General features: G+C 59.0%; 83 protein-coding genes, 2 tRNA genes, 4 rRNA genes and 2 pseudogenes (2 of these 91 cut by a window edge). 43 read left to right on the top strand and 48 right to left on the bottom strand.

Annotated features, from left to right (window positions below):
* The 10 genes from ACA065_RS00720 to ACA065_RS00675 form a co-directional block, all read right to left on the bottom strand.
* Positions 1–734 carry the 5' portion of an HlyD family secretion protein gene (locus tag ACA065_RS00720; RefSeq protein ID WP_497692899.1) on the bottom strand. The gene continues 325 nt to the left of window position 1, outside the view, so 734 of the gene's 1059 nt are visible here — the first part of the coding sequence; it begins with the start codon at positions 732–734; the stop codon falls past the left edge of the window.
* A gap of 15 nt (positions 735–749) precedes the next feature.
* Entirely contained in the window at positions 750–2285 is a 1536-nt protein-coding gene (locus ACA065_RS00715; RefSeq protein ID WP_497692898.1) for an MFS transporter, read from the bottom strand.
* Between the two features lie 230 nt (positions 2286–2515).
* Entirely contained in the window at positions 2516–3436 is a 921-nt protein-coding gene (locus tag ACA065_RS00710; protein WP_497692897.1) for a LysR family transcriptional regulator, read from the bottom strand.
* 52 nt (positions 3437–3488) lie between these two features.
* Entirely contained in the window at positions 3489–4118 is a 630-nt protein-coding gene (locus ACA065_RS00705; RefSeq protein WP_497692896.1) for a TonB family protein, read from the bottom strand.
* A 131-nt stretch (positions 4119–4249) separates the two neighbouring features.
* Positions 4250–5098: an ABC transporter permease gene (locus tag ACA065_RS00700; protein ID WP_497692895.1), complete on the bottom strand. Its 849-nt coding sequence runs from the start codon at positions 5096–5098 to the stop codon at positions 4250–4252.
* 9 nt (positions 5099–5107) lie between these two features.
* Complete coding sequence (locus tag ACA065_RS00695; RefSeq protein ID WP_497692894.1) at positions 5108–5956, bottom strand: ABC transporter ATP-binding protein; 849 nt, start codon at positions 5954–5956, stop codon at positions 5108–5110.
* Between the two features lie 26 nt (positions 5957–5982).
* Entirely contained in the window at positions 5983–6876 is an 894-nt protein-coding gene (locus tag ACA065_RS00690; RefSeq protein ID WP_497692893.1) for a TauD/TfdA dioxygenase family protein, read from the bottom strand.
* A 212-nt stretch (positions 6877–7088) separates the two neighbouring features.
* Positions 7089–8453, bottom strand: coding sequence for an HlyD family type I secretion periplasmic adaptor subunit (locus ACA065_RS00685; protein WP_497692892.1), 1365 nt, complete (start codon positions 8451–8453; stop codon positions 7089–7091).
* Positions 8443–10599 carry a type I secretion system permease/ATPase gene (locus ACA065_RS00680; RefSeq protein ID WP_497692891.1) on the bottom strand — a complete coding sequence of 719 codons (2157 nt, stop codon included), beginning with the start codon at positions 10597–10599 and terminating at the stop codon, positions 8443–8445. Before ACA065_RS00680 ends, ACA065_RS00685 begins: the two co-directional genes overlap by 11 nt.
* A 41-nt stretch (positions 10600–10640) precedes the next feature.
* A complete protein-coding gene (locus ACA065_RS00675; protein ID WP_177017131.1) occupies positions 10641–11999 on the bottom strand; it encodes a TolC family outer membrane protein in 1359 nt (452 codons plus the stop codon).
* 337 nt (positions 12000–12336) lie between these two features.
* On the opposite strand from ACA065_RS00675, the gene ACA065_RS00670 reads away from it, so the two are divergent.
* Positions 12337–30801, top strand: a complete 18465-nt coding sequence (locus ACA065_RS00670; protein WP_497692890.1) for a LapA family giant adhesin — start codon at positions 12337–12339, stop codon at positions 30799–30801.
* A 152-nt stretch (positions 30802–30953) separates the two neighbouring features.
* Positions 30954–31292 (top strand): tryptophan synthase subunit beta, encoded by a 339-nt coding sequence (locus tag ACA065_RS00665; RefSeq protein ID WP_497692889.1) that lies wholly within the window; start codon positions 30954–30956, stop codon positions 31290–31292.
* 151 nt (positions 31293–31443) lie between these two features.
* On the opposite strand, the gene lapD is transcribed toward ACA065_RS00665, so the two are convergent.
* Complete coding sequence (lapD, locus tag ACA065_RS00660; protein WP_497692888.1) at positions 31444–33390, bottom strand: cyclic di-GMP receptor LapD; 1947 nt, start codon at positions 33388–33390, stop codon at positions 31444–31446.
* Between the two features lie 14 nt (positions 33391–33404).
* Positions 33405–34028 (bottom strand): cysteine protease LapG, encoded by a 624-nt coding sequence (gene lapG / locus ACA065_RS00655; protein ID WP_497695275.1) that lies wholly within the window; start codon positions 34026–34028, stop codon positions 33405–33407.
* 319 nt (positions 34029–34347) lie between these two features.
* Here lapG and ACA065_RS00650 point away from each other — a divergent pair, with 319 nt between their 5' ends.
* The 5 genes from ACA065_RS00650 to ACA065_RS00630 all read left to right on the top strand — a co-directional run bounded on the left by ACA065_RS00650 (position 34348) and on the right by ACA065_RS00630 (position 40988).
* Entirely contained in the window at positions 34348–35058 is a 711-nt protein-coding gene (locus ACA065_RS00650) for a GntR family transcriptional regulator (RefSeq protein ID WP_497692887.1), read from the top strand.
* Between the two features lie 376 nt (positions 35059–35434).
* Entirely contained in the window at positions 35435–36193 is a 759-nt protein-coding gene (locus ACA065_RS00645; protein ID WP_497692886.1) for a DUF3050 domain-containing protein, read from the top strand.
* The gene (locus ACA065_RS00640; RefSeq protein WP_497692885.1) at positions 36190–37137 is read left to right on the top strand and encodes a diiron oxygenase; all 948 of its coding nucleotides are present in this window, start codon (positions 36190–36192) and stop codon (positions 37135–37137) included. Before ACA065_RS00645 ends, ACA065_RS00640 begins: the two co-directional genes overlap by 4 nt.
* The gene (locus ACA065_RS00635) at positions 37134–40511 is read left to right on the top strand and encodes an amino acid adenylation domain-containing protein (protein WP_497692884.1); all 3378 of its coding nucleotides are present in this window, start codon (positions 37134–37136) and stop codon (positions 40509–40511) included. The genes ACA065_RS00640 and ACA065_RS00635 overlap by 4 nt, the downstream gene beginning before the upstream one ends.
* A gap of 18 nt (positions 40512–40529) precedes the next feature.
* Positions 40530–40988 (top strand): SRPBCC family protein, encoded by a 459-nt coding sequence (locus ACA065_RS00630; RefSeq protein WP_497692883.1) that lies wholly within the window; start codon positions 40530–40532, stop codon positions 40986–40988.
* Positions 40989–41027: 39 nt separating this feature from the next.
* Here ACA065_RS00630 and ACA065_RS00625 read toward each other — a convergent pair whose 3' ends face one another.
* The gene (locus tag ACA065_RS00625) at positions 41028–42908 is read right to left on the bottom strand and encodes a methyl-accepting chemotaxis protein (RefSeq protein WP_497692882.1); all 1881 of its coding nucleotides are present in this window, start codon (positions 42906–42908) and stop codon (positions 41028–41030) included.
* Positions 42909–43109: 201 nt separating this feature from the next.
* Here ACA065_RS00625 and ACA065_RS00620 point away from each other — a divergent pair.
* Both ACA065_RS00620 and ACA065_RS00615 read left to right on the top strand, forming a co-directional pair.
* A pseudogene (locus ACA065_RS00620) lies at positions 43110–43382 on the top strand (sigma factor-like helix-turn-helix DNA-binding protein); the annotation flags it as partial.
* A 12-nt stretch (positions 43383–43394) separates the two neighbouring features.
* A pseudogene (locus tag ACA065_RS00615) lies at positions 43395–44063 on the top strand (TonB-dependent siderophore receptor); the annotation flags it as partial.
* A gap of 197 nt (positions 44064–44260) precedes the next feature.
* Here the strand turns inward: ACA065_RS00615 and rrf (ACA065_RS00610) are convergent.
* From rrf (ACA065_RS00610) to ACA065_RS00575, 8 genes are all read right to left on the bottom strand, one after another.
* Positions 44261–44376: ribosomal RNA gene (gene rrf / locus ACA065_RS00610) — 5S ribosomal RNA — on the bottom strand.
* Between the two features lie 109 nt (positions 44377–44485).
* Positions 44486–44601: ribosomal RNA gene (gene rrf, locus ACA065_RS00605) — 5S ribosomal RNA — on the bottom strand.
* A gap of 154 nt (positions 44602–44755) precedes the next feature.
* Positions 44756–47647: ribosomal RNA gene (locus ACA065_RS00600) — 23S ribosomal RNA — on the bottom strand.
* A gap of 238 nt (positions 47648–47885) precedes the next feature.
* Positions 47886–47961, bottom strand: a tRNA-Ala gene (locus ACA065_RS00595).
* A 10-nt stretch (positions 47962–47971) separates the two neighbouring features.
* Positions 47972–48048: transfer RNA gene (locus ACA065_RS00590), tRNA-Ile, on the bottom strand.
* Between the two features lie 122 nt (positions 48049–48170).
* Positions 48171–49707: ribosomal RNA gene (locus ACA065_RS00585) — 16S ribosomal RNA — on the bottom strand.
* The 16S, 23S and 5S rRNA genes sit together here with 2 tRNA genes alongside, the layout of an rRNA operon.
* A gap of 629 nt (positions 49708–50336) precedes the next feature.
* Positions 50337–51557 carry a CaiB/BaiF CoA transferase family protein gene (locus tag ACA065_RS00580; RefSeq protein WP_497692881.1) on the bottom strand — a complete coding sequence of 407 codons (1221 nt, stop codon included), beginning with the start codon at positions 51555–51557 and terminating at the stop codon, positions 50337–50339.
* Positions 51558–51569: 12 nt separating this feature from the next.
* Complete coding sequence (locus ACA065_RS00575) at positions 51570–52751, bottom strand: acyl-CoA dehydrogenase (protein WP_448653503.1); 1182 nt, start codon at positions 52749–52751, stop codon at positions 51570–51572.
* A 157-nt stretch (positions 52752–52908) separates the two neighbouring features.
* Between ACA065_RS00575 and ACA065_RS00570 the strand changes: the two genes are divergently transcribed.
* The 20 genes from ACA065_RS00570 (at position 52909) to ACA065_RS00475 (ending at position 73602) form a co-directional block, all read left to right on the top strand.
* On the top strand, positions 52909–53808 hold the full coding sequence (locus tag ACA065_RS00570) for a LysR family transcriptional regulator (protein ID WP_497692880.1): 900 nt from the start codon (positions 52909–52911) through the stop codon (positions 53806–53808).
* Positions 53809–54260: 452 nt separating this feature from the next.
* Positions 54261–55382 carry a Re/Si-specific NAD(P)(+) transhydrogenase subunit alpha gene (locus ACA065_RS00565; protein ID WP_497692879.1) on the top strand — a complete coding sequence of 374 codons (1122 nt, stop codon included), beginning with the start codon at positions 54261–54263 and terminating at the stop codon, positions 55380–55382.
* Between the two features lie 15 nt (positions 55383–55397).
* Positions 55398–55721 carry an NAD(P) transhydrogenase subunit alpha part 2 gene (locus tag ACA065_RS00560; protein WP_003170836.1) on the top strand — a complete coding sequence of 108 codons (324 nt, stop codon included), beginning with the start codon at positions 55398–55400 and terminating at the stop codon, positions 55719–55721.
* Positions 55718–57154 carry an NAD(P)(+) transhydrogenase (Re/Si-specific) subunit beta gene (locus ACA065_RS00555; protein ID WP_497692878.1) on the top strand — a complete coding sequence of 479 codons (1437 nt, stop codon included), beginning with the start codon at positions 55718–55720 and terminating at the stop codon, positions 57152–57154. The genes ACA065_RS00560 and ACA065_RS00555 overlap by 4 nt, the downstream gene beginning before the upstream one ends.
* A 237-nt stretch (positions 57155–57391) precedes the next feature.
* On the top strand, positions 57392–58885 hold the full coding sequence (gene scpC, locus ACA065_RS00550) for a succinyl-CoA:acetate CoA-transferase ScpC (protein ID WP_497692877.1): 1494 nt from the start codon (positions 57392–57394) through the stop codon (positions 58883–58885).
* A gap of 318 nt (positions 58886–59203) precedes the next feature.
* On the top strand, positions 59204–59419 hold the full coding sequence (locus ACA065_RS00545) for a DUF1127 domain-containing protein (protein ID WP_048721398.1): 216 nt from the start codon (positions 59204–59206) through the stop codon (positions 59417–59419).
* A 263-nt stretch (positions 59420–59682) separates the two neighbouring features.
* Positions 59683–59868, top strand: a complete 186-nt coding sequence (locus tag ACA065_RS00540; RefSeq protein ID WP_497692876.1) for a DUF1127 domain-containing protein — start codon at positions 59683–59685, stop codon at positions 59866–59868.
* Between the two features lie 159 nt (positions 59869–60027).
* Positions 60028–60348: a DUF2388 domain-containing protein gene (locus ACA065_RS00535; protein WP_064450074.1), complete on the top strand. Its 321-nt coding sequence runs from the start codon at positions 60028–60030 to the stop codon at positions 60346–60348.
* A 107-nt stretch (positions 60349–60455) separates the two neighbouring features.
* Entirely contained in the window at positions 60456–60764 is a 309-nt protein-coding gene (locus ACA065_RS00530) for a DUF2388 domain-containing protein (protein ID WP_497692875.1), read from the top strand.
* 38 nt (positions 60765–60802) lie between these two features.
* Positions 60803–61123, top strand: a complete 321-nt coding sequence (locus ACA065_RS00525; protein ID WP_497692874.1) for a DUF2388 domain-containing protein — start codon at positions 60803–60805, stop codon at positions 61121–61123.
* Complete coding sequence (locus ACA065_RS00520) at positions 61120–63081, top strand: DUF7844 domain-containing protein (RefSeq protein WP_497692873.1); 1962 nt, start codon at positions 61120–61122, stop codon at positions 63079–63081. Before ACA065_RS00525 ends, ACA065_RS00520 begins: the two co-directional genes overlap by 4 nt.
* A gap of 272 nt (positions 63082–63353) precedes the next feature.
* Positions 63354–64661 carry a CitMHS family transporter gene (locus tag ACA065_RS00515; RefSeq protein ID WP_497692872.1) on the top strand — a complete coding sequence of 436 codons (1308 nt, stop codon included), beginning with the start codon at positions 63354–63356 and terminating at the stop codon, positions 64659–64661.
* 65 nt (positions 64662–64726) lie between these two features.
* Positions 64727–65494 carry a TerC family protein gene (locus tag ACA065_RS00510; RefSeq protein WP_497692871.1) on the top strand — a complete coding sequence of 256 codons (768 nt, stop codon included), beginning with the start codon at positions 64727–64729 and terminating at the stop codon, positions 65492–65494.
* Between the two features lie 308 nt (positions 65495–65802).
* Positions 65803–67461, top strand: a complete 1659-nt coding sequence (locus ACA065_RS00505) for a Na/Pi cotransporter family protein (RefSeq protein ID WP_497692870.1) — start codon at positions 65803–65805, stop codon at positions 67459–67461.
* A gap of 57 nt (positions 67462–67518) precedes the next feature.
* Positions 67519–68901, top strand: coding sequence for a M16 family metallopeptidase (locus ACA065_RS00500; protein WP_497692869.1), 1383 nt, complete (start codon positions 67519–67521; stop codon positions 68899–68901).
* Positions 68902–68971: 70 nt separating this feature from the next.
* Positions 68972–70003 carry a DUF5924 family protein gene (locus ACA065_RS00495; RefSeq protein WP_497692868.1) on the top strand — a complete coding sequence of 344 codons (1032 nt, stop codon included), beginning with the start codon at positions 68972–68974 and terminating at the stop codon, positions 70001–70003.
* A gap of 54 nt (positions 70004–70057) precedes the next feature.
* Entirely contained in the window at positions 70058–71206 is a 1149-nt protein-coding gene (locus ACA065_RS00490; RefSeq protein ID WP_497692867.1) for an ABC transporter permease, read from the top strand.
* Positions 71203–72006, top strand: coding sequence for an ABC transporter ATP-binding protein (locus ACA065_RS00485; RefSeq protein WP_071486747.1), 804 nt, complete (start codon positions 71203–71205; stop codon positions 72004–72006). The genes ACA065_RS00490 and ACA065_RS00485 overlap by 4 nt, the downstream gene beginning before the upstream one ends.
* Before the next feature lies 1 nt (position 72007).
* Positions 72008–72946 (top strand): MlaD family protein, encoded by a 939-nt coding sequence (locus ACA065_RS00480; protein ID WP_497692866.1) that lies wholly within the window; start codon positions 72008–72010, stop codon positions 72944–72946.
* The gene (locus ACA065_RS00475; RefSeq protein WP_497692865.1) at positions 72943–73602 is read left to right on the top strand and encodes an ABC-type transport auxiliary lipoprotein family protein; all 660 of its coding nucleotides are present in this window, start codon (positions 72943–72945) and stop codon (positions 73600–73602) included. Before ACA065_RS00480 ends, ACA065_RS00475 begins: the two co-directional genes overlap by 4 nt.
* Positions 73603–73688: 86 nt before the next feature.
* Here ACA065_RS00475 and ACA065_RS00470 read toward each other — a convergent pair whose 3' ends face one another.
* The 5 genes from ACA065_RS00470 to ACA065_RS00450 all read right to left on the bottom strand — a co-directional run bounded on the left by ACA065_RS00470 (position 73689) and on the right by ACA065_RS00450 (position 78076).
* Positions 73689–74918, bottom strand: coding sequence for a nucleoside recognition domain-containing protein (locus ACA065_RS00470; protein WP_426134038.1), 1230 nt, complete (start codon positions 74916–74918; stop codon positions 73689–73691).
* Between the two features lie 98 nt (positions 74919–75016).
* Positions 75017–76348: a glutamate/aspartate:proton symporter GltP gene (gene gltP / locus ACA065_RS00465; protein WP_497692864.1), complete on the bottom strand. Its 1332-nt coding sequence runs from the start codon at positions 76346–76348 to the stop codon at positions 75017–75019.
* A gap of 730 nt (positions 76349–77078) precedes the next feature.
* Entirely contained in the window at positions 77079–77546 is a 468-nt protein-coding gene (locus ACA065_RS00460) for an inhibitor of vertebrate lysozyme family protein (protein ID WP_497692863.1), read from the bottom strand.
* Positions 77547–77548: 2 nt separating this feature from the next.
* Complete coding sequence (locus ACA065_RS00455) at positions 77549–77713, bottom strand: DUF1328 domain-containing protein (RefSeq protein WP_003170804.1); 165 nt, start codon at positions 77711–77713, stop codon at positions 77549–77551.
* A 78-nt stretch (positions 77714–77791) separates the two neighbouring features.
* Complete coding sequence (locus ACA065_RS00450; protein WP_497692862.1) at positions 77792–78076, bottom strand: hypothetical protein; 285 nt, start codon at positions 78074–78076, stop codon at positions 77792–77794.
* Positions 78077–78466: 390 nt separating this feature from the next.
* Between ACA065_RS00450 and algB the strand changes: the two genes are divergently transcribed.
* On the top strand, positions 78467–79813 hold the full coding sequence (algB, locus tag ACA065_RS00445) for a sigma-54-dependent response regulator transcription factor AlgB (protein ID WP_094949662.1): 1347 nt from the start codon (positions 78467–78469) through the stop codon (positions 79811–79813).
* Positions 79814–79823: 10 nt separating this feature from the next.
* Complete coding sequence (locus tag ACA065_RS00440; RefSeq protein WP_497692861.1) at positions 79824–81611, top strand: KinB sensor domain-containing domain; 1788 nt, start codon at positions 79824–79826, stop codon at positions 81609–81611.
* Positions 81612–81779: 168 nt separating this feature from the next.
* Here the strand turns inward: ACA065_RS00440 and ACA065_RS00435 are convergent, their stop codons facing one another.
* The 6 genes from ACA065_RS00435 to ACA065_RS00410 all read right to left on the bottom strand — a co-directional run bounded on the left by ACA065_RS00435 (position 81780) and on the right by ACA065_RS00410 (position 87370).
* Positions 81780–82556: an N-acetylmuramoyl-L-alanine amidase gene (locus ACA065_RS00435; protein ID WP_497692860.1), complete on the bottom strand. Its 777-nt coding sequence runs from the start codon at positions 82554–82556 to the stop codon at positions 81780–81782.
* 88 nt (positions 82557–82644) lie between these two features.
* Positions 82645–84714, bottom strand: a complete 2070-nt coding sequence (locus ACA065_RS00430) for a GGDEF domain-containing protein (RefSeq protein ID WP_497692859.1) — start codon at positions 84712–84714, stop codon at positions 82645–82647.
* On the bottom strand, positions 84711–85589 hold the full coding sequence (locus ACA065_RS00425; protein ID WP_497692858.1) for an endonuclease/exonuclease/phosphatase family protein: 879 nt from the start codon (positions 85587–85589) through the stop codon (positions 84711–84713). The genes ACA065_RS00430 and ACA065_RS00425 overlap by 4 nt, the downstream gene beginning before the upstream one ends.
* 10 nt (positions 85590–85599) lie before the next feature.
* A complete protein-coding gene (dsbA, locus tag ACA065_RS00420) occupies positions 85600–86238 on the bottom strand; it encodes a thiol:disulfide interchange protein DsbA/DsbL (protein ID WP_197626208.1) in 639 nt (212 codons plus the stop codon).
* Positions 86239–86407: 169 nt separating this feature from the next.
* On the bottom strand, positions 86408–87034 hold the full coding sequence (locus ACA065_RS00415; protein WP_497692857.1) for a c-type cytochrome: 627 nt from the start codon (positions 87032–87034) through the stop codon (positions 86408–86410).
* A gap of 33 nt (positions 87035–87067) precedes the next feature.
* Positions 87068–87370, bottom strand: coding sequence for a c-type cytochrome (locus ACA065_RS00410; protein WP_497692856.1), 303 nt, complete (start codon positions 87368–87370; stop codon positions 87068–87070).
* A gap of 192 nt (positions 87371–87562) precedes the next feature.
* On the opposite strand from ACA065_RS00410, the gene yihA reads away from it, so the two are divergent.
* Complete coding sequence (gene yihA, locus ACA065_RS00405; protein ID WP_497692855.1) at positions 87563–88204, top strand: ribosome biogenesis GTP-binding protein YihA/YsxC; 642 nt, start codon at positions 87563–87565, stop codon at positions 88202–88204.
* Positions 88205–88472: 268 nt separating this feature from the next.
* Here yihA and polA read toward each other — a convergent pair whose 3' ends face one another.
* Positions 88473–91262, bottom strand: coding sequence for a DNA polymerase I (gene polA, locus ACA065_RS00400; RefSeq protein ID WP_497692854.1), 2790 nt, complete (start codon positions 91260–91262; stop codon positions 88473–88475).
* 74 nt (positions 91263–91336) lie between these two features.
* Between polA and ACA065_RS00395 the strand changes: the two genes are divergently transcribed.
* Positions 91337–91627, top strand: coding sequence for a DUF2782 domain-containing protein (locus tag ACA065_RS00395; protein ID WP_083355922.1), 291 nt, complete (start codon positions 91337–91339; stop codon positions 91625–91627).
* Positions 91628–91683: 56 nt separating this feature from the next.
* Positions 91684–92637, top strand: a complete 954-nt coding sequence (locus ACA065_RS00390; protein WP_497692853.1) for a homoserine kinase — start codon at positions 91684–91686, stop codon at positions 92635–92637.
* 110 nt (positions 92638–92747) lie between these two features.
* Here ACA065_RS00390 and ACA065_RS00385 read toward each other — a convergent pair whose 3' ends face one another.
* The gene (locus ACA065_RS00385) at positions 92748–93677 is read right to left on the bottom strand and encodes a zinc ABC transporter substrate-binding protein (protein WP_497692852.1); all 930 of its coding nucleotides are present in this window, start codon (positions 93675–93677) and stop codon (positions 92748–92750) included.
* A 58-nt stretch (positions 93678–93735) separates the two neighbouring features.
* On the opposite strand from ACA065_RS00385, the gene zur reads away from it, so the two are divergent.
* Genes zur through ACA065_RS00365 form a run of 4 tightly spaced genes read left to right on the top strand, consistent with a single transcriptional unit; the run spans position 93736 to position 96541 of the window.
* Entirely contained in the window at positions 93736–94218 is a 483-nt protein-coding gene (gene zur, locus ACA065_RS00380) for a zinc uptake transcriptional repressor Zur (RefSeq protein WP_497692851.1), read from the top strand.
* Positions 94218–95003 carry a zinc ABC transporter ATP-binding protein ZnuC gene (gene znuC / locus ACA065_RS00375; RefSeq protein WP_497692850.1) on the top strand — a complete coding sequence of 262 codons (786 nt, stop codon included), beginning with the start codon at positions 94218–94220 and terminating at the stop codon, positions 95001–95003. Before zur ends, znuC begins: the two co-directional genes overlap by 1 nt.
* Complete coding sequence (gene znuB, locus ACA065_RS00370) at positions 94996–95784, top strand: zinc ABC transporter permease subunit ZnuB (RefSeq protein ID WP_106576031.1); 789 nt, start codon at positions 94996–94998, stop codon at positions 95782–95784. The genes znuC and znuB overlap by 8 nt, the downstream gene beginning before the upstream one ends.
* Before the next feature lie 37 nt (positions 95785–95821).
* Positions 95822–96541: a PA5502 family lipoprotein gene (locus ACA065_RS00365; RefSeq protein ID WP_497692849.1), complete on the top strand. Its 720-nt coding sequence runs from the start codon at positions 95822–95824 to the stop codon at positions 96539–96541.
* Between the two features lie 99 nt (positions 96542–96640).
* Here the strand turns inward: ACA065_RS00365 and katE are convergent, their stop codons facing one another.
* The gene (katE, locus tag ACA065_RS00360; protein ID WP_497692848.1) at positions 96641–98803 is read right to left on the bottom strand and encodes a catalase HPII; all 2163 of its coding nucleotides are present in this window, start codon (positions 98801–98803) and stop codon (positions 96641–96643) included.
* Between the two features lie 244 nt (positions 98804–99047).
* On the opposite strand from katE, the gene ACA065_RS00355 reads away from it, so the two are divergent.
* The 3 genes from ACA065_RS00355 to ACA065_RS00345 are packed head-to-tail and all read left to right on the top strand — an operon-like array spanning position 99048 to position 101552.
* Entirely contained in the window at positions 99048–100055 is a 1008-nt protein-coding gene (locus ACA065_RS00355; protein WP_497692847.1) for a methionine ABC transporter ATP-binding protein, read from the top strand.
* The gene (locus ACA065_RS00350; protein ID WP_497692846.1) at positions 100055–100729 is read left to right on the top strand and encodes a methionine ABC transporter permease; all 675 of its coding nucleotides are present in this window, start codon (positions 100055–100057) and stop codon (positions 100727–100729) included. Before ACA065_RS00355 ends, ACA065_RS00350 begins: the two co-directional genes overlap by 1 nt.
* Before the next feature lie 49 nt (positions 100730–100778).
* Positions 100779–101552, top strand: a complete 774-nt coding sequence (locus tag ACA065_RS00345; protein ID WP_497692845.1) for a MetQ/NlpA family ABC transporter substrate-binding protein — start codon at positions 100779–100781, stop codon at positions 101550–101552.
* A 243-nt stretch (positions 101553–101795) separates the two neighbouring features.
* Here the strand turns inward: ACA065_RS00345 and ACA065_RS00340 are convergent, their stop codons facing one another.
* Genes ACA065_RS00340 through ACA065_RS00320 form a run of 5 tightly spaced genes read right to left on the bottom strand, consistent with a single transcriptional unit; the run spans position 101796 to position 105719 of the window.
* Entirely contained in the window at positions 101796–102431 is a 636-nt protein-coding gene (locus ACA065_RS00340; RefSeq protein ID WP_497692844.1) for an SCO family protein, read from the bottom strand.
* Positions 102428–103327, bottom strand: a complete 900-nt coding sequence (gene cyoE / locus ACA065_RS00335) for a heme o synthase (protein WP_497692843.1) — start codon at positions 103325–103327, stop codon at positions 102428–102430. The genes ACA065_RS00340 and cyoE overlap by 4 nt, the downstream gene beginning before the upstream one ends.
* Positions 103315–104394: a COX15/CtaA family protein gene (locus tag ACA065_RS00330; RefSeq protein WP_497692842.1), complete on the bottom strand. Its 1080-nt coding sequence runs from the start codon at positions 104392–104394 to the stop codon at positions 103315–103317. The genes cyoE and ACA065_RS00330 overlap by 13 nt, the downstream gene beginning before the upstream one ends.
* A 10-nt stretch (positions 104395–104404) precedes the next feature.
* Positions 104405–104989: a PA_0111/PP_0108 family redox-active disulfide protein gene (locus tag ACA065_RS00325; protein WP_497692841.1), complete on the bottom strand. Its 585-nt coding sequence runs from the start codon at positions 104987–104989 to the stop codon at positions 104405–104407.
* The gene (locus ACA065_RS00320) at positions 104955–105719 is read right to left on the bottom strand and encodes an SURF1 family protein (RefSeq protein ID WP_497692840.1); all 765 of its coding nucleotides are present in this window, start codon (positions 105717–105719) and stop codon (positions 104955–104957) included. The genes ACA065_RS00325 and ACA065_RS00320 overlap by 35 nt, the downstream gene beginning before the upstream one ends.
* 28 nt (positions 105720–105747) lie before the next feature.
* Between ACA065_RS00320 and ACA065_RS00315 the strand changes: the two genes are divergently transcribed.
* Entirely contained in the window at positions 105748–105951 is a 204-nt protein-coding gene (locus tag ACA065_RS00315) for a twin transmembrane helix small protein (RefSeq protein WP_497692839.1), read from the top strand.
* A gap of 6 nt (positions 105952–105957) precedes the next feature.
* On the opposite strand, the gene ACA065_RS00310 is transcribed toward ACA065_RS00315, so the two are convergent.
* The 4 genes from ACA065_RS00310 to coxB all read right to left on the bottom strand — a co-directional run bounded on the left by ACA065_RS00310 (position 105958) and on the right by coxB (position 110352).
* Positions 105958–106845 carry a cytochrome c oxidase subunit 3 gene (locus tag ACA065_RS00310; protein ID WP_497692838.1) on the bottom strand — a complete coding sequence of 296 codons (888 nt, stop codon included), beginning with the start codon at positions 106843–106845 and terminating at the stop codon, positions 105958–105960.
* Between the two features lie 35 nt (positions 106846–106880).
* On the bottom strand, positions 106881–107432 hold the full coding sequence (locus ACA065_RS00305; RefSeq protein ID WP_497692837.1) for a cytochrome c oxidase assembly protein: 552 nt from the start codon (positions 107430–107432) through the stop codon (positions 106881–106883).
* A 150-nt stretch (positions 107433–107582) separates the two neighbouring features.
* The gene (gene ctaD, locus ACA065_RS00300; RefSeq protein ID WP_057701806.1) at positions 107583–109166 is read right to left on the bottom strand and encodes a cytochrome c oxidase subunit I; all 1584 of its coding nucleotides are present in this window, start codon (positions 109164–109166) and stop codon (positions 107583–107585) included.
* Positions 109167–109224: 58 nt separating this feature from the next.
* Positions 109225–110352, bottom strand: a complete 1128-nt coding sequence (gene coxB / locus ACA065_RS00295; protein WP_497692836.1) for a cytochrome c oxidase subunit II — start codon at positions 110350–110352, stop codon at positions 109225–109227.
* Positions 110353–110721: 369 nt separating this feature from the next.
* Here coxB and ACA065_RS00290 point away from each other — a divergent pair, with 369 nt between their 5' ends.
* Positions 110722–111369, top strand: a complete 648-nt coding sequence (locus ACA065_RS00290; RefSeq protein WP_448653542.1) for a hypothetical protein — start codon at positions 110722–110724, stop codon at positions 111367–111369.
* A gap of 130 nt (positions 111370–111499) precedes the next feature.
* On the opposite strand, the gene ACA065_RS00285 is transcribed toward ACA065_RS00290, so the two are convergent.
* The 4 genes from ACA065_RS00285 to ACA065_RS00270 form a co-directional block, all read right to left on the bottom strand.
* Entirely contained in the window at positions 111500–113047 is a 1548-nt protein-coding gene (locus ACA065_RS00285) for a SulP family inorganic anion transporter (protein ID WP_497692835.1), read from the bottom strand.
* 85 nt (positions 113048–113132) lie between these two features.
* Positions 113133–113864 carry a carbonic anhydrase gene (locus ACA065_RS00280; RefSeq protein ID WP_497692834.1) on the bottom strand — a complete coding sequence of 244 codons (732 nt, stop codon included), beginning with the start codon at positions 113862–113864 and terminating at the stop codon, positions 113133–113135.
* A 229-nt stretch (positions 113865–114093) separates the two neighbouring features.
* Positions 114094–115152: a PA0069 family radical SAM protein gene (locus tag ACA065_RS00275; protein WP_497692833.1), complete on the bottom strand. Its 1059-nt coding sequence runs from the start codon at positions 115150–115152 to the stop codon at positions 114094–114096.
* 82 nt (positions 115153–115234) lie between these two features.
* A protein-coding gene (locus ACA065_RS00270) for a c-type cytochrome (RefSeq protein ID WP_497692832.1) crosses the window boundary here: on the bottom strand, positions 115235–115343 show its final stretch. The gene runs 1190 nt beyond the window's last position; only the last 109 of its 1299 coding nucleotides appear in the window; its start codon lies beyond the right edge, outside the window; its stop codon occupies positions 115235–115237.

The following is a 115343-nucleotide window of genomic DNA, read 5'->3' as shown; positions in this document are numbered from 1 at the left end:
TCGGCCAACGGCACCACGGCGAGGATCTTGCTGCCCGGTGTTACATAGGCACCGACCCTTACCGCCCGCTCGCCAACCATGCCATCCACCGGCGCGACAATGCGCGTGTAGGACAGCTGATAGCTGGCCATTTCCAACGCCGCCTGGGCGCGCTTGAGCCCACCTTCGGCAGCATCGCGCTGGGCCGTGAGGATTTCCACCTGCTTGCGCTCAGCCGCCAGCACCGCCGTGGCATTGGCCAGGCGCGCGGTGGCCTGGTCGATGCGGGTCTTGGCTTGCTGGGCGTTCTGCACGGTGCCCGCGCCTACGCCTGCGAGGTGGTTGTAGCGGTTCAGTTCGTGCTCGGCGAAAGCCACTTCGGCGCGGTCTGCCGATACGGTGGCCTGGGCTTGGGCGATCACCGAGCTTTGGCGCTCGAGGGTCGCGGTGGCGTTTTTCAGCTGGGCTTGGGCGACGAGGCTATCGGCGTCAGCTGCTTGGGCGGCGGCGCGAAAGTCGCGGTCATCGATCAGCGCCAACAGTTGGCCGGCCTTGACCCGCTGGTTGTCTTCGACCAGCACTTCCTTGATAAAACCGGCCACGCGCGGCGCCACCAGGGTGAAGTCGGCGGCGACGAAGGCGTCGTTGGTGGTCTGGCGTTTACTGCCCAGCAGGCCCGGCGCGACCAGGTACACCAGTACGCCGACGGCAAACACGGCAATAACGGAGACGGCAATTTTGTCTTTGCGTTTCATGAGAAGCCCTTTTAGTCAGGTCGGTGCGCGCGGTGGAAAAATCCGCGTCGGCATCCAGAAAATCAGCAGGATCAACGCCACCGCGACTGCGGCCATGACGTAATAAAGGTCCGAAGAGGTCAGCACCACGGCCTGCTCGTGCAGACGGTGGGCCAGGCCTGGCGCGTCGCCTTCGGCCAGGGGCGAGTTGCCCAGGCCGTCCACCAACATGGTCGAGTGAAAGTGCAGGCGTTGAGTGGTCAGCGTGTCCAGCACGGCGGTGGCGATCACGGCGGCGAGGCCTTTGACGGTGTTGAACCACGCCGAGGCGAACGGCCCGTCCATGGGTTGGATGCTGCCGGTGGAGAGCATCAGCAGCGGCAACACGGCCATCGGCTGACCGAAGATCTGCAACAAGTACAAGCCGTAGAAGTCGTCGCGAATCCACTCGGAGGTCAGGTGCGAGCTGCCTACACAGCACAGCACCAGCATGCTCAAGCCGATCCCCAGCACCCAACGGCAATCGACCCACCGCAGGTTGCACAGCGCCGCCACCAGCGGCAGCGCGATCAACTGGGGTAACGCCATCAGCAGCATCACCGGCGCGGTTTGCAGCGGCCGGTAACCCTGCACCTGAGCGAGGAAACTCGACGGGATGATGATCACCGAGGTCAGCACCATCAGCACGCCTGCCAGCACGATCAGGGCAAAGGCCAGGTTGCGCAGGCCGAGCATTTGCAACTTGAAGAACGGAATCGGCTGCGACCATTCATTAATCAAAAACAGCACCAGCAACAACGTGCCGCCGCTGAGCAGAAAGGTGATCAGGCCGGACTCGAACCAGTCCAGGCGATTGCCCTGCAACAGGCCGATCACCAGCATGCAAATCGCCGGGAAGCCCGTCAGCAGGCCACGCCAGTTGAACTGCTTGAAGCGCTCCAGGCGCAGCGGATCCTGTGGCAAGCCGTAGGCCACGGCGGCCATCGCCAGCAGGCACGGCGCGACGATCTGCCAGAACGCCCATTGCCAGCCGACGTATTCGGTCCACAGCGCCGCCAACGGCGTGCCCAGGCTCGGCCCGAAGGTGGCGGTGAGCGCGTAGCCGGCCAGGCCGTACAGCTTGACGTTGGCCGGCAGGAAACGCAGCGCCACGGTCATCAGCATCGGCGGCAACGCGCCGCCGGCCAGGCCTTGTACGGTGCGCAACACCAACAGGCTTTGGTAGTTCGGCGCAAACGGGCACAGGATGCCCAGCACGGTGAACACACCAATGGCGCACAGGGTGAAGCGGCGCAGGGAAAACGTCACCGAGCACCACGGCGCGAAAGCCATGGCTGCCACGGAGGTCGCCGTGTAGGCGGCGACCAGCCAGGTGCCCTCGTCAAAGCCGATGTACAGCGCACCCCGGATATCGGCGAGGGCAACCTTGGTGACCATCTCGTTGAGACCGGACACCAGCACCGCCAGTAATACACCGACCAGGCCGAGGATGATGCGCGGGCCGAATACGGGAGGGTTGAGCGCAGTCGGTTGGGCTGCAGCCTGTAGGGCGGGGGCAGCGAGGGATGTCATGAACAGGAAACTCGGGGTTAGAAATACCCGAGCAGTTTAATCAGGCAAACCCATGACAAAAAGTTACTTGTTGGCAGGTTATAAGTGCACCAGACGCAACTATTAGCCATCGCTTGGCCCTGTGGGAGCCGGGCTTGCCCGCGATGCTAACAACTCGGTCTGCCTGCAAAAGTGCAGTGATGCTACGCGGGCAAGCCAGCTCCCACATTTTGATCCAGTGCATTTGAGATTCAGGTGGGCTGGGCTTCGAGCCAGGTGGCATGGCAGCTCTCGCGCATGGTTTCGCGCAGCCATTTGTGAGCCGGGTCTTTGTCGAAGCGTGGGTGCCAGGATTGGGCCAACATCAGCGTCGGCAGGGAGATCGGCAACTGGAAGGCGCGCAGTGGCAGTTTCAGGCGATTGGCACTTAGCAGTGCCTCCTTGGGCACCGGCAACAGCAGGTCGGAATCGGGCAGCATGAACATCGCGCCATGAAAGCCTGGGGCGATCATCGCCACGCGGCGCTCCAGGCCCAGGGCATTCAGCGCGGTGTCGATTGGCCCTCGAGCAATGCCGCGTCGCGAAATACTGATGTGGGAGTAGCTGGCGAAACGCGCGGCGGTGATTTCTTCGTCGAACAGCGGGTGGTCTTGGCGCGCGAGGCCGACGAAGGTGGTGGAAAACAGGTTTTGCACCTTAACTTCGGGGCTGGGCGGCATGGAATTACTCACCCGCAGGTCCAGCCGCCCTTCACGCAGCGCCTCGTCGTCGGTGTCGCCTTCGGGCACAAAACACAGCTCGCACAGCGGCGCCATGCGTTCCATGGTGTCGAACAACCGGCCGCCATATACGCCGATAAAGAAGTCATTGGCGCGCACACTGAAGCGGCGGCGCAAGGTGCTCAGGTCCACCTGGTCTGCCGAGCGAAACAGCAACGCCGCCTGCTCCACCACATTGCGCACCTGCCCTTGCAGTTGCAACGCCTTGGGCGTGGGCACCAGGCCGCGACCGGCACGCACCAGGATCGGGTCGCCCACCGCCTCGCGAATGCGCGTGAGGGTGCGGCTCATGGCAGCCGGGCTTAAGTTCATCCGCCGCGCGGCGCCGACCACACTGCCCTCGTCGAGCAAGGCGTCGAGGGCGACCAACAGGTTCATGTCCGGTAGTTGCATGCCAAGCACTCATGGTCAGTGGGGAGTGAAGCGCACGCAATCGTAGCAGTCTTTACAGGTAGCGCCTCAAGTTGCGTGGCAAGTATTCAGCGTAGGTTTTTTTGGGATGGGCCCGACATTTGCTCACAATGTCCGGCAGGGCATTTTCCAGCTCATCGGCCCGCGCCAGGCCTTCGCTGTAGTCGCTTTTACCGCTCAACGCCGGGAACATCACCGCCACACGGGTGATGGCAAAGCTCTTCATGGCGATCAACGGGCGGGTGGGATGGTCGCGACGGAACCGGCTGACTTCTTCAATCAACACGCTGCAGGATTGGTAAGTGGTCTGCGTAAAGGTCAGTTGAGTCGTTTCTTCTTTGCCTGCGGGTGCAGGCGTGAAGAGCATGTCATTTTGCGCCTCGAGCACCGCTGGCCGATCGGCAGCCACCGTCCAAGGTTTGAAGCGCCACTGTTTGGCCGCGCTCACCGCAGCTGCGCCGAAGGCCGGATGGGTGGCGCTGAGCACCTTTACATCGCTGACCGTCCCGTCGCTGTGAATCTTCACGCTGATGCGCGCATGGCCCTGGGTGGTGGCCATGCTTTGAGGGTAGTACGCCTTAGGCATGGATACCGCTTCGGGCACAAATCGAGCACACACCGACGTCGACAAAAACAGTGCCGCTGCCACCACAAAAAACCGCATCTTCGTAAATCCTTTTACCGGGCATGCCTGACGCCAGCGCGACGTCAGATTGGGGCGGCATTATCGGACTCCGCACGCCCAAAGAGCAATCATTCCTATTTGAAAAGGAAGGTTCTTACACCTGGGCAGGATCAGCGCTGCATGCCCCAACGTTTCACCGTCAGCCGCTCGAAGGTGTCGAACACCAGGTTTTCCACCAGCAGGCCGATCAGGATCACCACGGCCAAACCGGCAAACACCTTGTCGGTGTACAGCTCATTGCGGTTCTGGAAGATGTACCAACCCAACCCGCCCTTGCCGCTGGTGGCGCCGAACACCAGCTCGGCGGCGATCAGCGTGCGCCAGGCAAATGCCCAGCCAATCTTGAGGCCGGCGAGGATCGACGGCAGCGCCGCCGGGATCAGGATGAACAGTACAAACCGCATGCCTTTGAGGCCGTAGTTGCGGCCCGCCATGCGCAGGGTTTCGGACACGCCGAGAAACCCGGAATAGGTGTTCAGCGCCAAAGCCCACAGCACTGAATGCACCAGCACGAAAATCAGGCTGTTCTGCCCCAGCCCGAACCACAGCAGCGCCAGCGGCAGCAAGGCGATGGCCGGCAGCGGGTTGAACATTGAGGTCAGCGTGCTGAGCAAGTCGCGGCCCAACTGCGTCGACACCGCCAACGTAGTCAAAGCGAACGCCAGCACGATGCCGATCAGGTAGCCCTTGATCAGCACCGCCAGCGAGAGGCTCACTTTGCTCAGCAGCTCGCCACTGAGCAGGCCGTCAAACAGCGCCTGTGAGGTTTGCAGGAAGCTGGGCAGCAGCAAATCATTATTCTGATAACGGGCAACCGCTTCCCACAGGATCGCCAGCACGATCAGGATTAAGCCCTTGCGCAGCCAGCCTTGTTGCCACAGGCGCTGACGCAGGGGCAGCTCACGTTCCACGGGGACGCTGAGCAGCGGTTCGAGGGTGACTTCAAATTCCTGGCGCATAAGTGTCCCTCAGTAAGCGATGCGGATATCGGCGAAACCCAACTCACGTTCGGCTTCGGGCGCTTCATCGAACAGCAGGCGATGAATACGCCGCGCCGACGCCTGGAATTCCACACCGCCGAGGCTGTGCAGGTCGTACTGGTGGCTGTGGATTTCCGCCCGCACACGCCCAGGGTGCGGCGACAGCAACAGGATGCGATTGCCCACCACCAACGCTTCTTCGATGGAGTGGGTGACGAACAACAGCGTGAAGCGCACCTCTTCCCACAGCAGCAGCAATTCTTCCTGCATCTTGCGCCGAGTCAGGGCGTCGAGGGCGGCGAAGGGTTCGTCCATCAACAGGATTTTCGGTTGCATGGCCAAAGCACGTGCGATGGCTACGCGGGCTTTCATGCCGCCGGAAAGGGTGTGCGGGTAGGCATCGGCGAAGGCCGTGAGGCCGACTTTTTCGAGGTAGTGCAGCGCGCGTTCTTCGGCTTCGCGGCGCTTCAAGGTGTTCGACGCCAGCAGCGGGAACATCACGTTCTGCTTGACGGTTTTCCACGGCGGCAGCTGGTCGAACTCCTGAAACACCACGATGCGATCCGGGCCGGGCTGTTCGACCTTTCGCCCGAGCAGACGGATCTCGCCTTCGCAGGGCTTGATAAAGCCGGCAATGGACTTGAGCAAGGTGGATTTGCCGCAACCCGAAGGGCCGAGCAACACGTAGCGGTCGGCCGGGTCGATCTCGAAACTGACTTGGTGGGTGGCGCGCACCACGCGCTCGGGGGTGCGGTATTCGAGGCTGACGTGGTCCACCGCCAGCAGCGGTTCGCCGGTGTTCTTGCTGGCCGCGTGGCCTTGCAGGGGCGCGTTCATTTCAACTCTCTTGCCGTGGGGTGGGATCAGAAAGGCGCATCGCCCTGGATGGTGGTGCGAAACAGCTTGCGGCGCAGATGGCTCGGGCAACCGGCGGCCAAGTGGATCAGCGAGCGGTTGTCCCAGAACACCAGGTCGTGGGGCTGCCATTGGTGGCGGTAGATGTTGTGCGGCAGCACGCTGTGGGCGTAGAGCTGGGCCAGCAGGTCGCGGCTTTCATCTGTCGGCAGGCCGACAATGCGGGTGGTGAAACCTTCACTGACGAACAGCGCCTTGCGGCCGTTTTCCGGGTGGGTGCGCACGATCGGGTGCACCACTTCCGCCACTTGGGCCAGCTGCTCAGGCGTGAGGGTTGGGCGCCAGTTGCCTTCGAATTTGGTTTCGCTGTAGCGCGCGGTGTAAGAGTGCGCGGCGTTGCGGCCCTCTACCGCGTTGCGCAGGTGTTCGGGCAGTTGGTCCCAGGCTTTGTGCATGTCGGCAAACAGCGTGTCGCCGCCTTCGGACGGCAGCTCCTGGGCGTGCAGCATCGAGCCCAGGCTTGGCAGTTCCTTATAGGACAGGTCCGAATGCCAGAATTTGCCCGCATCGCCCAGGCCGATGGATTGGCCGTTTTCGATGATGTTGGAGACGATCAGGATTTCCGGGTGGTTGGCCAGCAGGAACTGTTTGAGCACGTGAATCTGCAGCACGCCGAAACGGCGGCTGAAGGCGATCTGTTGTTCGGGGCTGATGCGTTGGTCGCGGAAGACGACGACGTGGTGGTCCAGGTGCGCGCGGTGAATGCGCGCGAAGTCCTGGTCGTTGACCGGGCGGGTCAAATCCAACCCGACGATCTCGGCGCCGACGCTGCCGGGGAATGGCCGGATGTCGAAGGTTTGGGCGGTAGAGGTCGCTGTTGGAACAGTAGAGGTGGCGGACATGAGGGCACTCCCGGTCGGACAGGGGAGTGAATTTATAGGTATAAGAATGGAAGCTTAAATACCGTTAGCGAATATCGATATGCAATAGGCTGGGTCTGGAGTAAGGCTGATGCCGCCATCGCAGGCAAGCCAGCTCCCACATTTGAATGTGTTCACACATCAAAATGTGGGAGCTGGCTTGCCTGCGATGAGGCCCCAACAGGCGAAGAGGATTACCGCTCGTGCAACGCCTCGGCCCGCGCCTTGATGATCGGCTTGAGCAGGTAGCTCAGGATGCTTTTCTTGCCGGTGATGATGTCCACCGAGGCGACCATGCCGGGGATGATCAGCAGTGGCTTCTCATCGGTGCCCAAGTGGCTGCGGTCGGTGCGCAGGGTGATCATGTAGTAGGTGGTTTTCTTGTCTTCATCGGTGATGGTGTCAGCGCCGATGCGTTCGAGCTTGGCCTTCAGCCCGCCATAAATGGTGTAGTCATAGGCGGTGAATTTGACGATTGCTTCTTGCCCAGGGTGCAGGAAGGCGATGTCTTGTGGGCGGATCTTGGCTTCCACCAGCAGCGTGTCGTTAAGCGGCACGATTTCGACCATGTCGCTGCCCGGCTGGATCACGCCGCCAACGGTGTTGACCAGCAACTGCTTGACGATACCGCGCACCGGCGAGGTGACCAGCGTACGGCTGACGCGGTCTTCCAGGGCGCGTCCGGTGGATTCGGCCTTGTTCAGTTCAGTGCGGGCTTCGTTGAGCTGGGTCAGCGCTTCGCTACGGAATTTGCCACGGGTTTCGTCGATCTTGCGCTGCACTTCCTTGATCGCCGATTCGGCGCGGGGAATCGCCAACGTGGTGGCGTCCAACTGGCCGCGGGTTTCCATCTCGGCGCGCTTGAGGCGCAACACTTCAACCGGCGATACCGCGCCCTGCGCCACCAGCGGCTCGGACATGTTGATTTCCTGGCGTTGCAGGGACAACTGGCTGCGGTACTGGCCTTGCTTGGAGCTGAACTCGCGCAATTCCTGCTGGCGCTGTACCAGCTGCTCCTGCAAGCCGCCGACTTCGTCTTTTAACTGCTGGCGGCGGCTTTCATACAGCGAGCGCTCGTTGGCGGCCTGGCTCGGCGCGGCCTTGAGCACGTCGTCGGGGATGTTCAGCGGGCGGTCATCCACTTGCGCACTCAGGCGCTCGACGCGCAGTTGCATGGCCAGGCGCAGGGCTTCGGTTTCACCGGCGTTGGAGACAAACCGGGTGTCGTCGAGGCGAATCAACGGCGCGCCGGCTTCGACGATCTGGCCTTCCTTGACGAACAACTCGGAGACGATACCGCCTTCCAGGTTCTGGATTTTTTGCAGCTTGGACGACGGAATCGCCTTGCCGTCGCCACGGGTGACTTCGTCGATGCTGGAGAAACCGGCCCACGCCACCAGGAACACAAAGAAGGCGATGATCGCCCAGATGGTCAGGCGGATGACGCGCGGTGCGTCTTCGATCAGCGCTTTGTTGACCTCGGGCAGGGGCTGGCCCTGCAGCGAGTCGGTGCCTTTGAAGTAACGGCCGACCGCGCTTTTGATGGAGTTAAGCAACACTGATCTGCCCCTTTTTCAACGCTTCCATAACCACGGCTTTCGGGCCGTCCGCGAGGATCTGCCCACGGTCGACCACCAGCAGGCGGTCCACCAGAGAGAGCAGTGAGGCACGGTGCGTGACCAGCACCACGGTCTTGTTTTGCACCACGGCTTGCAGGCGTTGTTTCAAGCGTTCTTCACCGGTGTTGTCCATGGCGCTGGTGGGTTCGTCCAGCAGCAGGATGGGCGGGTTGAGCAGCAGTGCGCGGGCCAGGGCGACGTTCTGCCGCTGGCCGCCGGACAGGTTCTGCCCACGCTCACCGACCTGCAGCTCATAGCCTTGTGGGTGCAGGCGCGCGAATTCGTGTACACCGGCCAGTTCGGCGGCTTGCAGGACCATTTCGTCCTCCACATAACGCGCACCGGAAACCAGGTTGTCGCGCAGCGTGCCGGCCAGCAATTGGATGTCTTGGGCGACGTAGCCGATGTTGTGGCGCAGCTCGCTTACGTCGATCTGGCGCACGTCCACGCCGTCCACCAGCAAGGCGCCGGAGTCGGGCTGGTAAAGGCCGACGATCAGTTTGGCCAGGGAGCTTTTACCCGAACCGCTGCGGCCGATGATGCCGATTTTTTCGCCCGGCTTGATCACCAGGTTGATGTTTTTCAGCGCGGCGTTCTGTTGGTTCGGGTAAGTGAAGTTCAGGCCCCGGCACTCGATGGCACCTTGCAGGGTGCGACGGCTCATGGGGCGCTCTTCGAAATTGCGCTCTTGGGGCAGCTCCATCATCTGGTCCACGGAGGTCATGGTGACCTTGGCTTGCTGATAGCGGGTCAGCAGGCCCGACAGCGACGCCAGCGGGCTCAAGGCGCGGCCACTGAGCATGTAGCAGGCGATCAGCCCGCCCATGCTGAGGTTGCCGTCGATGATCTGGTACACACCGAACACGATCATGATCACGCCGGCCAATTGCTGGATCAGCAAGGTCATGTTCATCGACAGGCCCGACAGCAACTTCACGCGCAGCTCAAGCCGGCTGAGGGTGCCGATGGTCTGTTCCCAGCCGTACTGGCGCTCGCTTTCGGCGTTGTTGACCTTGACCGCGTCCAACCCGGCGAGGGTTTCGATCAGGCTGGACTGGCGCTCGGCGGCCAGGGCCATGGTGCGCTCCATGGTTGCCACCAGCGGTTTTTGCAGTGCATAGCCGATGCCAAGGGCAATCGGGAAAGCCAACACCGGAATCCACACCAAGTGGCCGCCGAGCATGGCGATCACCAGGAAGATCAGCAGGGTGAACGGCAGGTCGATCAGGCTGGTGAGGGTCAGCGAGGCGAGAAAATCGCGCAGGCTCTGAAACTCATGGATGTTCTGCGCGAAGCTGCCGACCCGCGCCGGGCGGTACTTCATGGACATGCCGACAATGCGCTCGAACAGCGTGGCCGAGATGATCAGGTCAGTCTTTTTACCGGCCAGGTCCAGGCACAGGCTACGCAGGCTTTTGAGTACCAGGTCGAACAGGTAAGCACCGCAGATACCCACGGCCAGCACCCACAGGGTGGCCGTGGCCTGGTTCGGCACTACACGGTCATACACGTTCATCACAAACAGCGGCGCGGCCATGGCGATGATGTTGATCAGGAAGCTGGCGGCGATGGCGTCGGTGTAGAGCCAGCGCGAACGCTTGAGGGTGTCGCGAAACCACGAGCGCGCCCGAGGAATGAGGGTGCCGTGGTTGACGTCGAATTTGTGCTGCGGCTGGGCGAAGAACACTTTGCCGATGTAGTCGTCGGCCAGCACCTCGCGCTTGATCAGCACTTCACCGCCGTCGCTTTCGCTGAGCAGGATGCGGGCTTCGTCTTCGCCTTGCCAGCCCACCAGCACGGTGCTGCGACCGTCCTTGAGCAACAGCAGCGCCGGCAGGGCAATCGTCGGGATCTGTTCCAGCTTGCGTTGCAGCACCCGGCCTTGCAGCCCGGCACGCGCGGCTGCACGCGGCAGCAGTTCGGCACTCAGGCGCTGCGAGGGCAGCGGCAGGCCGGTGGTGAGCATGGCCGCGCTGGCCGGTTTTTGATGCAAGGCACAGAGCGCCAACAACCCGTCTAGTAACGGGTCGTCGTGCAGCGTGCGTGGATCATGACTGAGATGAACTCGACCGACTTCGGATTCCACGCGCTGCACTCTCGACTAACAGATGGGGCTATTGGGGTGACTCAATTCATCCCAGGCAGTTGGACTTTTGGCTTTACGTCGTTCTGCACGACGGACGCCATCGGTGCGACCACTCCCTGGCTTTTGAGCAATTCGCCCATGGTCGCCTTGATTCGATATTGAGTAAATAACTGAATGTTCTTGATCTCTTCCAAACGACGCGAAGCGGTGAACAATTCGTTCTCACTGTCGAGCAAATCCAGCAGGGTACGTTGGCCCAGGCTGAACTGCTGCTGGTAAGACGTACGCACGCGAGTACTGTGGTCCACGTATTGCTGGGCGACCGGCAATTGCGCGTTGGCGTTGTTCAAGGCGTTCCAGGCCAGGCCCAGTTCTTCATTGAGTTGGCGCAAAGCGTTGTTGCGGATATCCAGCGCCTGGCTTGCCTGGTACGACTTGGATTGCAGGTCAGCCTTGTTGCTGCCACCGGCGAACAGGTTGAAGCGCATGCGCACCATGGCTTCCCAACCGTTACTGTGGCCAGCATCGCCGCCGACGTTGTTGTCGGCATTAGTGCCCAGCTCTGCATCAAAGCGCGGGTAAAAGGTGGACTTGGCAGCTTCGTACTGACTTTCGGCGGCGGAAATATCCGACTCGGCCGAACGCAGGACAGGGCTGTTGTCGAGCATCTGGCGGCGAGCTTCGTTGAAGTCAGCCGGCAGCATGGCCATGAACGGCGCCGGGCGCTCGAGTTGGTCGGGCATCTGGCCGACGGCGCTGAGGTAATTGACCTGAGAGTCGGCCAGGTTGGTCTGCTCGGTGATCAGGTTGTTGCGGGCCTGGGCCAGACGCGCTTCGGCTTGGTCCTGGTCGGCACCGTTACCAACGCCGCGCTGGGTGCGCAGCTTGATCTGGTCGTAGATGCGTTCGTGGTTGCGCAGGTTTTCTTCAGCAAGGCGCACGAACTCACGGCGGGTCAGCACATCCAGGTACACCTGGGCGACGGTCAACCCGGTGCGCTCGGAAGTACCCAGCAAGGAGTAAGCGCGGGAATTGACGTTGGCTTGTTGACGCCCGACTTCGCTGGAAGTGGCGAAGCCGTCAAAAATCATCTGCTGCAAACGCAGGCTGGATTCGCCGCGGTTGTGCGTGTCCCACTGGTTGCCGTTTGGGCCGCTGACGGCGCGAGTGTTGGAATCGTCGGTGCCTTCACGGCCATAACCGGCGTTCAGGTCAACGCGAGGCAGATAACCACCTTGGGCGGCGCGCAATTGGTAATCGGCGGCGATACGGCTGTTCACACCGGCCTGAATTTCCGGGTGCACATCTAAGGCTTGCTGCATGGCTTGGGGCAATGTTTGGGCTTGTACAAAACTGGCGGCGAGAGCGAACGGTATTGCCATGAACAGGTGCAGACGCATTTAAAAATTCCCCAGGACTTCTTGTCTCAAATCACAGCGATTGGCCTCGCTGAGTCGGATAATGGCTACCGTAATGACCGTACGTCGGAAAGGTCAAAAAGCGGAACTGCTTCACACATGTAGGACGGTTCGCCGCATAAATATCAATGTGACATTACGGAGGCGATTGTTTAGGATGGCGACCAGAAGGTCAATAGTTTGGCATAAACTAGATCGCGAAAAATTCTAGCCAATTATTTGACGCCATTAACACCATAGACTACGCCCCTCCTGTCTGGCGCCCTAACTTGGGCTGCCACATGGATTTCATCAGAACGGAACGCCGGAGAAAATTTTAATGAGCAGTGTTGTTGCCATCGTCAAAAGCATTGTTGGTCAAGTTTTCGTTATTTCTCCGGAAGGGGCACGCCGCGTCCTGGTTGAAGGTGATCGCCTGTTCGCGGGCGACCAGATCGACACCGGCATGTCCGGCGCGGTCAGCCTGGAACTGGCTGATGGACGCACGCTGGACCTGGGTCGGGATACCCAGTGGAGCGCCGATCTCCCGGACTCCAGCCTCGACCTGGCAGCAGCCACCGAGCAAGCCGCGCCGTCCGTTGCCGAGCTGCAGCAAGCCATCGCCGCCGGTGCCGACCCAACCACCGACCTGGAAGCCACCGCCGCAGGCGCAACCGCTGCCGGTAATGGTGCTGCAGGCGGCGGCCACAGCTTCGTAGTGCTGGATGCGACTGCCGGCCGCGTCGACCCGACCATCGGCTTCCCGACCGGCCCTCTGGGCCAGGCCACCTCGACACAAACCCAACTCGCGGGCGCCCAAGGCTCCACCGAAACGGGCAACCTGGTGTTGCAGGCCTCAACCCTGACCTTGAGCGCGACCCCGACCATCACCGAAGCCGGCGGCGTACTGACCTACACCGCCACCGTGACCCAGGCGCCGACCAGCAACCTGAACATCACCCTGTCCAACGGCGCGGTGATCACCATCGTTGCCGGCCAAACCACCGGCACCGTCAACGTACCGCTGGCGCCGAACGACAGCCCGTACATTGATCCAAGCCAGATCAGCGTTACCGTCACCGGCACCACCGGCGGCAACAACCTGGTGCTGACCATCGACCCTAATCCGGCCGTGACTCAGATTACCGACACCATCGACACCACCACCGTCACCCTGACGGCGGGCGAGACGGTGACCGAAGGCGGTCAGATCACCTACACCGCCACCCTGACCAACCCGGCGCAGACGCCGGTGACTGTCACGTTGAGCAATGGCTCGGTGATTACGATCAAGGCCGGGGAGTCGGTGGGTACGGTGGTCGTGGATACCCCGGCTAACGACGTCTACAACAACGGATCCACGGTCAGCACGACCATTACCGGCGCAAGCGGCGGCAACTTTGAAAACCTGGTGCCGAGCACTACGCCTGCGGTTACTACGATTACTGATTCGATCGATAACACCACGGTTTCCCTGACTGCGGATAAAGCGTCGGTGGTTGAAGGCGGTGACATCACCTACACCGCAACCTTGACTAACAAAGCGCAAACCGACGTTACCGTCACGCTTTCGAATGGCCAGACGATCACGATTAAAGCCGGTGAAACCGTGGGTTCGACGGTGTTCCAGACTCCGGCTAACGACGTCTATAACAACGGTTCGACTGTCAGCACTACCATCGCCAAAACTGAAGGCGGTAACTTTGAGAACTTGGTTACCGATCCGAAAGCGGCTGAGACCACCATCACCGACTCGATCGACAACACCACGGTTTCTCTGACTGCTGATAAAGCGTCGGTGGTTGAAGGTGGCGATATCACCTACACCGCGACTTTGACTAACAAGGCGCAGACCGACGTTACCGTCACGCTTTCGAATGGTCAGACCATTACCATCAAAGCGGGTGAAACTGTCGGCTCCACGGTGTTCCAGACTCCGGCGAACGACGTCTATAACAACGGCTCAACCGTCAGCACTACGATCGCCAAAACTGAAGGCGGTAACTTTGAGAATCTGGTAACTGATCCGAAAGCGGCTGAGACCACCATCACCGATTCGATTGATAACACCACGGTTTCTCTGACTGCTGATAAAGCGTCGGTGGTTGAAGGCGGCGATATCACCTACACCGCGACTTTGACTAACAAGGCGCAAACCGACGTCACCGTCACGCTTTCGAACGGTCAGACGATCACTATTAAAGCCGGTGAGACCACCGGCTCGACTGTGTTCAACACTCCAGCCAACGACGTCTACAACAACGGTTCCACCGTCAGCACCACCATCGCGAAGACTGAAGGCGGTAACTTTGAGAACCTGGTCACCGATCCGAAAGCGGCTGAAACAGCCATCACCGATTCGATCGATAACACCACGGTTTCCTTGACCGCTGATAAAGCATCGGTGGTTGAAGGCGGTGACATCACCTACACCGCGACCTTGACCAACAAGGCGCAGACCGACGTCACCGTCACGTTGAGCAATGGCCAAACCATCACCATCAAGGCCGGTGAAACCGTAGGCTCCACGGTGTTCAACACCCCAGCCAACGATGTCTATAACAACGGTTCGACTGTCAGCACCACCATCGCCAAGACCGAAGGCGGTAACTTTGAGAACTTGGTAACCGATCCGAAAGCGGCTGAAACTACCATCACCGATTCGATCGATAACACCACGGTTTCGCTGACTGCTGATAAAGCGTCGGTGGTTGAAGGTGGTGATATCACTTACACCGCGACTTTGACTAACAAGGCGCAAACTGACGTCACCGTCACGCTGAGCAACGGCCAGACGATCACTATCAAAGCCGGTGAGACCACTGGCTCGACCGTGTTCAACACTCCAGCCAACGATGTCTATAACAACGGCAGCACGGTCAGCACCACCATCGCGAAGACCGAAGGCGGTAACTTCGAGAACTTGGTCACCGATCCAAAAGCGGCTGAAACAGCCATCACCGACTCGATCGACAACACCACGGTTTCTCTGACTGCCGACAAAGCCTCGGTCGTTGAAGGCGGCGATATCACCTACACCGTAACTTTGACCAACAAGGCGCAGACCGACGTCACCGTAACGTTGAGCAATGGCCAGACCATCACCATCAAGGCCGGTGAAACTGTCGGCTCGACCGTGTTCAGCACCCCAGCCAACGACGTCTACAACAACGGCAGCACGGTCAGCACCACCATCGCCAAAACCGAAGGCGGTAACTTCGAGAACTTGGTCACCGATCCAAAAGCGGCTGAAACCACCATCACCGACTCGATCGACAACACCACAGTTTCGCTCTCCGCTGACAAAGCATCGGTCGTTGAAGGCGGCGATATCACCTACACCGCGACTTTGACCAACAAAGCGCAAACTGACGTCACTGTCACGCTTTCGAATGGCCAAACCATCACCATCAAGGCCGGTGAAACCGTAGGCTCCACGGTGTTCAACACCCCAGCCAACGACGTTTACAACAATGGCAGCACCGTCAGCACCACCATCGCCAAAACCGAAGGCGGTAACTTTGAGAACCTGGTAACCGATCCAAAAGCGGCTGAAACAGCCATCACCGACTCGATCGACAACACCACGGTTTCGCTCTCCGCTGATAAAGCGTCGGTCGTTGAAGGCGGTGACATTACCTACACCGCAACCTTGACCAACAAAGCCCAAACTGACGTCACCGTTACGCTTTCGAACGGTCAGACGATCACTATTAAAGCCGGTGAGACCACAGGTTCGACTGTGTTCAACACTCCAGCCAACGACGTCTATAACAACGGCAGCACGGTCAGCACCACCATCTCGAAGACCGAAGGCGGTAACTTCGAGAACTTGGTCACCGATCCAAAAGCGGCTGAAACAGCCATCACCGACTCGATCGACAACACCACGGTTTCGCTCTCCGCTGATAAAGCGTCGGTCGTTGAAGGCGGTGACATTACCTACACCGCAACCTTGACCAACAAAGCCCAAACTGACGTCACCGTTACGCTTTCGAACGGTCAGACGATCACTATTAAAGCCGGTGAGACTACAGGCTCGACTGTGTTCAACACTCCAGCCAACGACGTCTATAACAACGGCAGCACGGTCAGCACCACCATCGCGAAGACCGAAGGCGGCAACTTCGAGAACTTGGTCACCGATCCGAAAGCGGCTGAGACCACCATCACCGATTCGATCGATAACACCACGGTTTCCCTGACTGCCGATAAAGCGTCAGTAGTTGAAGGCGGTGATATCACTTACACCGCGACTTTGACTAACAAGGCACAGACCGACGTTACCGTCACGCTGAGCAATGGCCAGACCATTACCATCAAAGCGGGTGAAACTGTCGGCTCCACGGTTTTCCAAACCCCGGCGAACGACGTCTATAACAACGGTTCGACTGTCAGCACCACCATCGCGAAGACCGAAGGCGGTAACTTCGAGAACTTGGTCACCGATCCAAAAGCGGCTGAAACAGCCATCACCGATTCGATCGATAACACCACGGTTTCTCTGACTGCTGATAAAGCATCGGTGGTTGAAGGCGGCGATATCACCTACACCGCGACTTTGACCAACAAAGCGCAAACTGACGTCACCGTCACGCTTTCGAACGGTCAGACGATCACTATTAAAGCCGGTGAGACTACAGGCTCGACTGTGTTCAACACTCCAGCCAACGACGTCTATAACAACGGTTCGACTGTCAGCACTACGATCGCGAAGACCGAAGGCGGTAACTTCGAGAACTTGGTCACCGATCCAAAAGCGGCTGAAACCACCATCACCGACTCGATCGACAACACCACAGTTTCGCTCTCCGCTGACAAAGCATCGGTCGTTGAAGGCGGCGATATCACTTACACCGCGACCTTGACGAACAAGGCGCAGACCGACGTCACCGTAACGTTGAGTAATGGCCAGACGATCACTATCAAAGCCGGTGAAACTGTCGGCTCGACCGTGTTCAACACACCGGCCAACGACGTTTACAACAACGGTTCGACTGTCAGCACCACCATCGCGAAGACCGAAGGCGGCAACTTCGAGAACCTGGTTACCGATCCGAAGGCAGCTGAAACAGCCATCACCGACTCGATCGACAACACCACGGTTTCGCTCTCCGCTGATAAAGCGTCGGTCGTTGAAGGCGGTGATATCACTTACACCGCGACTTTGACTAACAAGGCACAGACCGACGTCACCGTAACGCTGAGCAACGGCCAAACCATCACCATCAAGGCTGGTGAAACTGTCGGTTCGACCGTGTTTAACACTCCAGCCAACGACGTCTATAACAACGGTTCGACTGTCAGCACCACCATCGCGAAGACCGAAGGCGGCAACTTCGAGAACCTGGTGACCGATCCGAAAGCGGCCGTCACTTCGATTACCGATTCGATCGACAACACCACGGTTTCTCTGACTGCTGATAAAGCCTCCGTGGTTGAAGGCGGCGATATCACCTACACCGCGACATTGACTAACAAAGCGCAAACCGACGTTACCGTCACGCTTTCGAATGGCCAAACCATCACCATCAAGGCCGGTGAAACCGTCGGCTCGACCGTGTTCCAGACTCCGGCGAACGACGTCTACAACAACGGTTCGACTGTCAGCACCACCATCGCCAAGACCGCGGGCGGCAACTTCGAGAACCTGGTCACCGATCCGAAAGCGGCTGAAACCACCATCACCGATTCGATCGATAACACCACGGTTTCGCTCTCCGCTGACAAAGCATCGGTCGTTGAAGGCGGTGATATCACCTACACCGCGACGTTGACCAACAAGGCGCAAACTGACGTCACCGTCACGCTTTCGAACGGTCAGACGATCACTATTAAAGCCGGTGAGACCACCGGCTCGACTGTGTTCAACACTCCAGCCAACGACGTCTATAACAACGGTTCGACTGTCAGCACTACGATCGCGAAGACCGAAGGCGGTAACTTCGAGAACTTGGTCACCGATCCGAAGGCAGCTGAAACAGCCATCACCGATTCGATCGATAACACCACGGTTTCCTTGACCGCTGATAAAGCCTCGGTCGTTGAAGGCGGCGATATCACCTACACCGCGACATTGACTAACAAAGCGCAAACCGACGTCACCGTCACGCTGAGCAATGGCCAGACCATCACGATCAAGGCCGGTGAAACCGTCGGTTCGACTGTGTTCAACACTCCAGCCAACGACGTCTACAACAACGGTTCCACCGTCAGCACTACCATCGCGAAGACCGAAGGCGGTAACTTCGAGAACCTGGTGACCGATCCGAAAGCGGCCGTCACTTCGATTACCGACTCGATCGATAACACCACCGTCTCCCTGACCGCCGACAAAGCCTCTGTAGTTGAAGGCGGCGATATCACCTACACCGCGACTTTGACCAACAAGGCGCAGACCGACGTCACCGTAACGTTGAGCAATGGCCAAACCATCACCATCAAGGCCGGTGAAACCGTAGGCTCCACGGTGTTCAACACCCCAGCCAACGACGTTTACAACAATGGCAGCACCGTCAGCACCACTATCGCCAAAACCGAAGGCGGTAACTTTGAGAACCTGGTCACCGATCCGAAAGCGGCTGAAACAGCCATCACCGATTCGATCGATAACACCACGGTTTCCTTGACCGCTGATAAAGCCTCGGTCGTTGAAGGCGGTGATATCACCTACACCGCGACTTTGACCAACAAGGCGCAAACTGACGTCACCGTCACGCTTTCGAACGGTCAGACGATCACTATTAAAGCCGGTGAGACCACAGGTTCGACTGTGTTCAACACTCCAGCCAACGATGTCTATAACAACGGTTCGACTGTCAGCACTACGATCGCGAAGACCGAAGGCGGTAACTTCGAGAACTTGGTCACCGATCCGAAGGCAGCTGAAACAGCCATCACCGATTCGATCGATAACACCACGGTTTCCTTGACCGCTGATAAAGCCTCGGTCGTTGAAGGCGGCGATATCACCTACACCGCGACATTGACTAACAAAGCGCAAACCGACGTCACCGTCACGCTGAGCAATGGCCAGACCATCACGATCAAGGCCGGTGAAACCGTCGGTTCGACTGTGTTCAACACTCCAGCCAACGACGTCTACAACAACGGTTCCACCGTCAGCACTACCATCGCGAAGACCGAAGGCGGTAACTTCGAGAACCTGGTGACCGATCCGAAAGCGGCCGTCACTTCGATTACCGACTCGATCGATAACACCACCGTCTCCCTGACCGCCGACAAAGCCTCTGTAGTTGAAGGCGGCGATATCACCTACACCGCGACTTTGACCAACAAGGCGCAGACCGACGTCACCGTAACGTTGAGCAATGGCCAAACCATCACCATCAAGGCCGGTGAAACCGTAGGCTCCACGGTGTTCAACACCCCAGCCAACGACGTTTACAACAATGGCAGCACCGTCAGCACCACTATCGCCAAAACCGAAGGCGGTAACTTTGAGAACCTGGTCACCGATCCGAAAGCGGCTGAAACAGCCATCACCGATTCGATCGATAACACCACGGTTTCCTTGACCGCTGATAAAGCCTCGGTCGTTGAAGGCGGTGATATCACCTACACCGCGACTTTGACCAACAAGGCGCAAACTGACGTCACCGTCACGCTTTCGAACGGTCAGACGATCACTATTAAAGCCGGTGAGACCACAGGTTCGACTGTGTTCAACACTCCAGCCAACGATGTCTATAACAACGGTTCGACTGTCAGCACTACGATCGCGAAGACCGAAGGCGGTAACTTCGAGAACTTGGTCACCGATCCGAAAGCGGCTGAAACAGCCATCACCGACTCGATCGACAACACCACGGTTTCGCTCTCCGCTGATAAAGCGTCGGTCGTTGAAGGCGGTGACATTACCTACACCGCGACTTTGACCAACAAAGCGCAAACTGACGTCACCGTAACGTTGAGCAATGGCCAAACCATCACCATCAAAGCTGGCGACTCCGCAGGCTCGACGGTATTCAACACACCGGCCAACGACGTTTACAACAACGGTTCGACTGTCAGCACCACCATCGCGAAGACCGAAGGCGGCAACTTCGAGAACCTGGTTACCGATCCGAAAGCGGCTGAAACCACCATCACCGACTCGATCGATAACACCACGGTTTCTCTGAGTGCCGATAAAGCGTCAGTAGTTGAAGGCGGCGATATCACTTACACCGCGACCTTGACGAACAAGGCGCAGACCGACGTCACCGTGACCCTGAGCAACGGTCAGACGATCACTATTAAAGCCGGTGAGACCGTCGGTTCGACCGTGTTCAACACTCCAGCCAACGATGTCTATAACAACGGTTCGACTGTCAGCACCACCATCGCGAAGACCGAAGGCGGCAACTTCGAGAACCTGGTTACCGATCCGAAAGCGGCTGAAACCACCATCACCGATTCGATCGATAACACCACGGTTTCGCTCTCCGCTGACAAAGCATCGGTCGTTGAAGGCGGTGATATCACCTACACCGCGACTTTGACCAACAAGGCGCAAACTGACGTCACCGTCACGCTTTCGAACGGTCAGACGATCACTATTAAAGCCGGTGAGACCACAGGCTCGACTGTGTTCAACACTCCAGCCAACGACGTCTACAACAACGGTTCCACCGTCAGCACTACGATCGCTAAGACTGAAGGCGGTAACTTCGAGAACTTGGTAACTGATCCGAAGGCAGCTGAAACAGCCATCACCGATTCGATCGACAACACCACAGTTTCTCTGACTGCTGATAAAGCGTCAGTAGTTGAAGGCGGCGATATCACTTACACCGCGACCTTGACGAACAAGGCGCAGACCGACGTCACCGTAACGTTGAGTAATGGCCAGACGATCACTATCAAAGCCGGTGAAACTGTCGGCTCGACCGTGTTCAACACCCCAGCCAACGACGTCTACAACAACGGCAGCACGGTCAGCACAACTATCGCCAAAACCGAAGGCGGTAACTTTGAGAACTTGGTCACCGATCCGAAAGCGGCTGAGACCACCATCACCGATTCGATCGATAACACCACGGTTTCTCTGAGTGCCGATAAAGCGTCAGTAGTTGAAGGCGGCGATATCACTTACACCGCGACCTTGACGAACAAGGCGCAGACCGACGTCACCGTAACGTTGAGCAATGGTCAGACGATCACTATTAAAGCCGGTGAGACCACAGGTTCGACTGTGTTCAACACTCCAGCCAACGACGTCTATAACAACGGCAGCACGGTCAGCACCACCATCGCGAAGACCGAAGGCGGCAACTTCGAGAACCTGGTGACCGATCCGAAAGCAGCCGTCACTTCGATTACCGATTCGATCGATAACACCACGGTTTCCCTGACTGCCGATAAAGCCTCGGTAATTGAAGGCGGCGATATCACCTACACCGCAACCTTGACCAACAAGGCGCAAACCGACGTCACCGTAACGCTGAGCAACGGCCAAACCATCACCATCAAGGCCGGTGAAACTGTCGGCTCGACCGTGTTCAACACCCCAGCCAACGACGTTTACAACAATGGCAGCACCGTCAGCACTACGATCGCGAAGACCGAAGGCGGTAACTTCGAGAACTTGGTCACTGATCCGAAAGCGGCCGTCACTTCGATTACCGACTCGATCGATAACACCACAGTCTCCCTGACCGCCGACAAAGCATCGGTCGTTGAAGGCGGCGATATCACCTACACCGCAACCTTGACCAACAAAGCGCAAACCGACGTCACCGTGACGCTGAGCAACGGCCAAACCATCACCATCAAGGCCGGTGAAACTGTCGGCTCGACCGTGTTCAACACCCCGGCCAACGACGTCTATAACAACGGTTCGACTGTCAGCACCACCATCGCGAAGACCGAAGGCGGTAACTTCGAGAACCTGGTGACCGATCCGAAAGCGGCCGTCACTTCGATTACCGACTCGATCGACAACACCACGGTTTCGCTCTCCGCTGATAAAGCATCGGTAGTTGAAGGTGGCGATATCACTTACACCGCAACCTTGACTAACAAGGCGCAGACCGACGTTACCGTGACGCTGAGCAACGGCCAAACCATCACCATCAAAGCTGGCGACTCCGCAGGCTCGACGGTTTTCCACACCCCAGCTAACGACGTCTACAACAACGGCTCGACTGTCAGCACCACCATCGCCAAGACCGCGGGCGGCAACTTCGAGAACTTGGTCACCGATCCGAAAGCGGCCGTCACTTCGATTACCGACTCGATCGATAACACCACAGTCTCCCTGACCGCCGACAAAGCATCGGTCGTTGAAGGCGGCGATATCACCTACACCGCAACCTTGACCAACAAAGCGCAAACCGACGTCACCGTGACGCTGAGCAACGGCCAAACCATCACCATCAAGGCCGGTGAAACTGTCGGCTCGACCGTGTTCAACACCCCGGCCAACGACGTCTATAACAACGGTTCGACTGTCAGCACCACCATCGCGAAGACCGAAGGCGGTAACTTCGAGAACCTGGTTACCGATCCGAAAGCGGCTGAAACAGCCATCACCGATTCGATCGACAACACCACGGTTTCCCTGACTGCCGATAAAGCATCGGTGGTTGAGGGCGGCGATATCACCTACACCGCGACTTTGACTAACAAAGCGCAAACAGACGTCACCGTGACGCTTTCGAACGGTCAGACGATCACTATTAAAGCCGGTGAGACCACAGGCTCGACTGTGTTCAACACTCCAGCCAACGACGTCTATAACAACGGCTCAACCGTCAGCACCACCATCGCGAAGACCGAAGGCGGTAACTTCGAGAACCTGGTTACCGATCCGAAGGCAGCTGAAACAGCCATCACTGACTCGATCGATAACACCACGGTTTCCTTGACCGCTGATAAAGCCTCGGTCGTTGAAGGCGGCGATATCACCTACACCGCGACTTTGACCAACAAGGCGCAAACTGACGTCACCGTCACGCTTTCGAACGGTCAGACGATCACTATTAAAGCCGGTGAGACCACAGGCTCGACTGTGTTCAACACTCCAGCCAACGACGTCTACAACAACGGTTCCACCGTCAGCACTACCATCGCGAAGACCGAAGGCGGTAACTTCGAGAACTTGGTCACTGATCCGAAAGCGGCCGTCACTTCGATTACCGACTCGATCGATAACACCACAGTCTCCCTGACCGCCGACAAAGCATCGGTCGTTGAAGGCGGCGATATCACCTACACCGCAACCTTGACCAACAAAGCGCAAACCGACGTCACCGTGACGCTGAGCAACGGCCAAACCATCACCATCAAGGCCGGTGAAACTGTCGGCTCGACCGTGTTCAACACCCCGGCCAACGACGTCTATAACAACGGTTCGACTGTCAGCACCACCATCGCGAAGACCGAAGGCGGTAACTTCGAGAACCTGGTCACTGATCCGAAAGCGGCTGAAACAGCCATCACCGATTCGATCGATAACACCACGGTTTCCTTGACCGCTGATAAAGCATCGGTGGTTGAAGGCGGTGACATCACCTACACCGCGACCTTGACCAACAAAGCGCAGACCGACGTCACCGTCACGTTGAGCAATGGCCAAACCATCACCATCAAGGCCGGCGACTCCGCAGGCTCGACGGTGTTCAACACTCCAGCCAACGACGTCTATAACAACGGTTCGACTGTCAGCACTACGATCGCCAAAACCGAAGGCGGTAACTTCGAGAACTTGGTCACCGATCCGAAGGCAGCTGAAACAGCCATCACCGATTCGATCGACAACACCACGGTTTCTCTGACTGCTGATAAAGCATCGGTGGTTGAAGGCGGCGATATCACCTACACCGCGACCTTGACCAACAAAGCGCAGACCGACGTTACCGTCACGCTTTCGAATGGCCAGACCATTACCATCAAAGCGGGTGAAACTGTCGGCTCGACCGTGTTCAACACACCGGCTAACGACGTTTACAACAACGGTTCGACTGTCAGCACCACCATCGCGAAGACCGAAGGCGGTAACTTCGAGAACCTGGTCACCGATCCGAAAGCGGCTGAAACAGCCATCACCGACTCGATCGACAACACCACGGTTTCCTTGACCGCTGATAAAGCATCGGTGGTTGAAGGCGGTGACATCACCTACACCGCGACTTTGACCAACAAAGCGCAAACTGACGTCACCGTCACGCTTTCGAATGGCCAGACGATCACTATCAAAGCGGGTGAAACTGTCGGCTCGACAGTGTTCAACACCCCAGCCAACGACGTTTACAACAACGGCAGCACCGTCAGCACCACCATCGCCAAAACCGAAGGCGGTAACTTTGAGAACTTGGTCACCGATCCGAAAGCGGCTGAGACCACCATCACCGACTCGATCGACAACACCACAGTTTCCCTGACTGCAGATAAGGCTTCGGTAGTTGAAGGCGGCGATATCACCTACACCGCCACCTTGACCAACAAAGCGCAAACCGACGTCACCGTAACGCTGAGCAACGGCCAAACCATCACCATCAAAGCCGGCGACTCCGCAGGCTCGACGGTTTTCCACACCCCAGCCAACGACGTCTACAACAACGGCTCGACCGTCAGCACCACGATCGCCAAAACCGCGGGCGGCAACTTCGAGAACTTGGTAACCGATCCGAAAGCAGCCGTAACCACGATTTCCGACTCGATCGATAACACCACCGTCTCCCTGACCGCCGACAAAGCCTCTGTAGTTGAAGGCGGCGATATCACCTACACCGCAACCTTGACCAACAAAGCGCAAACCGACGTTACCGTCACGCTGAGCAACGGCCAAACCATCACCATCAAAGCCGGCGACTCCGCAGGCTCGACGGTTTTCCACACCCCAGCCAACGACGTCTACAACAACGGCTCGACCGTCAGCACCACGATCGCCAAAACCGAAGGCGGTAACTTCGAGAACTTGGTCACCGATCCGAAAGCGGCTGAAACAGCCATCACCGATTCGATCGACAACACCACGGTTTCTCTGACTGCGGATAAAGCGTCGGTGGTTGAAGGCGGTGACATCACCTACACCGCAACCTTGACTAACAAGGCGCAAACCGACGTCACCGTCACGCTGAGCAATGGCCAGACCATCACGATCAAGGCCGGTGAAACTGTCGGCTCGACCGTGTTCAACACACCGGCCAACGACGTTTACAACAACGGTTCGACTGTCAGCACCACCATCGCGAAGACCGAAGGCGGCAACTTCGAGAACCTGGTGACCGATCCGAAAGCGGCTGAAACAGCCATCACCGACTCGATCGACAACACCACGGTTTCGCTCTCCGCTGATAAAGCGTCGGTCGTTGAAGGCGGTGACATTACCTACACCGCAACCTTGACCAACAAAGCCCAAACTGACGTCACCGTTACGCTTTCGAACGGTCAGACGATCACTATTAAAGCCGGTGAGACTACAGGCTCGACTGTGTTCAACACTCCAGCCAACGACGTCTATAACAACGGTTCGACTGTCAGCACTACGATCGCGAAGACCGAAGGCGGTAACTTCGAGAACTTGGTCACCGATCCAAAAGCGGCTGAAACCACCATCACCGACTCGATCGACAACACCACAGTTTCTCTGACTGCTGATAAAGCGTCGGTGGTTGAAGGCGGCGACATTACCTACACCGCAACCTTGACCAACAAAGCGCAAACCGACGTCACCGTCACGTTGAGCAACGGCCAAACGATCACCATCAAAGCCGGCGACTCCGCAGGCTCGACGGTTTTCCACACCCCAGCCAACGACGTCTACAACAACGGCTCGACCGTCAGCACCACGATCGCCAAAACAGCGGGCGGCAACTTCGAGAACCTGGTCACCGATCCGAAAGCAGCCGTCACTTCGATTACCGATTCGATCGATAACACCACCGTCTCCCTGACCGCCGACAAAGCCTCTGTAGTTGAAGGCGGCGATATCACCTACACCGCGACCTTGACCAACAAAGCGCAAACCGACGTCACCGTCACGCTGAGCAATGGCCAAACCATCACCATCAAAGCCGGCGACTCCGCAGGCTCGACGGTTTTCCACACCCCGACTAACGACGTCTACAACAACGGTTCCACCGTCAGCACTACGATCGCTAAGACTGAAGGCGGTAACTTCGAGAACCTGGTAACCGATCCGAAAGCGGCCGTCACTTCGATTACCGACTCGATCGACAACACCACAGTTTCCCTGACTGCCGATAAAGCCTCGGTAATTGAAGGCGGCGATATCACCTACACCGCCACTTTGACCAACAAGGCGCAGACCGACGTCACTGTAACGTTGAGCAATGGCCAGACGATCACTATCAAAGCCGGTGAAACCGTCGGTTCGACTGTGTTCAACACTCCAGCGAACGACGTCTACAACAACGGTTCCACCGTCAGCACTACGATCGCTAAGACTGAAGGCGGTAACTTCGAGAACTTGGTCACCGATCCGAAAGCGGCCGTCACTTCGATTACCGACTCGATCGATAACACCACGGTTTCCCTGGCTGCCGATAAAGCCTCGGTAATTGAAGGCGGCGATATCACCTACACCGCAACCTTGACTAACAAGGCGCAAACCGACGTCACCGTCACGCTGAGCAATGGCCAAACCATCACCATCAAAGCCGGCGACTCCGCAGGCTCGACGGTTTTCCACACCCCAGCCAACGACGTCTACAACAACGGCTCGACCGTCAGCACCACGATCGCCAAAACCGCGGGCGGCAACTTCGAGAACTTGGTAACCGATCCGAAAGCAGCCGTCACTTCGATTACCGATTCGATCGATAACACCACGGTTTCCCTGACTGCCGACAAAGCATCGGTCGTTGAAGGCGGCAATATCACCTACACCGCAACCTTGACCAACAAAGCGCAGACCGACGTCACCGTCACGCTGAGCAACGGCCAAACCATCACCATCAAGGCCGGCGACTCCGCAGGCTCGACGGTGTTCCACACCCCGGCAAACGACGTCTACAACAACAGTTCCACCATCAGCACCACGATCACCAAAGCCGTCGGCGGTAACTTCGAGAACCTGGTTACCGATCCTAAATCCGCAGTCACTTCGATTACTGATTCGATCGACAACACTACCGTCAACATCACCGGCGATGCGTCGGTGACTGAAGGCGGCACGGCGCACTACACCCTGACGCTGAGCAACCCGGCGCAAACCGATGTGACCGTGACGCTCAAGTACAGCGGCACCGCGACTGACGGTTCGGATTTCACCGGCGTGTACACCGTGAAAATCCCGGCCGGCGCAAGCAGCGTGGCGTTTGATGTCCGCACGATTGACGACAAGATCACTGAGCCGACGGAAAGCCTTGTCATCACGATCGACAAGACCACAGGTGGCAACTTCGAGAACCTGGTGATCGGCAAAGGCAGCGTCACCACCAACATCATCGACAACGATGCGCCGCCGGTCATCGACCTGGACGCCAACAATTCCAGCGGCGCCACCGGTGCCGACTACAAGGTGACCTTCACCGAAGGCACCAGCGGCCCGGGCGTGTCGATTGCCGACACCGATATCAAGATCACCGACCCGGACAGCACAATGCTGAGCGGCGCGACGATCACCCTGACCAACGCGCAAGCCGGTGATGCCCTGAACCTGGGCAACAGCGTGAATGGCATCATCGTCAGCACCAACAACCAGACGGGTACGATCACCCTGACGTTGTCGGGCAGCGCGACGCTGGCTGACTACATGCAGCGCATCCAGAACATCACGTTCACCAACAACAGCCACGACCCGAGCACCACGCCACGGACCATCACCGTGACCGTGACCGATGGCGGCAATTACTCCAACGTGGCTACTACCACGGTCAACGTAGTCGCGGTCAACGATGCGCCAGTGGCAACCGGCAGCGCCGTGACCGGCACCGAAGACACGCCGCTGGCCCTGACCTGGGCTAACTTCGGCGTGACTGACGTGGACTCGCCACAAGCCAGCCTGGGCGTGAAAATCACCGACCTGCCGGTGGCCGGCAAGCTGCAGTATCTGGCGGCGGATGGCACCACCTGGACCAACGTGACTGCGGGCCAGACGTTCACCAAGGCCCAGATTGACGGCGGCCAATTGCGCTTCATGCCGAACGCCAACGAGTCTGGCGCCGACGGTTATGGCGGCACCGGTATTGGCAACAAGCAGGCCGATTACGCGCAGTTCAAGTTCCAGCCTACGGATGGCAAGGATCTGGGCACCAGCGCCACGGTGAAAGTCGATATCACACCGGTGGCTGACGCTCCGACCCTGAATGTGGCTGACAACAACGTCAATTCGGTCGGTTTGCTCAAGCAAAGCTGGAACAGCATCGCAGGCATCGGCAGCAACGGTAACGGCGCGTCAGCAGCCGACCTGAAAAAAGCCATTGATAACGCCGGTGCACCGAACAGCAGCGGCGTCGTGACCAACGTCGAGTCCAGTGCCAACGTCGCCGCCGGTGCAGGCTCGAAGATTTCCGGCCTGATCTACATGGAAGCCGGCAAGACCTACACCTTCAGCGGCACCGGCGATGACAGCCTGGTGATCAACGTCGGCGGCAAAGACGTGGCCAGCGCGCAATGGGGCACCAACAGCGGCAAGTTCAGCGGCTCGATCACCCCGACCGTGAGCGGCTACTACAGCCTCGAGATTTACCACGCCAACCAGTCCGGCCCCGGCAGCTATGACGTCAACCTGTCGGTTAACGGCGCACCGGCCACAGACCTGAGCACCAGTGGTGTGCCGCTGTATACCGGCATCACTGACCTGACCAACGCCGGCGTGACCGTGTCCGACCTGCATGGCAGCAACGGTGACGGTTACTACGTGGGCTACAAGCTCAACGAAGGCCAGGAAAACGGCACCGTGAAGCTGTCCAAGGTGACTACCGCGCTGACCGACACCGACGGCTCGGAAACCCTGAGCGTGAAGATCAGCGGCGTACCGGCAGGCTCGGTGCTCACCGATGCCTCCGGGCACACTTTTACCGCGACTAAAACCGTGGGCGAAGTCAACGTCACGGGCTGGGACTTGAACACCCTGACCATCAAGCCGCCGACCTACTACAGCGGCCAGTTCAACCTGACCGTGACGTCGACCTCCACCGAAAGCCTTGGCGGCTCGGCCGTCACCACCGCGCAATTGCCGGTGACGGTGTACCCAGCCACCTACAGCTCGATCACCGGCACCTCGGGCAGCGACGCCATCACTGGCAGTGATGGCAACGACATCGTCGTGGCCGACATCGGCGGCCTCAACGTGGTGCAGGGCAAGAACTACAACATCGCGTTCATGGTGGACAGTTCCGGCAGCATGAGCACCGCGTCGATCAACGCGGCCAAGGCTTCGCTGACCTCGGTGTTCAACTCGCTCAAAGACAGCCTGGGCGCCAACACGTCCGGCACGGTGAACATCTTCCTGGCGGACTTCGATACCCAGGTGAACAAGTCGGTGGCGATCAACCTCAACGATCAAAACGCCCTGACCTTGCTCAAATCCGTGCTGGACTCGATGGTGTCGGGCGGCGGCACCAACTATGAAGACGTGTTCAAGACCACGGCCAACTTCTTCCAGAGCGGCCTGGCCACCGGCAACACCGGCGCCACCAACTTGACCTACTTCATCACCGACGGCCAGCCGACGTACTACCAGAGCGGCGAGCAGTCCAACCCGACGATTTACAACGTGAAGCTGGACGACTTGGTGACCACGTCCAACTACACACTGGGCACAACGTTCGGCAAGTATCTGGATAACACCCACTACTTCAGCATCGACTCCTCGGGTTCGGCGCAACTGCAAACCTGGAATGGCTCGCGCTGGGTCGCCAACACGCTGGGCACCCTTCATGCCCAAGGTGACGGCACCTACGAGCTGTCCAACCTGAACGGTACGGGCTACAGCACCGACTCGGCGACGCTGAGCAACGCCAAAAGCGCCTTTGCGTTGCTGGGTGGGTTGTCGCAAGTGGAAGCCATCGGCATCAACAGCGACGTCACCCTCAACGACCTCAAGCCGTACGACAGCGATGGCAAGCCGCAAAGCAACATCGACCCTAAAGATCTGGCCAACGCGATTCTCGGCCACACCGAAGCAACGCTGCCAGGCGCCGACACCATCAGCGGTGGCGACGGCAACGACATCATCTTCGGCGACCTCGTGAGTTTCAGCGGTATCACCGGTGAGGGTTACAACGCGCTGCAGGCCTTTGTTGCACAGAAAACCGGTGTCGCCGTCTCGGCGGTGACCACCTCGAACGTGCACCAGTACGTCACGGAGCACTACGCCGACTTCGACGTATCCGGCGCCAAAGACGGCAACGACACGCTGCTCGGCGGCGCAGGCGATGACATCCTGTTCGGCCAGGGCGGTAATGACTACCTGGACGGCGGCAAAGGCAATGACATCCTGCTGGGCGGCACCGGTAACGACACCCTGATCGGCGGGCCGGGCAACGACATCCTGATCGGTGGTTCAGGGGCCGACACCTTCGTGTGGAAGGCGGGCGACCTGGGCAACGATGTGATCAAAGACTTCAAGGCCTCGGAAGGCGACCGGATTGATCTCAAGGATCTGTTGAAAGGTGAGACGGACAGCACCATCGACAATTTCCTCAAGATCACCACGGTAGATGGCGTGTCGACCTTGCAAGTCAGTACTGAAGGCAAGCTCAACACCGCCGGCGGCCTGGCCAATGCCGATGTGACGATCAAGCTGGAAGGCAACGATTGGTCCCACACCAGCATCAACTCGCTGATCAGTGGTGCCGACCCGACCATCAAGATCGATCACACCGCCTAAGACGCACTGGATCGGCCGCCCACTCGGGCGGCCGATTTATTTGGCTGATGCGTTGCTGGCCCTGGCGGGCAGTTGCATCGCATACTCGCGGCCATACACACACCATTGACCTATGCTGGTGAACGCGTGTGGCTCATTTTCGAGGGTTTCTTATGTTTTACGTGCAACGTGATGCACAGGGTGCACTGAGTCGCGTGGAGGCCGCCGCCTTTACCGAATCAACTGAAACCCTGCCGGCCGATCACCATGAGATCCAGGCCTGGTACGCCAACGAAGTGGTGGAAACCAGCCTGGCGCAGCTCAAGCAAAGTGACCTGGAAATGATCCGGGTGCTGGATGACTTGATTCAGGTGCTGACCCGCAAGGGGGTGATCAGCGTGACGGACCTGCCGCCGGCCGCCCAAGCCAAGCTGATGGACCGCAACCACGCGCGGGAAGCGCTGGGCGGGCTGAGTCACCTGATCAATGATGAAGAGACTGGGCTGATCTGACCGCACAGATCGTCTGTGCAAGCGCGCGCCCTGTGGCGAGGGAGCTTGCTCCCGCTGGACTGCGCAGCAGTCCCATTTTCAGGGCCGCTTCGCGCCCCAGCGGGAGCAAGCTCCCTCGCCACAACAGCCCTCTCCCACTATCAGGTTCGGGTTACTTCCACGGCGCAGGCTCACCAAACAGCTGGCCCTGCACACCAAAGATGCCCATCTCGCGAATCACCTTCAGCTCCCCTTCGGTCTCCACGCGCTCGGCAATCAATGGCAAGTCGATGCTGTGGGCTGCACGCTGGATCGCCTCGATAAACAGGCGTTTGTCGCTTTCCTGGTCGATGGCGCGGATGTAGCTGCCGTCGATCTTCAAGTACGCCAGGCCCAGGCGCGCCAGGTTGCCGATCATGCTGAAGCGCCCACCAAAACGCTGCAGGCTCAGGGAGAAGCCCAGCTCACGCAGGCGCTGGGTCAACTGTTCCAGCAGCGCCTGCTCAGGCAATTGTTCTTCGCCGATTTCCAGGGTCAGGCGCGAACCCAGGTTGCTGTGTTGGCGCAGCATGTCAAAAATCCGACTCAACGCCTGGGCGTCCTGCAACGTCGCAGCCGAGAGGTTCAGCGCCAGGCTATGGCTGTGGCCGGCCATCTGCTTGAGCACTTGCTCCAGCATCAGGCGGTCCAGGCGTGACGTCCAACCGAAGCGTTCAAGCCACGGCAGGAAACGCCCGGCCGGTATCGTATGGCCGTCATCATCCTGCAAGCGCGACAACACTTTGTAGTGCAAGACCAACTGCGGGTCCTGGCTGGCGACGACCGGCTGGAAGTACAGCTCAAAGCGCTGCTGGGTCAGGGCCCTGTCCAGCAGGGTGTGCCAGGCATGGTGATCGTCGCCGACACTGGCGGCGGCACTGTGGTCGAGGCACACCCAACTGGTGTCGCCCTGCCCTTCGGCCTGGGCCAAGGCCTGGTCAGCCAATGTCAGCAGGGCCTGAGGCGAGTCGCCATGACTGAAGGGCGCCAAGCCGATATAGGCGACCGGCGTGACGTCACTGGCGCCGGTCGCCTGCAGGCTGAGCAAGGAGCTTTCAAGGTTCTGCGCCAATTGCAGCGCTTCTTCGCGCACCAGCCCCGGCGCCAGCACTGCGAACTCACCACCGCGGATGCGGGTGACGAGGTTATGGGTTTCCGGGTAGGGCTCGCATTGGCGCAGCAGTTGTTCGCCGACCGCTTGCAGTAGCTGGTCGGTGCGCTGGCCACCCAGGCGCTGGTTGAGACCGGCCAAGTCCTTGACCCGCAACAGCAGCAGGTAGCCGGAGCTGGTGTCTTCGGGGTTACTGACGCGGGCGTTGAGCTGCATCTCGAAATAACGGCGGTTGGCAAGGCCGGTGAGGTTGTCCTGGTAGGACTCAGTGCGCAGTTTTTCGCTGCGTTCGGCCTGTTCCTGGAACAGCGCCTTGAGCTTTTCCACCATCTGGTTCATGGCCTGCACCACGCGCCGCAGTTCCGGCGTGCGCGGCAGGTCGGGCACACTGAGGAACTCACGACGGGCAATGGCGTGGGACTGCTTGACCATGTAGTCCAACGGTTTCAACTGCCGACGCAGCAACAGCGCGCCAAGCACTGCACTGACCGCACCGCACAGCAACAGCCAGCCGAGGCTGCCCAAGGCGCTTTGCCAGAGCTTGGCCAGGGCAAACATCGGGTGGCTGACCACTTCTACGCGCGCCGCCTGCTCCCAGCCGCGGTTGACCAGCGCGTCGCCACCGGCCGGCTCCAGGCCGATCAGCTTCACGAACCAATTGGGCACACCATTGTTGTCGGGGATACCGCTGCGCTCAACGATGGTTTTGTCAGTCGCCAGGTCTACCACGCGGATGCTGGCGTAATAGCCGCTGTCGAAGATCGAGCTGACCAGCAATTCCACCATCGCCGGGTCATCGATATTGGGCGTCAGCGACAACGCCAGCGCCGTCGCCGCGTCCTGTGCATGCGAGCGCAGCTGGTTGACGTATTGCGTGCGCGAGCTTTCCAGGCTGACCATGAAACTGCCACTGAAGGCGATCACCAGGAACAGACAGATTGCGATCAATAGTTGTTTGAACAGAGACATCCGATCAGTTACTCCTAGTTGGCAGGCTCGGCTGGGAAGCCTTCCGCACGCATTTTTCTCAACACATCCTGCCAGCGCGACAAGCGTTTGGTATCACCGACTTTCTTGTTGCCCTTGGCACCGGGCAAGTACAACCCTTCGGCATTGAATGAGTACACCGGGACCAGGTCGGTACGGCGGGTCGCCGGCAGGATTTCGTCCATCAGGCTGTCGAGCACCAGCGGGATGGCATCCGGGGTCGAATAATAAGTCAGGACCATGTGAGCGCGATTCTGGCGCAAGGCCTTGACGTAGGTAATGCGCAATTTGTCGCTGGAGACCCCCAGGTGACGCAAACTGAAATACTTGGCGATCGCGTAATCCTCACAGTCGCCGGCACCCTTCCAGAGTGCTTCGATGGGCGTCTCCCAATAGTCGACCACGTGCCAGAGATCGATGTCCTCAACGTAGGTCATTTGTTTGTTGAAGAACAGGTTGACGACCTTGAGCTGCTCCTGTTCGCCGACCTGCTTTTGGGTCGCCAGCAGCCGCTGCCAGGCATCAATTCGCTGCTGGCCCTCCCCCAAGGGCCCGTACAAGGCGGTAGCCTTGCGGCTGATCTGGGAGAAATCCCAATCGGCATGCAGCCCGCCGAGCATCAGGCCGGCCAACAAAATAGCTGAAAACAGCCAGCCAAAGATTCGAGAGGGAATAAAACTTACCGCCAAGGCGTTCAGTCCGTGAAGAGAGACGGAATTTCAAAGGATGGTGATGCTTCGACCCGCAAAAAACAATGGCAAAGTGCAATCATTCATGAGTGGGCCGAGTTTATAACCGGCGCCTGTGGGATGCACAAAGTACATCCTGTAAGCCCTTACAAACTGAAACTTTGGTTGTTTGACAAGCGCGTGGCCCGTCTCTAGTGTGCATTGGATCCAATTAAACTCACTCCATTCAAGAAAGGAGGATAGCGTAACCGTGACGCAGAAGCCGAACCCTTTAAGCAGCATCAAAATCAGCGGGCCTATTCCCGCCCATCTTGCTCGCGCCGTTATTGAAGAAACGCTGCGCAATGCCATTCTCGATGGCCGATTGCCCTGTGGCACTGCAATGCGCCAGCAGGAGCTGGCTAGCCTGTTCGGCGTCAGCCGCATGCCGGTGCGCGAAGCCTTGCGCCAGCTGGAAGCTCAATCCTTGTTGCATGTGGTGACACACAAAGGCGCGGTGGTTGCACCGTTGATCGAGGACAATTCGGCAGAGACCTATGCCCTGCGCATGCTGCTGGAGTCCGAAGCACTGCGCCTGTCGACTCCGTTGCTCACCGACGCCGACATCGCTGAGGCTGATGCCTACATCCATGCGCTGGAACAGGAGAAAGACTATTCCGAGATCGGCCGCCTCAACCGCCTGTTCCACATGGTGCTGTATGGCAAGGCGCCTAATCAGCGGCTGCTCAAGCTGGTTGAACATGGTTTGAATGAGGAGGAACGCTTTCTACGCTTCAACCTAGAGGCGATGGACTTGGGCGAAACGTCCCAGGAAGATCACCGGGAGCTGCTGAACCTGGTAGCACAGAAGAAAGTCGACGAAAGCATCCTGACGTTGCGCAATCACCTGATGCGGGGGATGGAGGTGATCACCACCTACCTCAATGGCCTGGAAGCCGCCGCAAAGAAAGGCGGGCAGTAAGGTGTACCGAGCTCTTCCTTGACCCTTGTGCAACACGGGGCTCCTCCACGATAAGAGAGAGCCCCACGGCGATTCGCCAAGTCCACTACAACGCGTTTTAAATAGAATGGCTCATTCCGAGGAAACTTCTAACAGTTACCCAGGCAACTTTCTCACAACAAGACATTTCTCGAAAAAACATCTAACACATTCACAAGTTCATCAAAACGTTTAATAAGATTATTATCTCTCGCCAATAAAAAACACGTCACTCGACAGCATAACCCTATGCCAGGTCAGCGCTGCGCGCGCGAACAGGCTAAACACCCTCTTTCTATTCTCAATAAAAACCCATTACTTTTTTCAGAGCAGTTGCAACAACTTATAGGCGTCAACCATGCACCAACACTTACTTGAACAAAAAAAACTGCAGCTATGCAGCCATCCGTTACTTATAGAAATAACTTCACTTAACAAGTTACAACTTTTCATGGAGCACCATGTATTTGCTGTTTGGGACTTCATGACCTTGACCAAACGCCTGCAGCGAGACCTGACCTGCACGCAACTACCCTGGCTCCCACCCACTGACCCGCAAGCCGCACGCCTCATCAATGAAATCGTGCTCGGCGAGGAGTCGGACGAACATCCGACACGTGGCCATTGCAGCCATTTCGAACTGTACCTGGAGGCGATGACAGAGGTAGGTGCCGACACGGCCCCGGTCCAGCGCTTCATCGAACTGCAGCGCCAGGGCGTGCAAGCAAGCGCGGCCCTGCAAATGATCGATGTGCTGCCGGGCGTCGCCCGCTTTGTCGACAGCACGTTGCAGGTCGCACTCAACGCACCCACCCACTGCGTGGCAGCGGCCTTCCTGCATGGTCGCGAGAGTGTCATCGCGCCGATGTTCGAACGCCTTCTGCATGGCAATGCATGCCTTGAGCGCCAGGCGCCTATGTTGTCTCACTACCTCAGCCGTCACATCGAGTTGGACGCTCAAGACCATGGGCCAGCGGCGCAACAGTTACTCCAGCGCCTGATCGGGACAGACACTGCCCGCCAAAGCCAGGCCGATGAAATTGCTCTGGCAGCCGTGCAAAGCCGCCTCAGTTTCTGGGATGCCGTGCGCGCCTCACTGCAAGAAGTGCAGCCATGAACATCGTCGACTACCGCTCCTTTGCCGAAGACTGGGAACGCCGCGCAACTGTCCGCACGCGCCCTCGGCGTTTGCTGGAAAACGACGACAGATTGATCTATCCCCTGTGCCGCCAGCCTCTGGTGCTGAGTGCCACCTTTGTTGAGCACTGCCCGCAGTGGCGCGACTTCGTGCTGGTACAAAGCTTCTACAAATTCATCAACGACGTGGTGATTTTCGAAACCGAGATCGTCGGCAAGACCGCCCGCAACATTGCCAAGAATCAGTTCTCGCTGCCCTTCCCCCTTGCCTGTCGCGTGGACGCGATGACCGTCGTGGTGGATGAGGACTACCACGCGCTGGTCGCGATGGACTTCCAGCAACAGGCCGTGGAAATGACCGGCATGCACCCTCTCGACCTGCCTGGGCAAATCGAATTGAGCCATGCCCTGCCGGCAGCGCAGGCGCTGGCACCGCAGCACTTGCGCGATGCGGTGGAATTGATTGGCGTGGCCATCGCCGAGAACACCGTCACCCATGAAGTCGCCGCGTTTTCCAAGGACGACAGCGTCAAGCCTTCCATCCGTGGCTTGATGGCCGATCACCTGTTTGATGAAGGGCGCCATGCACAGTTCTGGACACAACTGGTGCGTCTCTACTGGCAAGCGGCAAGCCCGGAGGACCGCGACAGCATCGCTGAGGCTTTGCCGACCTTTTTAACGCATTACCTGACCAACGACCTGCAAAAAGGCTTCGATCTACAGCTGATCGAACACCTGGACGTCAGCGTCGACGTTCGCCGCGCGCTGCGTGATGAAGTGGCGGCGCTGCACTTTCCCATCACCCGCCAGCACCCGCTGCTGGGCAACATCATGGGGTTCCTGCATCACAGCGGCGTGCTGCACACTCCGAGCGTTGCCCTGGCCCTGAGGCACTACCTGCCCGAAGCGGGGAGGCCAGCATGAGGCGCTTGCAGATTGGATGGAACGGCACCAGCAATGCACTGGCGGCGCTCAGACAAATGTTGGAGCAATACGGGCATCTCACCGCAACAGAATCCCTCGACGTCGTGATTGAAGACGGCAGCCAACCGCCGCTCACACATACCGACAAAACCCAATGGATAAGCCTGCGCCTGGGTATCGGCCCGCTGTCCGAATATGGGCTCCCCGCGCTGCAGTTACGCTGCTATGACCATAACAGGCGTGTATTGGCGGTACAGGACGTCGCCGAGGAGCCCAGCGGCAACGGCCAGCAATTGTGCCGACACGCAACGAACGCGCTGGTGGAATGGGTTGCCTCGCTGGTCAGCGGGTTCTCAAGGGATGCGGGCTTTTTCGCCGTAACAACCCTCGCTAACGCCTGGCCTGAGCAAGGCCTGCAAGGGCTGGACGCATTGGCATTTGTGCATCGTTTCAATCGCACTGCACAGCCGGCACTGCTGCTGGCAGCCCAGGTGCCAATCATCGAACGGTTACAGGCCAGCCTGCACACCTTCGCCGAACGCCCCGCGCTGAATATCGCGGGCAGTGGGGTGACGTACCGGCAGTTGCAGGCTCGAGCCCTATCGATCCAGCAACGTCTGCGCCCGCTGCTGGAAGGCATTGGGACACCAGCGGTGATCGGCGTTTGCCTGGACAAGTCCGTCGAGTTGTACGCCAGCATTCTCGCGGTACTGGGTTGCGGCGCGGTGTACCTGCCATTGGCGCCGGATCACCCGACACAACGCCAGCAGGTGATGCTGCAAAGCGCTAAGGCCAGCATGTTGCTGGATGATGGACGGCACCCCTTGCGCGACCACTTCATTAGCCTGAATGTCAGTAATCTCGACCCGGCGCATGCCGATACCACGCAACCCTTGATGCACTATCGCCCCAGCGTAGAGGCGCCCTGCATCGCACTTTTCACCTCAGGCACCACCGGCCAGCCCAAAGGCGTGCTGCTCAGCCAAGGCAACCTTGCACATTTCACCGCCTGGCTGGGTGCCTGTATGGCGCTGGATGAACAGAGCCGGGTGCTGCAATTTTCGCCACTGAGTTTCGACTCATCGCTGATCGATATCTTCCCTGCCCTGGTCGCTGGCGCCGAGTTGGTCGTGCCAAACCAAGACCAACGGCACGACCCCCAGCAGTTGGTCGAACTGATTCGCCAACAGCGCATCAGCCACGCTTTTCTGCCACCGGCGCTTCTGAGCATCCTGCCGTTGGATCAGCCATTGGGCCTGGCCCACCTGTTGACCGGTGGCGATGCGTGCGAGCCGTATGTGATCGAACGATTGGCGAGCCAGTGCCAACTTCACAATCTCTATGGCCCTACCGAGGCCACGGTGCTGGTCACCCACCGAACGTTTCGCCCCGGTGACAGCAATCGCAACTTGGGCCGCCCCATTGCCAACAGCCAGGTGCTCATCCTCGACGACCACCTGCAACCGGTAGATGAACAGGTGATGGGCGATCTGTACATCGTCGGCCCTGGGGTAAGCCTTGGGTATGTGAGCGCGCCGCAGCCGGTGGACAACCCGTTCGTTGAACTGACACTGCCCAATGGCCAGACGCTACAGGCGTACCGCAGCGGTGACCTGGCGAAATGGACGCCAGACGGTATCGAGCTGGGTGGCCGACGAGATGATCAGGTGAAGATCCGTGGTTTTCGGGTAGCCCCCTTGGAAATCGAACAGTGCCTGCGCAGTAGCCGGTTATTTCGCCAAGTGGCCGTGGTGATCGATGCTGATCGCAGAATTTTCGGTTTTGTTGCCCAGCCCGAACCGGGCGCAACGCTGGCGGGCTTACAGCAACATGCACAGCAATGGCTACCGACTTACATGCACCCCGAGGTGTGGGCTGAGTTACCCACTATGCCGCGAACCCGACACGGCAAGATCGACCGCCAGGCATTGCTGGCGAGACCGATGCAGGCGCCGCCGCACACTGCCGGCAGTCGCGCTCAAACGCCTCTGCAAACACGCTTGGTGGCGCTGTGGAGCGAGTTGTTGGATGTGCCAGGCGATGACTTTTGTATTGATGAGAGTTTTTTCAACCTGGGCGGCCACTCCATCCTGCTGTCGACCCTGTTGCTACGTGTGCGCGAAGCGTTTGGCCGCAGCCTCTCATTGAGCCGTTTTTTTGAAGCCCCGACGATTCGTACACTCGCCGTGCTGATGGAGGACGGCGCACTACCCGATGCACCGTCGAGCCAAGTGGAAAAGGATGCGTCACAAGCGTTGAATGTAGAAATACTGCACGCAGACCGCGCAGGCGACCCGCGCAAGGTAATCGTCACAGGCGCCAACAGTTTTGTCGGCGTACATCTGGTCCAAGCGTTGTTGGCAAACGGTGCGCAGGCAGTGGCATGCCTGGTGCGTGAACAGCCAGGGCACTCGGCAGCGGTGCGGTTTGCCGAGGCGTTACGCGAGTATCGCCTGGAACATCTGGACCTGAGCCGCGTGCAGGTCTACGCCGCCGATATCAGCCAGCCCCGGCTGGGCCTGGCCTGCGAAGTGTATGAGCATCTCGCCCGCCACTATGGCGTGTTGGTGCACAACGCAGCGCGAGTCAATCATGTGATGGACTACGCAACGCTTGCCAGGGACAACGTCAAACCGGTGCTGGAGTGCCTGCGGCTGTGTGAAACCCATTGCAAGAAGGTCTTCAATTTCGTCTCGACATTGTCGGCCTGCAGCAACATTGACGCTCAGGGAAACATCCTCGAAACGCACGCAGTGGAGACGTTGCCGCTCTATCTCAAGAATGGCTACAACCTTTCCAAATGGGTCGCCGAACGACTGCTGGGGCGTGCTGCCGAGCAAGGTGCCTGGGTGAATATATATCGCCCGGGAAACATCGCTTTCAACAGCCGTAGCGGCGTCTGCCAGCCGCGAAACAACCGCCTGATGATGATGCTCAAGGGCTCGTTGCAGTTGGGCGTGGCGCCTCGCCTGGAGGTGAACTTCGACCTGATGCCGGTGGACTTCTTTGCGCGTTTCGTTGCGTTCCACTGCGGCCAACTGGATGCCGGGCGAAACGTCTTCAACCTGCACAACCCACAGCCCTTGAGCTGGGATCACTACCTTGATGCGTTCAGCCGAGCAGGCCACCGCTTCGAACGGGTGAGCGTTGCGCATTGGCAAAACGCGCTACGAACGGTGGGCCGCGAAAACGCGCTGTTTGGCGTACTGGGTTTCTACCTGAATGACCTTGCAGAAGACATCGGCGACGTTTCGATGATTTGTCACGACAACGCACGCCAGGGAGTGGATGCCATGGGCGAGCACTACCCGCAAAAGGACCCGGCGCTGTTGCGCAAGGGCTGCGACCACCTCAAGGCCATTGGCTTTCTCTAACCCCGTAAGGACACGCTTATGAAACCGCTGCAACCCGATACATTGATCCGTAACCCTGTCGGCGCACCGTTGGTGGCGTCTGTGGAAGTTCCGTGTGAGGCCGCTCGCCTGTGGCGTGTGGTGGGTAACTTTGCAGGCTTTGATGCCTTCATTCCTGCGCTCTCGCGCATCCAAATGACGGGGATAGGCGTAGGTGCATTACGCACGAAGTTTTTCCACGATGGGCAATGCGCTGTCGAGCAACTCAACAGCCGCGACGACGAGGCCATGTACATGACGTGGACCACGCTCTACAACACGCTGGGCGTCGCGCGGTTGTGGGCGGCAATGCGCGTGGAAGGGCTAGGCGAGGAACGCTCCAGGGCGACCTGGACGCTCATTGGCGAGCCGCTGGAAACGTCGCAGGCGGAGTTCGAACAGTTTGTGCAGACTTTCGCCGACAGCGCACTGGAGAATGTGCGCCAGATGCTCGGCTGATCAGCAGGAGCGAGAGGCCTCGCTCCTGCACCACCAAGGTCAGATTTTGAAGCTGTCGACCAACTGCTTCAATCGGCTGGCCTGCTGGGACAGCGCGTCGCAGTCCTTGAGCGTTTCGTTGAGGTTGGCCACGCCCTGCTGGTTCAGCAGGTTGATCTGGTTGATGTCGACGTTGAGGGTTTCCACCACAGCGGTCTGCTCCTCGGTAGCGGCAGCCACCGACTGGTTCATGCCGTCGATCTCGACGATGCGTTGCGTCACGCTGACCAGGCGCTCACCGGCCTGGTTGGCCACTTCAACGCTTTCTTCGCTGGAGGTCTGGCTGGCGTTCATGGTGGTCACCGCTTCACGCGAACCCACTTGCAGCGAAGTGATCATCTTATGGATCTCTTCGGCGGACTCCTGGGTACGGTGAGCCAGGTTACGCACCTCATCGGCAACCACAGCAAAACCACGCCCGGCTTCCCCGGCACGAGCCGCTTCAATCGCGGCATTAAGTGCCAACAAGTTGGTTTGCTGGGAGATGCCTTTGATCACATCAAGGATGTGACCGATGTTGTCGGTGCTGGCGTTCAGGGTTTCGATCTGGGTGCAGGACAGGCTGATTTTTTGCGACAGCTGCGACATCGCCAGGATGGTTTGCTCCACCACCTTGCGCCCGTCGTCTGCCTGTTCACTGGCGCCACTGGCATGCTGCGAAGCATCGGCCGCGTTACGCGCGATTTCCTGAGTGGCGGCACCCAACTCGTTGATCGCCGCTGCCACGCTATTGGTGCGTGCACTTTGTTCGTCCGAGCCGATGATCGAGGCATTGGACGAGGCCATCACGCGCTGGGACAGATCGTGTACCTGCCGCGTTGCCGAAGACACCTCGGAGATGGACGCGTGGATACGCTCGACGAACTGGTTGAAGGCGCTACCAACCTCGCCAAACTCGTCCTTGCTGGTCACGTCCAAACGCCGAGTCAAATCACCCTCGCCTTGGGCAATGTCCTGCATGGCAATGCCCATGGTGGTCAGCGGGCGCAGCAGTACTTGAATCAACAGGCTCAAAAGCACGGCAATTGCGACAACCGCGATCAACATGGCGATCAATGCCGAAGTACGGAATTTGCCCAGCGGGGCGTAGGCTTTATCTTTATCGATCGACAGACCGATGTACCAATCGGCACCCGGCAAACCGCTGATCGGGGTGAACGAAAGGATACGGTCCTGGCCATTGAGGACAACGTCCTGGCTGACCTTTTCGATACGCAGGTTAATGCCTGGGTAGATATCCTTGAGGTTTTTCATCACCTGGTCCTGGTCAGGGCTGACAATGACCTGGCCGTCGGCGCTGACCAGAAATGCATGGCCGATGCCGCCGAAGTCCACCGAGTTGATGATCTTCACCAAGGTCTGCAGGCTCAGGTCGCCGCCGACGACACCCAGCAGTTCACCGTTCTTTTTGACCGGCAGGGCGATGGTTACGATCTGCCCGCCCACGGCTGCCATGTAAGGCGGGGTGAGCATGGTTTTATCGGCCGCCACCGCTTGCTTGTACCAAGGACGCTGCCGTGGGTCATAACCGTCGGGCATCTTGGCGTCAGGGCGCTGGGTGAATACACCGTTGGTTTGACCGACGTAGGTGAACTGGAAGTTCGAGGTGAATGCAGGCTGGTCGACCAGGCCCGGAAGGTCGGCAGCGCTGCCCTGGTGCGCTACGTTTTGCGCCAGGCTTTCGAGGACCAGGATGCGGCCACTGAGCCAGTTCTGCACACTGCTGGCCGTGAGTTCTCCCGATTGCTGGATGGACGACTCCAGGTTTTGTTTGATGGTGCTGCGCTGCAGGTAGTCGTTGTAAAGCGTGAATAACGCGAAAGCGAGAACCACGACGCCTGACGCGGCCAACAGAATTTTATGACTGAACTTAAGATTCATTTCATCGACTTCTTTTGCCAAAGGGGGATGAGCGTGCCGAGTGGAACATTCCATGTAACGGGATAGGCGGACTCTCTCGGACCGCTCTATTTCGGTGCACGCATGGCTCGTCAGGCTTTCGGCCACACTTAGAGAAATCTTAGAAATTTGTGAGATGCATCCTCTTTTTGAGTAGGAAACTGACCAACGGTACAAGCGCGGCGAGCTTTCTTGCGCACCATCGCTCGGGGCTTAGTGATTGATCATTGGCGCCGTGAAGAAATCGAACGCGCTTACCTCGAGTCCATCGCTCATCTGCCAGAAGCGTTGGCACCCAGCACCGAAGCGCGTGCGTTGGTGCTGGAACCTCTGGAGGCAATCGCCCGCCTTTTAGACGGCTTGAAGCCGAAAGTGCGTAAGGCGTTTCTATTGGCTCAGTGCGATGGGCTGGCGTACAAACAGATCGCGGAGCAAATGGGCGCCTGCATGCGCAATACGAGCACTGGCGCGAAGCTCACCAGCTATTCAGAGTCCTTTAACCCGAACTTTTATTCAGACAGCGCGGGCAATCCCCTGGCACCTACTAATGGGACACAGTGGGAGGCCGGCTTGAAGTATCAGCCGCCGGGAACCGACAACTTGTTTACGCCGTCCTGGTTGCGCATCGACCAGGAAAACCTGGCGACCAAGCTGCCACAGGAGAACTTCTATCGGGCTATAGGTGCTCAAGTGGCCGATAACTTGAAGTTTCTGGGCAGCTATACCTTTACCGACATCAAGTATTCCAAGTCGATGGTGAGCACGTTGAGCTCCACCGATAACCTGATCGAGAACAGGCACAATTCTCCGACCCAGGCGCCTCGTCATATGGCGTCGGTGTGGGGGGACTATAAGTTTGATAGTAGAGCCTTGGACGGCTTGCGGTTAGGGGGCGGGGTTCGATATGTAGGGTACAGCTGGGCAGATGCAGAGAACACGATGAAGGTGCCGGCCTAGACCTTGCTTGACGCGTCAGTAGGGTATGACTTGGGTAAAGTAGGGTTGAAGGGCGTGGATGTGCGGTTGAATGCCAACAACCTGACCAATGAGACCTATGTAGCGTCCTGTGCCAGCCTGAACTTCTGCTACCTGGGAGAAGAGCGTAACGTCAGTGCGACGGTAAGCTATCAATTCTGATCTTCTAATGTTTCCGAGAAGCCAGCGCCTAATTCCAGGCGCTGGCTTTTTTGTTGGCCGGCTGCATGGCTGGCCCGATGTGGCAGGCCTGGAAGAGCCTCACCTGCGTGCTTTCAGCGTGAATCTTTTGCTGGTCACTATCCCCCAAAACGACAAAACCCCTGTCTGCGTTAGCAGACAGGGGTTTCGGAATTTAATCTTGACGATGACCTACTCTCACATGGGGAAACCCCACACTACCATCGGCGATGCATCGTTTCACTGCTGAGTTCGGGATGGGATCAGGTGGTTCCAATGCTCTATGGTCGTCAAGAAATTCTGTTTACCAGACCGTTGCCTTGGCAACGTGCCGGTGAAATTCATGGACTTCTACATAAACAAAACCCCTGTTTGCGTTAGCAAACAGGGGTTCTGGAATTTAATCTTGACGATGACCTACTCTCACATGGGGAAACCCCACACTACCATCGGCGATGCATCGTTTCACTACTGAGTTCGGGATGGGATCAGGTGGTTCCAATGCTCTATGGTCGTCAAGAAATTCGGGTACTGAGTCGTGACCAAATGGCCTCGCTTCAGCAAATTGGGTATGTGATAGCTTTCGGTGTTTGTAAGAGTCGAACTTTCGGTTCTATCGTCTTCACACACCGCAATCTGGCCTCTTTCGAGTTCACAAATTGCTTGGGTGTTATATGGTCAAGCCTCACGGGCAATTAGTATTGGTTAGCTCAACGCCTCACAGCGCTTACACACCCAACCTATCAACGTCGTAGTCTTCGACGGCCCTTCAGGGGACTCAAGGTCCCAGTGAGATCTCATCTTGAGGCTAGTTTCCCGCTTAGATGCTTTCAGCGGTTATCTATTCCGAACATAGCTACCCGGCAATGCCACTGGCGTGACAACCGGAACACCAGAGGTTCGTCCACTCCGGTCCTCTCGTACTAGGAGCAGCCCCTCTCAAATCTCAAACGTCCACGGCAGATAGGGACCGAACTGTCTCACGACGTTCTAAACCCAGCTCGCGTACCACTTTAAATGGCGAACAGCCATACCCTTGGGACCGGCTTCAGCCCCAGGATGTGATGAGCCGACATCGAGGTGCCAAACACCGCCGTCGATATGAACTCTTGGGCGGTATCAGCCTGTTATCCCCGGAGTACCTTTTATCCGTTGAGCGATGGCCCTTCCATACAGAACCACCGGATCACTAAGACCTACTTTCGTACCTGCTCGACGTGTCTGTCTCGCAGTCAAGCGCGCTTTTGCCTTTATACTCTACGACCGATTTCCGACCGGTCTGAGCGCACCTTCGTACTCCTCCGTTACTCTTTAGGAGGAGACCGCCCCAGTCAAACTACCCACCATACACTGTCCTCGATCCGGATAACGGACCTGAGTTAGAACCTCAAAGTTGCCAGGGTGGTATTTCAAGGTTGGCTCCACGCAGACTGGCGTCCACGCTTCAAAGCCTCCCACCTATCCTACACAAGCAAATTCAAAGTCCAGTGCAAAGCTATAGTAAAGGTTCACGGGGTCTTTCCGTCTAGCCGCGGATACACTGCATCTTCACAGCGATTTCAATTTCACTGAGTCTCGGGTGGAGACAGCGCCGCCATCGTTACGCCATTCGTGCAGGTCGGAACTTACCCGACAAGGAATTTCGCTACCTTAGGACCGTTATAGTTACGGCCGCCGTTTACCGGGGCTTCGATCAAGAGCTTCGCGTTAGCTAACCCCATCAATTAACCTTCCGGCACCGGGCAGGCGTCACACCCTATACGTCCACTTTCGTGTTTGCAGAGTGCTGTGTTTTTAATAAACAGTCGCAGCGGCCTGGTATCTTCGACCGGCATGAGCTTACGGAGCAAGTCCTTCACCCTCACCGGCGCACCTTCTCCCGAAGTTACGGTGCCATTTTGCCTAGTTCCTTCACCCGAGTTCTCTCAAGCGCCTTGGTATTCTCTACCCAACCACCTGTGTCGGTTTGGGGTACGGTTCCTGGTTACCTGAAGCTTAGAAGCTTTTCTTGGAAGCATGGCATCAACCACTTCGTTAACTAAAAGTTAACTCGTCATCAGCTCTCGGCCTTAGAATCCCGGATTTACCTAAGATTCCAGCCTACCACCTTAAACTTGGACAACCAACGCCAAGCTGGCCTAGCCTTCTCCGTCCCTCCATCGCAATAACCAGAAGTACAGGAATATTAACCTGTTTTCCATCGACTACGCTTTTCAGCCTCGCCTTAGGGACCGACTAACCCTGCGTCGATTAACGTTGCGCAGGAAACCTTGGTCTTTCGGCGTGGGTGTTTTTCACACCCATTGTCGTTACTCATGTCAGCATTCGCACTTCTGATACCTCCAGCAAGCTTCTCAACTCACCTTCACAGGCTTACAGAACGCTCCTCTACCGCATCACTTACGTGATACCCGTAGCTTCGGTGTATGGTTTGAGCCCCGTTACATCTTCCGCGCAGGCCGACTCGACTAGTGAGCTATTACGCTTTCTTTAAAGGGTGGCTGCTTCTAAGCCAACCTCCTAGCTGTCTAAGCCTTCCCACATCGTTTCCCACTTAACCATAACTTTGGGACCTTAGCTGACGGTCTGGGTTGTTTCCCTTTTCACGACGGACGTTAGCACCCGCCGTGTGTCTCCCATGCTCGGCACTTGTAGGTATTCGGAGTTTGCATCGGTTTGGTAAGTCGGGATGACCCCCTAGCCGAAACAGTGCTCTACCCCCTACAGTGATACATGAGGCGCTACCTAAATAGCTTTCGAGGAGAACCAGCTATCTCCGAGCTTGATTAGCCTTTCACTCCGATCCACAGGTCATCCGCTAACTTTTCAACGGTAGTCGGTTCGGTCCTCCAGTTAGTGTTACCCAACCTTCAACCTGCCCATGGATAGATCGCCCGGTTTCGGGTCTATTCCCAGCGACTAGACGCCCTATTAAGACTCGCTTTCGCTACGCCTCCCCTATTCGGTTAAGCTCGCCACTGAAAATAAGTCGCTGACCCATTATACAAAAGGTACGCAGTCACCCAACAAAGTGGGCTCCCACTGCTTGTACGCATACGGTTTCAGGATCTATTTCACTCCCCTCTCCGGGGTTCTTTTCGCCTTTCCCTCACGGTACTAGTTCACTATCGGTCAGTCAGTAGTATTTAGCCTTGGAGGATGGTCCCCCCATATTCAGACAAAGTTTCTCGTGCTCCGTCCTACTCGATTTCATGACTAAGAGATTTTCGCGTACAGGGCTATCACCCACTATGGCCGCACTTTCCAGAGCGTTCCGCTAATCTCAAAGCCACTTAAGGGCTAGTCCCCGTTCGCTCGCCACTACTAAGGGAATCTCGGTTGATTTCTTTTCCTCAGGGTACTTAGATGTTTCAGTTCCCCTGGTTCGCCTCTTACGCCTATGTATTCAGCGTAAGATAACCATCTTATGATGGCTGGGTTCCCCCATTCAGACATCTCCGGATCAAAGTCTGTTTGCCGACTCCCCGAAGCTTTTCGCAGGCTACCACGTCTTTCATCGCCTCTGACTGCCAAGGCATCCACCGTATGCGCTTCTTCACTTGACCATATAACCCCAAGCAATCTGGTTATACTGTGAAGACAACATTCGCCGAAAATTCGATAATACTCAATTACGAGTAACTCACAAATTTTACCTTAGCCTGATCCGTTACCAGTGAAAGTAACGTTCAGTCTATCTTTCTATCACATACCCAAATTTTTAAAGAACGATCTAATCAAAGACTAGAAATCAATATTCACTTCAGAATATTCATTTCTAAACTCTAACAGCAGAAGCAGTTATGGTGGAGCCAAACGGGATCGAACCGTTGACCTCCTGCGTGCAAGGCAGGCGCTCTCCCAGCTGAGCTATGGCCCCATAACAAAATTGGTGGGTCTGGGCAGATTCGAACTGCCGACCTCACCCTTATCAGGGGTGCGCTCTAACCAACTGAGCTACAGACCCAATTTCGAGCGCAACTGATTAGCTAAGAGCTATCAGCTTGGAGCTTAAAGCTGCTTCTATCGTCTTCTTCAATGAATCAAGCAATTCGTGTGGGAACTTATGGAGCAGCTGATGTCGTCGATTAAGGAGGTGATCCAGCCGCAGGTTCCCCTACGGCTACCTTGTTACGACTTCACCCCAGTCATGAATCACACCGTGGTAACCGTCCTCCCGAAGGTTAGACTAGCTACTTCTGGTGCAACCCACTCCCATGGTGTGACGGGCGGTGTGTACAAGGCCCGGGAACGTATTCACCGCGACATTCTGATTCGCGATTACTAGCGATTCCGACTTCACGCAGTCGAGTTGCAGACTGCGATCCGGACTACGATCGGTTTTGTGGGATTAGCTCCACCTCGCGGCTTGGCAACCCTCTGTACCGACCATTGTAGCACGTGTGTAGCCCAGGCCGTAAGGGCCATGATGACTTGACGTCATCCCCACCTTCCTCCGGTTTGTCACCGGCAGTCTCCTTAGAGTGCCCACCATTACGTGCTGGTAACTAAGGACAAGGGTTGCGCTCGTTACGGGACTTAACCCAACATCTCACGACACGAGCTGACGACAGCCATGCAGCACCTGTCTCAATGTTCCCGAAGGCACCAATCTATCTCTAGAAAGTTCATTGGATGTCAAGGCCTGGTAAGGTTCTTCGCGTTGCTTCGAATTAAACCACATGCTCCACCGCTTGTGCGGGCCCCCGTCAATTCATTTGAGTTTTAACCTTGCGGCCGTACTCCCCAGGCGGTCAACTTAATGCGTTAGCTGCGCCACTAAAAGCTCAAGGCTTCCAACGGCTAGTTGACATCGTTTACGGCGTGGACTACCAGGGTATCTAATCCTGTTTGCTCCCCACGCTTTCGCACCTCAGTGTCAGTATTAGTCCAGGTGGTCGCCTTCGCCACTGGTGTTCCTTCCTATATCTACGCATTTCACCGCTACACAGGAAATTCCACCACCCTCTACCATACTCTAGTCAGTCAGTTTTGAATGCAGTTCCCAGGTTGAGCCCGGGGATTTCACATCCAACTTAACAAACCACCTACGCGCGCTTTACGCCCAGTAATTCCGATTAACGCTTGCACCCTCTGTATTACCGCGGCTGCTGGCACAGAGTTAGCCGGTGCTTATTCTGTCGGTAACGTCAAAACAATCACGTATTAAGTAACTGCCCTTCCTCCCAACTTAAAGTGCTTTACAATCCGAAGACCTTCTTCACACACGCGGCATGGCTGGATCAGGCTTTCGCCCATTGTCCAATATTCCCCACTGCTGCCTCCCGTAGGAGTCTGGACCGTGTCTCAGTTCCAGTGTGACTGATCATCCTCTCAGACCAGTTACGGATCGTAGCCTTGGTGAGCCATTACCTCACCAACTAGCTAATCCGACCTAGGCTCATCTGATAGCGCAAGGCCCGAAGGTCCCCTGCTTTCTCCCGTAGGACGTATGCGGTATTAGCGTCCGTTTCCGAACGTTATCCCCCACTACCAGGCAGATTCCTAGGCATTACTCACCCGTCCGCCGCTCTCAAGAGAAGCAAGCTTCTCTCTACCGCTCGACTTGCATGTGTTAGGCCTGCCGCCAGCGTTCAATCTGAGCCATGATCAAACTCTTCAGTTCAAACATCTTTGGGTTTTTAAGAAACCCTAAACTTGGCTCAGCAATCGTTGGTTACATCTTTGATTTCTCGCGGAGTAACTTGTGATGCTGATAATCTTGTTGACTATCAGTCTGACCCCACAAGCACCCACACGAATTGCTTGATTCAGTTGTTAAAGAGCGGTTGGTTAAGATCTTTCGTCTCAACCGAGGCGCGCATTCTACAGCAGCCTCATTTGCTGTCAAGTGATTATTTTCAGAAGTTTTCGAAGATTTCTTCAACAACTTCAACCACTTGCGCTTCCGATCTCTCGTTAGCGGGAGGCGAATTCTACAGCGTTACACGCTGCTGTCAACACCTCTTTTTCTCCGCTTTCGACCGAGAGGATCGAAACGTTAATAGAGCCAAACAACACCGCTCTACCAACTCCTTCTGGGCTTCGATGAACTGAAGCAACTCGCTGTCGAATTTCGCATAACTCTTTGTTTATCAAGGAGTTTTCCGTTTCGACTGCGCCGGAAGTGGGGCGAATTATAGACGTCCAGAATCTGCCGTCAACCGTTAATTTTGCTTTTCTATCAATTAGTTAGGATTGATTAAAAAACAACCTATAAAGGCCCCTGCAAACACTCTATATAGAAGAGGCAACTCAAATAACGCCCGCCTCTCTTAATGCAGCCACGCTCGTCGACCCAAGCCCAAGCACAGTCTGCAGCACCTGAACCGTGTGCTCTCCTAATAGAGGGGGCGCACTGCGGTATTCCACGGGCGTCTTGGACAACCGTATTGGACTGGCCACTTGAGGCACCATCCCCGCCAACGCATGAGGCAGCGCCATCGCCAACCCACGCGCCTTGACCTGCGGGTCTGCAAACACCTGCGCCAAGTCATTGATAGGCCCGCAAGGCACACCCACTCGCTCCAGCTGCGACACCCACTCAGCTGTCGTTTTGAAAACCGTCGCCTGACGAATCAGCGGAATCAGCTCCGCACGGTTAGCCACTCGCAGCTTATTAGTAGCAAAGCGCGGATCATCAGCCCATTGTGGCTGCCCAGCCACCTCAGAGAACTTACGAAACTGCCCATCATTACCCACGGTCAGGATGAAGTCGCCGTCAGCAGTAGGAAAATCCTGGTAAGGCACAATATTCGGGTGAGCATTACCGAGGCGCTTTGGCGCCACCCCGGTCGTCAGGTAATTCATCGCCTGATTAGCCAGGCACGCCACCTGCACATCCAGCAACGCCATATCAATATGCTGCCCACCCCCATCATGATCCCGGTGAGCCAGCGCCGCCAGAATCGCCACGGTCGCGTACAGCCCCGTAAGGATGTCAGTCAACGCCACACCGACCTTGACCGGCCCGGCCCCGTCATCACCCTCCGGCCGGCCGGTCAAGCTCATGAGCCCACCCAACCCCTGGATCATGAAGTCATAACCCGCACGCGCCGCATAAGGCCCAGTCTGGCCAAAGCCCGTGATCGAGCAATAGATCAACTCCGGATTGATCTCCTTCAGCGATTCATAGTCCAGCCCATACGCTGCGAGACCGCCCACCTTGAAATTCTCGATCAGGATGTCGGACTTGGCCGCCAGGTCGCGCACCAGCTTCTGACCCTCCGGCCGCGTGAAGTCGATGGTCACCGACTCCTTATTACGATTGGCCGACAGGTAATACGCCGCCTCACTGGTGTTCTCGCCATAGGCGTCCTTAAGGAAAGGCGGCCCCCATGCACGCGTGTCATCGCCATTACCTGGTCGCTCGACCTTGATCACCTCAGCCCCAAGGTCCGCAAGGATCTGCCCGGACCAAGGGCCCGCCAGCACTCTCGATAAGTCCAGTACCCGCAGATGTGAAAGCGCGCCCATGCCGTGCTCCTATTAATAGAACGCCTGAAGACCGGTTTGCGCGCGCCCAAGAATCAAGGCGTGCACGTCATGAGTCCCTTCATAGGTGTTAACCACCTCCAGGTTGACCAAGTGGCGTGCCACCCCGAACTCATCGGAAATACCGTTGCCACCCAGCATGTCCCGCGCCATACGCGCGATGTCCAGGGACTTGCCGCAAGAGTTGCGCTTCATGATTGAAGTAATTTCGACTGCCGCCGTACCCTCGTCCTTCATACGCCCCAAGCGCAGACAGCCTTGCAGGGCCATCGTGATCTCGGTCTGCATATCGGCCAGCTTCTTCTGGATCAACTGCGTCGCCGCCAATGGGCGCCCGAACTGATGACGATCCAGTGTGTACTGGCGAGCGGTGTGCCAGCAGAATTCGGCGGCACCCAACGCCCCCCAAGAGATGCCATAGCGCGCCGAGTTGAGGCAGGTGAAAGGCCCTTTCAAGCCACGCACATCCGGGAAGATGTTTTCTTCCGGCACAAACACGTTATCCATGACGATTTCACCGGTAATGGAAGCCCGCAAACCTACCTTGCCGTGAATCGCCGGAGCACTCAGACCTTTCCAGCCTTTCTCCAAGACAAAACCACGAATGTCGCCGGCATCGTCCTTGCCCCACACCACAAACACATCGGCGATCGGGCTATTGGTGATCCACATCTTGGCGCCGGTGAGGCTGTAGCCGCCATCCACCTTACGTGCACGCGTAATCATCGCGCCCGGGTCGGAGCCGTGGTTAGGCTCCGTCAAACCGAAGCAGCCGATCCACTCGCCTGAGGCCAGCTTTGGCAGGTACTTCTGCTTCTGCGCCTCAGTGCCAAACTCGTTGATCGGCACCATGACCAGAGATGACTGCACACTCATCATCGAGCGATAGCCGGAGTCGACACGCTCGACCTCCCGGGCGATCAACCCATAGCTGACGTAGTTCAAGCCACTGCCACCGTACTGCTCGGGGATCATCGCGCCCAGCAAACCGGTTTCGCCCATCTCGCGAAAGATTGCGGGGTCGGTCTTTTCATGGCGGAAGGCTTCGAGCACACGCGGCGCCAGCTTGTCCTGAGCGAATTGCTCAGCACTGTCGCGCACCATGCGCTCTTCTTCGGTGAGCTGTTGATCCAGCAGCAGTGGATCGATCCAGTTAAAGCTTGCCTTGCCAGCCATGAATAAGTCCTCGCGGAAAGAATCAGAAGTCGTGGATGCAGCCTAGGCCGGGCAGCAGCAGAGGGCAAACGAGGTTTGTGCATAGGGTTGTGCTAATTTCTCACTTCGAAACGACTGAGAAGTGCGCAGACGCGCTTTATAAGTGAGTACAACGTACATGCGCAGAAAAATTCCCAGTACGACCGCCCTGGTCAGTTTTGAAGCGGCGGCCCGCCACGAGAGCTTTACGAAGGCGGCGCAGGAGCTTTCCATCACGCAAGGCGCCATCTGTCGACAGATCGCCAGCCTTGAGGAGTTTTTAAGTGTCGAGCTGTTTCGGCGGTCACGACGCGGGGTAAAACTGACGGAAGCGGGGTTGTCCTATAGCCGCCGCGTCGCCATGCAATTGGACGCAGTGGAGCGCGACACCTTGTCAGTAATGGGGCAGCAGGGCGCCAACGTCATCGAGCTGGCCGTGGTGCCAACCTTCGGCACCCAATGGCTGATCCCGCGCCTCAAAGACTTCCAGCGCCAGCACCCCGAAGTGACGGTCAACCTCACAAACCGCACGCGCCCCTTTCTGTTTGCCGATACCGACTTCGATGCCGCGATCTACTACGGCGATGCCGACTGGTCTGGCACCGAGTCTCACCGGCTGATGGGCGAGGACCCAGTCCCAGTGTGCAGCCCGCGACTACTGGGCACCCGCACCCACTTCAGCCCCCAGGAAATCGCGGAACTACCGCTGCTGCAGCAAACCACCAGGCCTTACGCCTGGCGCCAATGGTTCAACGCGCAACAACTGAACATACCCCGCGACATGACAGGCCCTCGTTACGAGCTATTCTCGATGTTGTCTCAGGCCGCCATGCATGACATGGGCATCGCGCTGATACCGCCGTTCCTTATCCAGCGCGAGCTCGAAGAGAACCAACTCAGGATCGCGAGCCCCGAGACGCTCAGCAGTTCGAAGGCCTACTACTTGATGATCCCCGAGAGAAAAGTCGAATCCGCATCGCTGCACGCATTCAGGGACTGGTTGATTGATCAATCACAACGCTATAAACCCAGTATTTAAAGGCTAATCTCAATTTATTGACCTTGTAGTCAGATAAAAACAAAACCTACAGATGTACGGATATGTCGCATTTCAGCAGACTGTACTCATCAACAACAAATAAGGCTTAAAGCCATGATCCACATGGCTTGTAGCGACTACCAGCGGCCAATAACCGAGCATTCACAACGACGATCGTAAATAACATAAAAATCGTCTGAACCCCTTTAAACACCTGTATTTAAAGAGGTTATTTCAGTGTGTTGCGACAAACAGTCACAGGGTGACTTGTAGTTAATTTTTCGTCACCCGTCATAATCCCTTGAAGGCCGTAAAGTTCGCCTGCAAAATGCCGCGCCCCGCTGTCATTTCAGCGGGATCGTGCTGATCGGCCGCCCCAGCTGCGCCACTCACGGTGCACTGGCCTTTTTACAAAAAGATCAAAAGCAAAAAGATCATGCAGGAGATTTGACGTGCACATTGGTGTTCCTCTCGAAACCCAGACCGGTGAAACGCGGGTGGCTGCCACCCCGGAAACCATCAAGAAGCTGATCGGCCAGGGCCATAAGGTCACTGTTCAGAGCGGTGCAGGCGTTAAAGCCAGCGTCGTCGACAGTGCCTACGAAGCGGCAGGCGCAACCATTGGCAGTGCCGGCGAGGCGTTTGGCGCCGAGCTGATTCTCAAGGTGGTCGCCCCCAGCGACAACGAACTGGCGCTGATCAAAAGCGGCACCGTGTTGGTGGGCATGCTCAATCCGTTCAGCAACGAAACCATTGCCAAGCTGGCCGAGCGAGGCATCACCGCCTTCGCGCTCGAAGCCGCGCCTCGTACCTCGCGGGCCCAAAGCCTCGACGTACTGTCGTCGCAAGCCAACATTGCCGGCTATAAGGCGGTGCTGCTGGCAGCCCATCACTACCCACGTTTCATGCCGATGCTGATGACGGCTGCTGGCACCGTGAAAGCTGCCCGCGTGCTGATCCTCGGCGCTGGGGTCGCAGGTCTTCAAGCCATCGCCACGGCGAAACGCCTGGGTGCGGTGATCGAAGCGTCCGATGTGCGCCCTGCGGTGAAAGAGCAAATCGAGTCCCTCGGCGCCAAGTTCGTCGACGTGCCGTACGAAACCGATGAAGAACGCGAATGCGCCGTCGGTGTTGGCGGTTACGCGCGCCCGATGCCAAGCAGTTGGATGCAGCGCCAGGCCCTGGCCGTGCACGAACGCGCCAAGCAAGCCGACATCGTCATCACCACCGCGCTGATCCCGGGCCGCAAGGCGCCGACTCTGCTCAGTGCCGAGACCGTCGCACAGATGAAGCCAGGCTCGGTGGTCATCGACCTCGCCGCCGCCCAAGGTGGTAACTGCCCGCTGACCGTGGCCGATCAGGTCGTCGTCGAAAATGGTGTGACCATCTGTGGCCCGACCAACCTGGCCGGTGCCGTCGCTGCCGACGCTTCAGCCTTGTATGCGCGCAACCTGCTGGACTTCCTGAAGCTGGTTTTCACCAAGGAAGGGCAGTTTGAAATCAACCTCGAAGACGACATCGTCGCCGCGTGCCTGATGTGCCGCGACGGCCAAGTCATCCGTAAAAACGCCTAAACAGGGATTCAGACGATGGAAGAGCTTATCTCCCCCGGTATCTACAACCTGATCATCTTTGTACTGGCCATTTATGTCGGTTACCACGTGGTCTGGAACGTGACACCTGCGCTGCACACGCCATTGATGGCGGTGACCAACGCGATTTCGGCGATTGTGATCGTCGGCGCCATGCTGGCGGCGGCCCTTACCGTTACACCACTGGGCAAGACCATGGGCACTCTGGCCGTGGCTTTGGCGGCGGTTAATGTGTTCGGCGGCTTCCTGGTAACGCGCAGGATGCTCGAGATGTTCAAGAAAAAAGCCCCGAAAGTAAAAGAAGAGGCGCCGTCGTCATGAGCATGAATCTGGTCACGACGCTCTACCTGATCGCGTCGATCTGCTTTATCCAGGCCCTTAAAGGCCTGTCGCACCCAACTACCTCGCGACGCGGCAACCTGTTCGGCATGCTCGGCATGGCGCTGGCGGTGCTGACCACCGTGGGTCTCATCTATAAGCTCGGCGCTGAGCTTGCGACTGCTGGTATTGGCTACGTGATCGTCGGCCTGCTGATCGGCGGTACTGCCGGTTCGATCATGGCCAAGCGCGTAGAAATGACCAAGATGCCGGAGCTGGTGGCTTTCATGCACAGCATGATTGGCCTGGCTGCGGTGTTTATCGCGATCGCCGCCGTGGTCGAGCCGCAATCCCTGGGCATCGTCAAACACCTGGGCGACTCGATACCTGCCGGTAACCGCCTGGAACTGTTCCTCGGTGCGGCCATCGGCGCGATCACCTTCTCCGGTTCGGTGATCGCGTTCGGCAAACTGTCGGGCAAGTACAAGTTCCGCCTGTTCCAGGGCGCACCCGTACAGTTCGCCGGCCAGCACAAGCTGAACCTGGTGCTGGGCCTGCTGACCCTGGGCCTCGGCCTGGCGTTCATGTTCACCGGCAACCTCAGTGCCTTCGCATTGATGCTGGCCCTGGCCTTCGTGCTTGGCGTGCTGATCATTATCCCGATTGGTGGCGCCGACATGCCGGTAGTCGTGTCGATGCTCAACAGCTACTCCGGCTGGGCTGCGGCGGGTATCGGCTTCTCGCTGAACAACTCGATGCTGATCATCGCCGGCTCCCTGGTGGGCTCCAGCGGCGCGATCCTGTCGTACATCATGTGCAAGGCGATGAACCGCTCCTTCTTTAATGTGCTGCTCGGCGGTTTCGGCAACACGGTAGATGCGGCAGGCCCGGCGGGCTCTAAAGAAGCGCGCCCGGTGAAGTCCGGCTCTGCAGACGATGCCACCTTCCTGCTGACCAACGCCGACACCGTGATCATCGTGCCGGGCTACGGCTTGGCTGTGGCGCGGGCGCAACATGCGCTTAAAGAACTGACCGAAAAGCTGACCCACCGCGGCGTGACCGTGAAGTACGCGATCCACCCGGTGGCGGGGCGTATGCCAGGCCACATGAACGTGCTGCTGGCCGAGGCGGAAGTGCCTTACGACCAGGTGTTCGAGATGGAAGACATCAACTCCGAGTTCGGCCAGGCCGATGTGGTGCTGGTGTTGGGCGCGAACGACGTGGTCAATCCGGCCGCCAAGAACGACCCGAATTCACCGATCGCTGGCATGCCGATCCTGGAAGCGTTCAAGGCCAAGACCATCATCGTCAACAAGCGCTCGATGGCCAGCGGCTATGCGGGCCTGGACAACGAGTTGTTCTACTTGGACAAGACCATGATGGTCTTCGGTGATGCCAAGAAGGTCATCGAAGACATGGTCAAGGCCGTCGAGTAACACTGCGCCAGCGCAATACCCGAAACCCTGGCCTCCAGTAGGCTGGGGTTTTTTATGATCGTTCCCATGCTCGGCGTGGGAAGGCATCCGGGGATGCTCTGCGTCTCGCTTTGCACACTCATGAAACCCGACCAAAGGCTCTAAATCGCAGCCTGGCATTCGACCATGGTAGCGGGCCGAATTTTTTTGAAATCACTACACTGCCCACCTTGCTTCCGTAGCCTGAGATAACAATTCATGTACCGTGATCGTATCCGCTTGCCTTCGTTGTTGAACAAGGTCATGAGCGCGGCAGACGCCGCTGCACTGATCGAGGACGGCATGACCGTCGGCATGAGCGGCTTCACCCGAGCCGGTGAAGCCAAGGCCGTCCCCCACGCCCTGGCCGAACGCGCCAAGACTTCGCCGCTGAAAATCACCCTGATGACCGGCGCCAGCCTGGGCAATGACCTGGACAAGCAACTGACCGAAGCCGGCGTACTGTCCCGGCGCATGCCGTTCCAAGTCGACAGCACCCTGCGCAAGGCGATCAACGCCGGCGAGGTGATGTTTATCGATCAGCACTTGTCGGAAACCGTCGAGCAACTACGCAACAACCAGCTCAAGCTGCCAGACATTGCCGTGATCGAAGCGGTCGCGATCACCGAGCAAGGCCATATCGTGCCGACCACCTCCGTGGGCAACTCGGCCAGCTTCGCGATTTTCGCCAAGCAAGTGATCGTCGAGATCAATCTCGCGCACAACCCGAACCTGGAAGGGCTGCACGACATCTATATCCCGACCTACCGGCCAACCCGCACGCCGATTCCGCTGGTTAAGGTCGACGACCGTATTGGCAGCACTGCGATTCCGATCCCGCCGGAGAAGATCGTCGCCATCGTAATCACCAACCAACCTGACTCAGCCTCCACCGTGACGCCGCCGGACGCCGATACCCAAGGCATCGCCAATCATCTGATTAACTTCCTCAAGCAAGAGGTGGACGCCGGGCGCATGACCAACAAACTCGGCCCGCTGCAGGCCGGGATCGGCAACATTGCCAACGCGGTGATGTGCGGCTTGATCGATTCACCGTTCGAAGACCTGACCATGTATTCGGAAGTGCTGCAGGACTCGACATTCGACCTGATCGACGCGGGCAAGCTGAGCTTCGCCTCGGGCAGTTCGATTACCTTGTCGGAGCGGCGCAACGCCGACGTGTTCGGCAACCTGGAACACTATAAAGACAAGCTGGTACTGCGCCCGCAGGAAATTTCCAACCACCCTGAAGTGGTTCGGCGCCTGGGCATTATCGGCATTAATACGGCGCTGGAATTCGATATCTACGGCAACGTCAACTCCACCCACGTCTGCGGTACCCGCATGATGAACGGGATTGGCGGCTCCGGAGATTTCGCGCGCAACGCGCACCTGGCCATATTTGTCACCAAGTCGATTGCCAAAGGCGGCGCGATCTCCAGCGTAGTGCCGATGGTCAGCCATGTGGACCACACAGAGCATGACGTCGACATTCTAGTAACCGAGGTGGGCCTTGCCGACCTTCGCGGCCTGGCGCCACGGGAGCGAGCCCGCGTGATCATCGATAACTGTGTGCACCCGGCGTACCGCGACGCGCTGAACAGTTACTTCAACGCCGCCTGCGTTATCGGCGGGCACACCCCGCATATCCTGCGCGAAGCCCTGAGTTGGCACATTAATCTGGAAGAAACCGGGCATATGCTCAAGGCCTGATTGATACAGATTCGGGCTGATGCAAATACAGTTGCATCAGCTCGAAGGCATCACTCCCACTTCTGCAAAAAACTGTACTGCTGTACCGGTCTTTTCCTACATAAATATTCCACTACTTGCGTCGAAACCGCCAATTTCGCACTATTTAAGTGCGGACAGGTACAGTTGCCCCATTTACGTACAGTACAGCCCCTATAAACAGTTAACTGGCCCCTCACAATACAGGTGAACTGTATCTAGTGAGTCTTGCGTCGGAGGAGGATCATTGGCATCAGTTAAACCACTACCTAATCCCGCCACAAGCGGAAGGATGTCATCATGGAACGTACACTCAGTTCCGATCTGTTCTTCGAAGAAAAAGCTGTAAACACCCAGGCTTCCATGCCTTTGCGCGTTCTCGCCAACCTGATGTTGTGGCAGCGCCGCATCTCCAGCCGCCACCAATTGGCTCGTCTGGATTCGCGTCTGCTGGCTGACGCTGGTATCAGCGAAGCTCAACGCTACGAAGAGCTGAGCAAGCCGTTCTGGCGCTAATTGGCGCCCGCTGGCTCTGACCCACCGGGTCCTCCGCCAGCACCCTGATTCGTCAAAGCAAAGCCCGCCCCGGGAAACCGGCGGCGGGCTTTGCTGTTTCTGGGATTCAGCTTTTTCCACCGCTGAACAGAAGGCTGGAGCATCAACCGGTACAGTCTAAAAAATACTACAGTTAAGCAGTACAATTTAACCTTGGTGTATCTGTATCGGTAGAACTGAGGCGCCCAACATGAAGTACCGAGACCTCATCAAAGGCTCCAGCCATGAACACGCAACGCTCGCCCTCTAGACAGCTGCTCATTCGCACCATCTGCGCAGTGGCCATATGGGCACGACGGGCCCACGAGCGACATCAATTGGCGCAGCTTGACCCGCGCGAACTCTCAGACGCCGGCATCAGCCAGGGCGATCGAATCGCCGAGCTGTCCAAACCGTTCTGGCGTGATTAGAGCGTCGCGAGACTATCCGAACGGACAAACGGCAGCTTAAGATCCAATCATCACGTGGCGAACCTTGTAGAACCGACGTCTGATGCTCAATTGCAACAATGTCAGTTTCACAGTGGCCGCTTTGCGCCGCTTTACTTGTTCATCTACAGGAGTCATCCCATGTCCCGTCTTCGCCTGCTGAGTGCTGCCGCCCTGTTAGCCGTCGCCGCCAATGCCAACGCGAGCAGCCTCATCGTGACCACCGACTCGATCGTTGGCGCGCTGAAAGCCACCTCCGATGCCAGTTCGGATGCCACCTCCTCCCTGCGTGACAACAAAGTAGTGCAGGCCGCCCGTGATGACGCCGCCAGCTTTGTCGCCAGTGAAGGCGCCATCCGTGGCGTAAAACTGGAAAGCGCCTTGGCCCAGATCCGCCAACAAGCACCACAATTGAACACCGCCACTGACGCACAGTTGGCCCAGGCGATTCTGGCCATTTGATAAGCAGGTAGACATTAGAGAGCGCCGGCCGCTACCAAATGTGTCAGCGCTGGCTCTCGCCCGGGCATTGCGCTAGCCTTGGCGCTCGCTTTCAGTTGTCGAGTCCCATGGCTTTTTCATACCGCCTGTTGATCGTTCCCGTGTTGTTTTCCGCCTGCTGGTCGCCACTGGCCTCGGCCTTTGATGTGACCACGCAGAGCACCGTCATCAGTGCGTACGCCACCAGTAAAGTGACCTCTGCGCCCTTTGACAGAAAGTTGGTATTGGCCGCCCAGGATGACGCTGCCGCTTTTATCGCCACTGACGGCCAATGGCGGGGCGCTCGCCTGGAGTCTGCGCTGGATTATCTGCGCCGTACCCAGCCAAAACTTCATGCAAGCGACCTTGAACTGGCGCAAGCAATTCTCGTCCAATAATCATCATTGTATTTCCATCTTTGTTTTGGAGTTATTCCATGCGTAGCCCGCTGATCGCCGCCGCTCTCGGCCTGCTGTTGTTGGCCGATATTGCCCACGCGCAAACCTTGAAGGCCACCAGTAACATCATCGTACGCGCCTCGGCCCGCACCATTGATTTCACTTCTGACACCACCACCTCCATCCGCGATTCCAAAGTCGTGCGTGAAGCCCACGATGACGCCGCCAGCTTCGTCGCCACCAATGGTGAGATCCGCGGTGCGCAGCTGGAAGCAGCCTTCAACACCCTGCGAACCCGCGTGCCGGAAGCCCGCGATGCCAGTGACCAGACCCTCGCCGAAGCCATCCTCGCTCTGTGAGGCGCCTGGTCGCCTGGCTACTGGCCGGGACTGTGCTGCTCTGTGCAGGCGCAGCCCAGGCCAGCCTGCAACTGCGGCTCAAAACCGATGGTTTGAGCCCGGCCCAACAGCAGGCCAGCCAGGCATTGCTTGATGAAGCGATGCGCGCCTTGCCGCCACGCTTTATCGAGCAGTTGGACCGACGCATTGATGTCGGCTGGACCGACAAAATGCCTGAAAATGCTTACGGCCAGGCCTCTCTGGTGTCCGAACTGGACCTCAACCAAAACCTGCTCGCCAGCCTGACCGACGGCAGTGCCGCCACCCAGAAGACCAATCGCCCCCACGGCACCGTGCGCCGCGAAATGCTCGCCACCGTGCTGCATGAACTGACCCACATTTATGACCGCGCGCGCCTGTGGTCCAAAGACGACCGCGCACTGATCCAGCGGTGCAGCCGTCAGAACAACATCACCGGCTTGATCGGCTTGCCCGACCAATGCCGCGGCCAGAATGACCGTCGCTTTACCTTGAGTGACGACCCGCGCCTGCTGGACCTTGCCGGCTGGCCGCAATACGTCGGCCGTCGCGGCGAACGTGAACAGCACAACCATCAGGTCGCCCGCAGCCCGGATATCTACGAAACCACCAGCCCGCTGGAATTCGTCGCGGTCAACATGGAGTACTTTCTCCTCGACCCCAGCTACGCCTGCCGCCGCCCCGCGCTGTTTCGCTATTACAAGGAACACTTCGGCTGGGCACCGCCAGAGCAAGACACCTGCGCTAAAACCTACGCCTTCTTGAACGCGGGCAACGATTTCGCCAAGACGCCGCTGGGCCAGGTCGACCCGGAACGGGTGTATGAAATCGACTACTTGCTGGCCGAAGCCAACCAGAACCTGGTCAGCCGCTGGGGCCACAGCATGTTGCGCCTGGTGATCTGCGCACCCGGCCGCCCACGCGGCCCGGATTGTCGGCTGGACCTGGACCAACACCTGGTGCTGTCCTACCGTGCCTTCGTCGGCGACGTACAGTTGTCGAGCTGGGATGGCCTGGTCGGCAAGTACCCCTCGCGGCTGTTTGTATTGCCACTGGCCCAAGTGATCGACGAATACACCAAAACCGAACTACGCGGGCTGGCCTCTGTTCCGTTGAAACTGACGCGCCAGGAAATCGAAGACACCGTCGAGCATGCCGCCGAAATGCACTGGAGCTACGACGGCAACTACTTCTTCATTTCCAACAACTGCGCGGTCGAGAGCCTGAAATTGTTGCGCAGTGGCAGCGCCAACCCGCAACTGACCGGCCTGGACAACATTACCCCCAACGGCCTGCTGGAAGTGCTCAGCGCCCGTGGCCTGGCCGACACCAGCGTACTCAACGACAAACGCGAGGCATTGCGCCTGGGTTACCACTTCGACTCGTTCCGCGAACGCTACCAGGCGATGTTCGATGTGCTGCGCAAACACTTACCGATCAAACAGACCCAAGTCGAAGACTGGCTGTCACTGCGCGCAGAAGAACGCCGCCAATGGTTCAGCCAGGCCGACCTGCGCACCAGCGCCGCACTGTTGCTGCTGGAACAGGCGAGCTACCGCAAACAGTTAATGCTGGCCCAGGACGAAGTCAAACAACGCTACCTCGGCGCACGCGAGCTGAAAAACGGCGGGATGGAAAAAGCCAATAACACGCTGCAACAGATCCTCGCCAACAGCGGCTTCCTCAGCCGCCCGGCGGAGCTGCTCGGCAGTGGAGGCTACGGCCTGCCGCAACCCTCGGAGTCCAAACGCCTGGAATCGGAAAGCGCCGAACGCCAGAAGCAGCTGCAATCCTTGACTGGCGATCTGGATAAAGAGGTGAGGGTGCTCCTGGAGCCTTCCCGCGCCGCCGAGATTGCCGCCTGCGAAGCCAACCTCAAGCAAGTCGGCGAGCATCTGAGAGCGCTGCATAAAGCCGCGGGCGGCTTGGAGATTCCCTGATTCACCCCATACACGCTGACCAATCCTACAAAAAAAGAGGAAAAACCTCTCATCATCCGCTTACACAGCGAAAGCTGGCTGAAAGCTTCCCCGTCTAGGATCGCCCCACTGCCGGCAACAGACCGGCTGTTAACAACAACAATGGTGATCCTGATGTCCGCTCGTCCTTGCCTGTTCGCCCCAACTCCACCCGTACGCTACGTGCCTTTCGTACTGCGCTGACCCCAACCCGGTTCGCCATTCCCTAGCCGCGCCACGCCTGGAGTATTCCCATGCTGACTTTCCTTGGCTTTGCCATGGTCATCACGTTCATGTTCCTGATCATGACCAAGCGCCTGTCTGCGCTGATCGCCCTGATCATAGTGCCTATCCTGTTCGCGCTATTCGGCGGTTTCGCACCGAAGATCGGCCCGATGATGCTCGAAGGCATCACCAAGCTTGCGCCGACCGGCGTGATGCTGATGTTCGCTATCCTCTATTTTGCCTTGATGATCGACTCCGGCCTGTTTGACCCGGCCGTGCGCAAGATCCTCAAGATGGTCAAGGGTGACCCGCTGAAAGTGTCGGTGGGCACCGCTGTACTGGCCCTGGTCGTCTCCCTCGACGGTGACGGTGCAACCACCTACATGATCTGCGTCGCCGCCATGCTGCCGCTGTACAAGCGCATCGGTATGAGCCCGCGGATCATGGCCGGCCTGATCATCCTCGCCGGTGGCGTGATGAACATGACGCCTTGGGGCGGCCCAACGGCGCGTGCCGCCAGTGCGCTGCATGTGGACCCTTCGGATATTTTCGTACCGATGATCCCGGCCATGGCCGTCGGCGTGGCGGCCATCCTGGTGATTGCCTATATGTACGGCAAGCGCGAACGCGCCCGTTTGGGTGAACTGCACTTGCAAGGCGACGAGATCGACCACAGTGAGATCAGCGTGTCGCAATTCCCGGACGCACGCCGCCCGAAGCTGATCTGGTTCAACGGCGCCCTGACCCTGGCACTGATGTGCACCCTGATCGCTGGCCTGCTGCCGTTGCCGGTACTGTTCATGGTGGCGTTCAGTATCGCGATGATCGTCAACTACCCATGCCTGCAAATGCAGAAAGACCGTGTCGCCGCCCATGCTGGTAGCGTATTGGCGGTGGTAGGGCTGATCTTCGCTGCGGGTATTTTTACCGGCATTCTGTCGGGCACCGGCATGGTCGATGCCATGTCAAAAAGCCTGCTGGCGGTCATCCCGGAAGCCATGGGCCCCTATCTGGCCGTGATCACCGCGCTGGTGAGCATGCCGTTTACTTTCTTCATGTCCAACGATGCGTTCTACTACGGCGTCCTGCCAGTACTCGCCGAGGCGGCCAGCCATTACGGCATCACCGCCGTGGAAATGGCGCGCGCGTCCATCGTCGGCCAGCCCGTGCATTTGCTCAGCCCTCTGGTCCCATCGACCTACCTGTTGGTAGCACTGGCCGGTATCGAATTTGGCGATCACCAACGCTTTACCCTTAAGTGGGCAGTGCTGGTGTGCCTGTGCATAATGTTCGCCGCTTTGCTGATGGGGATTTTTCCGCTGTTCAGTACTCTATAATCGTATCCACCCAACCGCGCGGCGCTGCAGCTTGCGCGGTTTAACATTTGCTCAAAGGAATACACATGGAATGGCTGACCAATCCGGAAATCTGGATTGCCTTCTTCACCCTGACGGCCCTCGAGATCGTCCTGGGCATCGATAACATCATCATGATTTCGATCCTGGTCAGCCGCATGCCCAAGCATATGCAGGCGCGCACCCGGATCTTCGGCCTGGCCCTGGCCATGGTCACGCGAATCCTGCTGCTGCTGTCGATCACGTGGGTCATGCAACTGACCGCCGACCTGTTCGTGGTCTTCGACCAAGGCATTTCCGGCCGCGACCTGATCCTGTTCTTCGGTGGCCTGTTCCTGCTGTGGAAAAGCTCCCAGGAGATGTACCACGCGCTGGAAGGTGAAGACGAAACCCACGACGAGCCTGGCGGCAAGGGTGGCAAATTCATCTACACCATCATCCAGATCGCGATCATCGACATCGTGTTCTCCCTGGACTCGGTGATCACTGCGGTCGGTATGGTCTCTCACGTACCCGTCATGGTCGCGGCGATCGTGGTGGCCGTACTGGTGATGATGCTGGCTGCCGGCACCATCAGCGAATTCATCGACAAGCACCCGTCGCTGAAAATGCTCGCGCTGTCGTTCCTGCTGGTCGTGGGTACGGTGCTGATCGCCGAATCCTTCGGTGTGCACGTGCCAAAAGGCTACGTCTACTTCGCCATGGCGTTCTCGCTGGCGGTGGAAGCGGTCAACATCAAGATGCGCACCGCTATCGCGAAAAAGAAGAAACAGCAGGATCCGGTGAAACTGCGCAAGGACATCCCGGGTCAATAACACTGACCCGCTGCCGAAAAGGGGCTTTCGAGCCCCTTGATCGTTCCCACCCTGCGCGTGGGAATGTCGACTACGGACGCTCCGCGTCCTGCCCTCAATGCGACGCAGAGCGTCACGGGATTCATTTCCACGCAGAGCGTGGGCACGATCTTGATGATTTCATGACAGTTTTATTTCAAACCCTACTTTAGCTATGCGATGCTGGCGCGCAGCCCATTCGCCAACTACAGCTTAAGTACAAGACGTAGAACGGCACGCGGCAACTCTTATTTGCTCTTCTTTGAGCTAACCCACACGGGGGGCCGAGCATGCTGACCTTGCTCAATCTGCTTTCCGCCGTGACCCTGCTTATCTGGGGCACGCACATCGTCCGTACCGGCATCTTGCGGGTCTACGGTTCCAACTTGCGCCAAGTCATCGGGCAGAACATGTCCAAGCGCTGGCTGGCGTTTGTCGCCGGTATCCTGGTCACGGCCATGGTGCAGAGCAGTAACGCCACGGCGATGCTGGTCACCTCGTTTGTCGGCCAGGGCCTGATGGGGCTGATGCCCGCCCTCGCGACCATGCTCGGTGCCGACGTCGGTACGGCGTTGATGGCGCGAGTGCTGACGTTTGACTTGTCCTGGCTGTCGCCGCTGCTGATTTTCCTGGGTGTGATTTTCTTCCTGTCGCGCAAACAGACGCGGGCCGGGCAGTTGGGCCGTGTAGGCATCGGCCTGGGCCTGATCATTCTGGCGCTGCAGTTGATCGTCGAAGCCGCCGGGCCGATTACCCACGCCCAAGGCGTCAAGGTGCTGTTCGCCTCGCTGACCGGCGACATCTTGCTGGACGCCTTGGTTGGCGCACTCTTTGCGATGATTTCCTACTCCAGCCTCGCGGCCGTGCTGCTTACGGCCACCTTGGCCGGCGCCGGTGTGATCGGCCTGCACGTGGCGATCGGGCTGGTGATCGGCGCCAACATCGGCAGTGGCGTGCTGGCCTTCCTCAGCACCAGTATGCAGAACGCGGCCGGTCGGCAAGTGGCACTGGGCAGCTTGCTGTACAAGCTGATTGGCTTGCTGCTGATCATTCCGGTACTCGACCCGCTCGTCGGCTGGATGGACGATTTGGACTACAGCGCCCAAGGCATGGTCATTACCTTCCACCTGCTCTACAACGTCAGCCGCTGCCTGATCCTGTTACCGACCATTGGCCCGATGGCACGCCTGTGCGCCTGGTTGCTGCCGGAACAAGCCGAGACCAACGGCAAAGCCAAACCCCGCCACCTCGACCTTGCTGCACTCGCCACCCCAAGCCTGGCCTTGGCCAACGCCGCCCGCGAAACCCTGCGCCTGGGTGACCTGATCGACAACATGCTCACCGCGATGCTCGAAGTGTTGCGCGGCAAGCAAACCGCAATCACCCAGGAAATGCGCAGCCTCAGTGACGACGTCGAAGCGCTGTACAGCGCGATCAAGCTTTACCTGGCGCAAATGCCTCGCGAAGACCTCAGCGAACAGGACAGCCGCCGCTGGGCCGAGATCATCGAGCTGTCGATCAACCTGAAACTGGCCGGGGACCTGATCGAGCGCATGCTGCGCAAAGTCCAGCAGCAGAAAACCTCGCAGCGCCGTCAGTTCTCCGAAGTGGGCCTGGAAGAACTGGCCGGTCTGCATACCCAGCTGATTGCCAACCTGCGCCTGGGCCTGTCGGTGTTCCTCAGCGCCGACCCGGAAAGCGCCCGCCAACTGCTGCGCGAAAAGCGCCGTTTCCGCGCCCAGGAGCGCCGTCTGGCCCACGCCCACGTCAGCCGTCTGCAGCGCAAAATCGTACAGAGCCTGGAAACCAGTTCCCTGCACCTGGAGCTGATTGCCGACATGAAACGCCTCAACTCACTGTTTTGCAGCAGCGCCTATGTCGTGCTGGAAACTTCCGACACCGGCGCACTCTCGGCCGAAGATATCGCCGACATCACCCATTCACCCTGAACGTACGACGGCGAGTGAAGTCAGTTAACAATGGACCTCACTCGCCAGGAAGCTGTTATGCGTCGCCTGTTATTCGCCTGCCTGCTGATGGGCTCTGCCCACGCCTTTGCCTTTGACCGCCTGCAAGTCGAGGGCTATACCTTGCCCAACGGCCTGCAACTGCTGCTCAAACCGGGCACCGAGCGCGGGCATGTGGCCATCCGCTTGGTGGTGGGCGTAGGCCTGGATGACTTCCCTTGCGAAGAAAAAGAACTCCCGCACCTGCTCGAACACTTGCTGTTCAGCGGTATCGATGGCGGCGGTGAAGGCGACCTCGAAGACCGCATGCAAGCCTTGGGCGGCGAGTGGAACGCGTACACCAGCAATGCCGACACCACCTTTGTGATCGAAGCGCCCGCGCAAAACCAGCGCAAGGTACTCGACCTGTTGCTGGCGATCATCACCCGCACCGAGCTGACCGATGCCAACATCAACGCGGCCAAGCAGGTGGTCGAACGTGAAGACGGCGGCCATTACTCACACCTGCAACGCCTGCTCGACCGCCAGGACCTGGGCCACACCGCCAGCAACCAATTGGCCGTCGAGTTGGGCCTCAAATGTGCCGAACGTGCCGAGGTCGACCACCTGACCCGCGATCAATTGCAAACACTGCGCAAAAATTGGTACGCGCCCAACAACATGACCCTGATCATCGTCGGCGACCTCGACAAGCTGTTGCCGGCCTACCTTGAACGCACCTACGGCGAACTCGACCCGGTCGAGCCGAGCGAGCATTTGCCATTACCGGAGATCCAGCACGCCGCCGCCAGCCATCGCGACCTGATCCACGGCTGGGTGGGTGACAGCGCCAAACTGCACTGGCTGTTCCCCGAGCCGGTGCTGGACGACCAGCATGATGAAACCTACGACCTGCTCAAGGACTACCTCGACTGGGCGCTATACCGCCAACTGCGCCTCAAGCACGGTTTGTCCTACGGCCCGTGGAGCGAGCGTGAAGTGCTCGGCGGCGTCGGCTTCCTCAGCCTGAATGCCGACCTTGAGCGGGACAACCTGCCGCAAGCCGAACAGGTATTGCAGGACCTCAAGGCGCAACTGCTCAAGGACGGCCTCGACGCGGCAACTTTCGCCCGTCTGCAGCAAGCCGCCATCGCGCGCCAAGCCTGGGCCGTGCAAGGCAACAGCGCGCTGGCCGATTATTACTGGAGCGCGTCCGGCGACTACAACAACGGCCACTTCAGCGACCCGGTCAAACGTATCAAGGCCGTCAACCTTAAACAGGCCAACCTGGCCATGCGCCAGGTTTTCGAGCAGCCGGGCTATTGGCGCATCGAAAAACCGCTGCTCAGCTATGACAGCCTGACCTGGATCGGCGCCGGCGTGCTCGGGCTGATCGCCATTGCGTTGGCCGGCCTGCGGCTTTATCGCAAACGGGTCGCGTAATGAGGCACCGAACACCGGGCTAAGACGTTATTCTGTCTGGGTTTATTCCTACACACACTGTGAACCGCCCATGCCAAACCTGCCGCCCCTTATCCAGCGCATCCTCGTACTGATCAAGCGCTACCCTGGGGTGATTGCGCTCGGCGGCTTTATTTCGGGTGTGTGCAGCTTCATCCTGGTGGATCGCCAGCAAGGCATGGCCAGCTGGATCGCGGTGATCATGCTGGTGAGCTGGCTGTGGCTGATGCTGGAAAACAGCTTTACCCGGCTATTCACCAAAGTCTTCAACCGCGAAATCCCCGAGCCGCTGCTGCGCTACGCCACCCAGATGATCCACCAGGAAAGTCTGTTCTTTGTGCTGCCGTTCTTTTTTGTCACCACCGCCTGGAACAGTGGCCAATCGGTTTTCACCGGCCTGCTCGGCGCGGCGGCGCTGGTGTCGATCACCGACCCGCTGTACTACAAGTGGCTGGCGCCGAAACGCTCGTTGTTTCTGGCATTACACACACTGACCCTGTTCGCAGCGCTGCTCACCGCGCTGCCGATCATCCTGCACCTGACCACCGCCGAGAGTTACAAGTTAGCGCTGGGCGTGGCCATGGCGCTGTCGATCCCGAGCCTGGCCGTGAGCCTGCCGCTGCGCAGCATCAAAGGCTGGGCGATGCTGCTGGGGGTGACCGCCGCGATTGGCTGCGCCGGTTGGTTCCTGCGCAGTTGGGTGCCGCCCGCCACGTTGTGGATGAGCGAAGTGGCGATTAGCACCCAGCTGCAAGACCGCACGCCAGGCGACGACCTCAAGGAAGTCAGCGCCGCTCAACTGCGCAGCGGCGGGCTGTACGCCTACACCGCAATCAACGCGCCGCGCGGCCTGGATGAGCGGATTTACCACGTGTGGAAATTCAACGGCCAAGAAGTCGACCGCATCGCCTTGGATATCCACGGCGGACGCAAGGAAGGCTACCGCGCGTGGACCCACAAGCAGAACTTCCCGGCCGATGCGGTAGGCCGCTGGCAAGTGCGGGTGCTGACGGAAGACGGTCAGGTCATCGGCGTGCTGCGCTTCAAAGTCACTGACACAGCACAAACGGACACGCCAAAGTAGGCTGTATCGTGCTATTAGGTAGGAATTCTGGATAGCCAAACAAGCTCGGAGCTTATGACCACCCGTACAACGGCCGGCGCAGCCCACCTCGATACGTCTACCGCAACTCCGTTACTCAGGATTACGGGGGACTGGACGCTTGCCCACTATGCAAACCTGAAGAAGCTGAGCGACAAGCTCGACGGCCAATATGACGCGGGTGCGCGCATCGACCTCAATGGTCTGGGTGCCCTGGATACTGCCGGTGCTTCGCTGCTGGTTGAGCTGTTGGGCCCGGAGCGCATCGAGCAGTCCGCCGAGCAAACCGACTGCAGCCTGTCCGCCGCCGACCGCGCGCTGCTCAAAACCGTCTACCGCTCCCTGAACGATTTTTGTGTGCCGGACAAAGCGCCGGAACAAGCCGCCGGCATCCAGGTGCTCGCACGTATCGGCCGCGCGGTGGACACCGTCTGGCAAGACAGCAAGAAGCTGCTCGGTTTTATCGGGCTGATCCTCGAAACCTTCGCCCGCGGCATTTTCCGCCCCAAGCGCTGGCGCCTCACGCCGATGGTCGCGCACATCGAACAGACCGGGCTCGACGCCGCGCCCATTGTGGCGTTGCTGACCTTTCTGGTCGGCGCCGTAGTGGCGTTTCTCGGTGCCACGGTGCTCAAGAGTTTTGGCGCGACCATTTTCACCGTGGACTTGGTGGCGTTCTCGTTCCTACGGGAGTTCGGCGTTTTGCTCACCGCCATCCTGATCGCCGGCCGCACCGCCAGTGCCTTCACGGCACAAATCGGTTCGATGAAGGCCAACGAAGAAATCGACGCCATCCGCACCCTGGGCCTGGACCCGATGGAGCTGCTGGTGCTGCCACGCGTGATGGCGCTGCTGGTGTCGCTGCCGATGCTGACCTTTCTGGCGATGCTCTCGGGAATTGTCGGCGGCGGTGTGGTGTGCGCCGTCGCGTTGGATATTTCGCCGGCGATGTTTCTCTCACTGCTGCAATCGGACATTGGTGTGCAGCATTTCCTGGTCGGCATGGTGAAAGCGCCGATCTTCGCCTTCCTGATTGCCGCGATCGGCTGCCTCGAAGGCTTCAAGGTCAGTGGCAGTGCTGAGTCGGTCGGCGCCCACACCACCTCCAGCGTGGTGCAATCGATCTTTGTGGTGATCGTGCTGGATGCGGTCGCCGCGTTGTTCTTTATGGAGATGGGCTGGTGAGTCGTCTACACCGTGCGCCCACTGAGGCGGTGATCGAAGTGCGCGGCCTGTGCAACCGCTTTGGCAGCCAGAGCGTGCACGAGAACCTCGACCTGGATTTGTATAAAGGCGAGATCCTCGCAGTAGTCGGCGGCTCCGGCAGCGGCAAATCGGTGCTGTTGCGCAGCATCGTCGGCCTGCGCCGGCCCAGCGAAGGCGAGGTGCGGGTGTTCGGCAAAAACCTGCCGAATCTCTCGGAACATGAACGCTCGCTGGTGGAACGCCGCTTTGGTGTGCTGTTCCAGAAGGGCGCGCTGTTTTCCTCGCTGACCGTCACCGAAAACGTCGCACTGCCATTAATCGAACACGCCGGCCTCAGCCGCCGCGATGCCGAGCACCTGGCGGCGGTCAAGCTTGCCCTTGCGGGGTTGCCGCTGTCGGCGGCCGATAAATACCCGGCGTCGCTGTCCGGCGGCATGATCAAGCGCGCCGCCCTGGCGCGAGCATTGGCGCTGGACCCGGATATCCTGTTTCTCGACGAACCCACCGCCGGCCTCGATCCGATTGGCGCGGCGCAATTTGACCAACTGATCCTGACCCTGCGCGACGCGTTGGGGCTGAGCGTATTCCTGGTCACCCACGACCTCGACACGCTGTACACCATCACCGACCGCGTGGCGGTGCTGGCGCAGAAGAAAGTGCTGGTGGCCGATGCCATCGATGTCGTCTCGGAAACGAACGACGCCTGGATTCACGAATACTTCCACGGCCCCCGCGGCCGCGCGGCATTGGATGCCGCTCAATCGCTCAACGAGGTATGACATGGAAACCCGAGCCCATCATGTGATGATCGGTCTGTTCAGCGTGATCGTGGTGGTCGGCGCGATGCTGTTTGGCCTGTGGCTGGCCAAGTCCAGCATCGACAGCGCCTTCCAGGATTATGAGGTGGTGTTCAACGAGGCGGTCAGCGGGTTGTCCCAAGGCAGTTCGGTGCAGTACAGCGGGATCAAGGTGGGCGACGTGATCAGCCTGCGCCTGGACCCCAATGACCCGCGCCGCGTACTCGCACGCATCCGCCTGGCGGGGCAAACACCGATCAAGGAAGACACCCAGGCCAAACTGGCCCTGACCGGCATCACCGGCACCTCGATCATCCAGCTCAGCGGCGGCACACCGCAAAGCCCCGAGCTCAAGGGCAAGGACGGCAACCTGCCGGAAATCATCGCCTCGCCATCGCCCATCGCGCGGTTGCTCAATAACAGCAACGACCTGATGACCAGCATCAACCTGCTGCTGCACAACGCCAACCACATGTTCTCTCGGGAGAACGTCGAACGTCTGAGCAACACCCTGGACAACCTGCAACAAACCACTGGCGCCATTGCCGAGCAGCGCGGCGACATCAAGGTGGTGATGCAGCAATTGATGCAGGTGAGCAAACAGGCGACTGCCGCCCTGGAGCAAACCACCGTGCTGATGCGCAACGCCAACGGCTTGCTCAACGATCAAGGCAAGCAAGCCTTCGGCAGCGCCGAGCAGGCCATGAAATCCCTTGAACAAAGCACCGCGACCATCAACACCTTGCTGACCAACAACAAGGACTCGGTGAACAGCGGCATGCAGGGCCTCAACGAACTGGCGCCGGCCGTGCGCGAGCTGCGCGAAACCCTGGGTTCGCTGCGCGCCATCTCCCGTCGCCTCGAAGCCAACCCCAGCGGTTACTTGCTGGGCAGCGACAAGAACAAGGAGTTCACGCCATGAAGCGTGCTTACCAACTGATTGCCCCTGTGGCCTTGGCGCTGATCAGCGCGTGCTCGATTCTGCCTAAACCCGACCCATCGGATGTGTACCGCCTGGCTTCGACGCAAACGACCACACAAGGCACCCCGGTGAGCTGGTCATTGCGCGTGAGCAAACCGCAGAGCAGCGAATTCCTCGACAGCCCACGCATTGCCGTGGTGCCCAATGGCGACCTGATCAGCAGCTATGCGAACTCGCGCTGGAGCGACCCGACGCCGGTGTTGCTGCGCAATCGGTTTATGGACGGCTTCCAACGCGATGGGCGAGTGACGTTGCTGAGCACCGACGAGACCAACTTGCAGGCCGACTATGAGCTGGGCGGGCAGCTGCAGGCGTTTCAGAGTGAGTACCGCGGCAGTGCGGTAGACGCGGTGATCCGCCTGGACGCGCGCCTGGTGCGTGGGAGTGATCAGCGGATTATTGCCAGCCGGCGGTTTGAGGTCAGACAGCCAGTGGGCGACACCAAGGTGCCCGCGGTGGTGGCCGCATTTGGGCAGGCGGGGGATCAGTTGAATCGGCAGGTGGTGGATTGGGTGGTGCAGCAGGGCAATGCCGCCTTTGTGGCGAGGGAGCTTGCTCCCGCTGGGCTGCGCAGCAGCCCCAAAACTAGCCAATAAGTTTTAACTGACACACCTGCGAAACCTTGTTGGGGCCGCTTCGCGGCCCAGCGGGAGCAAGCTCCCTCGCCACAGGGACTCAAGCCTTAACCAAAGAACCAGTAGCACACCGCAATCGCCGCCACGACACCGGCAAACTCAGCCAACAACGCACATCCCACGGCATGCCTGGCCCGCTGGATGCCCACCGAACCAAAGTACACCGCCAACACATAGAAGGTGGTTTCCGTACTGCCCTGAATCGTCGCCGCCACCAACGCCGGGAAGCTGTCCACGCCCTTGGTTTGCATGGTCTCGATCAACAGCGCCCGCGCGGCGCTGCCGGAGAACGGCTTGACCATCGCGGTCGGCAACGCGTCGACAAAACGCGTGTCCATGCCGGTCCAGGCCACCAGGTGGCGAATCCCTTCCAGGCCAAAGTCCAACGCCCCGGAGGCGCGCAGTACGCCAACGGCGCAGAGCATCGCCACCAGATACGGCAGCAGGTTCTTGGCAACGTCGAAGCCCTCTTTGGCGCCCTCTACAAATGCCTCGTACACCTTGACCTTGCGCAGCGCACCGATCACCAGGAACAGCATGATCAGGCCGAACAGCGTCAGGTTGCCGAGGATCGAAGAGAGGCCGGCCAACGCCGTGGCGGACAAGGTCGCCAACAGCGCCATAAAGCCACCAAGGATCAGCGCGCCGGGAATCAGGTAGGCCAGCACCACCGGGTCCCACAGCCGCAGGCGTTGCATCACCGCCACCGAGAGCAGACCCACCAGAGTCGAAGCGCTGGTAGCCAGCAGGATCGGCAGGAACACCAGCGTCGGGTCGGCAGCGCCTTGCTGGGCGCGGTACATGAAGATGGTCACCGGCAACAGCGTCAGCGAAGACGCGTTGAGCACCAGAAACAGGATCTGCGCGTTACTCGCAGTGTTGGGGATCGGGTTGAGTTCCTGCAGCGCCTTCATGGCTTTCAGGCCGATAGGCGTGGCGGCGTTGTCCAGGCCCAGGCCGTTGGCGGCGAAGTTGAGGGTGATCAAGCCGATGGCGGGGTGGCCGGCCGGCACTTCCGGCATCAGGCGGCGAAACAGCGGGCCGAGGGCCTTGGCCAGCCAGTCGACAATGCCCGCCTTTTCGGCGATGCGCAAAAAGCCCAGCCATAAGGTCAGCGTGCCGAACAGCAGCACCATCACTTCCACCGACAGTTTGGCCATGGCGAAAATGCTTTCCACCATCGCCGCAAAAATCCCGGCATTACCGCCAATCAGCCATTGCGCCAGTGCTGACACCATTGCCACGACAAAGAAGCCAAGCCACAGGCCATTGAGCATCAGTTGAATCCCCCGAAAGATGGGGCGAATGATAGCGGGGCTGGCAGAAACGACAAACCCCGGATTTTTCCGGGGTTTGTGTAGGCGCTAAGCAGCGATCAACCGCGGCTGGTTTCGCCGGTCGGCAGCACTTGCTTGCTGCGCCAGTGCGGCAGGGAGCTCCAGTAGCGCTCGCCCTTGGCGTCGTCGTACATGCCTTCCCAGCGGGAGATGACCAGTACGGCCAGAGCGTTGCCGATCACGTTCAATGCGGTACGCGCCATGTCCATGATGCGGTCGACACCGGCAATGAACGCCAGGCCTTCCAGTGGGATACCCACGCTGCCCAAGGTGGCCAGTAGCACCACGAAGGACACGCCCGGCACACCGGCGATGCCTTTGGAGGTGACCATCAAGGTCAGCACCAGCATCAGTTGCTGGCCAACCGACAAGTCGATGCCGTACAGCTGCGCGATGAAGATCGCGGCGATGCTCTGGTACAGGGTCGAACCGTCGAGGTTGAACGAGTAGCCGGTCGGCACCACAAAGCTGCAGATTGCTTTTGGCGCGCCGTAGGCTTCCATCTTCTCGATCACGCGAGGCAGCACGGTTTCGGAGCTGGCGGTGGAGTAGGCCAGCACCAGCTCATCCTTGAAGATGCGCATCAGCTTGATGACCGAGAAACCGAACAGGCGTGCAATCAGGCCCAGGACCACAAAGGCGAAGAACAGGATCGCCACGTAAACCAGGATCACCAGCTTGGCCAGCGGCAGCAAGGAGGCGAAGCCGAAGTTGGCGACGGTCACCGCGATCAGGGCAAATACGCCGATTGGGGCGTACTTCATGATCATGTGGGTGACTTTGAACATGCTCTCGGACACGCCCTGGAACATGGTCACCAGCGGCTCGCGCAGTTCAGGCTTGAGGCTCGACAAGCCGAGGCCGAACAGCACCGAGAAGAAGATAATCGGCAGCATTTCGCCACGGGCTACAGCGGCAAAGATGTTCGAGGGGATCAGGTTGAGGATGGTCTCGATGAACGCATGCTCATGCTGCACTTCGGCGGCAGTGGCGGTGTACTTGGAGATGTCGACAGTACCCAGGGTACTCATGTCGATGCCGGTGCCTGGGTGGAACAGGTTGGCCAGCAACAGGCCGACCACAATGGCGATGGTGGTGACCACTTCGAAGTAAAGGATGGTTTTGACGCCGATTCGACCGAGCTTTTTCGCGTCACCCACACCGGCGATGCCGACGATCAGTGAGGAAATCACAATCGGGATCACGATCATCTTGATCAGGCGGATAAAGATATCGCCCGCCGGCTGCAACACATTGCTGATCCACCAGGCTTTTTCAGCACTGAAATGGTTGAGCACTGCACCGATTGCGATCCCCAGCACCAAACCGATGAGGATCTGCCAGGCGAGGCTTAGCTTTGCCTTCTTCATGTCATTACCCTTACTTCAAGTGGACTTAAGGCAAATGCGCCAGCTGGAACGCTCGGAAGCGAAAAAGTGTGTGCATCTGCCTCCGTAGAAGGTCACCGCAGCGTGGCCGAAATGGCTTACTGGCAGGCGAAAAAAGGCGCAACTATTCCCATGCAAGGGAGCGACGTCTAATGCCGTAAACGCCTACCCTATGCCGAATCGGCATGGCTGTTTTTGTAAATAACTGTCCGAACGGTCAGTTCAAATACGCCATTAAGGCAGGTGAATATGCCGTGAACCGGCCAATACCGGCTCGCTCAGAGATGTTGGACGACTCTCAGTCAATCGCAAAAATGCCTGGGATTTGATGAGCTTGGCGTCGGACAAGTCCTATGGCGCGAGCAAAATTTTCTCGATAGAAGGTCGCCCCGACACACCAAGTAATGGTTGGAAGGAGGCAAAAAAGAAAATAGCGGCTAAGTACGACATACCAGAGGGGAAATGAGCGCCATAAGCCCGCCGCAAGTTCAGCAAGCTTGAGGACTTGTGAACTTGCGTCGCAGCTCTTCACCTGACCCGGCCCTTGCGCAGGCACTCCCTGTGCCCGTAGGTCACGCCGATCTCAATTGATCAGAGCAACCCGGCCCCTTGGTCATGCACCACCCATGGCGAGCGATGCAGACAGAAAGAAGCAGAGGGGCTTCTTTCTATGGACGCCGGCTCCGTTGACGACAGGCGCGTCAGACGGAACCTAGTACCAATTCGGATCTTTCTTAAGCTGCTCAATCAGCAGCTTTTGCATGCCTTCGTTCGGCTTACCGATAAAGCGGTAATCGGCGTGCCGTGTTGGAGACTTGTCCGCTGGCAAACCTGCCGGGACTTCCACCAACATGGCGTAGGCATCTTCCTTGTCGTAGCTGAAGGCAACGATCAGGCGCTTATTCAGGCACGTATCAGCAGTCTCGCAGAGCGGCCCAACCAAGTACTTCTCGCCATCTTCTTGCACCGCATTCATTTGTTCTGCCGTACCAGACAGGTTCATCACCCATTCCGGCAGGCGCTCTTCTTTCTTCACCACGCTTTGCCAGGTTTCGCGGTACTGCTTGTCCGCACTGAGCAACTCGTTGGCTCGTGATTGGCCGTCATTGGCGGCCATCACCAGGCCGCTACCGCCCAAGAGCAGGGCGGCAGCAATGGCTTTGAGGGACAGAGTGGTCATATTCAGCCTCGGCCGCGACGACCAAAGAAGAACGAAGCGATGAACATCACCAGGAAGACCACAAACAGAATTTTTGCGATACCCGTGGCGGTGCCCGCGATACCACCGAAGCCCAGGACTGCAGCCACAATGGCGATGATCAGAAATGTGATTGCCCAACTCAACATGGTGATTCTCCTTACGCTTCTATAGGGGTAACAGCGGTTATGCCTTACAGCCGCTCAACACAAGCGGCCTCTTGTTGCCTAGAACACCCAACGCTCTTGAGCAGGCAATTCGCCCAGGGTCGAATCCTGGTCAGCCACTCTCAATTGCGGGGCGGTTACATCGGCAGCCGAGCTGCCAACGGAACGGAAGTGGGATTGGGCCATGGCCGGACGTTCGAATTGCGGCGCTTGCTGCTGACTCTGCTGCCAATGCTGCATCTGCTGGCCGGCAATCAAGGTGACCATCAGGGCCAGGCTGGCGAACAGACCTTGCTGCAAGCGCAGTGGCGATACACGCAGTTGGCTGAGGCTTTGGCGAGTCATGCTGCATTTCTCCCGCATTATGATTATTCGGTCATGACACTGTTGAGAGGGTTATTGCAGAGTGCATGCCAGTTTTTTTACAAAATAAAATTCAATAAAATCAATTAGTTATAAATACATTACGGCTGCTGAGCCCAGCATCCTGCACGATGCCCCTATCCAGGCCGTGCGAAATGCACGATGGTCAATGGTCGGGTCAAGGGATCTAAATCGGATATTGAGTTGCCGAAGTGGCAAGAAGGCATGAAAACGCCATCAACCAGCGCGTTTGTAGGGAGATGTGCAGATACCTGCGCGAAGATGCCTTTTATCAATCAGAATAAACCATGCAACTTGCCCGATTATTCCGGGACTAATCACCATCATTCATAGTTAAGGAGCGCGGGACAGATGGAATCAGCCAAGGAACTTCAAGGCCGCATTCTTTTAGTGGATGACGAGTCCGCGATCCTTCGCACCTTCCGTTACTGCCTGGAAGATGAAGGCTACACCGTAGCCACCGCCAACAGCGCCGCCCAAGCCGATGCCCTGATGCAACGCCAGGTGTTCGACCTGTGCTTCCTGGACCTGCGTCTGGGCGAAGACAATGGCTTGGATGTGTTAGCCCAGATGCGTATCCAGGCGCCGTGGATGCGCGTGGTGATTGTTACCGCGCATTCCGCCGTAGATACCGCGGTTGACGCGATTCAGGCCGGCGCCGCCGACTATCTGGTCAAGCCCTGCAGCCCCGACCAATTGCGCCTGGCCACCGCCAAGCAATTGGAAGTACGCCAACTGTCGGCACGCCTGGAAGCGCTGGAAGGCGAAGTACGCCAGCCCAAAGACGGCCTCGACTCCCACAGCCCGGCCATGATGGTGGTGCTGGAAACTGCACGCCAAGTCGCAGGCACCGACGCCAACATCTTGATCCTGGGCGAGTCGGGCACGGGTAAAGGCGAACTCGCGCGAGCCATTCACGGTTGGAGCAAGCGCTCGAAGAAATCCTGCGTGACCATCAACTGCCCGTCACTCACGGCGGAACTGATGGAAAGCGAGTTGTTCGGCCACAGTCGCGGCGCCTTTACCGGCGCCAGTGAAAGCACATTGGGCCGAGTTAACCAGGCAGATGGCGGCACGCTGTTTCTCGACGAGATCGGCGATTTTCCCCTCACTTTGCAACCAAAATTGCTGCGCTTCATCCAGGACAAGGAATATGAGCGCGTGGGCGACCCCGTCACCCGCCGTGCCGACGTGCGCATCCTGGCCGCTACCAACCTTAACCTGGAAGACATGGTGCGCGATGGCCGCTTCCGCGAAGACTTGCTCTATCGCCTGAACGTCATCACCTTGCACCTGCCGCCGCTGCGTGAACGCAGCGAAGATATCCTGACCCTGGCCGACCGCTTCCTGGCGCGCTTCGTCAAGGAATACGCCCGGCCGGCTCGCGGTTTCAGCGACGACGCGCGCGAAGCGTTACTCAACTACCGCTGGCCGGGGAATATCCGCGAGCTGCGAAACGTTGTGGAGAGAGCCAGCATCATTTGCCCACAAGAGAAGGTTGAAATCAGCCACCTCGGGATGGCCGAACAGCCAACCAACAATGCGCCGCGTATCGGCGCGGCGTTGAGTCTGGATGAGCTGGAGAAAGCCCATATCGGCGCGGTGCTTGCCACCAGCGACACCTTGGACCAGGCGGCACGCACGCTCGGCATCGACGCGTCGACCCTGTACCGCAAACGTAAACAGTACAACTTGTGAGCTGTACCCTATGAAGCTAGCGATGAAACTGCGCACTCGTTTGTTCCTGAGTATCTCAGCGCTGATCACCGTCGCCCTGCTGGGATTGGTCTTGGGACTGGTCAGCGTCATGCAAATGGCCAAGAGCCAGGAGTCACTGATCCGCAGCAACTTCATCACCCTGGACTTGGGCCTCAAGCTGCGCCAGACCCTGGGAGACCAGTTGATCCTGATGCTGGAGGAGCAACCGGACCCGGTGGCGCTGCAAACCTCAAAACAGCAGTATTTCGCCCTGCTGGATCAGGGTATCGCCCACGAACAGCAAGACGGCAAGACAAGTGGGTTCAGCCAGGCACGCCTCGACTATCTGAACTTCCTCCAGGCATTTGAAGAGGCCCAGCAAGGCTCACTGGCGAATAATAAAAACCAGAAACTGACCGAAACGTTCAATACCTTGCGCAGCGGGTTGATCGCAGAGCACAAACAAGCATTGGAGAATATCAACGCCAGCGAACACAAGTCCCGCAACCGGGCGCTATTGATTGCCGGCCTTCTGGGGCTGGTTGGGCTGGCGGTCTTGATCATCGGCTTCGTCACTGCCCATGGCATCGCCCGGCGCTTTGGTGGGCCGATCGAAGCCCTGGCCAAAGCCGCCGACAAGATCGGGCAGGGCGATTTCGAAGTAACGCTGCCCATCTCGTCGGCAGCGGAAATGAACCAATTGACCCGCCGCTTCGGCATCATGGCCGAAGCGTTGCGTCAGCATCAGGCGACCAATGTCGATGAGTTGCTGGCCGGCCAACAGCGCCTGCAAGCGGTACTCGACAGTATCGACGATGGCTTGCTGATGATCGACCGACAGGGCCGCCTGGAACACCTGAACCCAGTAGCACAACGTCAGCTCGGCTGGGACGAGGCGCGTTTGGGCCAGGGCTTGGGCGAAGCATTGGGCCGCGCGGAAATGGATGAACAACTGCAATTGGTGCTGCGCGGCGGCAACCTGGAGCGAGCGCCGGAAGACCTGGAAGTGGAAGTCGAGGGCGAGTTGCGCCTGCTGACGTACAGCCTGACGCCGGTAAGCCATACCCAGGGGCACATTCTCGGGGCCGTGATGGTGCTGCATGACGTCACCGAACAGCGTGCCTTTGAGCGAGTACGCAGCGAATTCGTGTTGCGTGCCTCCCACGAGCTGCGTACGCCGGTGACCGGCATGCACATGGCCTTCGGACTGTTTCGCGAGCGGGCGAAGTTTCCCGCCGAGTCCCGTGAAGCCGACTTACTGGACACGGTCAACGAAGAAATGCAGCGGCTGATGCAGCTGATCAACGACCTGCTCAACTTTTCGCGCTACCAGAATGGTCTGCAAAAACTCACGCTGGGGCCGTGCGATGTCACCGATCTGCTGGAACACGCACGGGCGCGTTTCACTGAGCTGGCAAATGCTCAGAACATCGAACTGCTGGTAGAAGCCCAACCTGACTTGCCCAGGCTGTATGCAGACCAGGCTCAGTTGGAACGTGTGCTCGACAATCTACTAGGCAACGCGCTACGCCATACTGCCGATGGCGGGCAGATCCGCCTGCAGGCACGTCGCCATGGCGAGCGAGTGATAATCAGCGTCGAGGATAACGGCGAAGGTATCGCCTATGGCCAACAGGGGCGGATCTTCGAACCCTTCGTGCAGGTGGGCCGCAAAAAAGGCGGCGCCGGCCTGGGCCTGGCGCTGTGCAAGGAGATTGTGCAGTTGCACGGTGGTCGCATGGGTGTGTATTCGCGGCCAGGGCAGGGTACGCAGTTCTATATGGCGCTGCCGCTGTAATCTGGCAGGTAGGGACGATACGGCTGTCACGATGAAATCATTGATGTAAACCGAACCAATGTGGGAGCGGGCTTGCTCGCGAAGGCGGTGGAACAGTCTATGGATGTGACGACTGACACTCCGCTTTCGCGAGCAAGCCCGCTCCCACATTTAAATCGGGTTACACGCTTAGCTGCGGTTCAACGCACGCAGGATTGCTGCACTCTCGGCATCCGGCGTGCCATCAAACAGCGACGGCCGAAAGTGCATCTGGAACGCCGCGATCACATGACGCGTGGCCACATCCAGCTCGCCAGTCTGTGGTGTCTGGTAACCCAGACGGGCCAACTCTTCCTGGAACCAGGTGACACTCGGCAAGTCCGCCGTGTATTGCACCTGGAATCGCGCCACGGCTTGAGCATCCGGCCAGATCCCCAAGCCCTCAGCGGCTAAGCGCTTCCACGGGAACAACGGGCCTGGATCAAGCTTGCGCAACGGCGCGATGTCGCTATGACCAATGATGTTCTTGGGGTCAATGCCATTGCGCTTGCTGATGTCCTTGAGCAACACCACCAGCGACTGCACCTGCGCCTCGGAATACGGATACCAGACGCGGCCAGTCGGCGTGTCGCGATAACCTGGGTTGACGATCTCAATGCCAATGGAGCTGGAGTTGAGCCAGGTGCGGCCCATCCACTCGCTTTCGCCGGCGTGCCAGGCGCGCTGGCTCTCATCCACCAGCTTGTAGAGGGTGCCAGAGGCATCGTCGCCGATCAGGTAATGGCTGCTGACCTGGCCGTGGGTCAACAGCGCCAGGGAGCGTTCAAGGTTGGTAGAGGTGTAATGGACAACGACGAACTGCACGCGGTTGTCGTGGTTAACCGAAGGATGGCTGGTGTCCAGCCGCGGGCCGCTGGCGCAGCCGGCAAGCAGGAGAAGGAGAAAAGCGATGTAAATGGATTTCATGGCAGAAGACATTACGCTGAAGACGATAATGCAACAGTGTAACGTACCGATTGTGGCTGGGCGGTCAAATTACAAAATGGAACATTTTTTACGCCGCCTGCACCTGATTACGTCCCGCCGCCTTCGCCCGGTAAAGTGCCTCGTCGGCACGCTTGAGCGCCAAGTCACTGCGCTCACCCGGCTGCAGCTGCGCCACGCCCATGGACACCGTGATCGTTACCGGCTCACCCTTGAAGTGGAACGGGCACGCCTGGATCGCCGCGCGCAGCACTTCACCCACCTCCAGGGCATCTGCCAAGGCAGAGTCAGGCATTAACAACACAAATTCTTCACCGCCAAAGCGCGCGATAAAGTCGGTAGGGCGCAGGCGCTTACGCAGCACATTGGCGATGATCTTCAGCACCTTGTCACCCGCAAGGTGGCCGTAGCCGTCATTGATGCGCTTGAAGTGATCCAGATCCAGCATCGCCAGCGACAGGCTGTTGCCGCGCTGGTGCCAGGCATTCACTTCATGGTCCAGTCGTTCGCTCCAGGCCGCACGATTGGGCAGGCCGGTAAGCGGGTCGATCAAAGCTTTCTGGCGTTGTACCTCCAAATGCTCGCGATAGCCCTGGGCCTCCTGCTCCATGTTCGCCACCCGCTCAGCCAGGCCTTTGAGGCGCGCCGCCACTTCCTGCTCGCGCTGGTCACGTTGCTGTTGGTGCTGGTCCATAGTGCCGAGCAGGCCTTCAAGATGGCTTTCGAGCACGTGCTTGAGGCTGTCCAGGTCAGCCGCCTCCTGAACACTGCTTTGCAGGCCATCGACTTGCTCACGGATCTGCGTGTCCAGCTCTCGCGCAGCCGAGCGGCTGTCGGCATGGCCCTCGCTGGCCACTTGCAGATGGCCCTGAAACGCCTCGAGGCGCTCGTTGAGCTGCTTGAGGTAGGCCTCGAACTCATGCTGGCCACTGTCGGTGATCGCCAACATGAGCACTGCCAGATCATCGAGGATTGGCAGCAATTCGTACCAGTTCAAGCCGTGGGCCAATCGCTCGCGCATGGCTTCAGCCTGGGGCCGGTGACGCTCGGGCAGGGACAGGTCCTCCAACAGGCCGAGCAAAGTGTCTTCAATATGTTTGGCGACCGAGCTGTAGGACGGCTCCGGCGAGTCGGGCAGGGCGTACGTGCCGTCCGCTTGCAGCGCGTCCGGGTCGGGCTCCGGGCTTTCGAGCACAGGCGGAAGGGATAAGCTACCAATGGCCGTTTCATCCGGCGTGTCGAACTGAACCTGCGGCGCCTCGATAAAAGCGGCGAGGGCGCTTTCGGGAGCGGCTTCCTCTACCGGCGGCTCCTGCGCATCGGGTTCAGGCACCTCGACAGACAAGGCGGCGGGCTCTGCTGGAGACGGGGCCTCGAACACAAATGTTTCGCCGGCAACCTCTGCCACTTTGATGGCTGCAACCGGTTCAGGAGGCGCGGTTGCCGGTGCTTGTGCCAGCGGGGCGAAGGCTCGCAAGGCTTGTGTCAGTTCTTCGGATTGCACCGGCTCTTTGAGCTCAGGGGCGAGTTGGGTCGCAACGGGCTTTGGCGCAGCTGGCTCTGGTGTAGCCGATGGCGTAGCGTCGACTATCGGCGCGTCATTCGAAACCTCCTTCGCGCCAAACAGGCGTTGCAGCAGGCCCGGCCCGGGGCGCGGGGTTTCGCCGTCCGGCTCCAGATTATTCAGCGCCTGCCCCTGCAGGCTGCTCAGCTCACTGAGCAGCAGCGGAATCTCCCGCGCCTGCCCGACGCGACCATCCAACTGTTTGGCGAAGGTTTTCAGCGGGCGGGCTACCTCGCGCGGCAACGGCAGCTTTTGCAACTGCGCGACCAGGGCAGTCAGCGCGGTGCTGATCTGATCGACCCGGGTTTCGCGACGCTGCTCAGAATCCAGTACGGCTTTTTCCAGGCGTGGCAGCAAGGCGGCGAGGGCGGCGTCCATGTCATCGGTGCGCACGACGTCGCGCATCTCCTTCATGCATTGGTCAACCGCGCGGTCGGTCCCTTCAGCCGCCAGCGTGCTACGCACGAGCCCTCGGCGCAGCAGGTCGAGGCGGGCAGCCCAGCGGCGTTCGAGCTTGTCTTGCTGCTCGATGCTTTTCAGGTATTTTTCTTTCCAACGCTGGGCGTCGTCGCTCATGCAAGGGGCCCGCTGGTGCCTGGGCTCAACGCGGGGTATGCATCAGCCGTGAGCGAACCCGGCAGACGAATCTCTACCGCGACCGGCAGGTGATCGGAGATGGGCTGCGCCAGTACCTGCACGCTTTCGAGCGTGAGGGTCGGGCTGAGCAGGATATGGTCAAGACAGCGTTGCGGGCGCCAGCTGGGAAACGTGGCTTCGACTTGCGGGGCCAGTAACCCGAGGTCCCGCAGCGGGGAATTCTGCAGCAGGTCGTTGGCATGGGTGTTCATGTCACCCATCAGTACCTGGTGCTTGTAGTTGCCGATCAATTCACGAATATAGGCAAGCTGCAGGTTGCGCGTACGCCCCCCGAGCGCCAAGTGCATCATCACCACCACCAAGGCTTCCGGGCCTTCGCCGAAACGCACGAGAATCGCCCCACGCCCCTTCGGACCGGGCAACGGATGATCTTCGATGGCGGTTGGCTTCAAGCGGCTGAGCACACCATTACTGTGCTGCGCCAGGCGCCCGAGGTTGCGGTTGAGTTGTTGATACCAATACGGGAACGCTCCGAGCTGAGCCAGGTGTTCCACTTGGTTGATGTAGCCGGAGCGTATGCTGCCGCCGTCGACTTCCTGCAGGGCGACCAAATCGAAGTCGTTCAGCAGGTTGCCGATCTTTTGCAGGTTAACGGCGCGCCCGTTGTGTGGCAGCAGGTGCTGCCAGCCACGGGTGAGATAGTGCCGATACTTCTCGGTACTGATACCCACCTGAATATTGAAGCTGAGCAGGCGCAAGCGGCTATCTGCCGGCAGGCCTGTGGTTTCCAGGTGGTGCTCGTTGACCTGCGGATCGTGCAGGCCTACGACACGTTCAGTACCCCAGCGGCGCATGGTGGGCCCCTTACTTGGCTGCGCGCTCTTTAGCGATCAGTTGGTCGGCAACATTAAGGGTTTGCTCAGGACCACCGGTAGTGCCCAGGTCGAAACGGTATTTACCGTTGACGATCATGGTCGGTACGCCTTGCACGCCGTACTTTTGTGCGAGCTCCTTGGCCTGTTTGATCTGGCCTTGGATAGCGAAGGAGTTGAAGGTGGCCAGGAACTTGTCCTTATCGACACCTTGGGTAGCGACAAAGTCAGCCATGTCTTCAGGCTTGGTCAGGCGCTTGCCTTGTTTCTGGATGGCTTCAAACACTGCGTTGTGGACCTTGTGCTCTACACCCATGGCTTCCAGGGTCAGGAACAGCTGGCCGTGGGCATCCCATGGGCCGCCGAACATAGCCGGGATGCGCTTGAAGTTAACGTCGGAGGGGAGTTTTTCGACCCAAGGATTGATGGTCGGCTCAAAGGCGTAGCAATGCGGGCAGCCATACCAGAACAGCTCCACCACTTCGATCTTGCCTGGCTCCGAAACCGGGACCGGGTTGGCCAATTCAACGTAGGTTTTACCGGCTTCAAGCGGCACATTATCGGCAGCTTGTGCGGTCATGCCGAAGAGGCTGGCAGTGACGAGAGCGGCGCTGAGGATCAGATTACGCATGCTTTACTCCTGGACAAATAAAGTCGCCTCACGCGACCTTTAGTTGTGACAGGTCTACGCGGGCATGAGTTCGTTAGTGTAACGGCACCGGCCACAAAAAAGGGCAGCCTAAGCCACCCTTTTTATGCTTGCATCGATGGATTAATCGAGCGTTAACGTAGAAGCTGGATCAATGCAGCCCTTGAATGTAGCTGGACAGCGCCTCGATGTCTTTATCCGAGAGCTTGGCCGCGATGTCAGTCATCATTTTGTTACCGGCATCGCCATCGATATAACGAACTTTCTCGCGGAAGTCCTTCAATTGCTTGGCCGTATACTGAGCGTGTTGACCACTCAGATGAGGGAAGCCCGCTGCTGCGACACCACCGCCGTCCGGAATATGGCAAGCCTTGCACGCCGGCATGCCGCCGATAGGCTGCTCTTCGGCGAGCTTGCCGCCCCGGAACAGCGCTTGACCTTTTTCGACCAGTTTCGGATCAGCAGCTCCCACACTGCCCTTCTGGCTGGCAAAATAGGCCGCGATGTCCGCCAGGTCTTGATCGCTGAGGTTGGTCAGCAAGCCAGTCATTTCCAGCACCGTGCGCTTGCCGTCCTTGATGTCGTGCATCTGCTTGGTCAGGTAACGCTCACCCTGGCCGGCCAGTTTGGGGAAGTTTGGCGCCGGGCTGTTGCCATCCGGTCCATGGCAAGCACCACACACGGCGGCTTTCGCCTGACCCGCTGTAGCGTCGCCTGCAGCATGGGCAACACCGGTGATGCCCAAGGTCAACAGCAGACTCACGATCAGTTTGTTCATCAGCTAATCCAACTACGGCTAAGGGTTTAAGAGTTATCTACCGGGTTTACTCACCATCATCTCAATGATGGCCTGGTAATCCTCAGTACTGCAGTCCATGCACAAACCACGCGGCGGCATTGCCTTGAAACCCTGGGTCACGTGTTGCACCAGCGTGTCCATGCCTTGCGCCAGTCTAGGCGCCCAAGCTGCCTGGTCACCCCGTTTGGGGGCATTAGGCAGTTGACCGGCATGGCAAGCCACGCAAACTCGGTTGTACACAGCCTCCGGATCCTGTGTAGCCTGAGCGCCGTAAAGCGGAATCAGGACACCGAAAGCGAGCAACCATCGGGTCATACATCGACCTTTTCAGGGTTTGAGAGCGTTTTGCGTTCTAATGCGCAATGAAGGTCTTTCGCTCCCGTGAACTTCATCCTTCGCTGGGACAAAGCACACACAAAATCTGCGGCATTATATACTGGCGCTACTGAAACGGAAACGACACCGCTTGCCGCACCCTTTTTCGGCACCGCCCACATCGGAAATCTCATGCAACTCAAGAATCCCATCCTCGGCCTGTGCCAACAGTCCACGTTCATGCTCAGCGCCGCCAAAGTTGATCAATGCCCCGATGACGAAGGCTTTGAAGTCGCCTTTGCCGGCCGTTCCAACGCCGGCAAGTCCAGCGCGCTCAACACCCTGACCCACGCCAGCCTGGCGCGCACCTCGAAAACCCCGGGCCGCACGCAACTTCTCAATTTCTTCAAGCTAGACGATGATCGGCGTCTGGTCGACCTTCCGGGCTACGGTTACGCAAAAGTACCTATCCCGTTGAAGCTGCATTGGCAGCGTCACCTTGAGGCCTACCTGGGTGGCCGCGAGAGTTTGAAGGGTTTGATTCTGATGATGGACATCCGTCATCCAATGACCGACTTCGACCTGTTGATGCTTGATTGGGCCGTCGCCAGCGGCATGCCGATGCACATCCTGCTGACCAAAGCCGACAAACTGACCTACGGCGCAGCCAAGAACACGCTGCTCAAAGTGCAGGCCGAAATTCGTAAGGGTTGGGGTGATGCGATCACCATCCAGCTGTTCTCGGCACCGAAGCGCATGGGCCTGGAAGACGCCTACACCGTGCTGGCCGGCTGGATGGAGTTAGCGGACAAAGGCGCGCAAATCGCCGAATAACTTTTCTGCAGGCAAAAAAAACCCCGGACTTCGTATGGGGAGGGGAAGTTCGGGGTCCAAGTTCCGGACCGCTAGGGCGGGGTCCAGATATCTGCCAACACTTAACACAACATAGGAGCATTGAAGGGCTTCACCACCCATTCAGTAACTCTGAGTAGCAGTTCACGGCTTTAGTTCCGGCAGGTTCAAAAAACTATTGGAAATAACTGGTGCCAATTTCTGATCTAAAGCGCTCTGCCACCACGCCTGCGGTGGCAGAGCCGCGAAATCAGTGTGCCTCGTCCCAGTTATCGCCTACGCCCACGTCCACCACCAACGGCACGTCCAGCTGCGCTGCCGCGCTCATGTGCTCGCGGATCTTGTCGCTGACCTCTGCTACCAAATCCTCACGCACCTCAAGCACCAGTTCATCGTGCACTTGCAGGATGACCTTGGCATCCAGGCCAGACTCGGTCAGCCAGTTATCCACCAACACCATGGCCTTCTTGATGATATCCGCAGCCGTGCCCTGCATCGGCGCGTTGATCGCCGTGCGTTCTGCGCCCGCGCGCTCCTGAGGTTTGTTGGAGTTGATATCCGGCAAGTACAGCCGACGCCCGAAGAAGGTTTCGACATAGCCTTGATCGGCTGCCTGGGCCCGCGTGCGCTCCATGTACTCGCGAACCCCAGGGTAGCGCGCGAAGTACACATCGATGTACGCCTTGGCGGTCTTGGTATCGACGCCAATGTCCTTACCCAGCTTCTGCGCGCCCATGCCGTAGATCAGGCCAAAGTTGATCGCCTTGGCACTGCGACGCTGGTTGGAGCTGACCTCAGCCAACTCAACCTTGAACACCTCGGCCGCCGTAGCGGTGTGCACGTCAAGGTCGTTGCGGAACGCATTCATCAAACCCTCGTCCTTGGACAAGTGCGCCATGATCCGCAGCTCGATCTGCGAATAGTCCGCCGCCAGTAGTTTGTAGCCCTTGGGCGCGACAAATGCCTGGCGGATACGCCGCCCTTCGGCAGTGCGCACCGGGATGTTCTGCAGGTTCGGATCACTCGAAGACAAGCGACCAGTCGCGGCCACCGCCTGGTGATAAGAGGTGTGAATGCGCCCGGTACGCGGGTTGATCTGCTCCGGCAGGCGGTCGGTGTAGGTGCTTTTCAGCTTGCTCATGCTGCGGTACTGCATCAGTACCTTGGGCAGCAGGAAGTCATCTTCGGCCAACTTGGCCAACACTTCCTCGGCCGTGGACGCCTGGCCCTTGCCGGTCTTCTTGAGTACCGGCAGGCCGAGTTTTTCGTAGAGAATCGCCCCAAGTTGCTTGGGCGAACCCAGGTTGAACTCTTCACCGGCGATCTCGAACGCCTGGCGCTCCAACTCAACCATCTTGTTGCCGAGTTCGATGCTCTGAATGCCCAGCAACGCCTTATCCACCAGCGCGCCCTGGCGCTCGATACGCGCCAGCACCGGCACCAGCGGTATTTCGATGTCTGTCAGCACACTGGCCAGGCTCGGGATAGCCGCCAGTTGTGCGTGCAATGCCTGATGCAAGCGCAGCGTCACGTCCGCATCTTCGGCGGCATACGGGCCGGCTTGCTCAAGCGCGATCTGGTCGAATGTGAGCTGCTTGGCGCCTTTGCCGGCGATGTCCTGGAAGCTGACGGTGTCGTAGTCCAGGTACTTCTTGGCCAGGCTGTCCATATCATGCCGGGTCGCGGTGGAATTCAACACGTAGGATTCAAGCATCGTGTCGAACGCGATGCCGCGTACGGTGATGCCGTTCGCCGGGTCACCACCGATGGCGCAGTTGGCCAGGATATTCATGTCGAACTTGGCGTGCTGGCCGACCTTGAGCTTGGTCGAGTCTTCCAGCAGCGGCTTCAACGCCAACAGAACCGTGTCGCGATCCAACTGCTGCGGCGCACCGACGTAGGAATGGGTCAGCGGGATGTAGGCGGCTTCATGGGGCTGCACGCAGAAAGAAACCCCGACCAACTGCGCCTGCTGGGCGTCGATCCCAGTGGTTTCGGTGTCGAAGGCAAACAGTTTTGCGGCATTCAGCTTTTTCAGCCACGTGTCGAACGTGGCCTGGTCAAGAATGGTGGTGTAGGAGGCTTCCACCGCCGTAGCCGTCTCAATCACTTCTTCAGCCGCCGGAGCAGCCTCGGTCGACACCTTCAGCTCAACACGCTTGGCATCACGCTGAATCTCATCAATCCAGCTCTTGAACTCAAGCAGCGTGTACAGCTCCAGCAGCTTTTCGCGGTCCGGCTCGATCAGGTGCAGATCTTCCAGGCCCACATCCAGCGGCACGTCGATCTTGATCGTCGCCAGCTGATAGGACAGGAACGCCATCTCCTTGTGCTCTTCCAGCTTGGCCGGCAGATTCTTGGCCCCGCGGATCGGCAGGGTCGGCACGATATCCAACTGCTCATAAAGCTCTTTGAGGCCGCCGTTCACGCCCACCAGCAGGCCGGAAGCGGTCTTCGGACCAATGCCCGGAACGCCTGGGATGTTGTCGGACGAATCGCCCATCAGCGCCAGGTAATCGATGATCTGCTCGGGAGCGACACCGAATTTCTCCTTCACGCCCTCAATGTCCATCGCGCTACCGGTCATGGTGTTGACCAAGGTAATGTGCCCGTCGACCAACTGCGCCATGTCTTTATCGCCGGTAGAAATCACTACCGGGCGGTCGGCGGCCGCACTGCTGCGGGCCAACGTGCCGATCACGTCATCGGCCTCGACGCCTTCGACGCACAGCAACGGGAAGCCCAGAGCGATCACACTTTGGTGCAGCGGCTCGATTTGCAGGCGCATGTCATCGGGCATGCTCGGGCGGTTGGCTTTGTATTCGGCGTACATGTCATCGCGAAAAGTCCCACCCTTGGCGTCGAACACCACGGCGAACGGGCTGTTCGGGTACTGCTTGCGCAGGCTTTTGAGCATGTTCAACACGCCCTTGACCGCACCGGTCGGCAGGCCTTTGGAGGTGGTCAGCGGTGGTAGCGCGTGAAAGGCGCGGTACAGATAAGAAGAACCGTCCACCAGGACGAGGGGGGCTTGGCTCATGAGCAGGATCAACCTTTTCGGCGGGTCAGGCGCTAGAATAGCCGGACCAATGACGACAAAGGGACAAGGTTATCATGCGCACAGTAAATCGCCTGTTGTTGACCGGCTTGATTGCGTTCTTGCCGCTGGCCGCCACGGCAGCTGACAGCGCGCCTTCGGGAGACCCGGAAGTCACGATCCGTACCGAGGGTGACAGAACCATCCAGGAGTACCGCCAAAACGGTTTCCTGTACGCGATCAAGGTCACCGTGAAAGGCGCGCCACCGTATTTCCTGGTGCGCGCGGACGGAACCGATGCGAACTTCATCCGTTCTGACCAGCCGGATATGCTGATCCCGTCATGGAAGATCTTCGAATGGAAATGATTTCTTAACTTAAATTGGCGCCGCCCATCGCGGCGCCCGTACTGGCAGTTTTAACCATGTCTGTGTTCACCCCGCTGGCTCGGCCCGAGCTGGAAACCTTTCTCGCCCCTTACGGGCTCGGCCGCCTGCTTGATTTCCAGGGGATTGCCGCCGGTAGCGAAAACACCAATTTCTTTATCAGCCTGGAACAGGGCGAATTCGTCCTGACCCTGGTTGAGCGCGGCCCGGTCGCGGAGATGCCGTTCTTTATCGAGCTGCTCGACGTACTCCATGACGCTGACTTGCCTGTGCCGTATGCGCTGCGCACCACCGACGGCGTAGCCTTGCGCGAATTGAAAGGCAAACCGGCGCTGCTGCAACCGCGCTTGGCCGGCAAGCACATTAAGGACGCCAACGCCCAGCATTGCGCCCAGGTCGGCGACCTGCTCGGCCATCTGCACCTGGCCACTCAAGGCGAGAAGGTGCTGGAGCGCAAGACCGATCGCGGGCTGGAGTGGATGCTCACTGAGGGTGCGCAGCTTATTTCGCACCTGAACGACGCCCAGCAGCGTCTGCTGCAAGATGCGCTGACCGAGATCGAAGCCCACAAGGCCGAGATCCTCGCCCTGCCGCGCGCCAACGTTCACGCCGACCTGTTCCGTGACAACGCGATGTTCGAAGGCACGCACCTGACCGGGCTGATCGACTTCTATAACGCCTGCTCAGGCCCGATGCTGTACGACGTGGCGATCGCCTTGAATGACTGGTGCTCGGATGCCGAGGGCGTGATCGATGGCCAACGCGCCCGCGCACTGCTGGGTGCGTACGCGGGTCTGCGGCCGTTTACGGCCAAGGAAGCCGAGTTGTGGCCGACCCTGTTGCGCGTGGCGTGCGTGCGCTTCTGGCTGTCACGCCTGATCGCTGCAGAGTCGTTTGCCGGGCAGGATGTGTTAATTCATGACCCGGCGGAGTTTGAGCATCGGTTGGCGCAGCGTCAGAAAGTCACTGTGCACCTGCCGTTCGCGCTCTAAAATGTGGGAGCGGGCTTGCTCGCGAAAGCGGCGGGTCAGTCACTTATTAAGTCGACTGACACTCCGTATTCGCGAGCAAGCCCGCTCCCACATTGGTTATGCGGCAATGGTTAGAGTGATTCCAGGCACCCGGCCAGATCACTCCCCAACTTCTCCAGTACCTGCTCATAACCCTGCGCCGTAGCCGGCGTATAACCACCCAACGCATCCAGTTCCGCCAATTTCACCGGCAAACCTGCAACCAATGTCTCGGCCAGGCGCGGACGCAACGGCGGCTCGCTGAACACACAAGTCTTGCCGACTTCCTGCAACCGCGTACGCATCGCCGCCACATGCTGGGCGCCAGGCTGCACTTCGGCGGCAACGCTGAACACGCCGGTGTGCTTGAGCCCGTATGCGTCTTCGAAGTAATCAAAAGCTTCGTGGAACACGAAGTAAGGCTTGTCGCTCACCTTCGCCAGGCGTGCTTTCAAGCGCGCATCCAACGCATCCAGACGCTCGTCGAACGCCTTCACGTTGCTCTGATACCGCGCGGCATTGGCCGGGTCGGCAGTGCTGAGGTCAGCCGCCATGCGCGCAGCGATCACACGCGCGTTGATCGTCGACAGCCACAAGTGCGCATCCAGGCTGCCTGGGCGGTGATCGTGGTCATGTTCGTCGGCATCGTCCGCATGCGAGTGGCTATCTTCGGTGAAACGACGCAGCTTCATCCCAGGAAGGTCCTGTACCGCCACGGTCGGCAGGCTACGGCCCTTGAGCACGCGCGGCAGGAAGCTTTCCATGTCCGGGCCGATCCAATACAGCAGGTCCACCGACTGCACACGCCGTACGTCGGATGGGCGCAGGGCATAGTTGTGCGGCGAAGCGCCAGGCGGCAGCAACACCTCTGGAATAGCCACGCCGTCCTGCACCGCCGCGGCAATCAACTGCAGCGGCTTGATGCTGGTCAGCACCTTGACCTCGGCCTGAGCCGCCCCGGCGATGAACAAACTGGTGACAAATACGACAAAAACGGGAAAAAGTCGGGACACGATGACCACTCAATGACGTAGGAACGGGTAACATAATAACGTCTCTATCAAATGTCTGTCGCCGCTCATGCCTAAAACACCGCTTGCCAGCCGTCCCCACGACCACTCTCATTGCGTGCATACCGCGCTGTCGGAGGCCGATACCCTGTGCGCCCGTCAAGGCCTGCGCCTGACTGCGCTGCGTCGCCGGGTGCTGGAATTGGTGTGGCAGAGCCACAAGCCGCTGGGCGCCTACGACATCCTCGGCGTGCTCAGTGAGCAAGACGGCCGCCGCGCCGCGCCGCCCACGGTGTACCGCGCGCTGGATTTCCTGCTGGAAAACGGCCTGGTGCACCGCATCGCATCGCTCAATGCCTTCGTCGGCTGCAACCACCCGGAACACGCGCACCAGGGCCAGTTCCTGATCTGCCGCGAGTGCCACGCCGCCATCGAGCTTGAACAAAAAAGCATCAGCGACGCCATCATCAAAAGCTCGGCCGAGGTCGGCTTCAGCGTCGAAGGGCAAACGGTCGAAGTGGTCGGGCTCTGCTCGGGTTGCCAGGGGGCTTGATGAGCAATGCGTTAATCCGCCTCGAAGGGGTCGGGGTCACGTTTGCCGGGCAAAACGTGCTGGATAACATCGCCCTGAGCGTGGAGCCGGGGCAGATCGTCACGCTGATCGGCCCCAATGGCGCCGGCAAGACGACGCTGGTGCGCGCCGTACTCGGCTTGCTCAAGCCGGACAGCGGCAGTGTGTGGCGCAAGCCCAAACTGCGCGTCGGTTACATGCCGCAAAAACTGCACGTCGACCCAACCTTGCCGTTGTCCGTGTTGCGCTTTTTGCGCCTGGTGCCCGGTGTAGACCGTGCTCGCGCGCAGGCCGCGCTCAAGGAAGTCGGTGCCGAACAAGTGATCGACAGCCCGGTGCAAAGCATTTCCGGCGGTGAAATGCAGCGCGTGCTGCTGGCCCGCGCCTTGTTGCGCGAGCCAGAGCTGCTGGTGCTCGATGAGCCCGTGCAAGGCGTCGACGTCGCCGGCCAGGCTGAGCTGTACAGCCTGATCACCCGCCTGCGTGACCGCCATGGCTGCGGCGTGCTGATGGTTTCCCACGACCTGCACCTGGTCATGAGCACCACCGACCAAGTGGTGTGCCTCAACCGTCACGTGTGCTGCTCCGGCCACCCGGAACAGGTCAGTGGCGACCCGGCGTTCGTCGAGCTGTTCGGTAAAAACGCGCAGAGCCTGGCGATTTACCACCATCACCACGATCACGCCCATGACCTGCATGGCGCAGTGGTCGACGATCCCGCCGCCCCTCATACCCACGTTCATGGAGATAGCTGCAAGCATGGCTGATTTTCTGCTCTACGCCCTGCTGGCAGGCTTGGCTTTGGCACTGGTGGCGGGCCCGCTGGGCTCGTTCGTGGTCTGGCGGCGCATGGCTTACTTCGGCGACACGTTGTCGCACGCCGCGCTGCTGGGCGTGGCCATGGGCTTTTTGCTGGATGTAAGCCCGACCATCGCCGTCACCGTGGGCTGCCTGCTGCTGGCGGTGTTGCTGGTGACCCTGCAGCAGCGCCAGCCGCTGGCCTCCGACACATTGCTGGGTATCCTGGCGCCGAGCACCTTGTCCCTGGGCCTGGTTGTGCTGAGCTTCATGCATGAAGTGCGCATCGACCTGATGGCTTACCTGTTCGGTGACTTGCTGGCGATCAGCCCCACCGACCTGGCCTGGATTCTCGGTGGCAGCGCCGCGGTGCTGCTATTGCTGGTGGCCCTGTGGCGCCCACTGCTGGCGATCACCGTGCACGAAGAGCTGGCCACGGTGGAAGGCTTACCGGTGCCGGCGCTGCGCATGACCCTGATGTTGCTGATCGCGGTGGTGATTGCTGTCGCGATGAAGATTGTCGGCGTATTGTTGATCACATCGCTGCTGATCATTCCCGCAGCCGCCGCCCAGCGCCATGCTCGTTCACCCGAGCAAATGGCGGTCGGCGCCAGCCTGCTGGGCATGCTTGCAGTGTGCGGGGGCCTGGCGCTGTCGTGGTTCAAGGACACGCCAGCCGGCCCGTCGATTGTGGTGACGGCCGCCGCCCTGTTTCTGCTGAGTTTTGTCCTGCCCCGTCGAGGGGTGTAGACTTGCTCGCTTTTTGCGCAAATAGAGAGTCGCAGGAATGAAGCTGTTCAACGCCCGTTATCTGCTCCTTGCCGCATTTTCCCTGCTGCTTGGCGCCTGTCAAAGCACACCGCCCGCCGCCCCCGAGGTGCCGGACGCACGCGCTGCGGCCATCGCGCAGCTGGAGCAAAACCTCGCCAGCAGCGAGTTGGCCACTGCCGAAGACGAGCTGGCCGCGTTACAGGCTCAGTCGCCCAACGACCCGGCCCTTGAGGCTTACCAGCGCCAATTGGCCGAAGCCTACCTGCAGCGCAGCCAGATCGTGCTGCAAAAGGGCGACGTCAACGCTGCAGCCACCGCACTGAGCCGTGCCCGCGCACTGATGCCCAAGGCCCCCGCGCTGACTGGCGGCGTAAACAGCGCCATCAGCCATGCCCGTAAAGCCGAGCTGGATAAAGCCGAAGCCGCCTTGAAAGCGGCTGAAGCCAAGCCTGCCGCCAAGGTCATTGACCCAGCGGCCGAAAGCACCACGGTGGCGCTGAACCTCACTGATATCGAAGAACTTCGCCACCAGTTGGACGCGATCGCCACCGATGTGGTGAATTACCAGTGCGATGTGACGATCCAGGCGCCGCGCACCCAGGATTACCCGTGGTTGGCCACGTTGCTGACCAAACGGGTGAAGCGAATTGATTCGGGGTATGACCTGAAGCTTCACCGGCAGATTCTGAAACACATCCCGGCGCAGGTTGTGCTGATTCCGCGCAAGGCGCAATAAAGCATCGCAGGCAAGCCAGCTCCCACACTTGAATGTATTCACACTTCTAATGTGGGAGCTGGCTTGCCTGCGATAGCGGTCTAACGATCAACCAAAAGCTTAAGCCGGAATCGCCTTAGCCTTCGGCTCACGATCCCAAACCCGATGCTGCGCAATCGCCGCAAAGAAGGCCTTGAACGCTTTCGCATCCGACCCCACGATCAACCCCGCATCCGCCTCAAGCTTCAGCAGATCCAACAACGGCTTGGCATCACTGGCAACCGTAATCGCCTTCAAGTGCTTGTACGCCTCCAACAGGAAGTGCAACGCCACGCCATCGCCACTCAATGCCTGCACCGACTTGGCGCCGCCCGGCACAAACACCGCATCAAACGCAATCGACGGCATGCCTTCCATCGACGCATCCACCTTCAGGCTCTTGCCATCGGCGGTGGTCACCGGTGCCGACGTCGGCCCCAACAGCTTGGCGTGCGCGCCCTCTGCTTCCAGCGCCGTCTTCAACGCGGCAATTGCCGCACCGTCCACACCGTTAGCCGCCAGGATCGCGACTTTGCGCGTCTTGATATCGCCCGACAGCAGGTTCACCTGGCTCAATGCCGGCGACTCTTTCAGCGAGCTCTTACGCGGTGGCACGGTGCCTTTGGTCGGTGCGGGCAAGCCGAGGTTCTGCGCAACGCGCTTGGCCAGTTCCAAGTCGATATTGGCCAGAATCTCGTTGACCTGACGGGCGCGGATAAACTCGCGCTCCACCTTGCCCAACTCGAAGCTGTAGGCCGCGATAATGTGCTCTTTCTCGTGGTGGCTCATGCTGTGGAAAAACAGCGTGGCCTGCGAGAAGTGGTCGCCAAACGACTCACTGCGCTCACGCACCTTGTTGGCGTCAACGCGCTCGTAATAGGTCTCGAAACCACCATCCTGCGCAGCCGGTGGGGTTTCTTTCGGCCAACCGCCATCAATCGAGTTCGGCTCATAGGCAGCACGGCCTTTGTCGATCACGGTGCGATGCTGGGCGTCGCGCTGGCCGTTGTGGAACGGCGTGACCGGCCGGTTGATCGGCAGCTCATGAAAGTTCGGGCCACCGAGGCGGCTGATCTGGGTATCCGTGTAGGAAAACAGACGACCTTGCAGCAGTGGGTCGTTGGTAAAGTCGATACCCGGCACGATATGGCCTGGGCAAAACGCGACCTGTTCGACTTCGGCAAAGAAGTTGTCCGGGTTGCGGTTAAGCACCATCTTGCCAAGCGGCGTAATCGGCACCAGCTCTTCAGGGATGATCTTGGTCGGGTCGAGCAGGTCGAAGTCGAACTTGTGCTCATCCTCTTCCGCGACGATTTGCACGCCCAACTCCCACTCAGGGTAATCGCCGCCCTCAATCGCTTCCCACAGGTCACGACGGTGGTAATCGGTGTCTTTACCGGCAAGCTTTTGCGCTTCGTCCCACACCAGCGAGCAGGTGCCGACTTTTGGATGCCAGTGGAATTTCACAAAGCTCGATTTACCTTCGGTATTGATCAAGCGGAAGGTGTGAATGCCAAAACCCTGCATGGCACGCAGGCTTTTGGGGATGGCCCGGTCGGACATGGCCCACAGCACCATGTGCGCCGATTCCGGCTGCAGCGAGACAAAATCCCAGAACGTATCGTGGGCCGAGCCGCCGGTAGGAATTTCGTTGTGGGGTTCAGGTTTTACCGCGTGCACGAAGTCGGGAAACTTGATCGCGTCCTGAATGAAAAACACCGGCATGTTGTTGCCCACCAGGTCGAAGTTGCCTTCGTCGGTGAAGAACTTCACGGCGAAGCCGCGCACGTCACGCACCGTATCGCCCGAACCACGCGGGCCCTGCACGGTGGAGAAGCGCACAAACACCGGGGTTTTATGCTCGGGGTTGCGCAGGAAACCGGCCTTGCTCAGCGCCGAATGGTTCTCATACGTCTGGAAATAACCATGGGCGCCCGTACCACGGGCATGCACGATGCGCTCCGGGATGCGCTCATGGTCAAAGTGCGTGATTTTTTCACGCATGATGAAGTCTTCCAGCAGCGATGGGCCACGGGCGCCGACTTTGAGGGTGTTCTGGTTGTCAGAAATCTTCACACCTTGGTTGGTGCGCAGCGCCTGGCCGGTCGCGTCGGAACGGAACTCCTCCAGCGCCTGCAGCTTGGCGTTGGTGTTGCCACGGTCCAGGGTGTCGGTGCCCGCAAGCTCACTCTTCGGCGGGGTAGCTGGCTTTTTGGTACTCATCAGACAAAACTCCTTATTCAAAGTGGCCAGAGCGGTCCCCGGCTCGTTTGAGCAAAACCCCAGGCACGGCACCTGGGAAATTGAGTTGCTTAAGTAATGACTGACGCGGTTTTGCACCGTTCCTTTTTTATGACCTTTGATCGCGTTATTGCCAAATCGCTGGTTGAATGCGAAATAAATGCTAAATACCGCTATACGGACAGGCTAAAATGCGCGCCCGGCTAACCGCTGATCCCTTTTCCATGCGCCCCACAAGGTTCGCTACGTGATCGAGTTTCATAACGTCCATAAAACCTACCGCGTCGCCGGTAAGGAAATCCCCGCCCTGCACCCCACCAGCCTGCGCGTCGAAAACGGCCAGGTGTTCGGCCTGATTGGCCACTCCGGTGCGGGAAAAAGTACCCTGCTGCGCCTGATCAACCGCCTGGAGCAACCCAGCGGCGGTCAGATCAATGTCGACGGTGAAGAAGTCACCGCGCTGGACGCCAACGGCCTGCGCCGTTTCCGCCAGCAAGTCGGGATGATCTTCCAGCACTTCAACCTGCTCGCTTCCAAGACCGTCGCCGACAACGTGGCGCTGCCGCTGACCCTGGCCGGCGAACTGTCGCGCAAGGCCATCGACCAACGCGTGGCCGAACTGCTCGCCCGCGTCGGCCTGTCGGACCACGCCAAGAAATACCCGGCGCAGTTGTCCGGTGGCCAGAAGCAACGCGTCGGCATCGCCCGCGCCCTGGCGACCAAGCCAAAGATTTTGCTGTGCGACGAAGCCACCAGCGCCCTCGACCCGCAAACCACCGCCTCGGTGCTGCAATTACTGGCTGAGATCAACCGCGAGCTGAAGCTCACCATCGTGCTGATCACCCATGAAATGGACGTGATCCGCCGCGTGTGTGACCAAGTGGCGGTGATGGACGCCGGCGTGATCGTCGAGCAAGGCTCGGTGGCCGATGTGTTCCTGCACCCCAAACACCCGACCACCAAACGCTTCGTACAAGAAGCCGAGCAGGTCGACGAAGGCGAGCTGCGTGATGACTTCGCCCACGTGCCAGGCCGCATCGTGCGCCTGACGTTCCAGGGCGAAGCGACCTACGCGCCGTTGCTGGGCACCGTCGCCCGCGAAACGGGTGTGGACTACAGCATCCTCGCCGGTCGTATCGACCGCATTAAAGATATTCCTTACGGCCAACTGACCCTCGCCGTCACCGGTGGGGACATGGAAGCCGCTTTCGCCCGCTTTACCGCGGCAGACGTCCACATGGAGGTTCTGCGCTAATGGAAGTCCTGTTGAGTTTCTTCGCCAATATCGACTGGTCCGAAATCTGGCTGGCCACCGGCGACACCATGACCATGCTGTTTGGTTCGCTGTTCTTCACCGTGCTGCTCGGCCTGCCCCTGGGCGTGCTGCTATTCCTGTGCAGCCCGCGCCAACTGTTCGAGCAAAAAGGCCTGTACGCGCTGCTGTCGCTGATCGTGAACATCCTGCGTTCGCTGCCGTTCATCATCCTGCTGATCGTAATGATCCCGTTCACGGTACTGATCACCGGCACCTCGCTGGGTGTGGCCGGCGCAATTCCACCACTGGTCGTGGGTGCCACGCCGTTCTTTGCGCGCCTGGTGGAAACCGCCTTGCGTGAAGTGGACCGTGGCATCATCGAAGCGACGCAGTCCATGGGCGCCAGCACACGCCAGATCATCGTCAATGCACTGCTGCCCGAAGCACGCCCCGGCATTTTCGCGGCGATTACCGTGACGGCGATTACACTGGTTTCCTACACGGCCATGGCTGGCGTCGTCGGCGCCGGCGGCCTGGGTGACTTGGCGATCCGTTTCGGTTACCAGCGCTTCCAAACCGACGTAATGATCGTCACGGTGGTGATGCTGCTGATCCTGGTGCAAATTCTGCAAACCGTCGGCGACAAGCTGGTGGTGCACTTTTCTCGAAAATAACGGCCATTGCCGGCCCCGCCGGCACATGCCCGAACAAGGAGCTTGTTGGATGAAAAAACTACTGGTTGCTTTCGCCGCTGTTGCTGCGTTTTCCGCGCATGCCGCCGAGACCCTCACGGTCGCTGCATCGCCGGTGCCACACGCCGAAATCCTCGAATTCGTGAAGCCTGCACTCGCCAAAGAAGGCGTGGATTTGCAGGTCAAAGTCTTCACCGACTACGTGCAGCCAAACGTACAGGTGGCTGAAAAGCGCCTGGACGCCAACTTCTTCCAGCACCAGCCGTACCTGGATGAGTTCAACAAGGCCAAGGGCACTCACCTGGTAAGCGTCGGTGCCGTGCACCTGGAGCCTCTGGGCGCCTACTCCAGCAAGTACAAAAAGCTTGAAGACCTGCCAAGCGGTGCCAACGTCGTGATCCCGAACGACGCCACCAACGGCGGCCGCGCGCTGTTGCTGCTGGCCAAGCACAACCTGATCACCCTGAAGGACCCGACGAACATCCTGTCGACCATCAAGGACATCACCGGCAACCCGAAAAACCTGAAATTCCGCGAACTGGAAGCCGCGACTCTGCCGCGCGTGCTGACCCAGGTCGACCTGGCGCTGATCAACACCAACTACGCCCTGGAAGCCAAACTGGACCCGTCCAAGGACGCCCTGGTGATCGAAGGCAACGACTCGCCTTACGTGAACATCCTGGTGACCCGCGAAGACAACAAAGACTCGGACGCCGTGAAGAAGCTGGTTGCAGCCCTGCACACGCCGGAAGTCAAAGCGTTCATTCTTGAGAAGTACAAAGGCGCGATTCTGCCGGCGTTCTGATCTGAATCGATCTCCAAAACACTGAAGATCAAAAAATGTGGGAGGGGGCTTGCTCCCGATAGCAGAGTGTCAGTCGATGCATAAGTTGACTGAACCACCGCTTTCGGGAGCAAGCCCCCTCCCACATTTGTTATGTGTCGCCTGAAAGATCAGGCCAACACACTTGCGTACCGATCATTCCCACGCTCTGCGTGGGAATGCAGCCCAGGGCGCTCTGCGCCCGCTCTTCAGGTGCTTAGGTGCTTACTTACGCTGCAGCAACCCCGGCAACTGTGCCACCAGCTTCTGGTTGTTCAACGGCGCACGAATAAACCCGCGCTGCGTACCGTCCGGGCCGATCAGCGCGAGGTTGCCGCTGTGGTCGACGGTGTAGTTGGGCTTGCTGGTATCGGCCGGAATGAACGGGATGCTCACCGCATTCGAGACCTTCTGCACATCGTCCACATTCGCACCGGTCAGGCCTTGGAATTGCGGGTCGAAGTAGCCCAGGTATTGCTTGAGCTGAGCCGGGGTGTCGCGGTTCGGGTCGACGCTGACCAGGATCACCTGCAACTTATCCACCGCCTCTTTGGGCAGTTCGCTCTTGATCTGGCGCAACTGAGCGAGGGTGGTGGGGCAGATGTCGGGGCAGAAGGTATAGCCGAAGAACAGCAGGCTCCACTTGCCTTTCAACTCGTTGACCACCACCGGCTGGCCGTTCTGGTCTGTCATGGTCACCGGCGGCAGCTGGCGGCTCTGCGGCAGCAAAATGATGCCGGCGTCGATCAGCGCGGTGGGGTCGCCCTGGCCTTTGCCGCTGAGCACTTTGTTAACGGTCAGGCCCATGATCAACGCGACGATGGCCACCAGGATAAAGACGGTTTTTTGAGTTCGAGTCATAGGTTCAACAATAAGTAGTGGTCTACGAGCAGGGCGATAAACAGCAGGAACAAGTACCAGATAGAGTACTTGAACGTGTTGATCGCCGCGTGCGGCTTGCTGCCACGGTACAGCACCCAGGCCCATTGCAGAAAGCGTGCGCCCAATACCAGCGCACACGCCAGGTACAGCAGGCCGCTCATGTGGATTACATACGGCATCAAGCTCACCGCCAGCAGGGCGAAGGTGTAGAGCAGGATATGCACCTTGGTGTAATGCTCGCCGTGGGTGACCGGCAGCATGGGGATGTCGGCCTTGGCGTATTCCTCCTTGCGGTGAATGGCCAGGGCCCAGAAGTGCGGCGGGGTCCAGGCGAAGATGATCAACACCAGCAGCAAAGGCTCGGCGCTGACATGCCCGGTAACCGCGACCCAGCCCAGCAGCGGCGGCGCGGCACCGGCGAGGCCACCGATGACGATGTTTTGCGGCGTCGCGCGCTTGAGAAAGCCGGTGTAGATCACCGCATAACCGAGCAGCGAGGCCAGCGTCAGCCACGCCGCCAAGGGGTTGGTAAACGCCAGCAGCAGCGCCAAGCCTGCAACAGCCAGAAACAAAGCAAAGGCCAGTGCAGCCACTGGCGATACGCGCCCTTCGGCCATCGGCCGTTTATGCGTGCGCGCCATCACCGCATCAATTCGCCGATCCACCACATGGTTGACCGCCGCCGCACCACCGGCACACAACGCAATGCCCAGATTGCCGAAAAGCAGCACCGGCCACGGCACCCCGGCGCGAGTGGCGAGGAACATGCCCACCAACGAGGTGATGAGCATCAGCACCACCACTTTCGGCTTGGTCAGCTCCAGATAATCACGCCAGATCGCCTGATCGTGACGCGCGCCGATCAAGGTCGCCATGGCATCTCTCCTTTAAGGGTGATGAGGCCCGAAACGTGCTTGCGTGGAATAAAGCGCCAGCCGAACGGCAACTGATTGCGCACCCGGACCAGGCTGGTGCGCGCGTGGTAATTGACCAGTACCAGCGTCAGCAACAACGCCGCGCCGCCTGCGTTGTGGCCGACTGCAACCGGCAGCGGCAGATGAAAGTACACATTACTCAGGCCCAGGCAGATTTGCGCCGCCAGCACGATCAGCAATAGGCCCGCGAGCCGGCTCATGCCCACGGCGCGTAACTGCCACGCCAAACCACACAGCACCAGCATGACCAGCACCGCGCCAATGCGGTGGGTCAGGTGAATGGCCGTGCGCGCCTCGCTGTCGAGCTGCCCGCCGAGGTAATTGGGGCCGATGTGTTGGGTGAGGTGAAAACCGTTGGCAAAGTCCGCCGCCGGCCACCACTCGCCATGGCACGTAGGCAAGTCGATACAGGCCACCGCCGCATAGTTGGAGCTAACCCAGCCGCCCAGCGCGATCTGGCCGATCACCAACACCAACCCGGCCGTCGCCCAATATTGCAGGCGCTTGGGCACGATCAACGCGGGCAGCACGCCCGACAGCCGCAGGGTCAGCAGAAACAGCAGGCTCAAGGTGGCAAAACCGCCGAGCAGATGGCCCGTCACCACTTGCGGCCACAGCTTCAATGTCACCGTCCACATACCGAATGCCGCCTGGGCGAACACCACCGCCAACAGAAACAGCGGCAGCTTCACTGGCTGGCCCGGATCACGCCGATGGCTCCACGAACGCGCCGCCAGCAGCACGATCAGCAAGCCCAAGGTGCCGGCAAAGTAGCGATGGGTCATCTCGGCCCAGCCCTTGTCAGCCTCCACCGGCGTATCCGGGAAATGCAGCTCGGCATGCGCCAGCTGGGCTTCGCTCTGCGGCACGCTGATAAAGCCGTAGCAGCCCGGCCAGTCCGGGCAACCCAGGCCGGCGTGGGTCAGGCGGGTGTAGGCACCGAGCAGCACGACGATCAGCGCCAGCAACGTGGCAAACAACGCGAGGCGAAATCCAGGTTTGGCCATGACGATGCCCTTATCCGATGTTCGACAGTTTCAGCAGCAGCCGCAGGTCGTTGAGCAAGTCCTTGCCCTTGACCTTGGCGTCGTAGCGCAGCACGAGGTTGCCGTGCGGGTCGACGATCCACAATTGCGCATCGCCGGGCGCGGCGGCGTCTTTGCTGAAGGTCGACAGGTCCAGCGGGTAGCGTTGCAGCTGCGGGTATTCGGCTTTGAGCTTGGCGTCGTATTCCGTGCTCACCGGTTGCGCGCTGGCCAGGGCATGGCTGGCGCGGGACGCATCACGGCCCAGGCTGATTTGCAGCTGGCGCGCCAGGTACACCAGTTGCTGGCAGTCGGCGGCGCAGGCGGCGGGCGCGGTGACGAGCAATTGCCAGCGGTCTTCATCGGCCTGCACGCCGATGTCGCTGCGGGTCTGGCCATTACCGATCATTTCGCCGTGGTAGCTGCGGCTGTCCGGCACCCAGAACTGCAGCTTGTACATGAAGGTGGCCAGTGCCATCGGGCCGATCACCATCATCAGGATCAAGATCAGCTGCCAGCGGCCTTTGCGCCGGTCAGGCGCCTCAGACATGCTGGGTGGATTCAAGGCCGTTCCCATGGGGCTTCTCCTTTTTGTTGTGCCATCCGAGGTAGAGATAAAGCGCCAGCAACGCCAACGCCATGGCGAACCACTGCACGGCGTAGCCCAGGTGTTTTTCCGGGCCCATGGCGACCACCGGCCAGGTGGTGTCGTACGTGCCGGGGCCAGGTTCAGCGCGCAGTTCGTAGGCAAAGCCGCTGCGGCCCAATTCAGCCCAGAGTTCGGCGGGGTGCAGCGCGGTGAGCAAGCGCGGCCAGTGCGTAGTGGTCGGGTCGGCGTGCAGTTGGAAGGTTTCGCCGGGGGCGACGTACACCCAGGCGTCGAGGTTCAACGGTTGATCGGGCGTGGTGAAGACCGGTGGCGTGCGCCGGTCCGGCCAGGGCAGCCAGCCGCGATTGAGCAACAGCCACAGGCCGCTGGCCTGATCGTGGAAGGGTTGCAGCAGCTCGACGCCGGCCTTGCCGTCGCGCATGCGGTTGTCGAGCAACACGCTGTGCTCGGCGTCGAACTGGCCACGCAGGCGCACGCGGCGAAAGGCCGGGTCGGTCATGCCATTGAGTTGCACACTGTCAATGGGCTCGGCCACGCGCCGCTCGGCGTAGCTGTCCACCAGCAGTTGTTTTTCATGCCCGCGGGCCAATTGCCAGAACCCCAGGCCCACCATTAACGGCAGCAGCACCAGCACCACCAACGTGGGTGCGAGCCCTGGGCGAAAGTCTTTTATGGCGCTGGCTATACTTGTTTTCATTGCCCGCCCATCCGAAGGGAACCTGACCATGCTCAAAGCAGCTATTGCCCTGATGCTGATCGCGACTGTCGTAAGCCTGTTCAGTGGCTTGTTTTTTCTGGTCAAGGACGAGGGCAACTCCAACCGCCTCGTCACTGCCTTGACCGTACGCGTGGTGCTGGCCGCGATCACCGTGGGCTTGATCGTCTGGGGCTTTTTCAGCGGCCAGCTGGTGTCTCATGCGCCGTGGTAATGCACCTCACAGCACGTAAACGAAGAAAAACAGGCCGATCCACACCACATCCACGAAGTGCCAATACCAACTGGCCGCCTCGAACCCGAACTGGTGCTCGGCATTAAAGTGCCCCTTCAGGATGCGCATCAGCATCACGAACAAAATGATGGTGCCGATGGTCACGTGAGCGCCATGAAAGCCGGTGAGCATGAAGAAGGTCGCGCCATACACGCCCGAGCCGAGGGTCAGGCCCAGCTCTTTATAGGCGTGGATATATTCCTCAGCCTGGAACCCGAGAAACGCCAGCCCCAGCAGCACCGTGATCGCCAGCCAGATTTTCAGCGCGCCGCGATGGCCTTTGCGCAAGGCATGGTGGGCGATGGTGATGGTCACGCTGGAACTCACCAGCAGGATGGTATTGACCAGCGGCAGGCCCCACGGGCTGATGGTGCCTTCCGGCGCGGGGTACAGTTTTGGGTCCGGGTTGTTGAGCAGCGGCCAGGCGAACTCGAAGTTCGGCCACAGCATATGCGCGACGCCTTTGGAGCCTTCACCCGCCAACCAAGGCGCAGACATGTGCCGCACATAAAACAGCGCGCCGAAGAAGGCGATGAAGAACATCACCTCGGAAAAGATGAACCAGGACATGCCCCAACGAAACGAGCGGTCCATCTGCGGGCTGTACAAACCGGCGCGGCTTTCCTTGATCACCGCGCCGAACCAGCCGAACAGCATGTAGGCCAACAGCAGGCCGCCGACGAAAAAGATCCACGGCCCGTGGGATTCCGGGCGCGCCGCCTTCAAGTCGTTGAACCACACCGCCAAACCGTACACGGTGACCAACATGCCAATAGTGGCAATTATGGGCCATTTGCTTTGCGCTGGTACGTAGTACGTATCATGAGACGACATGTATTCGCTCTCCTGATTGAGGGGGCAAACAGTAGCTAGCCGCCGGTGCGGGCGGCCACCGGCGGTTGGCGCGCAGTGATGTCAAACAGCGTGTACGCCAAGGTCAAATGCTTCACATCCTTGGGCATGTCGCGGTCGACGATAAAACGCACCGGCATTTCGATGCGCTCACCTGGCTGCAGCACTTGCTGGGTGAAGCAAAAGCATTCGGTCTTGTGGAAGTACATCGCCGCTTCGGCCGGGGAAATGCTCGGCACTGCCTGGGCGGTCATGGCCTTGTCCGTGGGGTTGTAGGCCACAAACAGCATCTCGGTGACCGCACCGGGGTTGACCACCACTTCGTCAGCCTTGGAGTGAAACTCCCAAACCATGTCGATGGCGTTGGTCGACAGGAACTGCACGCGCACCTGGCGCGTAGGGTCGACGAGCTGCTCGCCTTCGTACTGCCCGGCGGTCTTGCCGTTGATGCCGAAGGCTTTGCACATCACGTCGTAGATCGGCACCAGGGCGAAACCGAAGGCGAACATTGCCACCACCAGGATCAGCAGGCGGGTGACCAGGCGTTTGATGGGTACGGAGTCAGCCATGACGATCACCCAAGCCGAGCGAGGTCAATGTGGGAGCGGGCTTGCTCGCGAACGCGGTAGGCCAGGCGCCATTTGCAGCGACTGACACACCGCTTTCGCGAGCAAGCCCGCTCCCACAGGGGAGAGGTGCAAGCCAGTCGTTAAGGGTATTCACTTGACCTCCGGCGGCGTGGTGAAGGTGTGGTACGGCGCAGGCGAGGGAACGCTCCACTCCAAACCTTCGGCGCCATCCCAGGGCTTGGCCGGCGCAGGCGGGCCGCCGCGGATGCACTTGATCACGATAAACAGGAAGAAGATCTGCGTGGCACCGAACATAAACGCGCCAATCGAGGACACCATGTTGAAGTCGGCGAACTGCAGGTTGTAGTCCGGCACCCGGCGCGGCATGCCGGCCAGCCCCACAAAGTGCATCGGGAAGAACGCCATGTTCATGCCCACGAAAGACAGCCAGAAGTGCAGCTTGCCCAGGGTTTCGTCGTACATGTGGCCGGTCCATTTCGGCAGCCAGTAATAGGCCGAGGCGAAGATGCCGAAGATCGCCCCAGGCACGAGTACGTAATGGAAATGCGCCACCACAAAGTAGGTGTCGTGGTACTGGAAGTCCGCCGGGGCAATGGCCAACATCAGCCCGGAGAAGCCGCCAATGGTGAACAGAATCACGAAGGCCACGGCGAACAGCATCGGCGTCTCGAAGGTCAGCGAGCCTTGCCACATGGTGCTCACCCAATTGAACACCTTCACGCCCGTGGGCACCGCGATCAGCAACGTGGCGTACATGAAGAACAACTCGCCCACCAACGGAATGCCGACCACGAACATGTGGTGCGCCCATACGATGAACGACAGGAAGGCGATACTCGCCGTGGCGTAGACCATCGAGGTGTAGCCGAACAGCGGCTTGCGCGAGAACGTCGGGATGATCGAGCTGACGGCGCCGAAGGCCGGCAGGATCATGATGTACACCTCGGGGTGGCCGAAGAACCAGAACACGTGCTGGAACAGCACCGGGTCACCGCCGCCAGCGGCACTGAAGAAGCTGGTGCCGAAGTGGATATCCATCAGCATCATGGTCACGCACCCGGCCAGTACCGGCATTACCGCGATCAGCAGGAACGCGGTGATCAGCCAGGTCCACACGAACAGCGGCATTTTCATCAGGGTCATGCCCGGCGCGCGCAGGTTGAGAATGGTGGCGACCACATTGATCGCGCCCATGATCGAGCTGATGCCCATCAGGTGAATGGCAAAGATGAAAAACGTCACGCTTTCTGGCGCGTAGGTGGTGGAGAGCGGGGCGTAGAACGTCCAGCCGAAATTCGGCCCGCCACCGGGGCTGAACAGCGTCGATACCAGCAGCAGGAACGCCGCCGGCAGCAGCCAGAAGCTGAAGTTGTTCATGCGCGGCAGGGCCATGTCCGGCGCGCCGATCATCAGCGGGATCATCCAGTTGGCCAGGCCGACGAAGGCCGGCATCACCGCACCGAACACCATGATCAGGCCGTGCATGGTGGTCATCTGGTTGAAGAACGCCGGCTGCACGATCTGCAGGCCGGGCTGGAACAGTTCGGCGCGGATCACCATGGCGAACGAGCCGCCGAGCAGGAACATGGTGAAGGCGAACCACAGGTACATCGTGCCGATGTCTTTGTGGTTGGTGGTCAGCACCCAGCGCATCAGGCCTTTGGCGGGGCCGTGGGCATGGTCGGCATGACCATGATCGATCACAGTGCTCATGGCCGTTCTCCTGCAAGCGAGTGGGCGGGACGGTTCGGGGCATACGCAATGAAGGAAGTCATTTGCTTTCCGCCTGCTTGATGGCCAGTACGTCTTTAGGCGTAACCATGTCGCCTTTGTTATTGCCCCAGGCGTTGCGTTCGTAAGTCACTACGGCGGCGATATCCACTTCCGACAGCTGCTTGCCGAACGCAGCCATGGCGGTGCCGGGCTTGCCGAAGTACACGCGGTGCAAGTGATCCTCTTTAGGCCCGATGGCAATCGGCGAGCCCTTGAGTGCCGGGAACATCGGCGGCAGGCCCTGGCCCTCGGCCTGGTGACAGGCCACGCAGGCGGTGTGGTAAACCTTGTCGCCACGCGCCACCAGCTCTTCGAGCGTCCACTCTTTGGAGGTCAGCTCCTTGAGCTTGGCGGCTTCTGCCTTGCGCTCGCCGAGCCAGGTGTCGTAGTCGGCCTTGGATTTGACCTCGACCACAATCGGCATGAAGCCATGGTCTTTGCCGCACAACTCGGCGCACTGGCCACGGTAGATGCCGGGCTTCTCGACACGGGTCCACGCCTCGTTGACGAAGCCGGGGATGGCGTCGCGCTTGACCGCAAAGGCCGGCACCCACCAGGAGTGGATCACGTCGGCGGCGGTCACCAGGAAACGCACCTTGGCGCCCACCGGCAGCACCAGCGGCTGGTCGACTTCGAGCAAATAGTGCTCGCCCTTGGTGGCCTGGTTATGGATCTGCTCGGCAGGTGTGGCCAGGTTGCTGAAGAACTCCACGTCCTGGCCCAGGTATTTGTAGTGCCACTTCCACTGGTAGCCAGTGACCTGAATGTCGATATCCGACTCGGTACTGTCGTAGATGTTGATCAGGGTCTTGGTCGCCGGAATGGCCATCGCCACCAGGATCAGCAAGGGCACCACGGTCCAGAGGATCTCCACGGTCGTGCTCTCGTGAAACTTGGCCGCCACTTGGCCCGTGGACCGGCGGTGCAGGATCATCGACCAGAACATCGCGCCAAACACGACAATGCCGATCACCACACAAATCCAGAAAATGGTCATGTGCAGGTCAAACACGGCGTGACTGACTTCAGTAGCCCCTGGCGCCATATTCGTTGTCCAAGCGGCGTGCGCCTGGCCGAATACTGACCACAACAGTAGGCCCATCCAAACGTGTGGATGTCGCGTCATTGCGGGTTCCCCTTTATGTTTCTTGTTATCCCGCCGGTTTGCACCTGCGGCGAAGGGAGCGGCTTCCATACTGCTTACAACCGCCAAGCCTTGCCTGCGTCATGCAGTTGGGCGTCATCAGCTAATTGCGTACAAAACCGAGTATAGACAGCTGCACCAACCCCGCAATGTGTAGGGGCAAATGAGCAAAAACAGACGGGCGGGCCCAATAAATACGGGGCCGCAAACGTTTATCCGACGAACGATGGCAATTCGATATAACGCATGCGCATAACCATGAAATAATTATGACAAACGCGTCTTAGGCTCTCGTATAAACGAGCTACCTTGTCCTTTCCCTTTTCCTACGCCTGTTTCACTGGAGCCTTCATGAACACCGCCGCATTGCGCGAGCAGATTTCCCGTGCCCATCAACACGAAGCCAGCACTGGCCAGCTTGCCCAGCAACTGGAAAAACAATTGCCGCACCTGCATTCGGCCATTTCCCTGGCTGACGGTGATCGCAACATTGTCATGACCCGCTTTGTAACCGCCTACATCGAGCTCGTCCCGGACTTGCTGGAAGCGGCCAATGACGTGGCCCGCGAAGCCGGCATCGAAAGCCAGATCAAGCCGGTGCTGAAAATCGCCGAGCATTTCTTCCTGCAGCCACCCGCGATCCTGGCTGGCCACGAAGGCCTCGACGGCCTGCTGGACGAGGCTTACCTGGCTCACCGCCTGGTGGAGGAGGTCAACGATCTGTACATCAAGCATTTCGGCCAGCCGCTGATTCCGGCGGACACCACCGTGGCCAACCTGATCGCTCATCAATTGATCGGCGAGCAGTTTGCCAATCAGCTGGATGAAGCCGTGCATTTGGCGGTGGATGAAATGCTCAACGAAGACAGCTTTGCGCTGGAGTCGGTGGAGGCGTATCGCGAGACGCTCAAGAGCCCGAACACGGAAGCTGCTTGGAAGCGCTGGCCGTGCCTGTCGCGGCAGCTGGGGGTTGAGTTGGCGTTGGATCAGCCGGCTTAACGCTCCAAATGATGCAAAACCCATGGGGGAGCGGGCTTGCCCGCGAAGGCGGAGTGTCAGCCACCGAAAATGTTGACTGAACCAGCGCTTTCGCGAGCAAGCCCGCTCCCACATTTTTGATTGAGTTTCGTCAGTTGGTAGACGGCGCCGAACCTATCCCCACCGTCTTGCGCACCCGGCCTTCCAGCCGGCGCTTCAACCCGCGCGCCTCGATCACCAGCTTCGAGCCTTTGGCCGCATTGGCCCGGCCCCATTCTTCCAACAACTCCAGGCAGGAGTGGTCGATGTAACTCAGGTTGCTCAGCGGCACATGCAGCGTGGTCCCCGCAGGCACCGTCGACAGCACTTGGGTCAGCGCCGGCACCTTCAGGAAGGTCGCCGCACCGGTCAGGCGCAACTCCATCTCACCGTCCTGGGGCAGGTCGATCAGGCTGACTTTCAGTCGCGAAGCCTTGAAGGCCAGCTTCACCAGCGTCAACCCGAAACCGACCAGTACGCCGGTCAGCAAGTCGGTAAAGATGATCGCCAACGCCGTCGCCGCATAGGTAAACATCGGCATCCGCCCATAGCGGCCCAGTGCTCGGAACGCTTTGACATCCACCAGCTTGATCCCGGTGTACACCAGCACGCCTGCCAGGCTCGCTACCGGAATGCTTTGCAGCACGCTCGACAGCAACAACACGAACCCCAGCAGCCAAACACCGTGAAACATCGCCGACAAGCGCGTGGTGGCGCCAGCCTGCACGTTGGCCGAGCTGCGTACGATCACGCCGGTCATCGGCAGGGCGCCGACCAAACCGCAGAGCATGTTGCCCACGCCTTGAGCAGACAATTCCTTATCGAAATCGGAACGCTGGCCGCTGTGCATGCGGTCAACCGCTGCAGCAGACAGCAGGGTCTCGGCGCTGGCGATAAACGCCACGGCGAACGCGGCGATCAACAGCTGCGGATCCGCCAGGTTCAGCAGGTCGCTGGGGCGCAGCCAGTCGATGGCGTCGGCCAGGTTTTCCGGGACTTCCACACGCTTGACCTGTAACGCCAGCACCAGGCTGGTGACGGTTGCCAGGCCCACACCCAACAGGGCACCGGGCACGAAACGCAGTTTTTGCGGGCGGAACTTATCCCACAGGTACATCACCAGCATCGTCGACAGGCCGAGCAAACCCGCCTGCCAACCCAAGCCGCCACCGAGGGTCGGAATCGCTTCGATCACCGCCGCCGGGAAGCCCGCCAGGTTATCCAGCCCCGAAGGCTTGGGTGCGCCGTCAAGCATCACATGCACCTGGGACAGCACAATCAACACGCCGATCCCCGCCAGCATGCCGTACACCACCGCCGGCGCCGTGACACGGAACCAGCAGCCCAGGCGCAAGCGCCCGGCCACCAGTTGCAGGAACCCCGCCAGCAACAGGATCGGCCCCAGCATCATCATGCCGTGCTGGCGGACCAGCTCGAACACCAACACCGCCAAACCAGCAGCGGGCCCGCTGACTTGCAGCGGCGATCCCGCCAGCCAACCCACCACCAGGCCACCGATAATCCCGGTGAGCAACCCTTTGGCCGGCGGCATGCCGGAAGCAATCGCGATGCCCATACACAAGGGCAGGGCGACCAGAAACACAACCACGGACGCGAGCAGCTCCCGTGGCAACACAGCTTTCAATTGAGCAGCACGCATGATGACTCTCCCGAGGCATTCGCCGGGCGCGGCAATGCCTGGCTGCATCCATGGCAGCCACCGCATTACCCGGCAGGGAAGTGTTTTAGAAGCGCGCTTTAGGCGTCGCGCAAGGGATTGGCCCGTCGCCGCTCAGCGGTCGGAACGCTGCCTGATCCGCATCGTATGCGCGGATTTCGCTGGTCTCGATGTTGTAGATCCAGCCATGGATAAACAACTGACCATTGGCCATGCGCGAGGCCACGGAAGGGTGGGTACGCAAATGCTGCAACTGGGCGATGACGTTTTCTTCGGTCAGCACCTTCATGCTTTCGCCTTCATTGGCGCAGTCGCAGTTGTCCTCAACCATGGACTTGGCGACTTCGGCATGCCGCAGCCAGGCCCGCACTGTCGGCATCTTTTCCAGGCTCTGAGGGTTTAGCACCGCGCGCATGGCGCCGCAATCGGAATGCCCGCAGACGATGATGTGCTGCACGCCCAGGGCAAGTACCGCGTACTCGATGGCTGTGGAAACGCCGCCGTTCATCTGGCCGTAGGGTGGCACCACGTTGCCGACGTTACGGGTAACGAACAGATCGCCGGGGGAGCTTTGGGTGATCAGTTCCGGCACGATGCGCGAATCGGCGCAGGTAATGAACATCGCCCGTGGGCTCTGGGCCGTGGCGAGCTTTTTGAAGAGCTCTTCCTGCTGCGGGAAGACGTCGTGATGGAAATGCAAAAAGCCGTCAACGATGTGCTTTAGCGCTGCATCGGCAGACTCCGCCGCGTGAGGGGCTGAAGCCGACGCAGCCAACGGCTGTTTATCCTTGTCACTCATGATTCATCCTCTTGATTAATGCAGGGGAGTGGTTCAGCTCAGTTCTGACGCCCGGCCTGTGGAATAGTTGTAAACACCACCTACCTAACGCGTCGAATCATCAGTCACTCGCTGAACAAGGTAACCGCCGAAACTTAACTCAAACTGAATGAAACGCTCTAGCTCGCGGGTTTCAGTGATGTCAAAAGGCGACTATTCCTACGCAAGCGTAGGCTTTGTCCCCTTCAGTTTACAACAAAGCCATCTGCCTGCCCGGTGGGCAAAACGCGGTGCAATCCAGATTAAACCCTTCGCGACGATTGAGCCCCAAGCGCTTGATCGCCTTGCTGAAGCGCTGTGCCAACAGATCGGCAAACGGCCCCTCGCCACGCATGCGCACACCGAAACGGCTGTCGTACACCTCACCGCCGCGTACCTGGCGCACCAGGCTCATTACATGGGCCGCGCGCTGCGGGTAATGCGCCGCCAGCCACTCCTCGAACAACGGCGCCACCTCCAACGGCAGGCGCAACATCATGTAGGCCGCACTTTGCGCGCCGGCGGCGTGGGCTTCGGTCAGCAGGCTTTCGAGTTCACTGTCGTTGATCATCGGAATCATCGGCGAGCACAGCACGCCCACCGGAATGCCGGCCTCACGCATCACCCGGATCGCCCGCAAACGCGCCTTGGGCGCCGCCGTACGCGGTTCCAGGATGCGCTTGAGCTCGTCGTCCAGGCTGGTGAGGCTGATCATCACCGCCACCAGCCGCTGCCGGGCCAGCTCGGTCAGCAGGTCGAGGTCGCGCAAAATCAGCGAGCCCTTGGTGATGATGGTCACCGGGTGGCGGTAGCGCAGCAACACTTCGAGGGTTTGCCGGGTGATCCTGTATTCGCGCTCGATGGGCTGGTACGGGTCGGTATTGGAGCCCAGGTTGATCGGCGCACACATATAACCCGGCTTCGACAGCTGTTGTTCCAGCACATCGGCAGCATTGGTCTTGGCGATCAGCTTGGTTTCGAAATCCAGCCCCGGCGACATATCCCAATAGGCATGGCTGGGCCGCGCATAGCAGTAGATGCACCCGTGCTCGCAGCCGCGATAGGGGTTGATCGAGCGATCAAACGGTAGGTCCGGCGAGTTATTGCGAGTGATGATGCTCTTGGCTGTTTCGATACGCACTTCGGTGTTCTGGGTCGGCGGCACTTCCTGAAACCAGCCGTCGTCCTCGGCCACGCTGACAGTCGGCGCAAAACGGTTATGCAGATTGGTGGCCGTGCCCCGGCCACGGGGCGGCAGAGGTGTAGACATGAAAAACGCCCCTATACTGTTTTTATATACAGTATAGGGGCGCCATCCTTATGACCAGTGCCGTTTGGCGGCCAGGACGGGATTAGTGCTTTTGCGTCACTTGGCCCAGGTCATCGCCCGAGGTGGTGCGCATATCACTCTTGCGCATACCCGCCACGTCGCTGGCTTTTACCGGCGCACCTTTATTGCCC

This window comes from Pseudomonas sp. LBUM1640, assembly GCF_059716225.1.
Note: the sequence above shows the minus strand (reverse complement) of the source record. Positions and strands in the feature narration are given on the sequence as shown.

Coding starts and splice junctions, on each gene's coding strand:
- ACA065_RS00715 (WP_497692898.1), bottom strand. CDS start 2,285: ATGACATCCCTCGCTGCCCCCGCCCTACAGGCTGCAGCCCAACCGACT.
- ACA065_RS00710 (WP_497692897.1), bottom strand. CDS start 3,436: ATGCAACTACCGGACATGAACCTGTTGGTCGCCCTCGACGCCTTGCTC.
- ACA065_RS00705 (WP_497692896.1), bottom strand. CDS start 4,118: ATGCGGTTTTTTGTGGTGGCAGCGGCACTGTTTTTGTCGACGTCGGTG.
- ACA065_RS00700 (WP_497692895.1), bottom strand. CDS start 5,098: ATGCGCCAGGAATTTGAAGTCACCCTCGAACCGCTGCTCAGCGTCCCC.
- ACA065_RS00695 (WP_497692894.1), bottom strand. CDS start 5,956: ATGAACGCGCCCCTGCAAGGCCACGCGGCCAGCAAGAACACCGGCGAA.
- ACA065_RS00690 (WP_497692893.1), bottom strand. CDS start 6,876: ATGTCCGCCACCTCTACTGTTCCAACAGCGACCTCTACCGCCCAAACC.
- ACA065_RS00675 (WP_177017131.1), bottom strand. CDS start 11,999: ATGCGTCTGCACCTGTTCATGGCAATACCGTTCGCTCTCGCCGCCAGT.
- ACA065_RS00670 (WP_497692890.1), top strand. CDS start 12,337: ATGAGCAGTGTTGTTGCCATCGTCAAAAGCATTGTTGGTCAAGTTTTC.
- ACA065_RS00665 (WP_497692889.1), top strand. CDS start 30,954: ATGTTTTACGTGCAACGTGATGCACAGGGTGCACTGAGTCGCGTGGAG.
- lapD (WP_497692888.1), bottom strand. CDS start 33,390: ATGTCTCTGTTCAAACAACTATTGATCGCAATCTGTCTGTTCCTGGTG.
- lapG (WP_497695275.1), bottom strand. CDS start 34,028: ATGCTCGGCGGGCTGCATGCCGATTGGGATTTCTCCCAGATCAGCCGC.
- ACA065_RS00645 (WP_497692886.1), top strand. CDS start 35,435: ATGCACCAACACTTACTTGAACAAAAAAAACTGCAGCTATGCAGCCAT.
- ACA065_RS00640 (WP_497692885.1), top strand. CDS start 36,190: ATGAACATCGTCGACTACCGCTCCTTTGCCGAAGACTGGGAACGCCGC.
- ACA065_RS00635 (WP_497692884.1), top strand. CDS start 37,134: ATGAGGCGCTTGCAGATTGGATGGAACGGCACCAGCAATGCACTGGCG.
- ACA065_RS00630 (WP_497692883.1), top strand. CDS start 40,530: ATGAAACCGCTGCAACCCGATACATTGATCCGTAACCCTGTCGGCGCA.
- ACA065_RS00625 (WP_497692882.1), bottom strand. CDS start 42,908: ATGAATCTTAAGTTCAGTCATAAAATTCTGTTGGCCGCGTCAGGCGTC.
- ACA065_RS00580 (WP_497692881.1), bottom strand. CDS start 51,557: ATGGGCGCGCTTTCACATCTGCGGGTACTGGACTTATCGAGAGTGCTG.
- ACA065_RS00575 (WP_448653503.1), bottom strand. CDS start 52,751: ATGGCTGGCAAGGCAAGCTTTAACTGGATCGATCCACTGCTGCTGGAT.
- ACA065_RS00570 (WP_497692880.1), top strand. CDS start 52,909: ATGCGCAGAAAAATTCCCAGTACGACCGCCCTGGTCAGTTTTGAAGCG.
- ACA065_RS00560 (WP_003170836.1), top strand. CDS start 55,398: ATGGAAGAGCTTATCTCCCCCGGTATCTACAACCTGATCATCTTTGTA.
- ACA065_RS00555 (WP_497692878.1), top strand. CDS start 55,718: ATGAGCATGAATCTGGTCACGACGCTCTACCTGATCGCGTCGATCTGC.
- scpC (WP_497692877.1), top strand. CDS start 57,392: ATGTACCGTGATCGTATCCGCTTGCCTTCGTTGTTGAACAAGGTCATG.
- ACA065_RS00545 (WP_048721398.1), top strand. CDS start 59,204: ATGGAACGTACACTCAGTTCCGATCTGTTCTTCGAAGAAAAAGCTGTA.
- ACA065_RS00540 (WP_497692876.1), top strand. CDS start 59,683: ATGAACACGCAACGCTCGCCCTCTAGACAGCTGCTCATTCGCACCATC.
- ACA065_RS00535 (WP_064450074.1), top strand. CDS start 60,028: ATGTCCCGTCTTCGCCTGCTGAGTGCTGCCGCCCTGTTAGCCGTCGCC.
- ACA065_RS00530 (WP_497692875.1), top strand. CDS start 60,456: ATGGCTTTTTCATACCGCCTGTTGATCGTTCCCGTGTTGTTTTCCGCC.
- ACA065_RS00525 (WP_497692874.1), top strand. CDS start 60,803: ATGCGTAGCCCGCTGATCGCCGCCGCTCTCGGCCTGCTGTTGTTGGCC.
- ACA065_RS00515 (WP_497692872.1), top strand. CDS start 63,354: ATGCTGACTTTCCTTGGCTTTGCCATGGTCATCACGTTCATGTTCCTG.
- ACA065_RS00510 (WP_497692871.1), top strand. CDS start 64,727: ATGGAATGGCTGACCAATCCGGAAATCTGGATTGCCTTCTTCACCCTG.
- ACA065_RS00505 (WP_497692870.1), top strand. CDS start 65,803: ATGCTGACCTTGCTCAATCTGCTTTCCGCCGTGACCCTGCTTATCTGG.
- ACA065_RS00500 (WP_497692869.1), top strand. CDS start 67,519: ATGCGTCGCCTGTTATTCGCCTGCCTGCTGATGGGCTCTGCCCACGCC.
- ACA065_RS00495 (WP_497692868.1), top strand. CDS start 68,972: ATGCCAAACCTGCCGCCCCTTATCCAGCGCATCCTCGTACTGATCAAG.
- ACA065_RS00490 (WP_497692867.1), top strand. CDS start 70,058: ATGACCACCCGTACAACGGCCGGCGCAGCCCACCTCGATACGTCTACC.
- ACA065_RS00480 (WP_497692866.1), top strand. CDS start 72,008: ATGGAAACCCGAGCCCATCATGTGATGATCGGTCTGTTCAGCGTGATC.
- ACA065_RS00475 (WP_497692865.1), top strand. CDS start 72,943: ATGAAGCGTGCTTACCAACTGATTGCCCCTGTGGCCTTGGCGCTGATC.
- ACA065_RS00470 (WP_426134038.1), bottom strand. CDS start 74,918: ATGCTCAATGGCCTGTGGCTTGGCTTCTTTGTCGTGGCAATGGTGTCA.
- gltP (WP_497692864.1), bottom strand. CDS start 76,348: ATGAAGAAGGCAAAGCTAAGCCTCGCCTGGCAGATCCTCATCGGTTTG.
- ACA065_RS00460 (WP_497692863.1), bottom strand. CDS start 77,546: ATGACCACTCTGTCCCTCAAAGCCATTGCTGCCGCCCTGCTCTTGGGC.
- ACA065_RS00455 (WP_003170804.1), bottom strand. CDS start 77,713: ATGTTGAGTTGGGCAATCACATTTCTGATCATCGCCATTGTGGCTGCA.
- ACA065_RS00450 (WP_497692862.1), bottom strand. CDS start 78,076: ATGACTCGCCAAAGCCTCAGCCAACTGCGTGTATCGCCACTGCGCTTG.
- algB (WP_094949662.1), top strand. CDS start 78,467: ATGGAATCAGCCAAGGAACTTCAAGGCCGCATTCTTTTAGTGGATGAC.
- ACA065_RS00440 (WP_497692861.1), top strand. CDS start 79,824: ATGAAGCTAGCGATGAAACTGCGCACTCGTTTGTTCCTGAGTATCTCA.
- ACA065_RS00435 (WP_497692860.1), bottom strand. CDS start 82,556: ATGAAATCCATTTACATCGCTTTTCTCCTTCTCCTGCTTGCCGGCTGC.
- ACA065_RS00430 (WP_497692859.1), bottom strand. CDS start 84,714: ATGAGCGACGACGCCCAGCGTTGGAAAGAAAAATACCTGAAAAGCATC.
- ACA065_RS00425 (WP_497692858.1), bottom strand. CDS start 85,589: ATGCGCCGCTGGGGTACTGAACGTGTCGTAGGCCTGCACGATCCGCAG.
- dsbA (WP_197626208.1), bottom strand. CDS start 86,238: ATGCGTAATCTGATCCTCAGCGCCGCTCTCGTCACTGCCAGCCTCTTC.
- ACA065_RS00415 (WP_497692857.1), bottom strand. CDS start 87,034: ATGAACAAACTGATCGTGAGTCTGCTGTTGACCTTGGGCATCACCGGT.
- ACA065_RS00410 (WP_497692856.1), bottom strand. CDS start 87,370: ATGACCCGATGGTTGCTCGCTTTCGGTGTCCTGATTCCGCTTTACGGC.
- yihA (WP_497692855.1), top strand. CDS start 87,563: ATGCAACTCAAGAATCCCATCCTCGGCCTGTGCCAACAGTCCACGTTC.
- polA (WP_497692854.1), bottom strand. CDS start 91,262: ATGAGCCAAGCCCCCCTCGTCCTGGTGGACGGTTCTTCTTATCTGTAC.
- ACA065_RS00395 (WP_083355922.1), top strand. CDS start 91,337: ATGCGCACAGTAAATCGCCTGTTGTTGACCGGCTTGATTGCGTTCTTG.
- ACA065_RS00390 (WP_497692853.1), top strand. CDS start 91,684: ATGTCTGTGTTCACCCCGCTGGCTCGGCCCGAGCTGGAAACCTTTCTC.
- zur (WP_497692851.1), top strand. CDS start 93,736: ATGCCTAAAACACCGCTTGCCAGCCGTCCCCACGACCACTCTCATTGC.
- znuC (WP_497692850.1), top strand. CDS start 94,218: ATGAGCAATGCGTTAATCCGCCTCGAAGGGGTCGGGGTCACGTTTGCC.
- znuB (WP_106576031.1), top strand. CDS start 94,996: ATGGCTGATTTTCTGCTCTACGCCCTGCTGGCAGGCTTGGCTTTGGCA.
- ACA065_RS00365 (WP_497692849.1), top strand. CDS start 95,822: ATGAAGCTGTTCAACGCCCGTTATCTGCTCCTTGCCGCATTTTCCCTG.
- ACA065_RS00350 (WP_497692846.1), top strand. CDS start 100,055: ATGGAAGTCCTGTTGAGTTTCTTCGCCAATATCGACTGGTCCGAAATC.
- ACA065_RS00345 (WP_497692845.1), top strand. CDS start 100,779: ATGAAAAAACTACTGGTTGCTTTCGCCGCTGTTGCTGCGTTTTCCGCG.
- ACA065_RS00340 (WP_497692844.1), bottom strand. CDS start 102,431: ATGACTCGAACTCAAAAAACCGTCTTTATCCTGGTGGCCATCGTCGCG.
- cyoE (WP_497692843.1), bottom strand. CDS start 103,327: ATGGCGACCTTGATCGGCGCGCGTCACGATCAGGCGATCTGGCGTGAT.
- ACA065_RS00330 (WP_497692842.1), bottom strand. CDS start 104,394: ATGGCCAAACCTGGATTTCGCCTCGCGTTGTTTGCCACGTTGCTGGCG.
- ACA065_RS00325 (WP_497692841.1), bottom strand. CDS start 104,989: ATGGGAACGGCCTTGAATCCACCCAGCATGTCTGAGGCGCCTGACCGG.
- ACA065_RS00320 (WP_497692840.1), bottom strand. CDS start 105,719: ATGAAAACAAGTATAGCCAGCGCCATAAAAGACTTTCGCCCAGGGCTC.
- ACA065_RS00315 (WP_497692839.1), top strand. CDS start 105,748: ATGCTCAAAGCAGCTATTGCCCTGATGCTGATCGCGACTGTCGTAAGC.
- ACA065_RS00310 (WP_497692838.1), bottom strand. CDS start 106,845: ATGTCGTCTCATGATACGTACTACGTACCAGCGCAAAGCAAATGGCCC.
- ACA065_RS00305 (WP_497692837.1), bottom strand. CDS start 107,432: ATGGCTGACTCCGTACCCATCAAACGCCTGGTCACCCGCCTGCTGATC.
- ctaD (WP_057701806.1), bottom strand. CDS start 109,166: ATGAGCACTGTGATCGATCATGGTCATGCCGACCATGCCCACGGCCCC.
- coxB (WP_497692836.1), bottom strand. CDS start 110,352: ATGACGCGACATCCACACGTTTGGATGGGCCTACTGTTGTGGTCAGTA.
- ACA065_RS00290 (WP_448653542.1), top strand. CDS start 110,722: ATGAACACCGCCGCATTGCGCGAGCAGATTTCCCGTGCCCATCAACAC.
- ACA065_RS00285 (WP_497692835.1), bottom strand. CDS start 113,047: ATGCGTGCTGCTCAATTGAAAGCTGTGTTGCCACGGGAGCTGCTCGCG.
- ACA065_RS00280 (WP_497692834.1), bottom strand. CDS start 113,864: ATGAGTGACAAGGATAAACAGCCGTTGGCTGCGTCGGCTTCAGCCCCT.
- ACA065_RS00275 (WP_497692833.1), bottom strand. CDS start 115,152: ATGTCTACACCTCTGCCGCCCCGTGGCCGGGGCACGGCCACCAATCTG.